The following is a 113,374-nucleotide window of genomic DNA, read 5'->3' as shown; positions in this document are numbered from 1 at the left end:
CTGCCGAACGCTACACGATAGAGACCGGCGATCACACGCTGGAGGTCGGCGCGGTGTCGATGGGCAATCCGCACGTGGTGGTGACCGTGCCCGACCTGGACGCGCCCGAGCTGTTGCAACTTGGCCCGCTGCTGTCCGGCCATAGCCGCTTCGGGCAGGGTGCCAACGCCGGTTTCGTGCAGCGCGTCGATCGCGGCCGCCTGCGCCTGCGCGTGCACGAGCGCGGCGCCGGCTGGACGCTGGCCTGCGGCACCGGCGCCTGTGCGGCGATGGCGGTGCTGCATCAACGCGGCGAAGTCGATGACCGGGTCCGGGTGGAACTGCCCGGCGGCACCTTGCGGATCGACTGGACCGGCCCTGGCCACACCCTGTGGATGACCGGCCCGGCCGCCTTCGCCTTCGAGGGCGAATGGACGGTTGCCGCCCTCAGGGCCTGACGCACCGGTTGAAGCGCGCCCGCGTCCATCGCACACTCCAGCCGGACGGCACGCCTTTCCAGCATGCTCCGCACCGGTTCGAGGACATTCGCGCATGACCGCAACCCTGCTCGATGACGCCACCCAGGCTCGCGTGGTCGCCGCCTACCTGAAGCGTCACCCTGAATTCCTCAGCGAGTACCCCGACCTGGCGGCCAAGCTGACGATGCCGCGCGAACAGGGCGCGGTGTCCTCGCTGGCGGTGTACCAGCTGCAAAGCCTGCGCGACAAGAACGCCGAACTGGAACGCCGCCTGGCCGAGCTGATCGAGATCGCCGCCGAAAACGAGAAACTGATGGAACGCGTGCACGCGCTGACCGTGGCCCTGATGCGCGCCAACACGCTGGAGGTGACTGCACGCACGGTGATGGCCAAGCTCAGCGCGGATTTTCACACCGAACAGGTAAGCCTGTTGCTGTTCGGCGACGAGCCGCAACTGCCGCGGGCCGACTGGCTGCAACAGGTGGCCGGCGGCGCCAGCGCGCTGCCGGAGTTCGCCGACTTCCTGCAGCACAACGAACCCGTCTCCGGGCGCCTGTCCAACGAAAAGCTCGGCCGGCTGTTCGGTGCCGATGCCGGGCAGATCCGCTCGGTCGCGATGATGCGGCTGGGCGACGCCGGCATCCTGGCGATCGGCAGCCACAGCCCGGACCGCTTCCAGCCCGGCATGGGCACGCTGTTCCTCAAGATGATCGCCGCCACCATCACCGCCGCCCTGGCGCGCGCGCGGGACGTCTCCTGAGCCGCGATGACGCCTGAGCAACAGGTCGAGCACTGGCTCGCCCGTCTCGCCGGCGAGCGACAGGCTTCGCCACACACCGTCGACGGTTACCGCCGCGACCTGGCCAAGCTGCTGCGTTTCATGCAGGCGCAACAGCTGGCTTCGTTCGATGCGCTCGACCCGAACCGGATGCGCAGCTTCGTGGCCAGCGAACATCGCGGCAAACCCGGCAAGGATGATGGCCTGGCGCCGAAGAGCCTGCAGCGCCTGCTCTCGTCCTGCCGCAGCCTGTTCCGCCAGCTCAGCCGCGAAGGCCTGCTCGCCAGCGATCCGCTGCTCGGCGTGCGTGGCCCGAAGGTGCGCCGCAAGCTGCCGCAGGTACTCGACGTGGACGAAGCCGGTGCGCTGGTGGAGACCGACAGTGGCGGCAAACTGGCGGTGCGCGACCGCGCGATGCTGGAGTTGTTCTACTCCAGCGGCCTGCGCCTGTCCGAACTGGTCGGCCTGCGCTGGGCGGACCTCAGGCTGGACGATGGCGAAGTGCGCGTGCTCGGCAAGGGCAGCAAGACCCGCATCGTGCCGGTCGGCCGCCACGCCGTCGCCGCCCTGCGCGCACTCGGTGCGGAGCAGGGCAGCATGCCGGCGGACGATGCGGTCTTCCGCGGCCGCCGCGGCGCGCCGATCAACCCGCGCACGGTGCAGCTGCGCATGAACAAGCTGGCGCTGCAGCAGGGCATCCCGAAACACATCCATCCGCATCTGCTGCGACATACCTTCGCCAGCCACATGCTGGAATCCTCCGGCGACCTGCGCGCGGTGCAGGAACTGCTCGGTCATGCCGACATCGCCACCACGCAGATCTACACCCACCTGGATTTCCAGCATCTGGCCAAGGTCTACGACGCCGCGCATCCGCGCGCGCGGCGCAAGTGAGCGCCAACGGACCGGATCGCGCATGAGCCTGCTCATCAAATCGCTGATTGGCGCGCTGATGGTGTTGCTGATCGGCCTGCTGGCACGCACCCGCAACTACTACATCGCCGGCCTGTTGCCGCTGTTTCCCACCTTCGCGCTGATGGCGCACTACATCGTGGGCAGCGAACGCGGCCACGCCGAGCTGAAGGCCACCATCGTGTTCGGTCTGTGGGCCGTGGTGCCGTATGTGGCTTATCTGCTGGCGCTGTACTGGCTGGTCGATCGCATGCGCCTGTTGCCGGCACTCGCCTGCGCGCTACTGGTGTGGTGCACCTTTGCCGCGGCCGCCGTGCTGCTGTGGAACCGTCGCTGAGCCGCCGTCGCGCCCGCCGCTTGGATTCACACCGGCACGGCCCCACCTCAGCGGAATCCACTGTCTGCGGAGTTCTTATGGAATCCTTCCACGCCACCACCATCGTCTGCGTGCGCCGCGAAGGTCGCGTCGTGATCGGCAGCGACGGCCAGGTCACGCTCGGCAATACGGTGATGAAGGGCAACGCGCGCAAGGTACGCCGCCTCGGCAAGAGCGGCGACGTGGTGGCCGGTTTTGCCGGCGCCACCGCCGATGCGTTCACCCTGTTCGAGCTGTTCGAGCAGAAGCTCGAAAAGCACAACAACAACCTCACCCGCGCGGCGGTGGAAATGGCCAAGGAATGGCGCACCGATCGCCGTTTCGGCCGGCTCGAGGCGATGCTGGCGGTAGCCGACAAGGAAACCTCGCTGCTGATCTCCGGCAATGGCGACGTGGTGGAACCCGAGCACGGCCTGATCGCGATCGGTTCCGGCGGCCCGTTCGCGCAGTCGGCCGCGCTGGCCCTGCTGGAAAATACCGAACTGGATGCGCGCACCATTGTCGAAAAGGCGTTGAAGATCGCCGGCGACATCTGCATCTACACCAATCACAACGTGTCGATCGAAGAGCTGTAGACGCATCACACGACGGACCTCCTCAGCGTCATCCCGGCGAAAGCCGGGATCCAGCGTCGTTGCCGTTACAGGCACTGGGTCCCGGCTTTCGCCGGGATGACGAAGAAAACCTACCTTTCCGGTGTATCCATGAGCGAACTCACTCCCCGCGAAATCGTCAACGAACTCGACCGCTACATCATCGGCCAGCACGACGCCAAGCGTGCCGTGGCGGTGGCGCTGCGCAGCCGCTGGCGGCGCATGCAGCTGCCGCCGGAAATGCGCAACGAGATCACGCCGAAGAACATCCTGATGATCGGCCCGACCGGCGTCGGCAAGACCGAAATCGCACGCCGCCTCGCCACGCTGGCAAACGCGCCGTTCGTGAAAGTCGAGGCGACCAAGTTCACCGAGGTCGGTTACGTCGGCAAGGACGTGGAATCGATCATCCGCGACCTCGCCGATGTGGCCTACAAGTTGACCCGCGAACACGCGATCAAGCGCGTGCGCACCCAGGCCGAGGATCGCGCCGAGGACCGCATCCTCGACGCCCTGCTGCCGCGCCGGCAGACGGCGACCGACTGGAGCCACGATGCCGCCACCCCGGCGATCGACAGCGATACCCGCCAGAAGCTGCGCAAGCAGCTGTGCGAAGGCGCGCTGGACGAACGCGAGATCGAGCTGGATTTCGCCATGAACGTGGGCGTGGAGATCATGTCGCCGCCCGGCATGGAGGAGATGGGCGCGCAGTTGCGCCAGATGTTCCAGAACATCGGCGGCGCCAAGACCCAGCAGCGCAAACTGGCGATCAAGCTGGCGCGCCCGCTGCTGATCGATGAGGAAGCGGGCAAGCTGCTCAACGACGAGGAAATCCGTGCGCAGGCGATGGAGGCGGCCGAGCAGAACGGTATCGTGTTCATCGACGAGATCGACAAGGTCGCCCAGCGCGGCGACCACGGCCACGCCGGCGTCAGCCGCGAAGGCGTGCAGCGCGACTTGCTGCCGCTGGTGGAAGGCTCCACCGTGTCGACCAAGTACGGCCCGATCAAGACCGACCACATGCTGTTCATCGCCTCCGGCGCGTTCTCGCTGGCCAAGCCGTCGGACCTGATTCCGGAGTTGCAGGGCCGGCTTCCGATCCGCGTCGAGTTGTCCGCACTGTCGGTCGACGACTTCAAGCGGATCCTGCGCGAGCCGCACAACGCGCTGACCAAGCAGTACGTGGCCTTGCTCGGCACCGAAGGCGTGACGATCGAGTTCACCGATTCGGGCATCGACCGGCTGGCCGAGGTGGCGTTCCAGGTGAACGAGCGCACCGAGAACATCGGCGCACGCCGGCTGCATACCGTGATGGAGCGCCTGCTCGAGAAAATCTCCTACGAAGCAGCTGACAAATACGGCGAAAATTACTTGATCGACGCCGAACATGTAGACAAAAGTCTTGGCAGCCTGGTTCAGAACGAAGACCTCAGCCGCTACATCCTGTAACGCTACATCCTGTAAACAAGCCCGTCGGACCGATCTGTTAAAATGGCGCCGTGACCAACATCATCGAATTGAAAAACACCGGCCAGCGCGCCCAGCTGCGCGAAGCGCAGCAGAAGCAGACGCTGGTGCGGTTGTGGCGCGAGGACCTCGAGCACGGCAGTTTCTGCGGCTACGTGGGCGGTGTCGGGCGCGAGTTCTTCCTGCTGTGGGTGGTCGGCGACGGCATCACCTACGACGGCATGTACGTGATGCGCCATCGCGACATTTCCGAGCTGGAGTCGCCGGACAAGCACCACGTGTTCTTCGAGAAGGCGCTGGCGCTGAAGCACATCCTGCCGCGCCCGCCACGCGGATTCCCGCTGGACAACATCCGCGAGGTGATCCAGGCCGCCGGTGCGCAGGCACCGGTGATCGGCGTGCACGTGGACAGCGAGGACGAAGCCGAGGTCTGCTACATCGGCCGGCTGGTCAGTGTCGACGACGATGGTTTCTACATGCAGGAACTCAGCCCCGACGCGGAGTGGATGCGTGAGGCTTCGTTCTTCAGCTGGGACGAGGTCTCCACCGTCAGCATCGAGGACAGCTACGCGCAGTCGCTGCTGGCAGTGGCAGGACCGGCACCGGCCCTGCTCGAACAGGGCGATGACTCCGGGATCGGCCGCGCGCACTGAGCGCGGCGCAGCGCCGGCGTAGAGCCGGCGCTATCTTTGCCCGAACAGGACCTTGCGCGCCTCTTCATCCGTGCGCAGGTCGGTCTGCTCCTTGATCGTTTCACCGAGCGCATACGCGCGTTCCGTCGCGGCTCGTGCGCGGACCAATTCGAACCACCGCATAAGGTGCGGAAATTCTTCCAGCGTCATGCCCTGCGCCTGATGCGGCACGATCCACGGGTAGGCCGCCATGTCGGCAATCGTGTACTCCGTCCCGGCAATATACGTTTGGCCATCCAGACGTCTGTCCAGTACGCCATACAGGCGGTGGGTTTCGTTGACATAGCGATCGATCGCGTATGGAATCTTCTCCGGTGCGTAGCGGTTGAAGTGATGGTTCTGTCCCAGCATCGGACCCAGCCCGCCCACCTGCCAGAACAGCCACTCCATCACGGCAGTGCGGCCGCGCGGATCGGTTGGCAGAAAGCGGCCACTCTTCTCCGCCAGATACTGCAGGATCGCGCCTGACTCGAACACACTGATGGGCGCGCCGCCATCGGCCGGTGCATGGTCGACGATCGCCGGCATCCGGTTGTTCGGCGAGATCCGCAGGAACTCCGGCCTGAACTGCTCGCCCTTGCCGATGTTCACCGGCCTGATCTCATACGGCAGGCCGGCTTCCTCGAGGAACATCGTGATCTTGTGGCCGTTCGGTGTTGGCCAGTAATGCAGTTCGATCATTGCTGTCTCCTCGCCATCGGTGGCAATGCACAAGGGATCGGGGCGACCCTTCATGTTTCAAGCGCTGATTGGCTCTTCAGCTCGATATGGGCCGCCCATCGCAAGGCCAGGCAATGAAATCGAGAGACCTCGGTCAACGCTTGTGACGTGTCTCGCGTTCCGTGCCCTGTTGCCCATCCATTCTGGAGATCTCGCGATGAAACCTGTTCTTCGCCTTGTCCTGCTCGGCTTCGTCCTGGGCATCGCCGGCACCGGCGCCGTCATGGCACGGCCATTCCAAGACACCTCCGCCGATTCAGCGGCAAGCAAGCCCACACACCAGGCACCCGATCCGCAGCGCCAGATCGCACGCCTCAGCCGCAAGCTTCAACTCACCCCCGATCAAGCCGCCAGGATCGAGCCGATCCTGCAGAACCGGCAGCAGCAGATGCAGCAGTTGCGCGCGGACAACACGCTGGCGCCACGCGATCGTCGCGCCAAGATGCGTTCGATCATGCAGGACAGCAACACCCAGCTGCAGGCCGTACTCACCGACAGCCAGAAGCAGCAATACCAGCAGATGCAGCAGCAGGCCATGCAGCGCCGTCAGGACAAGAAGAATTCGAGCGACGACGACTCCGACAAACAGTAAAGCGACCTTGCACTCAGCCCATCGAAGGACCGGCTCGTTGCCGGTCCTTCGTCTTTACTGTGCGACGCAATCGCTTATGCTCAATCCTTTCTCGATTGATCGACCAGGGATGTCATGACCCGTATCGTTGTCGTCGGCAGCATCAACATGGACCTGGTGACCCAGGCGGCGCGCTTTGTCGGCCCCGGCGAAACCATCCTCGGCGAACGCTTCCTCACCGTGCCCGGCGGCAAAGGCGCGAACCAGGCGGTGGCGGCGGCGCGGCTGGGCGCCACGGTGGCACTCGTCGGCGCGACTGGCGACGACGCCTTCGGCAGGCAACTGCGCCAGGGCCTGGCCGCCGAGAACATCGACCTCTCCCACACCATCGAACTCGGCGATTGCGCCAGCGGCACCGCCTCGATCACTGTCGCCGAGGGCGAAAACCAGATCATCGTGGTGCCCGCCGCGAACGCGCGCGTCACGCCGACGCAAGTCGAACGCGCGCAGGACCTGATCGCCCGTGCCGATGCCGTGCTGGTGCAGATGGAGATTCCGCTGGAAACCGTGGAAGCCACCTTGCGCCTCGGCCATCGACTTGAGGTACCGGTGATCCTGAACCCGGCCCCCGCGCAGAAGCTGCCCACCAACTGGCTCAAACTCGCCCGCTACGTCACGCCGAACCAGCACGAGCTCGCCATCCTGCTTGGCGCCGATTCCACCGAAGACTTCCGTGCGCTGATGCGACAAGCGCCATGCCCCGTCGTGCTCACCCGCGGCGCCGAAGGTGCGTGGTATCGCGAACAGGGGGAACCAAGCCATCAATCCGGTTTCCAGGTCGACGTCGTCGACAGCACCGGCGCCGGCGATACGTTCAACGCCGCGCTGGCGGTGTTCCTGCGCGAAGGCTTGGCTGCAGCCGTGCGCAAGGCCTGCGCCGCCGCCGCACTGTCGGTCGGCAAGCTCGGCGCACAGGGCGGCATGCCGCAGCTGCACGAAGTGGAAGACCTGCTCGCCCGTAGCAACTAGTCACTTGCCGATGCAGAACGAACCGAAGATCGCCCCGAGCAGGTCATCGCTGCTGTAGCTGCCGGTGATTTCGCCGAGTGCATGCTGCGCGTGACGCAATTCCTCGGCAGCGAGTTCGCCGGCTCGGGTGTGCGCCAGCACGCCGGCGGCGTGCTCGAGATGCGCTTGTACCTGTTCGAGCGCCTGCACGTGGCGGCGGCGTGCGCTGAACGCGCCCTCGCCGCTGCCGGCGCCGGCCAGTCGCTTGAGGTGTTCGCGCAGTGCATCAAGGCCTGCGCCGGTTTTCGCCGAAGCCCACAGCCATAGCGTGCCATCACGCAATTCGTCATGTGGACTCGCATGATCCCGATCGATCTTGTTGATCAGTACCAACCGCTCGACACCGACTGACACGTCCGCCAGCAATGCCAGATCAGCCATGGCGTGTTCGGCGTCGGTGACCAGCACGGCCACATCGGCGCGCTGCAGTTCGCCATGCGCGCGGCGCACGCCTTCGCGTTCGACCTCGTCGTCGGTCTCACGCAGGCCGGCGGTGTCGGCCAGTTCCAGCGCGATGCCGTCGAGGCTGAGGCTTTCGCGCAGCACGTCGCGGGTGGTACCGGCGATCGGCGTGACGATCGCGCGATCGTTGCCGGCCAGCGCGTTGAGCAGACTGGATTTGCCAGCGTTGGGACGGCCGATGATCGCCACGCGCAAGCCGTCGTTGAGGCGCAGGCCGCGTTGCGCTTCGCGCAGCAGCCCGGCCAGTTCGGCGCGCAGCGCTTCGAGCTGGCGGGTGATCGCCGGGTCGGCGAGGAAGTCGATTTCCTCTTCGGGAAAATCGATCGCCGCCTCGATATGCACGCGCAACGCGATCAGCGCCTGCAGCAGTACCTCGACCTTGCGCGAGAACACGCCTTCCATCGACTGCAATGCAGCGCGCGCACCAGCCTGCGAGCGAGCGGCAATCAGGTCGGCAACGGCTTCGGCCTGAGCCAGGTCGAGCTTGCCATTGAGGAACGCGCGTTCGGTGAATTCGCCCGGCCGCGCCAATCGCGCACCGAGCTCGCACACGCGACGCAGCAGCAGGTCGAGCAGCACGGCGCTGCCGTGGCCTTGCAGTTCCAGCACGTGTTCGCCGGTGTACGAGGCGGGGGCAGGGAAGTGCAGCAGCAGGCCACGATCGATCAGCGCACCGCCGGCTTCACGAATCGCAGCGAAGTGTGCGTGGCGTGGCTGCGGCGCGCGACCAAGCAGGGTCTGCGCGATCGCCGGCACCAGCGGGCCGGACACACGCACCACGCCGACACCAGCCGCGCCGGGCGCACTGGCAATCGCGGCTATCGTCTCGGCGGTGTGGTCGGACATGATGGGGATGACTCTAAACGAAGTCAGCCGCGCCGGTGACCCGTGCGCGGCTGATGAGGTGTTGCCAGGACACGCGAAAGCTTCAGGACGCCTTGGCGGCTTCCTCGCGATCGACGTGATGGGTGACCCACCACTGCTGGCCGAGGCCGACGATGCCGTTGACCGCGTAGTACAGGCACAGGCCGGCGGGGAAGAACGCGAACATCACGGTGAACAGCAACGGCATGACCTTCATCATCTTGGCCTGGGCCGGGTCCATGCCCGCCGCGGCCGGGTTCAGCCATTGCGTGCCCAGCATCACCAGCGCGTAGATCACGGGCAGGATGTAGTACGGATCAGGCGCACTCAAGTCGGCCAGCCACAGGAACGGCGCGTGGCGCAATTCGAGGCTGTACTCGAGTACGTAGAACAGGCCGTAGAACACCGGCATGGTGATCAGCACCGGCAGGCAGCCGCCCATCGGGTTGACCTTCTCCTTCTTGTACAGCTCCATCATCGCCTGCTGCATCTTCTGCTTGTCGTCGCCGTAGCGCTCCTTGAGCGCCTGCACGCGCGGCTGCAGCTTGCGCATGCGGGCGGCGGAGCGGTACTGCATCGCCGTCAGCTTCCAGGTGACGCCCTTGATCAGCAGCACCAGCAGGATGATCGCCACGCCCCAGTTCTTGGCCAGGCCGTGCAAGAACGACAGCACGCCGTGCATCGGCACCGCGATCAGCTTGAACATGCCATAGTCGATGGTCAGGTCCAGCCCCGGCGCGATCGCATCGAGCGTGCCCTGCAGGTTGGGACCGAGGTACAGGCGCGCGTCGCTGCTGGCGCTCTGTCCCGGCGCCACGCTGAAGGATGGGCCGACCGCACGGATCAGGTAGCGCGGCTGCGCGCTGTCCGGGTTGATCGTCTCGGTGACGTAATGATCGGTCTGGTCGGCAGACGGGATCCACGCGGCGAAGAAGTACAGTCGCAGCATCGCCGCCCAGCCGCCCTTGATCTGGCTGTCGAGCCGGTCTTTCGGCTCATGGAAGTCCTTGAACGGCAGCTTCTCGAACTTCTCGCCGGTGTACCAGGCGGCGCCCTGGAAGCTGCGGATTTCCGGGTTGGAAACATTCGTCAGCCAGTTGCCCGTCTTCGGCGGCTCGACCCGCAGCAGCTGCTGGTAGGCATTGCCCTGCCACGGCTTGTCGGTGCCGTTGTCGATGCGTTGGCTCAGGCCGATCACATAGCTGCCGCGCTTGAAGCTGTAGGTCTTGGTGACCTTGAGGCCGGCGGCATCCTGCCAGGTCAGATCGACCTTCAGCTCGTCCTGGCCATCCGCCAGGGTGTACGAGGTCTTTGCGCTCTGGAAGACGGCCTGGTGGCTGGGCTGATCCTGCGGCGCGGTATCGCTGCTGCTGACCAGACCGTTCTGCGCCACGAAGTAATGTGCCGGCTCGTTGTCCAGCAGCACGGTCGGCGCCGGATTCGGCTCCTTGTGCGTGCGCGGCGCATTCGGATAAGCCAGCAGATCCGCATGCACCACGCTGCCGCCGCGGGTGTCCACGGTCAGTCGCAGCACATCGGTGCTGACGGTGATCAGTTGCGACGCGGCTTCGCTGGTGTCGGTGCCGGCGTTGCCGATCGCGGCGGTGCTGCCGGATGCCGTCGTGACCGACGGGATGGCGCCCGGCACACTGCCATCGGCAACCGCGTTGGAGGATGCGCTGGCGATCGTGGCGGCCGGTGGTGGCGGTGCGTAGTCCTTCTCCCAGGCCATGACCAGGAAATAGGCCACGGCCATGAGGGCGAACAAGAGGAAGGTGCGCGTTTGATTCATCGCGTAGCAGATCCGGGTAACGCCACGACTGTCGAACGCCGCGGAGGGCAAAAGGAGAAGGTCAACGCACGATTGTGGCGGCGGTGTCCGCCCGCTTCAATGGTTGGGTGACTCGGGCCGGTTCGCCAGCAGCTTTTTCCACAGCCCGTCGAGTTCGCTCAGCAGCTGCGGACCCGGTACGCCGGCCGCCTGCTCACGCGCCATCAGCATCATGTCGATCGCCGGCAACTGGTGACGGATGCGCCGGAACGATTCGCGCAGCAACCGCTTGATGCGGTTGCGTTCCACCGCACGCTTGGAAACGCGCTTGGAAATCGCCAGACCGAGCCGGGCATGGCCCAGTTCGTTGTCGCGATAACGCAAATGAAAACAGCGGCCGCCTGCGCGTCCGCTGCTTGTCCGCAAGGCGGCAAAGTCACCGGGCCGACGTAACCGCGCCTCGCGCGGCAACCCGGCGGTAACCATGGCCGGTGCTCCGCTTACGGGATCAGGCGCTTGCGACCCTTGGCACGACGTGCGTTCAGGATCTTGCGACCATCGGCCGTGGCCATACGGGCACGGAAACCGTGGGTGCGGGCACGCTTGAGCTTGCTGGGCTGGTAGGTCCGCTTCATGGCTTACTCCGAAGGGAATATGGATAAAAAGGTTGGAAAGTATGTCGGGTATCCGACACCTCTGTCAAATGCTGCTTGACATCGGCCTGTGGATACTCATGTGGATATCTCGCGCTGACCATGGGGATGCTGCTGCTAGACTAGCCCATTCCCCGCGCGCAAGCGCCAAGCTAAGTGGTTGATTTTATCCATGAGTGATCTGTGGCGGCGCTGCCTTGAGCGTCTCGAAGGCGATTTGAGCGCCGAAGACCTGCATACCTGGCTGATGCCCTTGCAGGCGCGTGACGAGGCCGACGGTCTGCAGCTGTTTGCGCCGAATTCCTACACCCTGGATACCGTACGCGAGCGCTACCTGGCGCAGATCGAGACCGTGCTGCTGCATCTGACCGGGCAGTCCTGGCCGGTGCGGCTTGAGGTGGGCTCCAGCTCGGCCCGCCCCGGGTCGGCGGCCAAGCCGGTCGCGCCGCCGCGGGCCAAGCCGGACCAGCCGGCAGCCCCCGCTTTCACCCACAATCTGGATCCGCACTACACCTTCGAAACCTTCGTCGAGGGCAAGTCGAACCAGCTGGGCAAGGCCGCCGCGATCCAGGTGGCGACGAATCCAGGCCGCGCCTACAACCCGCTGTTGCTCTACGGCGGCACCGGCCTGGGCAAGACCCATCTGATGCACGCCGCCGGCAACCTGATGCGTGAGCACAACCCGCACTGCAAGGTGTTGTACCTGCGCTCGGAGCAATTCGTCGGCTCGATGATCGAGGCGCTGCGCACGAAAAGCATGGACGAGTTCAAACGGCGCTTCCGTTCGGTCGACGCGCTGCTGATCGACGACATCCAGTTCTTCGCCGGCAAGGACACCACGCAGGAGGAGTTCTTCCATACCTTCAACGCGCTGTTCGAGTCCAAGCAGCAGATCATCCTTACCTGCGACCGCTATCCGAAGGAAGTGGACAAGCTGGAGCCGCGGCTGAAGTCGCGGCTGGGCTGGGGCCTGTCGGTGGCGATCGAGCCGCCGGACTTCGAGACGCGCGCGGCGATCCTGCTGGCCAAGGCACACGAAAAAGGCGTCGCGGTGGACGAGAGCGTGGCGATGCTGCTGGCCAAGCGTATCCGCTCCAACGTACGCGACCTCGAGGGTGCGTTGAACACGCTGGCGGCGCGGGCGAACTTCTACGGCAAACCGATCACCACCGATTTCGCCGAGGAAACCCTGCGCGACCTGCTCGCCACGCATGCCCAGGCGATCACTATCCCGAACATCCAGAAGATCACCGCCGAGTATTTCAACGTGCGCCTGCAGGATCTGCTGTCCAAGCGGCGCGTGCGTTCGCTGGCGCGGCCGCGCCAGATTGCGATGACACTGTCGAAGGAACTCACCGAGCACAGCCTGCCGGAGATCGGCGAGGCGTTCGGCGGCCGTGACCACACCACCGTGATGCACGCGTGCAAGACGATCCGCAAGTTTGTCGAGACCGATCCCCGCATGCGCCAGGACTGGGAGCAGCTGATTCGCACCTTGACCGGCTGATGAAACCCGGTTTCCGGGTGTCCACGCAAAATTTATGGATAACCGGGAGCCGAAGCTGTGGATAATGGGTGGATGGATTCATGTCTGAAGTTATCCACATATAGCCCACCGTGAAACCGCCGCTTCGGGCACAGCCATATTTTTATTCAAGCCGCTGATTTTTAAAGAAATAGTGAAGAAAAAAAGTTACCCACAGCGCCTACAACAACCACTAAACTTCTTTTAAAAGACAGAACAGCAGAGAAGGGGAAGCCAAGCCATGCAATTCAGCATCCAACGAGAAGCGCTGCTCAAGCCACTGCAACAGGTGGTGGGCGTCGTCGAACGCCGCCAGACGCTGCCCGTGCTTGCCAATCTGTTGGTCAAGGTCGCCAATAACCGGCTCTCGATGACCGGCACCGATCTCGAAGTCGAAATGGTCGCCACGGCGGATGCCGAGAAACTGGCCGACGGCGAAATCACCATCCCGGCGCGCAAGCTGTTCGACATCGTGCGCGCACTTCCCGATGGCGCACGCATCGAGTTGAAGCTCAACGGCGATCGGGTCGCGCTGAGTGCCGGCCGCAGCCGCTTCACGCTGACCACGCTCCCTGCCAGCGAATTTCCCACCATCGATGAAATCGAACTGGTGGAAAAGGTCAGCCTGCCCGAGGAAGCCCTGCGCGATCTGATGGAACGCACTGCCTTCGCGATGGCAAATCAGGACGTGCGCTATTACCTCAACGGCATGTTGCTGGATCTGCAGGAACACACCTTGCGTTGCGTGGCGACCGATGGCCACCGTCTGGCGATGAAGCAGACCGAACTGCAGAGTTCGGTGACGACGCGCCGGCAAATCATCATTCCGCGCAAGGGTGTCAATGAGCTGATCGGCCTGCTGGAAACCGGCGACGGTCAGGTCGAACTGGAATTCGGTCGCAACCACCTGCGCGTCCGCCGCGGCGACGTGGTTTTTACCTCCAAACTGATCGATGGTCGTTTCCCGGACTACGAAGCAGTGATTCCCCTGGGCGCGGACAAGAATGCCACGCTGGACCGCGAGGTATTGCGCGGTGCCTTGCAGCGTGCGGCGATTCTCTCCAACGAGAAATACCGCGGCGTGCGGTTGGAACTGTCTCCGGGCAAGCTGCGCATCGTGGCGCACAACCCGGAGCAGGAAGAAGCCGTCGAAGAAGTCGAAGCCGAGACCCATGTCTCGGATCTGGCGGTTGGCTTCAACGTCGGCTACCTGCTCGACGCCCTGGCTGCGCTGCGTGGCGACAAGGCCAGGCTCAGCCTGCGCGATGCGCAGTCCAGCTGCCTGGTACAGGAACACGACAACGAGCAGGCCCGCCACGTCATCATGCCGCTGCGGCTCTGACACCCAACGGCATGGTTGCCACCGGCTGCGGTTACATCAGGCGACGCCGGGGATGCCGAGAGGCTCCCCGGCGTCCTTGCTTGAGGGTGCTCCGCAATGCGGTTTGAACAGCTGCGTATCCGCGGCTTGCGTTGCTTGTCGGATGTCAGCGTCGCTTTGGATCCAACCATCAATGTGTTCATGGGTGCAAACGGCGCCGGCAAGACCAGCGTACTGGAAGCAGTTTTTTTGCTGTCGCATGCCCGCTCGTTCCGCAGCGGGGCGCGCGAAGCCTTGCTGCAGCGTGGGACACCACAATTGTCGGTGTTCGCCGAACTTCGCCATGCCGACGAACGCAGCTGCCGGTTGGGGTTAGGCCGCGACGGAGTCCGTTGGGAGGCCAAGGTGGACGGCGAGGGGGTGACGATCGGGCAACTGGTGCACGAATGCGCCGTGGTTTGTTTCGAACCGGGATCGCATGCGCTGATCGCTGGCGCGGCCGAGGAGCGCCGCCGCTATCTCGACTGGGGCGTGTTCCACGTGGAACAGGATTTTCTGTCCAGTTGGCGCCGTTACCAGCGCGCGCTGAAACAGCGCAATAGCCTGCTGCGCTCGACAGCGGCACTTGCGGATGGGCTGTTCGCGCCTTGGGAAGCCGAATTGGCGCAATGCGCGCATCATATCGATCGGCAGCGTCGCACCTACCTGGATATGTTGCGCCCGAAGCTGATCGCCAGCATTGCCGGATTGCTGCCCGAGCTCGGCCAGCTGGACTTGCGTTATCGCCGTGGCTGGTCGGAGGATCTCGATCTGGCCCAGCAGCTGCGTGAGCAGCGGGGCAGGGATCTGGCGCGGGGGCATACCACGCTCGGCGCTCATCGGGCCGATTGGTCGATCGGGTTTGAACAAGCCCCGCTGCGTGAGCACCTCTCGCGCGGCCAAGAAAAACTCACCGCGCTGGCTTGCATGCTGGCTCAGGCCGAGTTGTATGCGCAGCGCCGTGGCGAATGGCCGGTCGTATGTCTGGACGATCTGGCTTCCGAACTCGATCAGTCCCATCAGGCCGCCGTGGTGGCCCAATTGAGCGCGGCGAACACGCAGGTACTGCTGACCGGCACCGAGATCCCCCAGGCTCTGCAGGCGTTGCCTTCGCGCGTGTTCCACGTGGAACAGGGTGAGCTGACGCGCCTGCTATAATCGGAAGGTTGCATCACTCAAAGATTGCATAACCCTTTGCCCGGCCTTTCACGGCGCCGCGTCGGGCGGGTCGCTGGCGCCAGGAAAAGGTCAACGCATGAACGACTCCCTCGACGAATCCCACTACGACTCAAGCAACATCAAGGTACTGAAGGGTCTGGAGGCGGTCCGCAAGCGCCCAGGCATGTACATCGGCGATACCGATGACGGTACGGGCCTGCACCACATGGTGTTCGAGGTCGTCGACAATGCGATCGACGAGGCGCTCGCTGGCTATTGCGACACGGTGATCGTCACCATCCTCGAGGATGGCTCGGTCAGTGTCAGCGACAACGGTCGCGGCATCCCGGTCGATACACACCCGGAAGAAGGACGTTCCACCGCCGAAGTGGTTATGACGGTGCTGCATGCCGGCGGCAAGTTCGACGCGAACTCCTACAAGGTATCCGGTGGCTTGCACGGCGTGGGCGTATCGGTGGTGAATGCGCTGAGCGACCATCTGTGGCTCACGATTTATCGCGACGGTTTCGAGCATCTGCAGGAATACGTGCTGGGCGAACCGCTCTATCCGCTCAAGGTGGTCGGCCCGTCGAGCAAACGCGGCACCCTGGTGCGCTTCCTGCCCAGCCCGGCCACGTTCACCAACAATATCGAGTTCCACTACGACATCCTGGCCAAGCGCCTGCGCGAGCTGGCCTTCCTGAACTCCGGCGTCACCATCGAGCTGAAGGACGAGCGCGGCGAAGGGCGCCAGGACACCTTTGCCTACGAGGGCGGCATCCGCTCGTTCGTGCAACATCTGGCGCAGCTGAAGACCGCGCTGCACCCGAACGTGATCAGCCTGACGGCCGAACAGGACGGCATCACCGTCGAGCTGGCGATGCAATGGACCGACTCCTACCAGGAGACGATGTTCTGTTTCACCAACAACATCCCGCAGCGGGATGGCGGCACCCATCTCACCGGCTTCCGCACCGCGCTGACCCGCTCGCTGCAGAACTACATCGAGAAATCCGGACTGGCCAAAAACGCCAAGGTCACCCTGTCCGGCGACGACATGCGCGAAGGCATGATCGCGGTGCTGTCGGTCAAGGTGCCTGACCCGAAATTCTCCTCGCAGACCAAGGACAAGCTGGTCTCGTCCGAGGTGAAGACGGTGGTGGAGCAGGTCGTCAACGAGAAGCTCGGCGAGTTCCTGCTGGAGCATCCGAACGAGGCCAAGGCGATCGCCTCCAAGGTGGTCGATGCCGCGCGCGCCCGCGAGGCCGCGCGCAAGGCGCGCGAGATGACCCGGCGCAAGGGCGCACTGGACATCGCCGGCCTGCCGGGCAAGCTCGCCGACTGCCAGGAAAAGGATCCGGCACTGTGCGAACTGTTCCTGGTCGAGGGTGACTCCGCTGGCGGCTCCGCGAAGCAGGGCCGCAACCGCAAGACCCAGGCCGTGCTGCCGCTTAAGGGCAAGATCCTCAACGTCGAGAAGGCGCGGTTCGACCGCATGCTGGCCTCGGCCGAGGTCGGCACCCTGATCACCGCACTCGGCACCGGCATCGGCAAGGACGAGTACAACCCCGACAAGCTGCGTTATCACCGCATCATCCTGATGACCGATGCGGACGTCGACGGCTCGCACATCCGTACCTTGCTTTTGACCTTCTTCTACCGCCAGATGCCCGAGCTGATCGAACGCGGCCACATCTACATCGGCCTGCCGCCGCTGTACAAGCTCAAGCAGGGCAAGCAGGAGCTGTACCTGAAGGACGACGCGGCGCTCAACGCCTACCTGATCTCCAATGCGGTCGACAACACGGAACTGGTCGCCGATCCGAATGCTCCGGCGATCACCGGCGAGGCGCTCGAAAAACTGCTGCGCGATTACCAGAGCGCGCTGGACCAGATCGAGCGGCTCGGCCATCGTTTCGACACCAGTGTGCTCACTGCCCTGATCGAACACATATCGATCAGCCCGGCGTTGTGGGCCGATCCCGTCGCGATGCAGGGTTGGCTGGATGGGGCTGCGCAGCGGCTGGCCGCCAGCGGGCTGGGCAAGCCACGCTACAAGCTTTCGCTGCGCCCGGCACACGACGAACAGCCAGCGGCGATCGAGGTGGTGCGTGACCAACATGGCCTCACCCACACGCTGCTGTTGCCGCAGCCGTTCTTCGCTGGCGCCGAGTACCGCCCGATCCTCAACGCCAGCCAGCAACTGGCCGGGTTGATCCGCCCCGAGGCGGTAGTGCGCCGGGGCAACGCCTCGCGCGGCGTCACCAGTTTTGCCGAGGTGCGCAGCTGGCTGCTCGACGAGGCGAAGAAGGGCCGCACCATCCAGCGCTTCAAGGGCCTGGGCGAAATGAATCCGGAGCAGCTGTGGGAAACCACGGTCAACCCGGAAACCCGGCGCATGCTGCAGGTCGGCATCGAGGATGCTTTTGCGGCCGACCAGATGTTCTCCATGCTGATGGGCGAGGCGGTCGAACCGCGTCGCGACTTCATCGAGGCGAACGCGCTGAAGGTGGCGAATCTGGATATCTGATATGCCCGCCCAGCGTCGACAGCTGCATGCCTGCGCTGCAGGCGTGTTGCTGGCCACCACGCATCAGTCGGCTGAGGAATCGACACTGTATGACGGAGAAAGGCGTGCCGGATGCGAGAATTTGTCGCCAAGTAATTGATTTTTAACAATCTTTGATGCGGCGGTGCGACTTGTTATCGCTTGCCTGCTCGGGTTACGCTCCGCAATCCCCCGCGTCGAGCCGACGCGCACAACGATGATGAGGATCACCATGAAGCATGTCCGTGGGTTGACGATGCTGGCGAGTGCAGCCTTGCTGCTGGGCTTGGCAAGCAGTCCGGCACTGGCGAAAGACGCGGCCAAGTCCAAGCAGGAAGTGCTGTATCCCAACGCGACCCGTGTTGCGCCAAAACTCGACATGACCAGCGCGAAAGAGCAGAAAGCGCTCAATGAGGGCCTGGATGCGGTTGCCGCCGGTGACAAGGCCAAGGCCGAGCAGGTTCTGCAACCGCTGGTTGACGGCAGCAAGAGCAAGTATGTCCAGGCACTTGCCCTGCAAGGCCTGGCCACGATCAAGTACAACGATGGTGACACCAAGGGCGCGATCACACTGCTCAAGAGTTCGCTGGACAATGGGGTGATGCCGAACGAGACCTATTTCCAGCTCGAGTATGAACTCGCGCAGTTCTATCTCGCCGATGAGCAGTACCAGCTGGTGCTCGACACCGTCGAGAACTGGCGAGCCCAGGGCAAGCGTGAATGGGCGAATTCGTATGCGCTGGAAGCCAATGCCGATTACCGTTTGCAGAAGTACCCGGAGGCGATCGCTGCGGTCAAGAAAGCCGAGTCGCTGACGGACAAGCCGGATCCGCAGTGGAACCAGATTCTCATGGCCAGCTACACCGAGTCGGGGCAGACCGATGAGCTTGTGAAAATGGCCCAGCAGGAGCTGGCTGCACATCCGGATGATCCCGCCACGCTGACAACCGCCATCCAGGCGCTGCAGCAGGCGCAGAAATATCCCGAAGCGATACAGCTGATGGAGGCTGCGCGCGCGAAGGGGGCGCTCACGGGTGAGGCGAACTACGTGCTGTTGGCGTCGCTGTATTTCAATCAGGCACTGACCAGCGACGATCCCAAGCCGGATGCTACCAAGGCCGCCGCCGTGGTCACAGAAGGCCTAAGCAAGGGAATCGTGCAGCCGACAGCGGACACCTATCTGCTGCTTGGCAAAGCCGAGTATGAGGCTGGAGATACCAACCAGGCCATGCAGGCGTACAACAAAGCGCTCCCGCTGGCCAAGGATGGGGAGATCGCCCTGCAGATCGCCAATATGCAGTTGACCGACAGCAAGTACGCTGAAGCCAAAAGCATGATCCAGCAGGCCATCAGCAAGGGTGTGAAACACCAGGGCATCGCCTATCTGGTGCTCGCCGAAAGCGAGCGCGGCCTGAACCACAAGTCTGCCCAGATCGCCGCCTTGAATCAGGCGGCCAAGGATCCGGAGACTGCGGAGCGTGCAAAGGCATCCCTCAAGAAACTTGGGGCCACCAAATAAGCAGCCCGAATACGCCACCCCGTTCCGCGGGGCAGATGGACGTCCATTCATCTGTCCCGCTGGTGCTATACAAAAGTCATGTGCTGTTGTACCGTTGAAAACCTTTCCCTGCGTCTCCCCAGCGGCGAGTTCCGTCCAGGCAACACAGACGGGTTCGAGTTACGCCCTGCGGCTACGTTCTCTTCCGATTGATCAGCTCCAGACAGTGACAGATGGCCTCAAGTAACGAAGAAATCGGGCGCGAGCCGTTTAGTTGGAAGCGCACCTGGGCATTGGCAGTGGCCATCGGGCTGCATGCGTTTGCGTTTCTGTTGCTGGTGGCGCCGATGGCGCCGCCGCACCAGAATCACAAAGAGAAGGAACATGTCGTCCAGGTGACCTTCCAGGAGCCGCCGCCGCCGCCACCACCGCCGCCGCCGCCGCCGCCGGAGCCGCCGAAGCAGCCGCCGCCGAAAATCGTGCAGATGGTCAAGCCGCCGCCGATGCCACCACCGCCGGCCCCGCCGCCGGCTGTGGAAGAGCGATCGGCCATGGCCACCCAGGCGGCCCCACCGACCCCGCCGGCCCCAGCTCCTGTTGCAGCGGACATCGCCGCTGGTTCGGATCTCAGCTACGGTAGTCGCCCTGATCCGCATTACCCGCCGCAAGCCGTGCGCCAGCATCATGAGGGCACGGTGGTTCTGATGATCCTGGTCGGCATCGATGGAACGCCAAAGGACATCAAGGTGGATAAATCGAGTGGTTTCCGCGAGCTGGACCGTGCGGCCATGGATGCAGCGAGAAACTGGCGTTTCAATCCAGAGGTCAAAGGCGGAAAGAAGGTTGAGGGTTACGCCCGTATTCCCATCAACTTCAATCTCGGCGGTTAATGTAATTCACGCATCAATTCAATCAGCTGTAATCCAGTTCCAGTCGATTACAGTTACAGTTCACGCTTGACTTCCCTAGGGTAGCGTTATGTTCCTACAGACTCCTGCAACAACCGATGCCGCACAGGCTATGGGTGGCAATACCAACGCCGAAGCCATGAAGCAGATGGGCTTCGCCAACCTGATGCAGAACTTCGACTGGCTCGGCTGGGTCGTGTTCGTCACGCTGGTGGTGATGTCGTTCCTGTCGTGGTACTTCATCATCGCCAACGGCATTCGCAATGCCACGGTGAAGGCACGCGCCGACAAGGTCATCGACGGCTTCTGGGGCAATGGCTCCACCCAGGACGCGATCCGCGAACTGGAATCGCAGCCCAAGAGCGAGCCGTTCTCCAAGATCGCGCTGGACGCTGCTTCGGCGGTTGCCCATCACCAGCAGAGCACGGCAGGCACCACCGGTCGTCTGGCTGAATCGCTGAGCCGCTCGGAGTTCATCGACCGCGCCCTGCGTCAGGCCGTCGCTCGCGAGAGCCTGCGTCTGGAAGGCGGCATGACCCTGCTCGCCACGGTCGGTTCGGCCGCACCGTTCGTCGGCCTGCTCGGTACCGTGTGGGGCATCTACCACGCGCTGATCGGCATTGCCGCTACCGGCAACGCGTCGATGAACGCGGTGGCTGGCCCGGTGGGTGAGGCGCTGATCATGACCGCGTTCGGTCTGTTCGCCGCGATCCCGGCCCTGTTCGCCTACAACTTCTTCAGCCGTTCGAATCGTCTGACCTACGCCCGGTTCGACGAATTCGCGCATGACCTGCACGACTTCTTCGCCACCGGCTCGCGCGTCGAAAGCCAGAAGTGAGGGATTGACCCATGGCGATGAGTACCGGGGGCAATTCCGGCGGTCCGATGTCGGAAATCAACGTCACGCCGCTGGTCGACGTGATGTTGGTACTGCTGATCATCTTCATGATCACCGCACCGCTGATGTCGCACTCCATCACGATTGATTTGCCCACCGCCAATCCGAAGACCAAGGACGAGGAAATGCCGGTACCGCCGCTTGATCTCGCGATCAAGTCGGATGGCAGCCTGTACTTCAACGATCACAAGGTCGAAGAGGCTGAATTGAAGGCACAGCTCGCGGTGAACGCGCAGAAGTCACCGCAGCCGGAACTGCAGATCCGCGCCGACAAGACGACCGAGTTCAAGATCGTCAAGAAGGTGATCAGCGACGCGAAGGATTCGGGCATGGTGCATGTCGGCTTCATGACCACTGACGCGCCGAAGGGGTGACGAGAGATGGCCTTCACTACCAAAACCAGTGGACCGATGTCGGATATCAACGTCACGCCGTTGGTCGACGTGATGTTGGTGCTGCTGATCATTTTCATGATCACGGCACCGGTGCTGGCGCACAAGATCAAGGTCGATCTGCCGCAGCCGAATCCGAATGTCATCAATCCGCCCAATCCGCTGGATCCGATTCACCTGAAGATTGACCAGGGTGGCGCGTTCTACTGGAACGATACGCCGGTCGACGAACTGGGCTTGAAAGCACAGCTCGCCGTGATCGCCCAGCAGAGCAATCAGCCGGAAATCCAGATTGCCGCTGACGATGGTGTCGCCTATCAGTACGTGGCGCGTGTGCTGGCCGACGCGAAAAGCTACAACTTGACCAAGATCGGCTTCACCGAAGTCCAGTGACGGGTTGATCCGCTGCCTGCGAGGGCACGGATACGTATGTGAGACAGAGACCCCCGCCATGTGCGGGGGTTTCTGTTTATGCGCCACATGAGGTGATGCGCCCGGCGGCCAGCCTCAGCGCAGGATCTGCAAATAGTTGCGCACGGTGCTGGCCAAACCCTGGTACAGCGCCTCGCCGATCAGCGCATGGCCGATCGAGACTTCCGCCAGCCCGGGAATCGCCGCCTTGAACGTGCCCAGGTTCGCCTGGCTGAGATCGTGTCCGGCATTCACCGCCAGTCCGGCCTGTTGCGCGCGGCGGGCGGTATCGGCGCACGCAGCCAGCGCGGCTTCGGGTTGCCCTTCGGCAAAGGCCTGCGCATACGGGCCGGTGTAGATCTCGATGCGCTGCACGCCCATCGCCTTCGCCATGGCGAAGTCCTGGACCGCGGCATCGACGAACAGGCTGACCCGGCAACCGAACTCGTTCAACTCGGCCACCAGCGGACGCAGCCGATCGCTGTCGCGGACCAGGTCGAAGCCGTGATCGGAGGTGATCTGGCCATCGCCGTCGGGCACCAGGGTCACCTGGGTGGGCCGAACTTCGCGCGCCAGCGCAATCAGCCCGGGATAGCCACCGCGTGCCGGGGCAAATGGATTGCCCTCGATGTTGTATTCCACCCGCCCGCCCAGCATGGCGGCCAGTGCGCGCACGTCATCCGGTCGTACATGGCGCTGATCCGGTCGCGGATGCACGGTGATGCCGCCGCAGCCGCTTTCGATGCAGGTCTGCGCGGCGTGGCAGATGTCCGGTTCGTGGCCGCCGCGCGAATTGCGCAATACGGCGATCTTGTTGAGGTTGACGCTGAGCAGGGTCATGGCGGGTGCACGATCTGTGGCGGGGAGGTCGCTGCGGCACGCGGGCTTCGGTGCAGGGTCGCGTGCGCATCAATCCGACAGTGTACCGATCAACCGTCGCCGGCAAGTGTGTAGGACCGGACCCGCCGCGTATCCCCGCGCCAGGCCAGGGCCGCCAGCAGGGCCGAACCGACAGCAAGCGGATGCAGTTGCCAGCAACGTGCATCGTCGCCTTCAAGCCGCAACAGGCGCAGTTGTGCATCCACGCGGGCAATGCTGAGCCGGTGCAGCCCGAAACCGATGCCGCGGCCGAGTGCCTTGAGCACGGCTTCCTTCGCCGTCCACAGTTCGAGGAAAGCCGCACTGCGATCCGCGGCAGGCAGGGCAGCCAGCAAGGCGGCCTCGTCGGCGCTGAAATACCGTTGGGCGATGTCCAGCGCACGTGGTCGCGGTCGAAGGCGTTCCAGGTCGATACCGGGCGTCACATGCCGACCCACGGCGATAACGGCGTGTTCGCCGCTGTGCGACCAGTTGAAACCGATCCCGCGATCGTGGCCGGCGGCCAACGCCGGCCGGCCATGTTCACCGTCCACCAGCACAACTTCGGTGGCATCCCTATGCAGATAGGCTGCAAGCACGCGGCGCAATGGCGCTCGCCCTTGCGCGTGCCGGTAGGCCATGCGCCAGACGTGAATCTCGTCATCGCGCAGATGCTCTGCTACGTTGGCAAGCGGCTGTCGGTCTGATGCAGTCATCCGCCCATGTTGCCGCCGGCATGGCCCATGCACAAGCACGCGGCTTGGTGTCGGCGCCGTCAGTTCTTCGATGGAGAAAGCTTGCTTGATCCAGGCCTGGTTACTGTTGCTGGTGGCGCTGCTGTACGTGGGGCTGCTTTTCGTCGTGGCCTATGCCGGCGATCGTCGGCCGGTCTATCCGCGCCAGCCGCGCCTGCGTCCGATCATCTACAGCCTGGCACTCGCGGTGTATTGCTCGTCGTGGACGTTCTACGGCGCGGTCGGCACGGCGGCGCGCGACGGCCTGGCGTATCTGCCGATCTATCTGGGCCCGATCCTGCTGTTCGTGTTCGGCTTTGGTCTGGTGCGCCGGCTGGTGCAGGTGGCCGGACAGCGCAACATCACATCGATTGCCGATTTCATCGGGGCACGATTCGGCAAGTCGCACGGCCTGGCGGCGCTGGTGGCGATCATCGCGGTGGTCGCGGTGGTGCCGTACATCGCGCTGCAGTTCAAGGCGGTGGCGATGTCGTTCGACGTGCTTGGCGGAGTCGCACCGGGGGCGATCCCCGGAGCCGGCGTCGACACCGCCTTGTGGTGCGCCTTGCTGCTGGCCCTGTTCGCGATCCTGTTCGGCACGCGCAGCATCGATGCGACCGAGCATCACCACGGCATGATGCTGGCGATCGCGCTGGAGTCGCTGATCAAGCTGTTCGCGTTCGTGGCACTGGCCGGGTATGCGTGGTGGCACGGCCCGGGCCTGGCCACGACCGTACGTATTCCGATCGAACAGATGGACAAGGGTCTGTCGCCGGGATTCCTGGCGCAGACCATGCTGGCGTTCGTGGCGCTGTTCTGCCTGCCGCGGCAGTTCCAGATCGGCGTGGTCGAATGCGAGGACATCGACGATCTGCGGCGTGCACGCTGGATGCTGCCGCTGTATCTCATCATCATCAGTCTGGCGGTGTTGCCGATCGTGGCAGCGGGCATGCACCTGCCGGCGGTGCGCGACGGCGTCGCCGATATCTGGGTGCTGACGCTGCCGATGGCGCACGGCGATCGCGCGGTGGCACTGCTGGCCTTCATCGGCGGCTTTTCGGCGGCGACGGGCATGGTGATCGTGGCGTCGATCGCGCTGTCGACCATGATCAGCAACGACCTGGTGATGCCGGCCTTGCTGCGCATCCGGCGCTTGCGGCTGGAGCAGCGCAGCGACCTGCCGCAACTGGTGCTGCGGGTGCGCCGGGTGGCGATCGTGGCGCTGGCCCTGATGGCTTATGCGTATTACCGGGTGGCCGCCGATGCGCAGAATCTGGCCGCGACCGGCTTGCTCGCCTTTGCCGCGGTGGCGCAATTCGCACCGGCGCTGTTCGCGGCAATGTACTGGCGCGGCGCCAATCGCCGCGGTGTCGCGATCGGCCTGATCGGCGGTTTTGCCGTGTGGGTGTATACGCTGTTGCTGCCGGCGGTCAGCCGTTCGTCGACGTGGTTGCAGGCAGGCCCGTTCGGCTGGAGCTGGTTGCGTCCGCAGGCGCTGTTCCATATCGATGGCTGGGATCCGGTCATGCATGGGGCGTTCTGGTCGCTGCTGGTCAATATGGGCTGTCTGGTTTTCATCTCGCTGCGTTTCCGCCCGCGCCTGGAAGAGCGCCTGCATGCGGCGATGTTTGTCGATGGCAACCGGGCTACGCGCAGCGGTGTGGGCGACTGGCGTGGCCGGGTGGCGGTGGCCGATCTGCGCACGATCGCCGAACGCATCGTCGGCGAGCGCAGCAGCACCCGGGCGTTCGCCGAGTATGGCGAGCGCCACGGCCTGGCGATGCAGGCCGGCGCCGTGGCCGATCGCGCCCTGATCCAGTACACCGAACGCCTGCTGGCCTCGGCGGTCGGCACGGCCAATGCGCGGCGCATCCTGATCGGTGCACTGTCCGGCAGCGGGCTGGACCTTGCCGAGGCGATGGCGCTGATGGACGAAGCCTCGCAGGAACTGCGCTTCAATCGCGAGCTGCTTTCCACCACGCTGGAGAACGTCTCGCAGGGGATCAGCGTGGTCGACGCGCAGATGCGGCTGGTCGCGTGGAACCGGCGCTACCTGGAGCTGTTCGACTATCCCGACGGCATGGTGCACGTCGGCGTGCCGGTGGCCGAGCTGATCCGCCGCAACGCCGAGATGGGCGAGTGCGGTCCGGGCGAGGTGGACGGCCATGTGGCACGGCGCATCGATCACATGCGCGCCGGCTCGTCGCATCTGTTCCAGCGACTGCGACCGGATGGCACGGTCATCGAGATGCGCGGCCGCGCACTGCCGGGCGGCGGCTATGTCACCACGTATACCGATGTCACCGCCTACAAGCATGCCGAGCAGGCGCTGCTCGAAGTGAACGAGACGCTGGAACAGCGGGTGGAGCAGCGCACCGCCGAGCTGTCCGAGGCGCTGGCGGCGACCGCGCAGGCGCGGCGCGCGGCGGAGACCGCCAATATTTCCAAGACGCGCTTCCTCGCCGCCGCCAGCCACGACCTGCTGCAACCGTTGAATGCGGCGCGCCTGTTCACCTCCGCGCTGCGTCAGCATCCGGGGCTGGACGCGGAAGCCAGCCAGTTGGCCGAGCGCATCGATGCCTCGTTCCGCGCCGCCGAGGATTTGCTCGATGCCTTGCTCGACACCTCGCGACTGGATGCCGGCAGCTACCGGCCCGACGTGGGCGGTTTCGCGCTGAGCGAACTGTTCGATTCACTGAAGGCGCAGTTTGCGGTGGTCGCCGAACAGCGCGGGCTGTGCCTGCGGGTGGTGCCGACGCGGCTGGCCGTGCGCAGCGATCCGCAGCTGCTGCGCCGGATCCTGCAGAATTTCCTGTCCAATGCGCTGCGCTATACGCGCGCCGGTGGCGTCTTGCTCGGTGCGCGCCGGGAAGGCGACAGCGTACGCATCGAGGTGTGGGATAGCGGTCCCGGCATCGCGGCGGAACAGCGTGCGCGGATCTTCGACGAATTCCAGCGGCTGGAGCAGCCTTCGCCGTGGGGCGAGAAGGGGCTCGGCCTGGGCCTGTCGATCTGCGATCGCCTTGCCGGCATCCTCGGCCACCGGCTCAATCTGCACTCGCAGTTGCATCGCGGCAGCTGCTTCTCGGTCACTGTGCCACGAAGCGCCGCCGTGCCGGCGCGTCATCAGCAGGTGCCGCGAGGCGGCAGCGACGAACAGCTGCCGCTGGCGGTGCTGTGCCTGGACAACGATGCCGCCATCCTGGATGGCATGCGTGCGCTGCTGCAGCGCTGGGGCGTGGAGTGTCGCACCGCGCTGAATGTGGAGCAGGCCCGGCACGAACTGGCGCGTGGCCCGGTCGACCTGATCCTCGCCGACTACCATCTCGCCGATGACGTCGATGGCCTGCAGGCACTGCAACTGCTGCGTGTCGACTATCCCGAGCTGCCGCCGGCAGCGATGATCACCGCCGACGGCAGCAGCGAGTTGAAGCAGCGCGCGCGTGCGCTGGGTTATCCGGTACTGCACAAGCCGGTGCGTCCGGCGGCGTTGCGTGCCTTGCTGACGGCGCTGCTGCGGCGCTAGCGCAGGGGATTCAATTCCCGTTGTCGGAAAAGCTCGGCATGGCTTCCTGGTCAACCGCCAGCTGGCTGGCGATCAGCGCGACCTGGGTGCGGTTGTTGACGCCGAGCTTGCGCATGATCGCGGTCATGTGTGCCTTGACCGTGGCCTCGGAGACGCCGAGGTCGTAGGCGATCTGCTTGTTGAGCAGGCCTTCGGCGATCATCGTCATCACGCGGAACTGCTGTGGCGTGAGCGAGGCAATCTGCGCGGCGGCAGCGGCTTCGTCGGGCTTGAGTTCGCTGGCGCCACCGAACTGCGGATGCGGCAGCCAGACATCGCCATCGAGCACCGCGCGGATCGCCGCGACGATGCCCTCGCCCGGCGTGGATTTCGGGATGTACGCCGAGGCACCGTGCGCCAGCGCGCGGCGCGCCACCTGCGCCTCTTCATGACCGGACACCACGATGGTCGGCAGTCCCGGGTACTGCCCGCGGATATGCGCCAGCGCGGAATAGCCGCGCGCACCGGGCATGTGCAGGTCGAGCAGCAGCAGCTCGGCATCGGGAAACTGCTCGATCAGGCCCAGCAGGCCATGCACGCTGTCGGCGCTGTGCACCCGTGCCTGCGGCAACGCATGCAGTACCGCGCGCTGCAGGGCATCGCGGAACAGCGGGTGGTCATCGGCGATCAGGATGTCGGGCATAAGGCGAGTAGTGAGCGGGGAGGAGTGAGAAACGAGAGAGGGCATCGAGCAAGCTTTCCGCATTTACTCACGTCTCACTCCTCCCCACTCACTCCTGCTTACTTATTTGATCAGCCGCTCGTCCACCAGGCTCTTCACCACGCCGGGATCGGCGAGCGTGCTGATGTCGCCGAGCTGGTCGGGCAGGTTCTCGCCGATCTTGCGCAGGATGCGGCGCATGATCTTTCCGGAACGGGTCTTCGGCAGGCCGGGCGCCCACTGCAGGTAATCCGGCGTGGCGATCGGACCGATTTCCTTGCGCACCCAGGCGACCAGTTCCTTGCGCAGTTCGTCGCTGCCCTGTTCGCCGGCGATCAGGGTGACGAAGGCGTAGATGCCCTGGCCCTTGATCTCGTGCGGGGCACCGACCACCGCCGCCTCGGCCACCTTGGGATGCGCGACCAGAGCGCTCTCCACCTCGGCGGTGCCGATGCGATGGCCGCTGACGTTGATCACGTCATCGACGCGGCCGGTGATCCAGTAATAGCCGTCCTCGTCGCGACGCACGCCATCGCCGGTGAAGTAGTTGCCCGGATACGCGCTGAAGTAGGTCTCGATGAAGCGCTGGTGGTCGCCATAGACGGTGCGCATCTGGCCAGGCCAGGAATCGGTGATGATCAGGTTGCCCTCGGCGGCGCCTTCCTGCAGCTCGCCATTGGCATCGACGATGGCCGGCTTCACGCCGAAGAACGGCAGCGTGGCCGAACCGGGCTTGGCATCGATCGCGCCGGCCAGCGGGGTGATCAGGATGCCGCCGGTCTCGGTCTGCCACCAGGTATCGACGATCGGGCAGCGCTCGTCGCCGACCACGCGGTGATACCACTCCCATGCTTCCGGATTGATCGGCTCACCGACCGAGCCGAGCAGGCGCAGCGAAGCGCGGGAGGTCTTCTTGACCGGTGCCTCGCCTTCGCGCATCAGTGCACGGATCGCGGTGGGCGCGGTATAGAACAGGCTCACCCGATGCTTGTCGATCACCTGCCAGAAGCGGCTGAAATCCGGATAGTTCGGCACGCCGTCGAACATCACGGTGGTGGCGCCGTTCGCCAGCGGACCGTACACCACGTAGCTGTGGCCGGTGACCCAACCCACATCGGCGGTGCACCAGTAGACGTCGTCCTCGCGCAGGTCGAACACCAGCTCGTGCGTGTAGCTGGTGTAGACCAGGTAACCGGCGGACGTGTGCAGCACGCCCTTCGGCTTGCCGGTGGAGCCGGAGGTGTACAGGATGAACAACGGGTGTTCCGCTTCCATCGGTTCGGCCGGGCAATCGGCCGATTGGCCGTCCATCAGGTTGTGCCAGTAGCGGTCGCGTGGCGACTGCATCGGCACCGCGGCGCCGGTGCGGCGTACCACCACCACCGTTTCCACGCTGTTGGTGCCGGGACGTTCCAGCGCGGCGTCCACGTTGGCCTTCAGCGCGATCCGCTTGCCGCCGCGCACGCCTTCGTCGGCGGTGATCACCAGCTTGCAGGTGGAATCGGCGATGCGCCCGGCCAGCGAGTCGGGCGAGAAGCCGCCGAACACCACCGAATGTACCGCGCCGATGCGCGCACAGGCCAGCATCGCCACCGCGGCCTCGGGAATCATCGGCAGGTAGATCGCCACGCGGTCGCCCTTGCCCACGCCGAGGTTCTTCAGCGTGTTGGCGAACTTGCACACTTCCGCATGCAGTTCGCGATAGCTGATCCGGCGCGAGTCGTTCGGGTCGTCGCCCTCGAAGATGATCGCGGTCTTGTCGCCACGCTCGGCGAGGTGGCGGTCGAGGCAGTTCGCGGACACGTTGAGCTCGCCGTCCTCGTACCAGCGGATGTGCAGGTCTTTCGGATCGAACGAGACGTTCTTGATCTTGGCCGGTGGCTTGATCCAGTCCAGCCGGCCAGCGACGCGACCCCAGAAACCCACCGGATCGTCCACCGACTCGGCATACAGGCGCGTGTAGTCGTCATGGCGAACGCGTGCCGCGGCGGCAAACGCGGGGGTGACCGGGTAGATCCTGGACATGACTGGCCTCCTGCTGGCTGGTATCGAGGGTGCGACGGGGGAGCCGCGGCAGGCATCGACGCCCGGCGGGCTTGAGGCTTCGAGTTTAGCCGTATCGCCGCGGCGCATGCGTCGGCACATGGTGTCGACTTTGGTCGAATCTCGACCAATGGCGAATAGTCGCGCGCGCTGCAGCATGGCCATGCTCGATCCGACCTTGACCGCGGGGAGACGCACGCATGATCACGCGATATTCAAATCGTTACACCGCGCTCGCCCTGAGCATGGCTTGCGCGCTGGCCATGCCGCTGGCCGCGCATGCGCAGAGCAACGATACGCGCGAACAACAGCTCGAACAGCGCGTGGCGCAGCTGGAGCAGCAGTTGAATGAACTCAAGGCAATGATCCAGGCACAGAAGGCGGCGCCAGCGCCTGCCATGCCTGCGCAGAATGTGGCGGCGGCGCCCGCGACCCAAGCGGCGACGCCGACCTTCACCAGTGCTCCGGGCGTATCGGTGGCCCTGCACGGATTCATCAGTGCGACCGCGTTCGACCAGAGCAAGAGCTTCACCTACGGCAACGGCCAGAATGCCGAATACCCGGTACCCGGTTCCAACGGCTCGCTCAGTGGTGTCGATGTGCGCAACACGCGTTTCTGGCTCGATTTCAGCGGTGCCAAATTCGCCGGTGACTGGATCGGCGGCGGTCGCATCGAGATGGACTTCTTCGGTGGCTACAACGGCACCGGTGCCTACAGCCAGCAGCAGCCGATACCGCGCCTGCGTCAGGCCTATATGGACCTGAGCAATCCCGATACCGGCAGCACCGTCAGGATCGGCCAGCAATGGGAGTTCATGTTCCCGCTGGACAATGTGTCGACCTCGCTTTCGCATATCGCGTTTCCGCTGGGTTTTGGCACCGGCATGATCGGCTGGCGCTTCCCCGGCCTGGTGTGGATGCAGGATCTCAACCATGGCTCGGCGGGCGTCAGGTGGCGGTTGGATCTTGGCGTGTTCGAAGGCTCCTGGAACGGTCCGGATGGCGCCGTGAACAACACCAACTACCTGACAGCCGGCAACGTCGGCTTCCGCCCACAGGTCGAGGCGCGCCTGCATGTGCAGGACAAGGACTGGCTGGCCTATGCCGTGGCGCACTACAGCGAGGTCGATCTGCGCGGGGTGAGCGGGACGACCCCGACCCCGCTCCAGTCCACGGTGAAGAGCGTGGGCTACGAGGTCGGCGGCAGCTGGAAGCCGGGCCCATGGATGTTCAAGGGCCTGGTCTACACCGGCAAGGGGCTGGGCGAGATCTTCGGCGACTTGTCCCAGTTCGGCGACATCGAGGACACCGGCGGCTATCTGCAAGCCGGCTACAACTTCACGCCGAACTGGAGTGCCAACGCGTTCTACGGCATGAGCAAGCCCAATACCGCCGACGTGATCCGCTGGATGGGGAACGGTGCGACCGGTCTGCTCAGGAACCGGCAGTCGGCGCTGAATGTGCAATACAGCGCGGGCGCCTACGATCTCGGTCTCGAGTGGATGCACGACGTGCTCGACTCGACCAGCAACGGCGTGGATCGCAAGACCACCAGCGGCAATCAGTTGAGCGTCAGCGCGCTGTATCACTTCTGAATCCAAAGAAGGATGACTGACCGGATCTAGCCCCTGTTCGGGGTTCGCTGGGATGACAAGTTGTTCGGATTATCCCGAAGTCTGGCAAACGCACGCCGCCGCAAGCACATTCCGATTCATTCGATGGGGAGATTGGCAGATGAGCAGCACGCAGACACCACGGCAGTTCTCCAATCCGGCGCCTCTGGGCCTGGCCGGCTTCGCACTCACCACCTGGCTGCTCAGCATGATCAATGCCGGCTGGTTCAGCAGCGATGCGATGAATCTGGTGCTGGCCTGCGCGCTGGCCTACGGCGGCACCGCGCAGGCGATCGCCGGCGTGATGGAACTGCCGCGCGGCAACACTTTCGGCGCCACCGCCTTCCTGAGCTACGGCGCGTTCTGGTGGTCGTTCGCGCTGTTCGTGCTGTTCCTGCATGACAAGGTGCCGCCGGCGTTCGTCGGCTGGTACCTGTGCCTGTGGGGCGTGTTCACCTTCTACATGTGGCTGGCCACGCTCCGCGCGCCGCGCGCGCTGCAGCTGATCTTCCTGGTGCTGTGGATCACTTTCTTCCTGCTCGCGGCCGGCGAATGGACCGGCATGGCTGCGCTGCACATGGCTGGCGGTTATGCCGGACTGCTCACGGCGGTACTCGCCTTCTACTTGTCCGCAGCCGAGGTGATCAATGAGTCGCAGCAACGCACGGTGCTGCCGATTGGAGCGCCGCGCGCCTCTTGAGAAAAGCAGGCGTTGATGAATGCGTGCCGGCGGCTGCGCCGGCGCGCATTCATCGCTTGTCGTGCCGCGCCACGCGGAACTGCTGCACGCGGCGGTCGTCGGCCTCGGTGACGTGGAACAGGAAGCCGCCGATCGCCACTTCCTCGCCGACCTCGGGAAGGTGGCCGAATTCGGAGGTGACCATGCCGCCGACGGTGTCGTATTCCTCGTCGGAGAACGCGGTGCCGGCCTGTTCGTTGAAGTCCTCGATCGGGGTCAGTGCGCTGACCAGCCAGTCGCCGCCGGGCTGTTCGTGCATCAGCTCGGGTTCGTCGTCGTCGTGCTCGTCGTCGATCTCGCCGACGATCTGCTCGAGCACGTCCTCGATGGTGATCAGGCCGGCGACGCCGCCGTATTCGTTGACCACCAGCGCCATGTGGTTGCGCGAGCGGCGGAACTCGTCCAGCAGCACGTTCAGGCGCATCGATTCGGGAATCAGCACGGCCGGGCGCAGGATCGCGTGGATGTCGAAGTGCCCGGCGGAGCCGAAGTACTTCAGCAGGTCCTTGGCCAGCAGGATGCCGAGGATCTCGTCCTTGTCCTCGCCGTGCACCGGGAAGCGCGAATGGCCGGATTCGACCACGGTGGCGAGGATCTCGGTCAATGGCGATTCGGCCGCGAGCATCACGATCTGCGCGCGCGGCACCATCACGTCGTCCACGCTCAGCTCGTTGACCTTGAGCGCACCCTCGACCATGGTGAGGGTATCGACGGACAGCAGTCCGTTGGTCTGGGCGGCGCGCAACTCCTCAAGCAGTTCGCTGCGGTTGCGTGGCTCGCCGGAAAACATGTGGCCCAGCCGGTCCCACCAGGTACGGTGTGCCGGGCCGCTGGTACTGCCAGGGTCGTCGTTCATTCACGGTTGGAGTGCTGCCCGCGAGCGGGCGGTATCGGCGAGTCTAGCGGAAAATCCGTGACAATTCAGAGCACAAGCCTGTTCCAGGTGGCTCGTGAGAACGATCAGGCGTACGGATCGGCGATGCCGAGGCCGGCCAGGATGCGGGTTTCCAGGGCCTCCATCGCCTCGGCTTCGCTGTCCTCGATATGGTCGTAACCAAGCAGGTGCAGCACGCCATGAACAGTCAGGTGGGCCCAGTGATCGCGCGCCAGCTTGCCCTGCTCGGTGGCCTCGCGCAGCACCACCGGGGCGCAGATCGCCAGGTCGCCAATCAGCGGCAGCGCCACCCCTGGCGGCAGTTCGGCGGGAAACGACAGCACGTTGGTGGCATAGTCCTTGCCGCGGTAGTCGCGGTTGAGTGCGCGGCCTTCGTCGGCATCGACGAGGCGGATCGCCAGTTCGGCCGGCTTGCGTCGCTTCGCACCACGCAGCGCCGCCTCGACCCAGCGGCGGAAGCTGACCGGCGCGGGCAGCCCGGTCCGCGGCACCGCATAGCCGAGGTGCACCGTGGCATTTCCCTGAGGGAGCGGCGATCGCTCTGGCTGGACCCGCGAAGAAGCTTTCGCGGCAGAAGCCGCTGCTCCGGAAGCGCGCGATGGCAGGCTCATTTGCCGTCTTCCTCCTTCTGCTCGAACGCCTCGTAGGCGCGCACGATCTTCGCCACCAGCGGGTGGCGCACCACGTCGCGCGAAGTGAAGAAGGTGAAGCTGATGCCGTTGACCCCGCGCAACACCTCGATCGCCTGGCGCAGGCCCGAGCGGGTGCTGCGCGGCAGGTCGACCTGGGTGACGTCGCCGGTGATCACCGCCACCGTGCCGAAACCGATGCGGGTGAGGAACATCTTCATCTGCTCGACCGTGGTGTTCTGCGCCTCGTCGAGGATCACGTAGGAATCGTTCAACGTGCGGCCGCGCATATAGGCGAGCGGCGCGATCTCGATCACGTTGCGCTCGATCAGCTTGGCCACCTTCTCGAAGCCGAGCATTTCGTACAGCGCGTCATACAACGGGCGCAGGTACGGATCGACCTTCTGCGACAGGTCGCCGGGCAGGAAGCCGAGCTTCTCGCCCGCCTCCACCGCCGGGCGCACCAGCAGCAGGCGCTGCACGCGGTTCGCCTCCAGCGCCTCGACCGCGCTGGCCACCGCCAGGTAGGTCTTGCCGGTGCCGGCCGGGCCCACGCCGAAATTGATGTCGTGGCTGGCGATCGCGTGCAGGTAGCGCGCCTGGTTCGGGCCGCGGCCCTTGATCACGCCGCGCTTGACCTTGATCGTCACGTCCTGCGCGCCTTCGGCCGCCTCCGCGGTGATCGCGTCGATGCCGGATTCGGCCAGGTGCAGGTTGATCTTCGCCCCGGTCAGCGCCTCGTCTTCGGTGACGGCATACAGCGCGCGCAGCACTTTCTCGGCCGCCCGGATCGGGGCGTCTTCGCCAATCACCTGGAAGATGCTGCCGCGGTGGTTGATCTCCACGCCGAGGCGCAGCTCGATCTGGCGCAGATGCTCGTCGAACGGCCCGCACAGGTTGGCCAGCCGGCCGTTGTCTTCGGGGTCGAGGGTGAAATCACGCTGGTTGAGTTCGCTCATAGGCGTGCGAGAGTAGCGCGCCGCCTGGGCGAGGGCCACCGCGGCATGGTCGGCGGCGGCCCGGTTCGGACGGGAACTCAGGCGCGCCTGATCAAGCCGATCAGTACCAGCAGCACGATGGCACCAATCATCGCGTAGACGATGCTGGTGACGATCGGGCTGCCGAGGCTGAAGCCGACGCCGAGCATTGGCAGCAGCCAGCCGGCGAGAAACGCGCCGATGATGCCGACCACGATATTGCCGAGCAGGCCGAAGCCGAAGCCGCGCACGATCAGGCCGGCAAGCCAGCCGGCAATTGCGCCGATGAGCAGAAAGACGATCAGGCCGGATGCAGTCATCATGAACTCCCAGGTTTGAACAAGCAGTGCCGGTCGGCACGCCAACGGTACAAGCGTCCGTGTTTCGATGTGCAGTGATCGTGAGCGAAGGGTGATCGGCAAGCTCACCGCGATGCATGGCTACCGCGATCCGGACACCAGCGCAGGCGTTATGCTGGCCAGTGAATTCCGCGCGATGATCTCGGGAGAGCACCAATGAGTGCCGCACCAAGCTATGTCCACGGTGGGAGTTCCCAGCCGTTGCTGGGCGACACGCTGGGCACACTGATCGATCGCATCGCCGCCGCCCATCCCGAACGTCCGGCGCTGGTGGTGCGCGCGCAGCACGTGCGGATGAGCTATCGGCAATTCCATGCCGAGGTGGAACGCGTCGCCGCCGGCCTGCTGGCGCTGGGGTTGCAGCGTGGCGATCGCGTCGGCATCTGGTCGCCGAACCGTGCCGAGTGGGTGGTGCTGCAGTTTGCCACGCCGAAGGCAGGGCTGATCCTGGTCAACATCAATCCGGCCTACCGCGCGCACGAGCTGGAATACGCGCTCAACACCGTGGCATGCCGTGCGCTGGTGTTGCCGCGCCGCTTCAAGACCTCACGCTACCTGGACATGCTGGGCGAGTTGGCGCCGGAGCTGGCCGCCAGTACCCACGGCCAGTTGAATGTGGCACGACTGCCGGCGTTGCGCGAGGTGATCCTGCTCGATGAAGAAGCGGCAGCGGGCACGCGCAGCTGGCAGCAACTGGCGGCGCTCGGCGATGCGGCCGCGTTGGCCCGCATGCATGAGGCGGAGAACAAGCTTGGCTTCGACGATCCGGTGAACATCCAGTTCACCTCCGGCACCACCGGTGCGCCGAAGGGCGCCACGCTGACCCACCACAACATCATCAACAACGGCTGGTTCATCGGCGAGGCGATGCGCCTCACCGAGCAGGACCGGCTGTGCATACCGGTGCCGTTCTACCACTGCTTCGGCATGGTGCTGGGCAACTTGGCCTGCGTCACCCACGGCGCCTGCATGGTGATTCCTGGCGAGGGTTTCGACGCGCTGGCCACGCTGGAAACGGTGGCGGCGGAACGCTGCACCGGCCTGCACGGCGTGCCGACGATGTTCATCGCCGAACTCGAACACCCGCGCTTCGCCGAGTTCGACCTGAGCAGCCTGCGCACCGGCATCATGGCCGGCTCGCCGTGTCCGATCGAGGTGATGCGCCGCGTGGTCGGCGAGATGCACATGGCCGAGGTCACCATCGCCTACGGCATGACCGAGACCAGCCCGGTCAGCTTCCAGACCGTGCCAGACGATCCGCTGGAACGCCGCGTCGACAGCGTCGGGCGGATCCATCCGCACCTCGAGGTAAAGCTGGTCGACGCATACGGCCGGGTGGTGCCGCGCGGCGAGACGGGCGAGCTGTGCACGCGCGGCTATTCGGTGATGCTCGGCTACTGGGACGATCCGGTGCGAACGCATGAAGCGATCGACCAGGCCGGCTGGATGCACACCGGCGATCTGGCGGTGATCGACGCGGACGGCTATTGCCGCATCGTCGGCCGGCTCAAGGACATGATCATCCGTGGCGGCGAGAACGTGTATCCGCGCGAGATCGAGGAATTCCTCTATACCCATCCGAAGGTGCAGGACGTGCAGGTGTTCGGCGTGCCCGATGCGAAGTTCGGCGAGCAGGTCTGCGCATGGATCCGCCTGCGCGAAGGCTGCGCGGCCAGCGAGGCGGAGATCCAGGATTACTGCCGTCACCACCTGGCCTATTACAAGGTGCCGCACTACGTGCGCTTCGTCGATGCCTTCCCGATGACGGTGACCGGCAAGGTGCAGAAATTCCTGATGCGCGAGGCGATGACGGCGGAGCTCGGCCCGCAGCGAGCCGCGTCGTAGGAGCACACCCTAGGCGCGATGCTTTTCACTCCGACCAACACCAGAGCATACGCGCGCAGGGCACGCTCCTAGGGTGGATTTGATCTGCGCTACCGCTCGGGGCGATCGTGATTGAGCGGATCCTTGCCCTCGCGCAGCCGCATCAGGTCGTATTCGGACAGACTGTCGACACGTGAGCTGCCGGCGAGGCGGGCCTGCGCGAACGCCAGCGTGGTGGCGATGATGCCGACGAAGCCCATCAGCAGCCAGAAGCCCCACGCACCGGCGCTGTGACGGGTAAAGCACAACACGAAGGCAAACAGGGTGAGGACGAACAACAGCCAGCGCATGATGGGCCCCTGACATGTGGAACACGCCGCCTGCCGCGGCCTGACCGGCGCATCATAACGCCGCCGAAGTGCGCCCGGCGGGCGCCGCATCACGCACGCGAAAGATGTCGCGGCGGCTGAGACATCATCGCGGCAAACTGCGCCGATGGATGATCCGTTGCCACCGCAAACCCCGCACGACCAGGCTCAAACGAGCCGGATGATCAAGGGCCGTGGAGCTGCCTCCAATCCCGAGGGCCGCTTCGAGAATATCCGCCACCAAGCCGAGGATGACGGCTGGCAAAGCGCGTTGCTGGACGAAGACGCGCCGCGCCCGCGCACCGAGGTCACCGAGGAACGCGCGCGTAGCGTGATCAGCCGCAACGACTCGCCGGACATCGCTTTCAGCCAGGCGATCAACCCGTACCGAGGGTGCGAACATGGCTGCATATACTGCTTTGCACGGCCATCGCACAGCTACCTCAACCTGTCGCCCGGTCTCGACTTCGAAACCAAGCTGCGTGCGAAAGGCAATATCGCCGAAGTGCTGCGCGCGGAACTGGCCAAGCCCGGTTACGTGATCAGCCCGATCAACATCGGCAGCAACACCGATCCGTACCAGCCGATCGAGAAACGCTGGCGGCTGACCCGTGCCGCGCTGGAACTGCTCGCCGAATGCCATCACCCGTGCACCATCGTCACCAAGAACGCGCTGGTCGAACGCGACCTCGACATCCTGGTGCCGATGGCGCGCGAGCGGCTGGTGCAGGTGTTCGTCTCGGTCAACTCGCTGGACAACCATCTGGCCGCGAAACTCGAACCGCGGGCCAGTGCACCGCTTCGGCGGATCAAGGCAATCCGCACTCTGGCCGACGCCGGGGTACCGGTCGGCGTGCTGGTGGCGCCGATCATTCCGGCACTCAACGACAAGGACATGGAAGCGGTGATGGCGCAGGCCGCCGATGCGGGCGCGCGCTGCGCAGGCTACACCACGCTGCGCCTGCCGTACGAGTTAAAGCTGCTGTTCCGCGAATGGCTCAGCCTGCACGCACCACAACGCGCCGAGCACGTGATGAGCCTGGTGCAGCAGATGAACGGCGGCCGTGACTACGACAGCAACTTCGCCACCCGCATGCGCGGGCAGGGCGTGTTCGCCGACTTGCTGCGCCGCCGCTTCGAAGTGGCTTGCCGCAGGCACGGCTTCGGTCGCGCCCGCGAACTCCTGCTCGATACTTCGCGTTTCGTGCCGCCACGCAAATCGTCGCCGCAGGGCGAGCTGTTCTGACGGCAAGGCGCCGATCCGATGCGTCGGGTCAGCGCATCATTTCTCCGAACGCACGCGCAGCGCGCCAAACAGGGTACCCAGCGCGACGCCAAGACCCACGCCGAGAGCTAGGTTGTGCAGCGCGACGCCGAGGGCGCTGCCGATGGCCACGCCGATGGCGATGCTGGAACCCATCGCCTGACTCCGCTGGCGCTTGGGCTCATTGGGTTGTTCGTCCATGGGTGATGCCTCGTTTGGATGGCTACGAAGAGAAGTGTTTGCTGGCCGCCGGGCAAGACTCGCCGCAAGCCACCCCACGCGCTTTTGCCACGCCCAGTATCGCGCCCCCGGCCAGCAGGCGTGGAAGTACCAGGTGCGCGAAAGCGAGTACTGCAAGGCCCGGCAATTCAAGCAATGCAAGTCGTCCTCCATGCGCCGACGGGAAAGCCGATTTGGCGCCGACGAATACCCAGAGCAAGCCGGTCAATCGCAGGGTGCCGATCAATAGCGCGCACCAGTCCCAGCGGCGATCAGACATGCGCACCTGTTCGCGAATGATCTGTTCGGCCTCGGCCCACGAAAGTCCGAATTCGCTCTGCAGCCTTTTCGATGTGATCCATTTCATGCGTCGGCCTTTTCCTTGGTTTCAGCGCCCAATCGTCGTGCCCTGGCCATGGCGGCGGCAAGCATGGCCGCTCCGGCCAGCCAGCGCGCGATGCATACCCGGCCCATCATGGCAGTAACCACGAGCGCTGCAAACATCCCGCCGTGAATCAGCTGACGATACGACGGCAGCCAGTCGACCCAGCCGGCAAGCACCGGCAGCAACAGCCAGCACAGCAGCCATGCCCGTGGCTGCCAGCGGTGCAGCAGCGCACGTGGTGTCTGTTCTGCAGCGATCTCCTGCGCCAGCACGGGCGGCGGCTTGAATTCGTCCTGCAGTCGTCGGGCGCAGATGTGATCCATCGGCAATCCCTCAGTTCAAAAGGAACGGATGCGGACGCAGCATCAGCCCCCGCCAGCCACGTCGGCCGAGCCAGATCATGGCGCCACCCAGCAACAGCCAGCCCAGTCCCAGTGGAGGCAACATCGCGCCGGCCCAGCCGACCGGATGATGACCCCAGGCCATGGCCGGCAGCATCGCGCTCAGCACGGTGAGCAGGAAGGTGGCAGCCAGTGTCAGCCCCATCGCCCATAGCGGCAGCGCAAGACCGCCGAACAGATTGAGCAACGCGGAGACGGTGACGGTGGCGGTGACCAGTTGCGCAAGCAACAGGAACGAAAGCGGTTGCGCATACTGGTGCCAGTGCAGCATCGCCGCGACCACAAGCACTGCGAGGAGGCCATGCAGGCACAGCGGCAGGCCGAGCCCCGCGCGCAGCAGTTCCCGCTTGGCGCACGCGGGATCGCCAAAAGCCGGCAGCAACGCAAGCAAGGGAAGTTCGCCATTCACGCGTTGCCAGCGTTTGCCCAGCCAAGCCAGGCTGAAGGCGCCGACCATCGGCCCGGCTATGACGGTAAGTGCGCCCAAGCTGCCGACCAGGCCCGCGGTCAGCGTGGTGGACACGTCACTGCCGCTTCGCCCGAACCTGGCAATCGCCACAAAGCCGAGCATCGGCAGTGCGAAGAGGCTGAGCAGCAGGCCCAGTTGCCTGGCATAGCTGCGCAGGGTCTGCGGCATGTACCAGCCACCGAGGGCTATCCGCAATGCCTTGCGCGGCATGGCCGGCCCGACACCGGTAAGACTGGCATCGGGCTGCAGCCAGACCGGCCGCAAGCGGATCTGCCGGTTCTCGCCGATGCCGCTCCAATGGCCCCAGCTGCCATTGCGCAACTGCAGCACCATTGGCGAGGACCAGCCCTGCGGCTGGTTGGCGCCGGCCCGCACCAGCTGGCGCCAGCGCCAGATGATGGGCAGCAGCAACGCAACGACGGAGACCGCACCTGCGGCGGTGAAATGCGGATCATCGGGACCGGGCAGGTGGCAGCGGTACCACAGCGCGTTGAGCAGCGAAGGCGTCATCCCGAGCAGCGCGGCCAGGTAGCGAGGCATCAGTGCGAAGGTCACGCCCAGGACGCTGGCCAGCGCCAGCAGGATCACGACGGGCGCTACGGGTTCGCCCAGCATGCCCAGCAGCACGGCCGGCAGGCTTATGGTCAGCACGCCGCACAACAGCAGGCTGCGGATGATCTGCCGCTGGATGCCGGGCACGCGCAACTGGCGCGCATCGATCGCCAGCAACAAGGTGGTCGAGAGAAAGAAGGCCCACAGGAAGAACAGGCCGAGGCCGAGCAGTCCCGCGACGCCTTTCCATTGCCCGGGCCCGGGGGCGAATACGCCGATCGCGACGGCGCCGGCGCTGCAGCACGCAAGCACGAACACCATCATCCAGCGCATCGAGCGATGCGCGGAGAACCAGGGGACCCGGAGCAGCGGCAACGGGTTCATTCCGCGATCTCCACGAACAGGTCCTCCAGCCCCAGCGCGTCGACGCGCGCACCGGGCAGGTTCGCCGCTTCCGGCCACTGGCCGTGCGCATCGCGTTCCACCACCAGGCTGAGGCTGCCATCGTCGTGGCGGCGCCGGCTCAGGGAGTTCACCGGTGCGGCGGCGCTCATCTTGCCCGGCAGCCACAGTCGCGCATAGCGCTCCTTGGTCTCGTCGACACTGCAGCGCATCAGCAGCTTGCCCTGATGCAGGAACGCGATCTCCGAGGCGACCCGCTCCAGGTCCGACACGATGTGGGTGGAGAACAGCACGGTGGTGCCGGACTCGCCGGCGCGCAGCGCCACCTCGCGCAACAGCTCGCGACGGGCGACCGGATCGAGCGCGGCGGCCGGTTCGTCCAGCACCAGCAGCTGCGGCTGCGAGGCGAGCGCGCGGATCAGGTCGACGCGCTGGCGTTCGCCGGGCGACAGCTTGGCCAGCAGCTTGTTGGGCGGAATCTGCCAGCGTTCCAGCATCCGCTTGGCGAAGGCCGCATCCCAGCGCGGATAGAAGCGGCCGATGAAATCGAACATCTGCTGCGCCGTAAGCCACGCCAGCGCTTCGGGCTGTTGCGGTACATAGGCGATGCGCGCCTTGGTGGCATCGTCGAGCTGTAGTGCCGGCTCGCCGAAGACGAAGGTTTCGCCGGCCAGTGGCTGCAGCAGGCCGAGCATGAGGCGGATCAGGGTGGACTTGCCGGCGCCGTTGCGGCCGATCAGCCCGAGCACGCTGCCCGGTTCCAGCGTCAGGTCGACGCCGGTGAGCACGTTGTGGCCCTCGTAGCAGTGGACGAGGCCGCTCACCATCAACGGCGCGACAGTGGATTCCATTTCACGAAGTACGGCGTTCATCTCTCTTCCCCCAGCAGTTTGGTCAGCCGCCGCAGTACCGGCTCGGCGGGCAATTCAAGTTCGTTCGCATGGCGCGCCAGCGCCTGCAGTTGCGGTTCGAGCAGGGCGAGCCGGTGACTTGCGGTCTGGGTGGCCTTGCGCGTGGCGGCCACCACCATGCCCTTGCCGCGCTGGCGCTCCAGCAGGCCCTCGCCTTCGGCGATGCCGTAGGCGCGCGACACGGTCATCGGATTGATCGCATGGAAGCCGGCGACGTCGCGTACCGACGGCAAGGGCTCGCCGGCAACGAGTTGGCCGCCGGCAATCAGGCGGCGCAACTGCTCGACGATCTGCCGGTAGATCGGCTCCGGTGCGGTAGGTTGAACGGTGAGCAGAGAAGCATCCATGTGTATCAGTACAGCAATACACTTGATGCGTGTCAAGCATGACTTTTGGCTGCCGGAACGAACTACCGTGGCTTTTGCCGCCACCGCACAAAATGCCGCCAGTGCCGAGCACTGGCGGCCTTGGATCAAGCTCTCAAGAAATCTTTGCAGCGCGAACTAGTTCGTCGCCGGCAAGTACTTCTCGAACCAGCCCAGCGCCCGCTGCAGCACGTCGCGTTGGTGCACCGGGTCGACGAAGTGGTGCCCCTCGTTCGGATACACCACCAGCGAGGTCGGCACGCCCTGCGCACGCAGCGCATGCCACATCTCGAACGATTGCGGCGCCGGGCATTCGGCGTCGCGGTCGCCGACCACGATCAGCATCGGCGTCTTCACCTGCTTGATGAAGTTGATCGCCGAGCTCTTGGCGTACACCGCCGGGTCGTCGTAGACACTGGCGCCGAAGAACGGCGGCATCCACTGGTCGATCAGGTTCTCGCCGTAATAGCTCTGCCAGTTGGCGATGCCGGCACCCGCGACCACGGCGCGGAAGCGCTGGGTCTGGGTCGGCGCGAACATGCTCATGAAACCGCCGTAGCTCCAGCCGGTCAGGCCAAGGCGCCGGTCGTCGACCGGCAGCTTCTTTTCCACCGCATCGATGCCGGCGAGGGTGTCGCGCAAGTCGCCATAGCCGAAGTCCCGGCGGTTGGCCTGCACGAACTTCTCGCCCTGGCCGTAGCTGCCGCGTGGGTTCGTCATCAGCACGAAATAGCCCAGTGCCGACAGCGGCGCGCCGCCGTAGCCCACGCCCGGCCAACTCGGGATCACCGCACTGGATGGGCCGCCGTGTACCACCACGATCATCGGATAGGTCTTCTTCGGGTCGTAATCGGCCGGATACAGCAGCCAGCCCTGTACGTGGAGGCCCTCGTTGTTCCATTCCACCGATTCGGCGTTGCCCCAGCTCGGTTTCAGTGCGGCATTGATGGCGGTGACCGCGGGTGGTGGCGTGCTGCCGAGCGCACCGGCATGCACTTCGGGCGCGGCGGCATAAGAACTCTGGATAAACGCGATCTGCCGCTGGTCGTGCGAAAGCGATACCGCCAGGGCGGCCGTGCCATCGCCGACACTCGCGGGCAGGGTGAACCAGACTTTCTGCTGGATCGCGCGGTCGCCGCGCACGGCATAGTCGGCGAGCTGCACCTGGCCATTGCTGATCTGGTTCACCAGCAGCGATTGCGGTCCGCTCCAGCTGAGCCACGACGGCGTGACGTGGATGCCAGGCGTGAGATTGCCGAGCCTGCCGCCCGCACTCGGCACCGCGTAGATGTCGCCGCCGGTGGCGCCCTGGTCGCTCATCAGGCCGCCGATGAAGGCGATCCGCGAACCATCCGGCGACCAGCGCGGCAGCGCGATCTGCAGGCCGCGCAGCGATCCGCTGCCGGCATTCGCCGGGTCGACCAGAACGGTCGCGGCTGCATCCGGTTTCGCTGGCTGCACATAGAGCTTGGCGATCCACCAATTGTTGTCACCCGGTGGCAGTGCGGCGGTGTAAGCGATATGTGTGCCGTCGGGCGACCAGTTGAATTCGTAGGCGTACATGCCGGCCGGAGTGAGTTCGCGCAGCGTGCCGCTGGCAATATCGAGGCTGGCCACGTGCTGCACTTCCACGCCGGTTACACCAACTTCACCGGCCGCAGGCTTGGCAGCCGCCAGCGCACTGGCGTGGCGGGTTGCGCCAGGCACATACAGGAAGCCGAGCGACTTGCCGTCGGCGCTCCATTGCAGCGCCCGCGCGTAGCCTTTCAATTGGGCCAGTCGTGTGGGTGCGTCGTTGCCGGCGGTGTCGGCCAGATAGATGTCGTTCTGCATCGCCCTGGTGCTGGTCATGTCGATGCTGCAGTTGGACACGAAGGCCAGGTGACGCGAATCCGGTGCCCACGCGATACCGGTTTCGGCGCAACTGCCGGGCCTGGTCGCGGCGCTCACCGGGTGTGCGTGGCTGCCATCGGCGGCGGCCACGGTGATCGCCGACTTGCCCTGCTGCTCGATCACCCAGGCCAGTTGCCTGCCGTCGGGCGAGACCGCCACGGCCTCGATCGGCTGCGTCCTGCTCAGCTGGGCCAGCAAAGGTTCGATGCGTGGGTCGGTGCTGGCCGGTTCGGCGAATGCGACAGGCGTCAGCACCACGGCCAGCAACAGGACGGACAGGTGTGGACGTTTCAGCATGGCAGGCTCCGGCGCAGACAAATCGCCACGCTACAACCCGACTTCATTTGCGCCAAGTGCAGGACGGCATGGCCGTCGATGCGGGTCAGTGTGCGGGTGTCGAGGCAGAGGCCTGGCGAGCGGCGGTCATCGCCGCGAGCTTGGCGCGGATGTCGGGGATCGCCGCCAGCGCCGCCCGCTCGCCTTCGAGGATCGCCTGGTTCTTCAGCTCGAAGTCGGTCGAACCGATACCGCTGATGTTGGGTCGGATCACCACGTCGGCGCGTGCCATTTCCTGGGCGCCCAGTTGCTGGCCCATGATCGCGATGGTCTGGCCGACGATGTTCACCATGCCTTGCGGGTTGCTGCCATTGGGCTTGGTCGAGATGTCCACCGCGATCACGAAGTCGGCACCGAGCTGGCGCGCCGCGTCCACCGGTACCGGGCTGACCACGCCGCCGTCGACGTAATGCCTGCCGCGGATGTCGACCGGTTCGAACACCCCGGGAATGCTTGAGGACGCGCGGACTGCCTGACCGGTATTGCCGCGCACGAACACGGTGCGCTGGCCGGTTTCCAGTTCGGTGGCGACCGCCGCGAACGGGATCTTCAACTGCTCGATCGATTGCTTGTGCACCAGCTGGTTGACGTAATCCTGCAGCGCCTGACCCTGCACCAGGCCGCCGGAGAACAGCCGCACATCGCGGATCTTGGTTTCATCCAGGCCGAACGCGGTCTGCTGCAGCTGGAACGCATCCATGCCGCTGGCGTACAAGACGCCGACCACGCTGCCGGCGCTGGTGCCGGCGACCACGTCCGGATGGATGCCGCTGGCTTGCAGCATCTTGATCACGCCGATATGCGCAAACCCTTTCGCGGCACCGCCGCCGAGCGCCAGGCCGATCTTCAGCTTCACCGGTGCCGGTGGGGGCAGGATGACAGGTGGCGCCGGCGTGGGCTTGCTGCCACCGAAGCAGGCGCTCAGGGCGAGCGCGGCGAGCAGCGGCAACAGCAGGCGGCGGAAAGGCATCGGTGTCGTCGCGTTCGATAAGGATGGATGGGTTTGAATCTATGACCTGATCATGGCGCGAGCGTGGCGCAGGACAGGCAACGCTCTTGCGCGGACTGGCTTCTTCCCCTGCGCTGGGGACAGGGGGCAGCGCTGTTTCAGCCCTGCGCGCCGTCGGCTTCCAGGTGGTAATGCGTGGCCACCTCGACCTCCTTCTTCGAACCGAGGAACACCGGCACGCGCTGGTGCAGTCCGGCCGGCTGCAGTTCCATGATGCGCTCGCGTCCGGTGGTCGCCGCACCGCCGGCCTGCTCGATGATGAAGGCCATCGGGTTCGCCTCGTACATCAGGCGCAGCTTGCCGCCCTGCTTGAGGATCTTCGCGTCGAGCGGGTAATAGAACACGCCGCCGCGGGTCACGATGCGGTGCACGTCGGCCACCATCGAGGCGACCCAGCGCATGTTGAAGTCCTTGCCGCGCGGACCTTCCCGGCCGGCCAGCAACTCGCCGATATAACGCTGCATCGGCGCTTGCCAGTGGCGCTGGTTCGACATGTTGATGGCGAACTCGGCGGTCTCTTCGGGGATCTTCACGTCGCGGCGGCTCAGGATGAAGCTGCCGACTTCGCGGTCCAGCGTGAACTCATGCGTGCCGTGGCCGAAGGTCAGCACCAGCACGGTGGCCGGGCCGTACACCACGTAGCCGGCGGCGAGCTGGGTGGTGCCCGGCTGCAGGAAGTGCTCGGCCTTCGGCTCGGTCACGTCGTCCGGGCAGCGCAGCACCGAGAAGATGGTACCGACCGAGATGTTCACGTCGATGTTCGAGCTGCCGTCCAGCGGATCGAACAGCAGCAGGTGGTTGCCCTTCGGATAGCCGTCCGGGATCTGCTGCGGGTCTTCCATCTCCTCGGAGGCGCAGGCGGCGAGGTGACCGCCCCACGCGTTCGCTTCCAGCAGGATCTCGTTGGAGATCACGTCCAGTTTCTTCTGCGCCTCGCCCTGGATGTTCATGCTCAGCGCATCGTCGCTGCCGGCCATGCCGAGCACGCCGCCGAGCGCTCCCTTGTTGGTGGCGACCGCGATGCGCTTGCAGGCGCGCGCGACCACTTCGATCAACAGCGAAAGCTCGGCATTGATGTGACCGGCGCGGCGTTCCTCGATCAGGAACTGGATCAGCGAGATGGGCTTCATGTCGGGTCCGTGGCAGAAAGAGCGCCTATTGTCCCGGCTGCGGCTGAACGGCGCCAGCGATGGCGGGAGCCGCCACCAGCAGGGGACGTCATTCCGGCGAAGGCCGGAAGGGCTCTTCAACAGCGAAGCCGGGCATCGCTTCCCGACGGCAAAGCTGGCCATCCGGTTGCCGCATTTCATAAGGGAGGGGTTTTGGATGGGCTGCCGCATGGCAAGTGCGGTTCCGGCCGGGGCCGGAACGACGAGCAAGAAAGACCCATTGCTGACACTACGTTGGCAGCAGGGGCTGGGCATGCTGATCCTCCACAGCGGAGGGATGCGACATGCGCGATACGGTTTATTTCCTGGTGTTCGATGGCTTTGCCGACTGGCAGGCCGCGCTGGCCCTGTGCGAGATCCGCCGCCCCGGCGACTGGCGGGTGCAGGCGGTGGGTTTCACGCCGGCAGCGGTGACGTCGATGGGTGGCCTCACCGTGCAGCCAGAGCTGGCGCTGGCGCAGCTGGACTGCCAGCGTGCGGCACTGCTGATCGTGCCCGGTGGCCATCTGTGGCTGCGTGGCGAAGGCGAGCCGGCGGTGACCGCCATCCGCGACGTACATGCGGCCGGTGCGCCGGTGGCCGCCATCGACAGCGGCGTGCTGGCGCTGGCCCGCGCCGGCCTGCTCGACGATTGCCGGCACACCGGCAACTGGTCCGGCCAGATTGCCAGCCAGGTACCTGGCTATGCCGGCGCCCGGCAGTACGACAGCGAGGTGCTGGCGGTCAGCGACGGCGGCACGATCACCGCCAGCCACCTCGGCAGCGTGGAGTTTGCCCGCGAGGTGATCCACACGCTGGATCTTTACAGCCCCAGCGACCGCGAGCATTGGTACCGGCTGTTCAAGCATGCCCAGCTGCCGCCGTGGTGCGTGGGTGAAACCCTGGTTGCGGCATGAGGACAGCTGCATGAATCCGATTCTGCAACGGACCATGATTGCCTACCGGCCGCTTCGTCTGCGCGGTCTGCTGATGGATGGACAGTACCGGTGGCCGGCCGAAAGGGTTCCTGACGATCGACCGGAATCGGCGCCTGCCGGCCCACCCCGCCGGCGCCTGCTGCTGGCTGCATTGGCGGGTCTGTATCACGGCAACTTCTTCAAGCAGGGCAAGTCATGAACAAGACCTATCGCGGCAGCTGTCATTGCGGTGCGGTGCGTGTCGAAGCGACGATCGATCTCGCCGCCGGCACCGGCCGTTGCAATTGCTCGATCTGCACCAAGACGCGTTCGTGGGGCGTGATCGTGAAACCGGATGCGTTCCGTCTGCTGTCGGGAGAGGATGCGCTGTCCGACTACCAGTTCGGCTCGAACAGCATGCATCACCTGTTCTGCCGTCACTGCGGCGTGCGTCCGTTCGGCCGCGGCCATCTGGATGTGCTCGGCGGCGACTTCTACAGCGTGAATCTGGCCTGCCTCGATGATGTCGAGCCACAGGAGCTGATCGATGCGCCACTGCACTACGCTGACGGCCGCGCCAACAACTGGCAGTCACCGCCAGCGGAGACACGGCATCTTTGATCGCCACACCACTGGATCACCGTCACGAGGAATCGCCATGGGCCCGAAAGTCACGTTCTTCCACGCCCCGAACAGCCGCTCCGGCGGTACCCGCGCGCTGCTGGAGGAACTCGGCGTGCCATTCGACCTGCACGTGCTGAACTTCAAGCACGGCCAGCAGCGCCAGCCTGAATACCTCGCGATCAATCCGATGGGCAAGGTGCCGGCGATCCGCCACGGCGACGCCTTGATCACCGAACAGCCGGCGGTGTTCATGTACCTCGCCGACCTCTACCCCGAGGCGAGGCTGGCGCCGCCGATCGGCGATCCCTTGCGTGGCCCGTACCTGCGCTGGCTGGTGTTCTACGGCTCGTGCTTCGAGCCGGCGCTGGTCGACAGGTCGATGAAGCGCGAGCCGGCGGCACCTTCGACCTGCCCGTACGGCGATTTCGACACGATGCTGAAGACACTCACCGACCAACTGGAGCAGGGGCCGTACCTGCTCGGCGACACCTTCAGCGCGGCTGACGTGCTGTGGGGCACCGCGCTGAACTGGACCACGATGTTCAAGCTGGTGCCGGAACTGCCGGTGATCCGCGCCTATATCGATCGCATACTCGCGCGACCGGCGATGCAGCGCGCCGCGGCCGCGGATGCCGAACTGGCGGCTGCGCAGGCGGCCTGAACTGGATGGATTTGATGTCATGGGTCGCGACAGGCGTGACGTTCGGCGCTGTTCGCCATCAGCCGGCTCGGCGATGATGTGCGGATGCGTCGCGCCGATCGCCTGTTCCTCATCATCAACGCCCTGCGCGGACGGCGCACGGCGTTGCAGGCGCGCCAGCTGGCCGAGACGCTGGGTGTTTCCCTGCGCACGATCTATCGCGACGTGGCCGACCTGCAGCTTTCCGGCGTGCCGATCGAGGGCGAAGCCGGCGTCGGCTATGTGCTGCGCAAGGGCTCGGACATCCCGCCGCTGATGTTCACCGCCGACGAACTCGAATCGCTGGTGGTCGGCACGCGCTTCGTGCGCGCGTTCGCCGGCGCCAAGCTGGCCGAAGGCGCGCAGACCGCGTTGATGAAGATCGAGGCGGTGTTGCCGCCGGAACTGCGCGAGCGTTCGGCGCGCACGCGCATCTACGCACCGATCTGGCGCGACGAGTACAAGCTGGCATTCGCGGCGCGGATCGACCGGCTGCATGCGGCGATCGAGGCGCGCCAGGTCTTGCGGCTGGCCTATCGCGACGAGGCGGGCAACATCAGCGCGCGCGAGGTCGAGCCGCTGTGCCTGGCGTTCTGGGGCGGCAAGTGGACGCTCGGCACATGGTGTCGGCTGCGTGAGGATTTCCGCAATTTCCGTCCCGACCGCATCGACGGGCTCGACGAAACCGGCGAGGTATTCGACGAACTGGACGGCCGCAACCTGGACGCCTACCTGCTGGCGATGCGCGGCTACTACGCCGGCATGGAATAGTCCGGCGTCGCAGAAAATTGCGTGTGACAAAGGGCCCCATCCCCGAGCCGGCTCGGGTACGCTCGGCAGCACTGCGTCTGTCCGAAGGAGTCGCGCCATGTCGTCAGTTGTCCACCACCCGCTGCTGTCGATCGCCCCGGGCAAGTTGCGACCGACCCAGTTGACGGTCGGCAAGACCGAAGTCGCGGAGAAGCGCGCGGAGTGGAAAAAGCTCGGCAAGAAGAAGCGTCGCGAACTGCTCGAATCGCACTGGTTCCCCGGCGTGCTGGGGCCGAAGCAGCAGGTCTACATCGTCGACCACCATCACCTCGGCCTGGCCTTGCTGGAAGAGGGCGTGAAGAGCGTGCCGGTGATGATCCAGCGCGACTTTTCCTGGCTGTCGCAGGACATGTTCTGGCGCACGATGGAGTTCAACCGCTGGGCGCATCCGTACGACCAGCACGGCACCCGCACTGACTACACGGCCATCCCGACCCGTCTTGCCGACATGGCCGACGATCCCTACCGCACGCTTGCCGCGCGGGTGCGCATGGCCGGCGGCTGCGCCAAGGACGCCATTCCGTACGCGGAATTCCTGTGGGCGCAATACTATCGCGTCCATCTCAAGCTGCCGGGCGGCAAGGTCACGCCGAAGGTGCTGCAACAGGCGCTGCTGCTGGCGCATAGCCATGACACGGCGTATCTGCCGGGCTGGAGCGGAACGATCGAATGAACGCGCGCACGGTCGCGGCCACGTCGTCGGACTCCACGCCCGGGGTGGATGTGCTGGCCGGGTTGTCGATCGCCGGCCTGCTGCTGCCCGAGGCGGTGGCGTACTCGGGCATTGCCGGCCTGCCGCCGCAGGCCGGTGTGATCGCCCTGCTGGTCGGTCTGTTCTGCTACGGGCTGCTCGGGCGCAGCCGCTACGCGATCGTTTCGGCCACCTCATCCTCGGCGGCCGTGCTGGCGGCCGGAAGCCTCGCCCTGGCAGGTCCCGCGGGAGCTGCACGTGCGGTGGTGGCCGCAACCCTGGTGCTGCTGACCGGTGGCTGTTTCCTGATCGCCGGGGTGGCGCGTCTCGGCGGCCTGTCCCATCTCATCGCGCGACCGGTGCTGCGCGGTTTCACTTTCGGCCTGGCCTGCGTGATCGCGCTGAAGCAGCTGCCGAACCTGTGCGGTCTGCCGGCCCTGCATGGCGATTTCGTGCCGCTGTTGCTCACGACGCTGCTCGAATCGTTCGGCCGGATCCAGCCGGCCACGATGGGCGCCGGTGTAGTCGCCTTGCTGCTGCTGTTCCTGTCCGAGCGGGTGCGCCGCTTGCCCGGCAGCCTGCTGGCGATCGTGCTGGGCGTGGCCGCCTCCGGCTGGTTGGCGCAGCACGGCGTGACGCTGACCGGCGCGATCAAGCTGATGCCGGATTGGTCGTTGCCGACGTGGCCGACCAGCAGCCAGTGGCTGCCCAGCATCGAGCTGGCCGCCGCGCTGCTGCTGGTGCTGTACGCCGAGTCGTACGGTTCGATCCGCGCGTTCGCGCTGAAGCACGGCGATCCGGTCGAAGCCAATCGCGACCTGCTGGTGATCGGCGTGGCGAACGTACTGTCGGGGCTGTTGCACGGCATGCCGCTCGGTGCGGGCTATTCCGGCACCTCGGCGAACGAAGCGGCCGGTGCGCGTTCGCGACTGGCGGGCCTGGTCGCCGCGGCCAGCGTGCTGCTGCTGGTGTTGCTGCTGCTGCGCTGGATCGAACGCATCCCCGAGCCGGTGCTGGCGGCGATCGTGATCCATGCGGTGAGCAAGTCGTGGCGGTTGTCGGTGTTCCGGCCCTACCTGCAATGGAAGCGCGACCGCCTGGTGGCGCTCGCCGCGGTGCTTGCGGTACTCGCGCTCGGCATCCTCAACGGCCTGCTGGTGGCGATCGCGTTCAGCCTGGTGATGCTGCTGCGCCAGCTCGCCACGCCGCGCCTAAGCGTGCTCGGCCAGCTGCCCGGCAGCCATGATTTCGTCGACATCGCGGAGCATCCGACCGCGCAGCCGCCGCCAGGCCAGCTGATCCTGCGACCGGAGGAGCCGCTGTTCTTCGCCAATGCGGAATCGGTGCTGGCGCTGGCGCGACAGCAGGTGGAAAGCCATCCCGGCAGCCATGTCGTGGTGCTCAGCCTGGAGGAATCGCCCGATCTGGACAGCACCGCGCTGGAGGCGCTGGCGGATTTCGCGACCTGGCTGAGCGCGCGTGACATCCCGTTGCGCGTGGCAAGATTGAAAGACAACGTGCGCGAGTTGCTGCTGCGGGCCGCCTTGCCCCAGCTTATGCCACAGGCGCTCGACTTCTGGAGCGTGGAAGATGCCGCCAAGGCGGTCGCTCCCGCACCGCCAACGACGGGGATATCTCAGCAGTGAAGATCATGATGGGCATGCAATGGCTGGCACTGGGCACACTGGTCCTGGCTGCTCCGGCATGGGCCGCGCAGGATGCCGACGCGCATTTCAAGCAGGTCTACAGCGCCGAATGGGCCTGGCGCACCGGCCAGGCCGGGGTCAGCGCATCCGGCGAGTCGCAGCCGAACAACGGCCGGCTCGACGATGTCGACGCGGCCAGCCAGCAGCAGCGGCTGGATTACTGGCAGCACGTGCTCAAGCAGCTCGACGGCATCGACGTGGCGCAGCTGTCGCCGGCCAACCAGGTCAATTACGCGGTCTATCGCGAGCAGATCGGCAACTTCGTGGCCGACCAGAAGTTCATGAACTGGCAAATGCCGTTCAACAGCGACTCGGCGTTCTGGTCCGACATCGACTACGACCTTGGCGGCGACCACCTGCGCACTGTCGACGACTATCGCAAGTACCTCGATCGCCTCAACCAGATTCCCGCGTATTTCGACCAGCAGATCGCCAATATGCGCGCGGGGCTGCAGCGCGGCTTCAGCGTGCCGCGTGAAGTGCTCACGGGTCGTGATGTGTCGATCGCGGCGGTGGCCGAACTGAAGGACCCGACCCAGAGCAGCTTCTACGCGCCGTTCAAGCAGTTGCCGTCGTCGATCCCGGCCGATCAGGCGCAGGCGCTGCAGGGCCAGGCGCTGCAGCGCATCCGCGACAACGTGATCCCCGCCTACGAGAAGCTGCTGACCTTCTTCCGCAACGACTACGTGCCGCATGCGCGCACCACGCTGGCGGCCGAGGCGTTGCCGGACGGCAAGGCGTTCTATCGCCAGCAGATCCACGAGTACACCACGCTTGACCTGAGCCCCGATGCGATCCACCAGATCGGCCTGGATCAAGTGGCGAAGATCCACGCGCAGATGCTTGAGGTGATGCAGGACTCCGGCTTCAAGGGCAGTTTCGCCGAATTCCTGCAGTTCCTGCGCAGCGACCCGCAGTTCTACGCGAAGACGCCGGACGAACTGTTGATGCGTAGCGCCTGGGTGGCCAAGCAAGTGGACGGCCAGATGTCGAAGTTCTTCGGCCATCTGCCGCGCGAGCGCTTCACCATCGAACCGGTGCCGGCCGGCATCGCGCCGTACTACACCTCCGGTCGCGGCGGTCCTGACGTCTATCTGGTCAACACCTACGACTTGCCGTCGCGCGCCCTGTACAACATGCCCGCGCTGACCTTGCACGAGTCCTATCCCGGACACTCGCTGCAACTGGAGCTGGCGGACGAGAGCCACGACCAGCCCGCGTTCCGCCGCAACGGCTACATCTCCGCCTACGGCGAGGGCTGGGGCCTGTACTCGGAATACCTCGGCAACGAGATGGGCATCTACCAGACGCCGTACCAGCACTTCGGCTTCCTCACCTACCAGATGTGGCGCGCCTGCCGGCTGGTGGTCGACACCGGCATCCACCACCTGGGCTGGACACGCCAGCAGTCGATCGACTACCTCACCGTCAATACCGCGTTGTCCGCACGCGAGATCGCCAACGAAGTTGACCGCTACATCAGCTGGCCCGGCCAGGCGCTGTCGTACGAACTGGGCTACCTGAAGATCCTCGACCTGCGCGCCAAGGCGGAAAAGGCACTGGGTGCGAAGTTCGACCTGCGCCACTTCCACGACACCGTGCTGTCCACGGGTTCGGTGCCGCTGCCGGTGCTGGAGCAGCGCATCGACCGCTTCATCGCCGAGGGTGGTCCGGAGCCCGACTACGGCTGCGACTGTGCGAAGGACGGCAAGGCGCCGTAAGCTTCCGCCATCGGTTCTACAGAGGGAGACGAACGTGTGAGAGATGCGTCAGGCGCGTTGGTGCATGACCCGCAGAGCGAGATCCGTTATCCCGTGGTCTACAAGATGACGACAGGGTCGCAAATTGCGTCCTGGATACTCGGGTTGTTCTTTGGCACCTGCGGGGTCGGGCTGCTGATGTTCCTGCTGCAAGGAAGCTTTGATCCCATTGGCTACGCTTTTCTCGGCGGCATAGCGCTATGCCTTCTGGCCGTCTCGGTCTACTGCATTGCCTACGCCATGCAGGGAAGTTTGACGCTGGAAGCGCAGGCCATCGAAATACGCAAGGCGTTCATCACGCGACGGCTGCAACGATCGGAGATTCTCGGCCGCCGCATCACCCAGGGACGCAGTGCCAGCTACCCGGTGATTGTGCCGAGAACAGGCGCGTCCATCACGATCGAGCGCTCGACGTTCGGACTGGATGATCGCTTCAGCACCTGGTTCAACGCATTGCCCGATCTCGATGCGCAGGAACGTGCCGAAGCATTGGCCATGGTCGAGCGCGATGCCTCCCTCGGCAGCAGTGCGCAAGAGCGCCTGGCCACGCTGGAGAAAGCCAAGCAGGCGGTCAAAGTGCTCAACCTGCTCCCGATGGGTCTGCTGTTCTGGAGTTTTGTCTATCCCAGGCCTTATGCCGCCATCATTGCCTGTGCCGCCGTGCTGCCGTGGGTTGCGGTAGTGCTGACTTGGGCGAAACCGGGCTTGTTCCAGCTTGATGGCAAGAAAGGCGACGTGCGCCCGAATCTGGCCATGCTGCTGATCATGCCGCCGTTGGTGCTGGCCATGCGCGCCTTGCTTGACGTCACGCTGATCGACTTCAGACAGCTCTTCCTGTGGGGCTTCGTACTCGGCATGCCGCTGTGCGTGGCTGTTTTCGCCGCGCCGAAAGCGTCGTCGAAGGCAACGACCAAGCCCTGGGCATTACCCCTGCTCATGCTGCCTTTCATGATGGCTTACGGTTGTGGCTTGCTGGCACTGACCGATGCCATGTGGGATAGCGCCAAGCCCGAAGTATTCCGGACGGCTGTCACCGGCAAAGACATCAGTCACGGAAAAACCACGACTTACTATCTCCATCTCGCGCCATGGAGCAAGACCATCGACGAGGACCGCATCTCGGTGCCGCACGCCTATTACGAGGCCGTCGACAAGGCTGACGTTGTCTGCGTGCGCCTGCATCCAGGCAAGTTCGGGTTGCGCTGGATGCAGGTCGGTCCTTGCGGTTGATGCTTGTATGCATGCCGCATCGCCAGTCGACGCCACTTCGATCAATGCTGTCAGAGCTGGCCTGTTTCACCGCCGCATGTTTCAACACGGGTATCGCGAAAGCGAGATGCTCGACAGGCGCATGGCGATCTCTGCTATCGGCAGGGGTGCAGATCCCGGGAGTCGGCGCGGAAGGTGGCGAAAATTTGCGCAAGGCTCTACACATAAAGCATAATAATATCTAACTTCATATGGAGAGTTTCGTATGCCAGCCTTTCCGCTGCCCGAAACCACTCCCGCCGATGCGCTGGGCGGTCCCGCACTGCGCGCGTTCTTCGAGCTGGCTGAGTACTGGAAACTGCGCATAGCCGACCAGCGCAAACTGCTCGGCGATCCGCCAGAGTCCACCTTCTACAAGTGGAAGCGTCAGCGCGAGGCGGTGCTCGCTCGCGACACGATCGAGCGGATCAGTTATCTGCTCGGCATCTGGAAATCGTTGGAGATCCTGTTTCCCGATCCGGCGCAGGCCGATGCATGGCTGCACAAGCCGAATCTGGCGCCGCTGTTCGGCGGTCACTCCGCACTGGAACGCATGTTGTCGGGCAATGTCGCTGACCTTTACGTGGTGCGCCAGTATCTGGATGCGCAGCGCGGTTGAGCGGGCCTGAGCGGTTGGTCGCAGCCGGCGAGACGTGCGCCTGCAATGCTACTGGACGTGCGCTGCAGAAACGAGTTGCCTGCGATCATTTCGGCGCAGGCCGGAGGGGATCTTCAACAGCGAAGCTGGTCATGGCTTCAGGCAGTTGAACTGTCTGCTCTTCACAAGATTGATGAATTGATGACCTGCATTATCGTCGTGAAGCGGCCCTGGCCTGCGTCGGGGTATCGCCGCTGAAAATCTCGATGCTCTTGCCGCCACTTCGGACACGGGACTTTTGATGCAAGGATTCAGTTCACTGGAAATCCAATGCCGACTGCTTTGCCGCCAATCAAGCGCATCCGCTGGAGCAGCGCCTACCGTATCGTCCCCAGCCGCTTTCCGCCGGTGGGTGTGTTCGACCGCATTGTCGATCCAGCCGATCTCGATGCGGTGTTCGCGATCGAGGCGCTGACCAATCCGCGCCTGCGCGAGGAGGCTGGCGCGCTGAAGCTGGTGCCGAAGGAGCATCGCATCAGCGGGCCTGGTTCCACTCCGGTGATGGCGGCGTTCACCCATCTCAACCCCGGGGGAAGCCGTTTCTCGGACGGTACGTGGGGTGTGTTTTACGCTGCGCACAGCGTCGCCACTGCGGTGGAAGAAACCGTGTATCACCGCGAGCAGTTTCTTGCCGCCACCGCCGAGCCGGCCTGTGATATCGAGATGCGCTGCTACCGAACCAGCGTTGACAGCAAGCTGCACGACATCCGCGGCGGCTGGACCTCGGTGCATGATCCCCACAGCTATGCCGTCAGCGTGATGCTGGCAAACGAGCTGCGCGCCGCGGGTTCCAACGGCATCGTCTACGACAGCGCGCGTCATCGCGGCGGCGAATGCCTGGCCGCGTTTCAGCCGGACGTGGTAGCGCCATGCACGCAGGCGCAACACCTGATTTACCGCTGGGATGGCACATGCGTCACGCAGGTGCTGGAGGTGAACGAACTCAGGCGAGCGAAGCCGGATGGGACAAAGGCCGGCCTTGATGCCGCTGCCGATTGATGCCGGGAGCATGACCTGTGCGCATATCAGGGGCGACGGCTAAGCTTGGGCGAGATGCTCCGCAAAATGCCGCCCCAAAATATTGTCGAAGCCATCTTTCCATGGACAGTGGATGCCTTGATGAAACTCGTGAACCTGAAAGTATTGTCGTTGGCGTTCTTGGTCGGCATGGGATTCAACGGTGCAGCCAGAGCACAGGGGACGGCCTTGCTGGACGCCGACAGCCTCGATGAGGCTGCGGGCATGGTGTGTGAAAATTCCAGCATCCTCACGGCGGAAATGAAAGAATGCCAAGAGAGGCAGTCCAAGCAGGCTGACACTTTTCGCATGATGGACTATGTCTGGCATGGCGACAATTTCGATGTGCTCCAGGTGGCGCAGAAAATGATCGCCAGCGCAGATGCAGGTGCTCCACAGGCGCGAGCCATGCTAACCATGATGCAGACCGGGATCGCGGCTGCCGAGCTGTCTATCAGACTGAAACCGGAGATTTGCACGGCACTGGTCAATGAGATGATCTCCGGATCGCAAGACATCAAGACAACTACCCCAAGGGCCTATGCCTATCTTTTGGCCGTCTATTCGCGGAACGCCTATATGGGTGCAAGGAAGCAACGAAACGACGTCGAAGTGGGTTGCGTGAAGGGCTATTGGAACAAGGGCTATCGTAATTTCGACAAGGGGCTGGCGTTCTGCCGGTGCACTACGGAACTGATCTATTCCGCGCTGACGAAGCAGGAGCGGCAGGCAATGTTCGCGCATGCACGTGGCGAGCAAGGGGCGCAGGATACGGCATGGATGCAGAAGCTGAGCTCGAAAGCACAGCCATGCGTTGCTATCCTGCGTTCCGTGCCGGTCGCACCCGCCGCGCGCAAGCCAGGTTGAGTCCCGGGTCGGACTCGAACATATGCGTGATCGTTGCAGATGATTAGAGCTCAAGGTGAGTCGATGAAGACCATGCGCCATCTGCTCCTGCTCCTGCTCCTGTGGCCGCTGTTCGCGACCGCTCGCGGCAACGATCACGCGCAGTGGAATCCGGCCATCGCCGCCTTCGAGGCGGCCGACCGGGCACATGCACCGGCACCCGGCTCGATCCTGTTCATCGGCAGCTCGTCGATCGAGCACTGGAAATCGCTGGCCGCGGATTTTCCGGAATTGAGCGTCATCAACCGCGGCTTCGGCGGTTCGGTGATCAGCGACTCGACGTTCTTCGCCGATCGCATCGTGGCGCCATACCACGCCCGCGCCATCGTCATGTACGCCGGCGACAACGACTTGGAGGAAGGCCACAGCCCGGAACAGGTACGCGACGATTTCGCTGCTTTCGTGCGCAAGGTGCGTGCGATCGATCCCGCTGTGCCGATCGCCTTCATCGCGATCAAACCGAGCGTGGCGCGCGCTGTTCTGCTGCCCCAGATCCGTCTGGCGAATGCGCTGGTCCGCACGTATGCCGCGACCCAGAAGGGCGTGGCATATCTCGATGCCTTCACGCCGCTCCTTGGCAAGGACGGTCGGCCACAGCCCGAGCTGTTCGGCGAGGACGGCCTGCACATGAACCGCAAGGGCTATCTGTTGTGGATCAATGTCATCAAACCGTGGGTCGATGATGTTCCACGCTAGACAGTCCCCTGTCGCGCGCAGGCGCCGATCATGGATACCTCAATCGCGACTTCGACCGGACGTCGCGATGGTGATCGCGCCGGCTCGCTCGATATGGCGTCCGCTTCCCACGGGACTTCTGCATCGAGAGCGGGAAAAAGCTTCACTGCGTCATTGCAGCCACGCATCGACGGAAGCTTCCGATTTTCGCTGAATCGAAAGCCAGGCTTTTCTGGAAAGCCGTGAACGCCGAGGTTGAATTTGTTCCAGACGGTGCGGGGCGCATGAAGTACGTAGCGTTGCACCAAAAGGGCCAGGACCGCGAGGCGTTAAGAAGTAATCATTCGGTGCAAGCATGGGTACGCCGTTAAAGCCCGCGGTCGACGGCGGGCATCGCCAACAGCACGCATCCGCTCAGGCATCTGCCGGTTCGCGCGACAACTTAGCCAAATTCCGGCCCGCGCTTCCAAAGTTCGCTCCATGGCTTGCGTGTGGGGCCGCATACAAAGATATCGGGGTGATCCAGGCTTTCCTCATTGGCCACGCCCAGAGCGTTGGCCGTGTGGCCAGCAAGGCGGCACCCAGTGAACAGCTCATTGGCGCGCTCGGGCGAACTTCCCAGCACGATGAATGTGGCAGGAGGTGTCTGCGGATAGCCACGCAGCCATCCGGAATTGACGGCGCTGATGGGTGTGGGCAGATGATAGCGCTGGCCCAGCAGGGCAATGGCGCCGTACTCGCCGTAGTTGCCCACGACAATGCCCAGGTTGGCCTGCTGTTCGGCAGGCAAGGCATCACGAATAGCGGCGACTCGCGCGACGATTTCGTCCCAGCCGATTTCTTCGCGGAGGTCAACGTTGTTTCGGAGCGCAAAGTCCCGCAACGGACCGCTTGATGCGATGGGTACGATGCGCAGCGTCGCATAGATGCCGATGGCGAAGACACCCGCAAAGGCCAGTGTGGCAATCCCGACACGCCAACTGGGTCGCAGCGTGCGCAACCATCGCTCGCCCACCACGGACCCCATGGCCAGCAGCATGGGGTAAGCGCCGCCGGTGTAATAGAAACGCCCGTGGGCCAACAGGAACAGCAGCACGGGCACCACGTACATCCAGGCAAGCATGCGATAGCGGCGGTCGTTGAAGCAGGCGAACAAGCCAGCCAGCCAGACAGGCACGGCGAACAGGTTGGCATTAGCCAGGAACTGATCGCGCAGGAAGCCGTCCGCGCGCCCCTGATGCACGTCGCGCGCATGGATGCCTTGCAGGAAATGGTAGGACACGAAGTCGTGCCGGATGAGCCAGACGAGGTTGGGGGCAAACAGGAGTAGTGCGATGGCACCGCCGGCCCAGAACCAGCGACTCGCGACATGTCGCCGCGCGTCGGTGAGCAGCACTCCCACCAGCACTCCAGCCAGCTCGAACGCGATCGAATACTTGGTCTGCAGGCCAAGGCCGGCGAGTATGCCGATCGCCACCCACCAGCGTGGCTCATCGTCACGCACCAGGCGAATCACGCACCAGGCGATAAGCACCCACCACAACAGGTCGAATGAGGAATACTGGAATTCCGTCGCCCAGAACATCGGCAATGGCGACAGTGCTACCGCGAGGGCCGCAAAAGTCTGTGCCCGCCGTCCACCCCCCAGATCGCGAGCCATGAGGCCGCTGGCGAGAACCACCAGGACTTGCGCGAGCACCGAAAACAGCCGCAGGCCCACGAGTGACAGGCCAAACATCTTGAGGCCCAGGTACTCCAGTGCAGCGGTCAGGGGCGGGTAAGGCACGAAGCCCCAATCCAGATGTTGTGCATCGCTCAGGAATTGCCATTCGTCCCGGTGAAAGCCGTACCGTCCGTTGGTCAACATGTGGGCCACGCCGAACAGCACGGCAATCACGATCGCCGGCATGGCGCTCCCACGGTGGCCAGGCATGGCGCGTGGAACTGGAATACCGGTCACCGCCATGGATGCATCCTTGAAACAGGTCGACTGTTCGCCCGGTGCCGGTCCGGCTCCCCGGGCGGCGATTCTTGTACTTCCCTAAGATAGCCAATGTTCGCCATCGACGGCGGACTCCGCCGACATTCGCGACCGTCCGTTTTCGGGGAGGCATTACATGGCTCAGCTACTACTTGATCCCGCACTGCGCAGACTCAGCGTAATCCGGCATTCACTCCGTTGATGGCGCCCGGCATTGGCGTGGGCGTCGCATGGGCGATGACCACATGGACGACAGGGCGTTCGATAGATCGACAGACCGGGCACCTTCCAACGATCGAGTGACATCACAGGGGAGCGCTATGTGGGGGTATTACGTTATGTTGGCGTTGCGAAGCGGCGCGCGAAGCAAGGCTTTGACGGCGCTGGTGATCGTGCTGCTGGCTTTCGGGGTGTCGGCCTGCATGGTGTCCTATGCCGTATTCCGTGCGACCACGAGCGATCCACTCCCCGCCAGGTCTTCCCAGCTCTACGTGCCGCTGATCGACAATGTGGGTCCGTCCTACAACGATCAGGGCGAACCCATCGAGACGCTGAGCTACATCGATGCGATGGCGCTGTGGCGGGCACGCACGGCGAGCCGGCTGACGTTGCTCTATGCCGCAACATGGCAAGTGGAACCGGAGAATCCATTGATCCCCGCCATGTCGCTGGGTGGCGATGCGGTGACCGCCGACTTCTTCTCGATGTTCGATGTGCCCTTTCGCTTTGGCGGTGGTTGGACGGCGGATGACGATGCACGGCACGCCACCGTGGCGGTCATCAGTCGGCACTTGAACGAAACGCTGTTTGCCGGACGAAACAGTGTCGGGCAGGAGATCCGGCTGGATGGCCAACTCTTCCGGATCGGCGGCGTGCTGGAGGACTGGAACCCGCGACCCCGCTTTTTTGACGCCGGCAGTCATGGAACGGTCTATGCGTTCGACGACGCGGGGGATATCTACATCCCATTCACCCGCGCGACCGATATGAAGAAGGACAGCACATTCTCTTACTGCCCGACGGCGTCATCGCGACCGGATACATCCCACTGGGATGCCTACCTGCACAGTGAATGCGACCGGATCGATGCCTGGGTGGAGCTTGCGACGCCCGCCGCCGTGGATCGCTACCGCGAATACTTGCGCCACTATGCCGGGGAGCAGCAACGCCTCGGGCGCTTCTCGTGGGGGCCCAACGTACGCCTGCGCAATCTGACGGGCTGGATAGCGTACTTGCAGGTCACGCCCAGGGCATCCAGCTTGTCCATGCTGGTCTCTGCCAGTTTTCTGCTGATTGTCCTGCTCAACGTCGTCGGACTCATGCTGGCCCGATTCATGCGGCGAGCGCCGGAAATCGGCATACGCCGCGCCCTGGGTGCTTCGCGATCGGCGATCTACCGGCAGTTCCTGATCGAGGCGGCCACCATGGGTTTCATCGGCGGCTTGCTCGGCGTGGCGCTGACCCTGCTGGGCGTCTGGGGTGCCGGCGGACTTTTCGCGCCGAACATTGCGCGTCTCGTGCATGCCGATACCTCGCTGATGGCACTGACCGTGCTGCTCGCCATGGCTGCCACGGTGGTTTCCGCCCTGTACCCGACCTGGCGCGCATCGCAGACCCAGCCCGCCTGGCAAATCAAGATCACCGGTTGAGACTCTTCTCATGGCCCTCACCAGGACATTCATGCAGCTGCGCCCGATCGTTGGCGCACTGGGTCGACACAAGGTGGCCACCCTGCTCATCGTCCTGCAGGTGGCGCTGACGCTTGCCGTGGCATCCAATGCGCTGTTTATCGTGGCCACGCGCATCGTCCATCTGTCTCGCCCCACCGGAACGGACGAAGCCCACATCTTCGTTATCCGCAACGGGTGGAGGATGGGTCAGAATGCGGCCCAGATCGATGCGAATATTCGCACCGACCTGGATACCTTGCGTCATGTAGCGGGCGTGCGTGACGCGTTTTCCAGCCAGGGGTTTCCGCTGGCGGGATACAACGTCAATATCATCACAAGACTGAAGCTCGAACCGGATCAGAAGACACGTGCGCAATTGGCCACGTTCTATGCTTCCGACGAGCACGCGATCGATACGCTGGGCCTATCGCTGGTCGCGGGTCGCAATTTTCGCCCCGATGAAATCACCGCCATCGGCTCCAACGACAAGATGTCTCCTCCAGGCATCATCGTCACCCGCAGTCTTGCCGACAAGCTGTTTCCCGGGGGTTCGGCCCTGGGCAAGACGGTATACCTGCCGGATGGGCCTGCCGCCGTCATCGGCATCCTCGCCAGCCTGCAGGGGCCACTCAAAGAATCGAGATCCATAGATGGCTATACGATGCTGGTCCCGACGCATTATCTGGATCCAGCGGGTGTCGTGTATCTGGTGCGTACCGACTCCACCGCCATGAAACCGGTGATCGCTGCAACACTGAAGGCGCTGCAAGAACGTGGCGGCATACGCATCATCGATCCGAAAGAAGGCGTCGTTACCATGGCCCAGGAGCGTGAGCGCGCTTATGCAGCCGATCGTAGCGTGGCGTTGCTGATGAGCATCCTCAGCGGATTGCTGCTGCTGGCTACCGCAGGCGGAATCGTGGGCTTGAGCAGTTTCTGGGTCAGCCAGCGACGCAAGCAGATCGGCATCCGTCGTTCGCTCGGCGCGACGACAGGCGACATCCTTGGCTACTTCCACGCCGAGAATTTCCTGATCGTCAGCGGCGGCATCGTACTCGGCGCGTTGCTTGCGTTCTTTGCGAATCTCGGCCTGATGGATGTCTATGAATTGCCACGCATGCCGCTGTACGTGCCACTGTGGGGCGCGCTGCTGTTGTGGCTGCTCGGTCAACTGGCCGTATGGGGACCGGCACGATATGCCGCCAAGGTGCCGCCCGTGGTCGCGATTCGCACAGAGTGAGCGGCGATCGTGATTGTCCTGATCCGGACATGTCTGCTGTTGACTGCAATTTCATCCGGTCGCCTGGTGGCACGCATCTGAGATCGCCGACCGGTGGAGACCGCCGCCGAAGGCGGACACCGGATATGCGCAATCCGCCATCGACACGGACAATCACAGTTCGCGGATAAACACCGCCTTGCATGCAAAAGGGCCGGCGCGTGGCCGGCCTCCATGCTCCACGGTTTGAAATGGACGCTCAGGTATCCGCGTTGGTCGCCCAACCCTCGCGATTGCCACGCGTGAACACGCACTCGTCATCGAGCAGATCACCGGCGGCATGTGCAGGCAGCTCGCGCAGCTTGGCGTAGATCGGCGTGAAGTCCGGATGCGTCGCCTCGAACAACTGCTCGAAGCTGTCGATCACGAAGTAGGTCTGCTGGTAGGTGTCGATGCGGTAGCGCGTGCTCATCACGCGCTCGAGGCCGAAGCCGATGCGGTTCGGTGACGGCGAATCCAGCGAGTAGATCGACTCGCCCTTGGAGCTGACGATGCCGGCGCCATAGATGCGCATGCCTTCGTCGGTGTTGATCAGGCCGAATTCCACCGTGTACCAGTACAGCCGCGTGAGGTTCATCAGTGCCTCGGGGCCGATCGCGAAGGCCTTCATGCCGCCGCGGCCATAGGCCTGCATGTAGTCGGCGAACACCGGGTTCAGCAGCAGCGGCACGTGGCCGAACAGGTCGTGGAACAGGTCCGGCTCGCTGAGGTAGTCGAGCTGGTCGGGTTTGCGGATCCACCAGCTGACCGGGAAGCGGCGATTGGCCAGGTGGTCGAAGAACACCTCGTCCGGCAGCAGGCCTTCCACCGCAACCACTTCCCAGCCGGTGGCGGCGCCGAGCACCTTGTTGAGCTCGGCAAATTTCGGGATGCCGCCGTCGCCGAGGCCGAAGCGCTCGACACCGGCCATGAACTCCTTGCACGCGCGGCCGGGCAGCATTTCGCGCTGGCGCTTGAACAAGGTGTCCCACACTTCGTGATCGGTCTGGCTGTAGCTGTCCCATGGCTGCTCGACCACGCCGGTGGCGTACACCGGCACGTAACCGCGATCGGTCTGCTGGTGTTCGACCTTGCGCGGCGTGGTGTTTTCCATGGTGGGCTCCGGTGTGAAAGGCATGTTCCAGGCGACAGCATACGGGGGAACAGGCGAACGAAGCTTGTTTTATTGCCGTTCCCAGCGCAGGAATTGCATGGTAATTGCGCAATAACTTGCATAAATGTAAGTTTGTTGCATATGACTGCACTTGATCGCATCGACCTGCGCCTGCTCGCCGTGTTGCAGGGCGAGGGCCGCATCACCAACGCCGAACTGGCCGAGCGGGTCAGCCTGTCCGCATCGGCCTGCCTGCGCCGGCTGCAACGGCTGGAAGCGGATGGCATCATCACCGGCTATGCCGCGCAGGTCGATCCGCAGGCGGTCGGCCTGGGCCTGCAGGCTTTTGTGCGGGTACAGCTGACCAAGCACGAAGCCGAGGCGATCGAACATTTCGTCGAGCGCGTCAATGGCTGGGACGAGGTGGTGGCCTGCCATGCGCTGACCGGCGACATGGATTATCTGCTGCACGTGTACGTGGCCGACCTGCAGGATTTCTCGCGCTTCCTGCTCGATCATCTGCTAAACGCCGCCGGTGTGGCAGACGTCAATTCCAGCTTCGTGCTGCGCACGGTGAAGCGTTCGCCGTCGCTGCCGCTGGGCCAGTTGGAGCGCTGAACCCAGTCGGGCCGTCGACGGTCCGGCGCCGAATGCGCAAGGCCGTCGAGGTGCCCCGACGCGTATGCCGGCCAGCACGGGCGAGGGCAGCCGCAAGGTTTGAAACGTTCGCTGCGCACGCGCAATCCATCAATGCGCTGGCGTACTGCCGAACTGGAGCCCGACTAACGCTAAACTTACTGGACTGATGAGCACCGATACTGTTTCCGTCCCCGATCGAGACCTGTGGCGTCCGCTGCGTTATCTGTGGCGGGTGCCGCTGTTGCTGCTGCACATCGTGCTCGGCATCCTGCTGTGTTCGCTGATCCTCAGCTGGAACCAGCACGTCGTGATGAAGGACGGCAAGGAGCCATTCGCGCACCGGATGATTCGCTGGTGGTCGACCAAGCTGCTGCGCATCTTCGGCCTGCGCTCGGTACGGGTCGGCCAGCCATTGGCCGACCCGGTGCTGTTTGTGGCCAACCACACCTCGTGGATCGACATCGAGATGCTGCACAGCCAGCGCGCCGCCTGCTTCGTGGCCAAGGCCGAGATCGCCAGCTGGCCGCTGGTCGGCTGGCTGGCTGCCAACGGCGGCACCATCTTCCATCGTCGCGGCAGCAACCACTCGCTGTCCACGGTGATGCAGGTGATGGTCGAGCGGCTGCGCGACGGCCGATCGGTGGCGGTGTTCCCGGAAGGCGGCACCGGCTACAACGGCGTGCTCAAGGTGTTCCATGCGCGCATCTTCCAGGCCGCGCTGGATGCCGAGGTACCGGTGCAGCCGGTGGCGCTGCGTTTCGCGCGCGGTGGCCGGCGCATCATCGACGCCGGTTTCCGCGAAGACGAGAGCTTCATGGGCAACATCGTGCGCCTGCTCGGCGAGGCGCCGATGGATGCCGAAGTGCATTTCCTCACGCCGGTGCCGGCCAGCCCGGATGCGCGGCGTCGCATGGCCGAGCAGGCGCGCGAACGCATCGACGCCGCGCTGCAGGACGCCATGGCGAACAAGGACCACGCATGAGCCTGCCGCGCGGAAAGGACTTCCGGCCGCCCTGGCCGCTGCGCAGCGGTCACATCCAGACCATGCTGTCCTCCAGTGGCGTGCGTCGCATGCTGCTGCCGAGCGCGGCACAGGCCGTGCTGCAGGGTGCCGAGGCGGTGGTGGTCGACGGTGGCGGTGGCGTGCGCCTTACCGGCGCGCATACCGCACAGAAAATCCGGCCGCAGCCGCGCGGGCTCGCCGTGCTGTTCCACGGCTGGGAAGGCAGTGTCGACTCCACCTATGTGCTGCAGACCGGCAGCCGCCTGCTCGCCGACGGCTGGGACGTTTTCCGGCTGAACTTCCGCGATCACGGCGACAGCCACGGCCTCAACGAGGCGTTGTTCCATTCCTGCCGCATCGACGAGGTGGTGCATGCGCTGGGCGACATCGCACAGCGCTGGCCGGCGCGCCCGATGGCGCTGGCCGGGTTCTCGCTGGGCGGCAACTTCGCGCTGCGTGCCGCGCTGCAGACCTCGCGCGTCGGCATTCCGTTGAGCTACGTGCTGGCGGTGTGCCCGATCATCGATCCGGGCGAGGGCCTGTTCTCGCTGGAGGAATCCGCGCCGTGGTTCTACCAGGCCTACTTCATGCGCAAGTGGCGCCACTCGCTGCAGGCCAAGCAGAAGGCCTTTCCGCAGCACCAGTATTTCGAGATGGCCGAGCTGAAGCAGAACCTGCGTGGCCTGACCGAGGCGATGGTGCTGCGGCATACCGACTTCCCGTCGCTGCAACAGTATCTGGACGGCTATTCGGTGGCCGGCGATGCGCTGCTGGCGATGCAGATACCTGCGACCATCCTCACCGCACGCGACGATCCGGTGATCCCGGTCGACGCTTTCGAGAAACTCCAGCTGCCGCCGAACGTGGAGCTCGACATCGCCGACTTCGGCGGCCACTGCGGCTTCATCCGCGGATACGGCATGACCAGCTTCACCGACGACTACATCGCCGCACGCTTCAACGCGGTGACGGGCAGCTGAGCTGGCCGGTTGTGCCGGTCATCGCGGTACTTCGTCGCACATTCTTGCGTGGCCGGGTTCTGGTTTTCGGGTGACCTTTGCGTGCTAGCGTAGGCGTACAGGGGGCATCATCACGCAGGGGTTTGTGCATGTTGCCGAATCGGTTCGTTGGTCGTTGCCTGGCCCTGGCCGGGTTGTCTCTCACGTTTGCCTGCAGTGCATTTGCCGCATCGGCCAGCAGCGGTCCGACCGGCTCGAGCAACGTCACCGTGGCCGATCCCGGCGTGCCACGCCCGTCCGGCCCGCCCTGCGTGGTGCAGCTGTTCCAGGACGATACATTCACCGATTTCAACACGCGCCCCTACAGCTACACGCCACCTGCCGGATGCGGCCAGCATTGGTCCAAGGTGGTGCTGGAGGCGGATTTCTCGGTGACCGCCGGGCGCCAGTTCGATCGCACCGCCACGCTGTGGCTGGGCGGCGTGAATATCTATTTCGGCACCACCGAGGAGCCCTCCTCGAGCGTGGCGCCAAGCTGGCATGTGGAGCGCGATCTCACCGACTACAGCAGGTTGCTGTCGAGTGCCGGCAACGGTCAGGCCATCATCGGCAATGTCGTCAACAGCACCTATACCGGCGTGATCCACGGTAGCGCACGGCTGCTGTTCTACCCGGCCTCGATCCAGGCACCGGCGGCACAGGTGCCCGATGCGGTGTATCCGCTGGGCGGCGATCCGGTTGGAAATACCACCGAGCTCGACAGCTCCACCAGCCAGCTGGCGAAGACACTGAGCCTGCCACGCAATGTCGAGCGCGCCTATCTCGACGTGTTCGTGCAGAGCCAGAACGCCGACGAGTTCTGGTACACCTGCGTGCCGGATCAGTACGCCGCCGAAGTGCAGGAATGCGGCGGCGGCAACTTCCGCGAGGCCGAAGTCAGCATCGACGGCCAGCCGGCCGGCGTGGCGCCGGTCTACCCGTGGATCTACACCGGTGGCATCGATCCCTACCTGTGGCGGCCCACCACCGGCGTGCAGACCTTGAACTTCATGCCGTACCGGGTCGATCTCACGCCGTTCGCCGGCGTGCTCAGCAATGGCTCGCCGCACACGGTCGCGTTGTGTGTGGCAGGCGCCGACAACTACTTTTCGGCCACCGCCAGCCTGCTGGTGTATCTCGACCCGCATGCGCAGCAGGTCGGCGGCCAGCTCGTACGCAATACCCTGGCCGACCAGCCGCCCACGCCGACCATCGGCGACACGCTGCAGCAGGATGCTTCCGGAAATGTCACGGGCAACATCACCACCAACCTGAGCCGGCATTTCGTGATCGAGGGTTATGCCGACACCTCGCGCGGCCGCGTGCAGACCACGGTGGACCAGACCGTGGGCTTTGCCGATACCCAGGGCTTCACCATCAACGCCACCACCTACCGTCAGGTCACCGACCAGCTCACATCGGTGGATGGCGTCAGTCGCAGCCGAATCGGTCATACCGTCGTCGGCGAGTACCGTGAGAAGCTGAGCTACCCGCTGCACCTGGACATCAACGAGCAGATAGCTGCGGATGGCAGCTTTACCCTGGCCACCATCGCGCACCAGGACTACCGGCAGCACAGCGCACATCAGCTGTTCGGCATTTCCGTGTATTCGGCAAAAGTGGGCAACACGGTGGACAGCGCCGACACGCTCGACTTCGACGCCAGCGGCAACCTGACGGCGCACAATGGGCAGCACAGCACGCAGGCATTCGCGTTCCACGACTCGCTTGGTGGCTGCTACCGCGCTGACGTAGGTACGCTCAATGGCGTGGTTTCCAGCTACGACAGCGGCAACGGTTGCCCGGACCATCGCAACCACGTGTACTGGTTCAGCCATCCGGATGGCTCGCCCGACAACGGCGACATCGTCCCGGTCTGGTAAGCCATGGCGGTCGTCGCCCATGGGCGACGACCGCCGCATCCTTCGTTGCATCGGCAGCACGGTTTGACACGATCAATTTGGATCGTTTCAAATCACACGTCTTCCGCATCATGGCGGCAGGTGACCATGGCCATCTGCCGTCGAGGGTGCCGTGGTTGCGCGTGCATCGGCGAATCCAGTGAGGAACGGGGCATGAAGGCATCCGCGTCGCATCGCAAGGGTGGCTGCGCCTGGCTGGCTGCAGCCGCAAGTCTCGGCTGGATGCCCATGCCCACACACGCGCATGACGGCAATTTCCAGACCTCCTTCGAGGCAGGCCAGCCCGCGCCCAGGCCGGCTGCGGCGCAGGCAAGCTTCATGGCGCGGGTCGCAGGTGGTCCCGATCAGTCCAGTGCGCTCACGGCCAAGCCCGGAGTCGGTTTCAGCGGGCTGCACTCGCTGCATTACCGCGGTGACGCGGCCGGGCCGCAACAACAACGCCTGTTCGATCTCGACTTGCCGGTGCAGGCTGACACCCAGTTGTCGTACCTGATCTTTCCTCAGCGTGTCGAAGGCGATCTGCGTGACCCGGCCAACTACGTAGCAGTGGATCTGTTGTTCGACGACGGCAGTCGGTTGTCCAGCCGTGGCGCCGTCGACCAGCACCGCATCGGCGCCGCGGCACGTGCGCAAGGTGAAGGTCACGTGCTGTATCCGGACCAGTGGAATCTCGTGTCGATCGATGTCGGCGGGGTCGCCGCTGGTCGCACGATCAAGCGCATCGTGTTGTCGCACGACGGTCCGGCGGCCACTTTCGAGGGCTACCTGGACGATCTGCGGATCGGACCGGCTGTGGCGGACACGCGCCAACGCCCCAGCGACTTCGTCGAGACGCGCCGTGGCACCAACTCCAACGACCGCTTCTCGCGCGGCAACAACTTCCCCGCAACGGCGGTGCCGCATGGCTTCAACTTCTGGGCGCCGGTCACCGATGCCGGTTCCAACTGGATCTATCAGTACCAGCAGCGCAACGGCGCGGACAACCGGCCGCGGCTGGAGGCGTTCGCGCTGTCGCACGAGCCGAGCCCGTGGATGGGCGACCGCCAGACCTTCCAGCTGATGCCGGCCGCCATGGCGAACGGAGCACCGAGCGCCAACCGCACGGCGCGCGCCTTGAGCTTCAGCCATGCGAACGAGACCGCGCATGCGTACACCTATCGCGTCGCGTTCGACAATGGCATCGTCACCGAGCTGGCGCCGACCGACCACGCCGCGATGTTCCGCTTCACCTTCAAGGGCGATCGTTCGCAGCTGATCTTCGACAACCGCGACGACCACGGCGGCATCACGCTCGATCCCTCCGGCCGCAGCTTCAGCGGCTGGTCGGACGTGAAGAGCCGGCTTTCCACTGGCGCCACGCGGCTGTTCTTCTATGGCGTGGTCGATCAACCGGTCAGCGAAAGCGGCCGGCTCACCGGCGAAGGCCGCGACCATGTCGGCGCGTGGTTCGGCTTCGACACACGCACGCACAAGGTAGTGAACCTGCGCATCGCCACCTCGCTGATCGGCCTGGAGCAGGCGAAGCACAATCTCGCGCTGGAGATTGCACCGGGCGACAGCTTCGACGACGTGCGCGAACGCGCACAGCGGCAATGGGATGCCCAGCTCGGCATCGTCAGCGTCCAGGGCGCCAGCCGCGACGAGCTGACCACGCTGTATTCCAACCTGTATCGCCTGTTCCTGTATCCGAACGAGGCGTACGAGAACACCGGCACGGCGGCGCAACCGCACTACCGCTACGCCAGCCCGTTCTCCGCGCCAACCGGCGCCGACACGCCCACGCAGTCCGGTGCGCGCATCGTCGACGGCAAGGTGTTCGTCAACAATGGTTTCTGGGACACCTATCGCACCGCGTGGCCGGCCTATGTCCTGCTCACGCCGACGCAGGCGGGCGAGATGATCGACGGTTTCGTGCAGCAGTACCGCGACGGCGGCTGGATCGCGCGCTGGTCCTCGCCCGGCTACGCCGACCTGATGGTCGGCACCAGCGCCGACGTGGCGTTCAGCGACGCGTGGCTGAAGGGCGTGCGCAACTTCGACGTGCATTCGTTCTACCAGTCCGCGCTGAAGGACGCCACCGTGCTCAGCCCGCTCGCCGGCACCGGTCGCAAGGGCCTGCAGCGCTCGATCTTCAACGGCTACACCGACACCGCTGTGGACGAGGGGCTGTCCTGGTCGATGGACGGCTATATCAACGACTTCGCGATCGGCAACCTGGCCACCGCGCTGGCGCAGCAACCAGCAGTGGACGATCCGTACGCCGCGCATTACGCCGATGATGCGGCGTACTTCCACAACCGCGCACTCGGCTACGTCAACCTGTTCGATCCCGCGGTGGGCTTCTTCGTCGGCCGCGATGCCGCCGGCCACTGGCGCTACGACGCCAAGGATTTCGATCCGATCCGCTGGGGCGGCGACTACACCGAGACCGACGCGTGGAACATGGCCTTCCATGCGCCGCAGGACGGCACCGGCCTCGCCGCGTTGTACGGCGGACGCAAGGAACTGGCTGCCAAGCTTGATGCGTTCTTCGCCACCCCGGGCAACTTCCACGTTGGCAGCTACGGCGAGCCGATCCACGAGATGCTGGAGGCGCGCGCGGTACGCATGGGCCAATACGGCCACAGCAACCAGCCCTCGCACCACATCATCTACATGTACGACCTCGCCGGGCAGCCGTGGAAAGCGCAGGACAAGGTGCGCGACGTGCTGTCGCGCCTCTACGTCGGCAGCGAGATCGGCCAGGGCTATCTCGGCGACGAGGACAACGGCGAGATGTCAGGCTGGTATCTGTTCAGCGCCGCCGGCTTCTACCCGTTGCGCATGGGCACGCCCGAGTACGTGATCGGTGCGCCGCATTTCCCGCACATGGATATCCGACTGGAGAACGGCAAGCACATCGTGATCAATGCGCCCGCGGTCGACGACAGCAACCGATATGTCCAGAGCCTGCGCGTCAATGGTCAGCCATGGAGCCGGCTCACCTTGCCGCATGCGCTGCTGGCGCAGGGCGCCACGCTGGACTTCACGATGGGGCCGCAGCCCTCGGCCTGGGGAAGCGACGAGGCGGCCTTGCCGCCGTCGCTCACCACCCACGGCAAACCGCAGCCCCTGCGCGACCTCACCGATGACGGGCGGGCTGACGTCAGCAGCTCACCCGTCATCCCGCAGTTGGCGGCGCTGTCCGACAATGACAGCAGCACCGAAGCCACGCTGCCCGCGGTCGCGACCACGATCAGCTGGCACTTCGCACAACCATGCGAGGTCGCGATGCTCACGCTCACCTCTGGCGCCAGCGCTGCCGCACCCTCGGACTGGCAGCTGCAGGCATCCAGCGATGGCCGGCACTGGCATACGCTGGGTACGCGTCGGCACGAGCGGTTTGCATGGGCGCAGCAGACGCGCGCCTTTGCGGTACATGCGCCGGGCAACTATGCGTATTACCGGCTGCGTCTTGAACCATCGCCGGATGGCACGAAGCAAGCTCTCGCCGAAATCGAGCTGCTCGGAGCAACGCCGTAGGAGCGCATCCTGTGCGCGAATGCTCTGATGCTCGTCGGAACGAAAAGCGTCGCGCACAGGATGCGCTCCTACCCACGGTTCAGCCGATCACGCCAAAGGTCCGCTGCCGCATCCAGCAGGCGATGCTCATGCGGTCGTGCGTGGCCGGCAGCACTTCGTGCTCGAACTGTGCCGAAAGAAACAGCAGCAGGGTGCCCGCATGCGGATAGATGTCGCGATGCAAGCCACCGTCCAGATACAGCCGCAGCGCACCGCCATCGGCGTCCTGCCAGCCTTCGTTGAGGTAGAACACCGCCGACACCACCCGCGCATCGCTGTCGCGCAGGCGGTCGATATGCCGCGTGTAACCGGCGCCCGGCGGATACACCGCGTAGTGCGATTCGCATTCGACCAGGCCGAGCATCAGCTCGCGATTGAGCGCTAGGCGCAGCGCATCGAGGCGATCGGTAAACGCCTGCTGCGGCACGCTCGTCGCCCCGGCCTGGAACCAGTGCGTGCTGTCGCCGCGCAACGGTGTAGCGGTGCGCGTGGCGCCGACCCGCGCCGGCGTCAGCTGCCGCGCCTTGTGCATGGCGCGGCATTCGGCTGCCAATGCCTGCGTCTGCGCCGTCGACAGCAGGTCCGGCATCACGCACCAGCCATCGGTGGCCAGCGCGTTCGTGACGCTACTGAATTCATGTGGATAGGTATTCATTGCATGCAGTGTAACGAGCACGATGCAGTCAGGATCGCTCCGATCAGGTCAGTCAACAGCTCGTTGACCTGAGGGCGGTCATGCCAGCCATATCGCGTCGTCCAAGGATTGCCCGGTCAATAGGACTTCCCTGCTTGATGCGGCCATCCTGCGGATCGAGTATCCGGGGCATTCCGGATACGACTTGGCAGGAATGTCCATACTCATGAGAGAGCTGAATGGCCGATACAAGTGAGGGCGAAGGCATCAGCGCTGGTTACATCAAGTACGCCCTGTTGGCATGCATGCTCCTCTGGTCGAGTCATGGATTTCCCAGTGAAGTGCCGGAGCAATCCGAGTGCCGGCAGCTCAAGGCGTCGCAGGACAAGTTGAACGATATCTACAAGAAGATTCTCTCGAAGCACGCGTCGGATCAGCGCTTCATCAAGAAATTCAAGCTGTCCCAGCGTGCATGGGCAACGTACCGGGACGCCCAGGTCGAGCTTGTCTTTCCCCACGGCGACAGCGCCGAGTACGGGTCGATCTATGGGGAGTGCAGATGCCACACGCTGGATGACCTCACCCGGGAGCGCATCAAGCTACTCGACCAATGGCTCACCGGCATCGATATGGGCGATGTCTGCACCGGAAGTCGGCCCATCGAGGACTCTTGCTGCAGGATTCGGCACGGCCGCCGAGGTATGGCATGGTCAGCGCTTGCGCAGCGGATCGAGCAGCGACGACAGCCCGTTGTGATCCAGCTCCAGCATCAAGGCCAGCAGCTGCCCCAGCTCGCCGTTCGGAAAGCCCTTGCGCGCAAACCACGCGAGATACGCACCGGGCAGGTCGGCGATCAGCCGCCCCTGGTACTTGCCATACGGCATGCGCACGGTTACCAGCTTTGGCAGGTCTTCCGCTTCCATGGTTGTCGTTCCTGCCGCGTTACTTCGCGAACAACTGCGCGCGATCCGCGAACGCCTTGAACTCCAGCGCATTGCCGCAGGGGTCGAGTAAAAACATCGTGGCCTGCTCACCGGGCAGGCCCTTGAAGCGGATATGCGGCTCGACCACGAAACGCGTGCCGGCCGCCCGCAGCCGCTCGGCCAAGGCATGCCACGCGTCCATCGACAGCACCACGCCGAAGTGACGTACCGGCACGCTGTCGCCGTCTACATCGTGCGTCGCTACAGCGTGAGTCTGCACTGGCGCCAGATGCGCCACGATCTGGTGGCCATGAAAATCGAAGTCCACCCAGTTGTCGCTGGAGCGTCCTTCAGGGCAGCCGAGCAGATCGCCGTAGAACGCGCGGGCGTTGGCCAGGGATGTCACCGGGAAGGCGAGGTGGAAGGGCGGTAGTTCGGACATGATGGGATTCAGTGGCAGTCGGAAGACTTCGCGGCTATCAAGCATGAGCACCTATTCAGTGTAGTCGACCAGCCAGAGTGGCTGCCCGATCCAACACCGTGGAGAAATTCAAGGTCAAGCCCTGTTTCCGGACTCGTTCAGCCTGCGAGCATGTGGCGAATGGCGGCTTCCAACGGCAGCAGATGTTGCTGCACGATCGCTTGTACCGTTTCGGCGTCGATGTCGCCGGGACAGTTGTGTACAAGAATATTGCGGAAGCCGCTGATCCGTTGCCGGGGGATCGCTGGATAAGGCAGCTTCAGGTCATCGGGCAAGCGTTGCGTGGCCTCGGACAGAGTCTGCAGGTTGCGCAGGGTGGCGTCGTACAGCACTTCACCCGGGTCAGGTCGCCACGCTGCTGGATGCGCCGGATTTTCTCGATGAAGTCGAGGATATGCTGCGCGCACGCCTGCCATGCCTTGCTCACAGATCCACGGCCTCGCTCAGCACGGTATCGCGCAGGTGGCGATTGAGCTCATGTTCGGGATGAGATCAAGGCGTCGACCGGTGATTTCGGCCAGCCGTTCGGCAAGTGGCATGCGCTGGGCGAACAAGTCATAGCCGCGCGGAAAATCAACCAGGAAATCGATATCGCTGTCCGGACCTTCTTCGCCGCGCACCGCCGCGCCGAACACGCGGATACGGCATGCACCGTATTGCCGACATGCGGCGTGAATGGCCTATCTTTGTACATGCAACAGATCAAGCAGCATGATCATGGCCTCGCGGCGACGGTGCGCCCACATCCGATACGGTTTCTGTGCTCTAGTGCAGCCCGGCTTCGTGCGGCGGGCTGCGCGTGCTCAATCCGCCGCCACGCATCGCCCCTGCGCCCACGCCCGCAACGCGTCCACCTGTTCGCGCATCAGCACCGACAACGGCCGCGTCTGCTTCAGCGCATGGAGCAAGGTCGCCTGATCCGGCGGCATGCCGTTGCCGGCCGCGTCGTACAGCGCGCTGACGATGGTCTGTTCGATCTCGGCGCCGGAATAGCCGTCGCTGGCTTCGGCCAGCGCGGGCAGGTCGAAGCTGGCGATGTCGAGTTTGCGGCGGACGAGGTGCATCGCGAAGATCTCGCCGCGCACGGAGGCCTGCGGCAGGTCGACGAAGAAGATCTCGTCGAAGCGGCCCTTGCGCAGCAGTTCGGCGGGCAGCTCGTTGACCGCATTAGCGGTGGCGACCACGAAGACCTTCGCCTTGCGTTCGGCCATCCAGGTCAGCAGGTAGCCGAGCACGCGGCGCGATACGCCGCCGTCATCGCCGCCGCCGGCGAGGCCTTTCTCGATCTCGTCGATCCACAGCACGCACGGCGCCAGCAGTTCGGTGCTGGCGAGTGCCTCGCGCAGGTTCTTCTCGGTCTCGCCCTGGTATTTGTTGTACAGCGTGCCGAAGTCCAGCCGCACCAGCGGTACGCCGAAGCCGCCGGCGATCGCCTTCGCCGCCAGGCTCTTGCCGCAGCCCTGCACGCCGAGCAGCAGCACGCCCTTCGGCGGATCGAGCATCGGCGTGGCGGAGGGATCGAGGAATACCGTGCGGCGACGCTGTACCCATTCGCGTACGCGGCCGACGCCGGCGATGTCGGCGAAGCTGGCGGTAGCGTATTCGTAGTGCAGCAGGCCGGAGCGGTTGAGCAGGTCGAACTTCGCCTGCATCAGTTCGGGCAGGTCGGCGTGGCTGAGCGCGCCGTCGTTGTAGATCAGCTTGCGCACGATGCGCCGCGCATCCGGCGCGGACAGGCCGAGCAGGTTGCGCACGATGGTGCGTGCGGCATCGTTGTCCACTTCGACCTTGCGACCCTGTTCGCGCTGCCAGGCCACCGCTTCGCCGCGCAGGATGCCGGCCAGTTCCTTGATGTCGGGCAGCGACAGCGGCACGCGCAGGGCCAGCGCCTCCAGTTCCTCGGGCAGCTCGACCCTGGCGCCGACCAGCACGATGGTGTGCGCGGCGGAACGCTGCCGCTGCACGATCTCGCGCAGCCGGCGCAGGCTCATCGCATAGCGCAGCAGGGTGTGGAAATCGAACATCAGATAGATGCCGCGTTCGCCTTGCGTGCGGATCGCGTCCAGCGTGGCGGTGGCATCCGGCGCCACCTCGCCGTCGGTCTGGGCGAAGTCGAGCCGGCTGAGTCCATCGGTCAGCGTCCAGCGCCACAGCGGATGCAACGCCTGCGCGATGACGTGGCGGAAGCACTCGATCACCCGCTGCTCGTCCACCGTCTCGATCACCAGCAATGGCGTGGCGGCGCGTACCAGCGTGGTGAGATCGTCCAGCTCGCTCATTTGACCTCCGTGTGAAAGGCTCCACGTTAGCAGAGCAGTCTTGCTTCTGGCTTCACGCGCTCGGGTATACGCTGCATGTTCCCCGCCGAGGAGCGCCGTCATGCGTCTGCTGCAGTCGTTGTTGCTGACTCTATTGTCGCTGCCTGCCCTAGCTGCGCCGCCACTGGACAAGCTGACCTTGCCGAAGGGTTTCCACATCGCGGTGTATTCGGACCAGGTGCCGAATGCGCGCGAGATCGCGCTGGGCGCGAAAGGCACCGTGTTCGTGGGCTCCAACAGCGCCGGCAAGGTGTATGCGTTGACCGACACGAAAGGCGACGGGGTGGCCGACAAGGTGCGCGTGATCGCCAGCGGGCTGCAGCTGCCGGTCGGCGTGGCGTTCAAGAACGGTGACTTGTATGTCTCCGCGGTGAGCCGGATCTATGTGCTGCGCGATATCGAGAACCACCTGGACGATCCGCCGAAACCGGTCCTGGTCACCGACGAGTTTCCCACCGAGACGCATCACGGCTGGAAGTTCATCGCGTTCGGCCCGGACGGCAAGCTCTATGTGCCGATCGGCGCGCCGTGCAACATCTGCGACCCGGGCCCGGACCACGCCAAGCTGACCCGCATGAACGCGGACGGCTCCGGCATCGAGGACGTGGCGAGCGGCATCCGCAACACGGTCGGTTTCGACTGGCAGCCCGGCAGCGGGCATCTGTGGTTCACCGACAACGGCCGCGACCTGATGGGCGACGACATGCCCAGTGACGAATTGAACGAGATCACCCGCCCCGGCGAGCACTTCGGCTATCCGTATTGCCACCAGGGCGACACGCTCGATCCCGAATTCGGCAAGGGCAGGAGCTGCAAGGATTACGTGCCGCCGGTGTTGAAGCTCGGCGCCCATGTGGCCTCGCTCGGCATGCGCTTCTACGAGGGCCGGCAGTTCCCGGCCAGCTACAAGGGTGCGATCCTCGTCGCCGAACATGGTTCGTGGAACCGTACCAAGAAATCCGGCTATCGGGTGATGACGGTGCGGCTGAACGGCAGCAAGGTGCTGTCGTACGAGCCGCTGATTACGGGCTTCGAGCAGAACGAAGTCGCCTGGGGCCGCCCGGTCGACGTGCAGCCGTTGCCGGATGGCAGTGTGCTGGTCAGTGATGACCTGGCGGGGGCGGTATATCGGGTGACGTACATGCCCTGAGTCCACGACTCCATTCCGGCCTACGCAGGAATGACGAGATTTGAAACTAGATGGAGGCACACATGCAATTACGCAGCGACAATTTCAAGAACGGCGAGTCGATCCCGGCCGAATTCGCCTTCGGCAAACGTGCCGATCCGTTCGCGCTGTCGGATAACCTGAGCCCGCATCTGGCATGGCGGGATGCGCCGGCCGCCACGCGTTCGTTCGTGCTCACCTGCATCGACCGCGATGTGCCCAGTCGTGGCGACGATGTGAACAAGCCAGGCCGCACGGTGCCGGCCGACTTGCCGCGCGTGGAGTTCGTGCACTGGCTGATGGCGAACATCCCGGCCGAATGCGGCGAGCTGGCGGCCGCCGCGTGCAGCGACGAGATCACCCCGCGCGGCAAGCGCGAGCCGTTCGGGCCGCCCGGCAGCGTGCAGGGCGTGAATGACTACACCGGCTGGTTCGCCGGCGATGCCGACATGAGCGGCGAGTATCTCGGTTACGACGGTCCATGTCCGCCATGGAACGATGCGTTGCTGCATCACTACCACTTCAAGGTGTATGCACTCGATGTGGCTGCGCTGCCACTCATCCAGGGCTTTTCGCTGGCCGAGCTGCGGGCGGCGATGGCCGGGCACGTGCTGGCCGAGGAAGAGCTGGTCGGCACCTACAGCCTCAATCCGGCGGTCGCCGGCTGAGCCAAACGTCGGCGCCGCGTGCACGGCTGCGGCGGTTCCCTTCACACCCGCATGGCACGGGCTATGGGTGAATGACCGCATGCAGCAGCATTGGCTGCCGCAGGCTTTCATTCAAGAGGACACTGCCATGCTTCATTACGCCCTGGTTTTCCTGGTCGTCGCTATCATTGCCGCGGTACTCGGGTTCGGTGGCATCGCGGGTGCCGCGGCCGGCATAGCGAAGATCCTGTTCATCATTTTTCTGATTCTGGCAGTCATCGCATTCTTCCGGCGCGCCAAATGAATGGCCGTCCGTTGCAATATGTTTCGCCATACTGAGCTTCTCAGGAGCAAGTCATGAACAAGCAGGTACAGAACCCCGAACCGACCGGCAGCCGCATCGACGAGCGTGCCGAGCGGATCAAGCAGGCCACGACCAGCGCGGTGAGCAGCACCAAGGAAGCGGTGGAGCGCGCGGCCGATCACGTCGAGGAAGGCCTGCATCGCGCCACCGACAAGGCTGCCGAGGCCGCCCATCGCGCCAGCGACAAGGCGGCGCACGTCAGCGAGCGTGGCCGCGAGGTGTATGACGAGACGCTGGATCGCGCCGATGCGTGGCTGGAGCAGGCACGCGACTATGTGCGCGAGAAGCCGGTGCAGGCCGTCGCCATCGCCCTCGGCGCGGGTTGGCTGCTCGGTCGCATCCTGCGGCGTTGAGCCGCGCATCAGCGGGACAGGGAATGCACAACGAGGGTGAATCACCCCGCGAAGCGGCGGCGCCGGATCCGGCGCCGTCGTCGTCTGGGCTGTTGGCCGAGATCGGTCAGCTCGGTCGCGCGGTCAAGCGCCTGTTCGGCGCGCAGCTGCATCTGCTGGCGGCGGAACTGGGGCTGGCGCGCAGCGCGGTATCGTGGATGCTGCTGGCCGGGCTGGCTGCCACGGTGGCTGGCGTCGGCCTGGGCCTGACCGTGCTGGGCCTGCTCGGCGTCGTGCTGGCGACCTGGTTCGGTTCGTGGATCTGGGCCCTGCTGGTATTGGCGGTGCTGCAGGTCCTTTTCCTGTTGGGTTCGATCATGTTGTTCCGTCGCTGCATGCACTGGATGAGCCTGCCTGCCACCCGCCACGAATGGAGTGCGATGATGCGCGACACGGTGCAGAAGGCCGAGAGCGGGATCAGGACCGGGGCCACGCAGGGTGACGGGAGGGAGGATCAGCCATGAGCGTCTTCGATCAGGTGGCCAGGGTGCGCGAGGCACAGCTGCGCATGGGTGCGGCGCGGCAGGACTTGAGCACGCCCGCCGCGGCGTTGCTGATGCGGGGCCACCGGCACCCGTTGACGACGGTGGGCGTCGCGGCCGCTGCCGGCTTCGCGCTGGGCAGCCTCGACGTGCACCCGTTGCGTGTGCCGGGGCTGGGTTCCTTGCTCGGTGGCGGGCTGGCCGAAGCGGTGGCATACGGCACGCGTCTGATTGCCGAACTTGGCACCGCCGGATTCGAGGTGGCTGGCCCCCGTGCCGAGCAGAATGCTGATGGCGGCGAGTCTTCATGAGTGAGCCCGAACAGCTGCCTTCACCGCTGGATGAACCTGCAGGCGAGGATATTTCGCTGGCGGGCCTGGGTGATCCGATCGCGCCGGACTTCCCGGTGCGGCAGCTGGCCCGTGAACTGCAGGCGGCGCGCGGCGTCCGTCGCCATCTGCGGGCGATCCGCGGGCTGTTGGGCATGCTGCTGTTCCTGGCGTTGATGTACACCATCACGCTGACCAAGGCACTGCTGATTCCGCTGGTGCTGGCTGCCTTCCTCGGGCTGGCGCTGAATCCGCTGGTCGCCGCCGGCACACGCATCCACCTGCCGCGCTGGCTGACCGCCAGCGTGCTGATGGTCGGCCTGATCGTCGGCATCGGCAGCGGGGTCGGCCTGCTGGCGCAACCGGCGGTCGGCTGGTTCCATGGCGCGCCGCAGGCGATCAAGAGCTTCGTGCCGAAGCTTAAGCACCTCACCCAGCCGCTGGAGGCGGCGAACCGCGCCACCCAGACCCTGGTCAATGGCGCCACCAGCACCCTTCGCACGCCGGCCACGCCGGCTCCGCCGATGACGATCAGCGCCTGGGACGTGGTCTCCACCACGCCCAAGGTGTTGGCCGCGATACTCAGCGTGGTGCTGCTGGTGTTCTTCTTCCTGGTCTATGGCGACACCATGTTGCGCCGGCTGGTGGAGATCACCCCGGGCTTTGGCTACAAGCGGCATGCGGTAGTGATCGTGCGCGGCATCCAGACCGAGGTGTCGCGCTACCTGTTGACCGCGTTGCTGATCAATGTGGGCTTGGGCGCGGTCACCGCCGGCATGCTGTGGCTGTACAAGGTGCCCGATCCGCTGCTGTGGGGCGCGGTGGCGATGTTCGCCAACTTCATTCCCTACGTCGGTGCGATCGTCACCACCTCGGTGCTGGCGGTGGTGTGCATGCTCTATGCGAACGAAATGAGCCTGCATGTGTTCCTGCCGGTGCTGACCTTCGCCGGCATCACGGCGCTGGAAGGCAACCTGATCACGCCGATGATCCAGGGCCACAGCATGCGCCTGAGTCCGATCGCGATCCTGTTGTGGCTGCTGGTATGGGGCTGGCTGTGGGGTATCCCCGGCGCGCTGCTGGCGGTGCCGATGCTGACTTGCACCAAGCTGATCGCCGAACGCGTGCGCAGTTGGCACTGGTTCGCGGTCATGGTGCAGCGCTGATTCACGGCGGCCTATCCGTTACGGCTCGTTCACCAGGGAATGATTTCGCCATCGCGGAAGAAGCGCCCGGTCGGTGCCGGCACGGGCAGGCTGGCCGCCCACACGATACCGGCCGCGCCACGATCCACCGGGCGCCCACCGGGGCCGCCGAGTTCGGTCGCGACCCAGCCCGGACACACGGCGTTGACGGCGATGCCGCTGCCTTCAAGTTCCGACGCCAGCGTCCGCGTATACGCGTTGAGTGCGGCCTTGGAGGTTCGGTAGGCCACGCAGTTGCTGCCTCCCGATGCGGTGGCGCAACCACTGGAGATATTCACGATGCGACCGTAGCCGTGCTTGCGCATCAGCGGCAGCATCGCGCTGGACAAACGCCAGGCGCCGAACAGGTTGGTGTCCAGTGCATCGCGCACCGAGGCGAGGTCGGGCGTGCTCGCTTCGGCGTCATGGTCGTAGTGGCCACCGGCGTTGTTGACCAGTACGTCGAGCCGTCCGTAGGTGACCCCGATCCAGCGTGCGAGGGCATCGACCTCGTCCTGGCGGGTGACGTCGAGCTGCACCGCGATCACCTCGCCCGCCGCACCGGCCAGCTTGCGCGCCGCATGCAGCCCCTTGTCGAGGTCGCGTGCACCCAGCAGCACGGTCATGCCGCGTTCGCTGAGTTGGCGCGTCACCTCGAAACCGATGCCGCGATTGGCGCCGCTGACCAGCGCCACGCGATAGACCGGCGTCGCCATCGGCGCGCGTTTGGCCATCCGGCTGTTCATGGCGCGACGCTGGGATCAGCCTTGGCGACGGCGCTGCAATGCTCGTCGCCGCAAGCCTGCCAGCCGCCGCCGAGTGCCTTGTACAGCGCCACGGCGCGGGTGTTGATCGACGCCTCGGCCTGGGCCAGATCGTCCTCCGCCGACAGCTGGGTGCGTTCGGCATCGAGCAGTTCGAGGAAGCTGGTGGCGCCTTCCTGGTAACGCACCCTTGCAAGATCTGCGGCGCGCTTGCTCTGCGTGCTCTGTTCGATCAGGTGATCGACGCGCACGCGCTGCTGGTTGAAGCCGGTGACGGCGTTGTCGATATCCTCGATCGCCAGCAGCACGGTCTGCTGGTAATTCGCCTGTGCCGCATCGGCGCGTGCTTCACTGGCATGCAGGTTGGCGCGCACGCGCTGCACGTTCAGGCCGGGCCAGCTGATGCTCGGCGCCAGCGACCACGCGCGGGTCGACGGACTGCCGAAATCGTTGCTGCGCCCGGCCAGGAAGCCGAGGAAGCCGCCCAGCGTGATGTGCGGGAAGAAATCCGCCTTGGCCACGCCGATCCGCGCGGTGGCGGCGGCGTACTCGCGCTCGGCGACGTGCACATCGGGTCGGCGCGCCAGCACATCGCCGGCGTCGCCGATCGGCAGATTGATCGCGATCGGGGTGAAGCTCTTCGGCGAGACGTCGATGTCGAGTTCGCCCGGTCGTTCGCCCAGCAGCACGGCAACGCGGAATTCGCTGGCGCTGACTTGCGTCTGCAGTACCGGCAGTTGCGCCTGCACCGCGCTCAGCCGCGCCTTGGCGCTGGCGACATCCTGCTCTGAACCGGAGCCGAGTTGATTGCGCACTTCGGTGAGGTGCACGGTTTGCTGCTGGTTGTCGATGTCGCGCTGGGCGATGTCCAGCCGCAGCTGGCTGCCGCGCAATTCGAAATAGTTGCGCGCCACTTCGGCGAGCAGGCTGACCTGGGCATCGTGCAATGCGGCCTCGCTGGCGCCGAGATCGGCGCGCGAGGCTTCGACCGAGCGCCGCACGCCACCGAACAGGTCCAGTTCCCACGACGCGTCGAAACCGGCCTGATAGGTGGTGACGGTGCTGCGTTGACTGGTAAAGCCGGGCTGCTGCTCGCGACTGCGCGTGTAATTCAGATCGGTGTCCACGCTGGGCAACTGATCGGACTTGGCGCTGCTCAGCAGCGCACGCGATTCATGCAATCGCGCCACCGCCATGCGCAGGTCCAGGTTGTTCGCGGCTGCGCGCTGGATCAACGCATCCAGCGTGGGGTCGTCGAACTGCCTCCACCACGCGGCCTGGAACTGCGCATTGCTTTCCTGCGTGGCATCGAGTCCCTGCAGCTGCGGCGCGGCGGGTTTCACTTCGTGATAGTTCGGGCCGACGCTGGCGCAGCCGGCCAGCACCAGAGCGGCAAGCAACAACGTACCTCGCACTATCGCCGTCATCCCGGCGAAGGCCGGGATCCAGCGCCTTCGGCCCTCACCGATGACAGTCGCTGGATTCCTGCTTTCGCAGGAATGACGAGCAAAAGGCACCGGCATCGTGTTGTGCATGGGGGTTTTCATCAGTGGTTCTCCAGCGCCGGTAGGGCGTGCGCAGCAGCGCGTTGGCGTGCATGTGCCTCGCGACGCTCGACCAGGGCGCGAATGACGACATAGAACAGCGGCGTGTAGATCAAGCCGAAGATGGTCACGCCGAGCATGCCGGAGAACACCGCCACGCCCATCGCATGCCGCATCTCGGCGCCGGCACCGTGCGAGGTGACCAGCGGCACCACGCCCATGATGAAGGCGAACGAGGTCATCAGGATCGGGCGCAGGCGCAGCTTGGCCGCCTCCAGCACCGCTTCATGGCGGCTCAGGCCTTCGTGCTGGCGTTCGCGCGCAAACTCGACGATCAGGATCGCGTTCTTGCACGCCAGTCCGACCAGCACGATCAAGCCGATCTGGGTGAAGATGTTGTTGTCGCCACCGGAGAGCCACACGCCGGCGATCGCGGACAGCAGCACCATCGGCACGATCAGGATCACCGCCAGCGGCAGCGACCAGCTTTCGTACAGCGACGACAGCACCAGGAACACCAGCAGCACGCACAACGGGAACACCAGGATCGCGGTGTTGCCGGCGAGGATCTGCTGGTAGGTCAGCTCGGTCCATTCGAAGCTCATGCCATCCGGCAGGTTGTCCTTCGCCAGTTTTTCCATCGCCGCCTGCGCCTGGCCGGAACTGAAGCCGGGCGCGGGTCCGCCATTGATCTCGGCGGTGGGATAGCCGTTGTAATGCTGCACGCGATCCGGACCGGCGCCCTGCTGCACGGTGACGAACGAACCCAGCGGCACCATCTGGCCCTGCGCGTTGCGCGTCTTCAGCTGCAGGATGTCCTGCGCCGAATGGCGGAACGCCGGGTCGGCCGAGACATTGACCTGGTAGGTGCGGCCGAAGCGGTTGAAGTCGTTGACGTAGAGCGAGCCCATATAGGCCTGCATGGTCTGGTACACGTCGGCCAGGTTCACGCCCTCGGCCTTGGCCTTCTCGCGATCCACGTCGGCATCGACCTGCGGCACGCTGACCTGGAAGCTGGAGAACAGCCCGGCCAGTGCCGGCACTTTCTGGCTCGCCGCGATCAGGCCCTGGGTCTGCTTGTACAGCTCGTCGAAACCACGGTCGCTGCGGTCCTCGATCTGCAGGCGGAAGCCGCCGATCGTGCCCAGCCCCATCACCGGCGGCGGCGGGAACACCGCGATATACGCATCCTGGATCGCGGCGAATTTCTGGTTCAGCGCACCGGCAATCGCACCGGCCGACAGCTCCGCGCTGCGGCGTTCCTCGAACGGCTTCAGCGTGACGAACACGATGCCGGAGTTGGTCGAGTTGGTGAAACCATTGATCGACAAGCCGGGGAAGGACACGGCGTGCTCCACGCCCGGCTGCTTCAGGGCGATCTCGTCCATGCGCCGGATCACATCCTCGGAACGGTCGAGCGAAGCGGCGTCGGGCAGTTGCGCGAATGCCACCAGGTACTGCTTGTCCTGGCCCGGCACGAAGCCGGTCGGTACATGCGAGAAGCCGAACCAGGTCAGGCCGATCAGGCCGGCATACACCACCAGCGCCAGCTTGCCCTTGCCGACGATGCGCTTCACGCCACCGACGTAACGTTCCGAGCCGCGATGGAAGACACGGTTGAACGGGCGGAACAGCCAGCCGAACGCGCGATCGATCCCACGCGTCAGGCGATCTTTCGGCGCGTCGTGGCCTTTCAGCAGCACGGCGGCCAGCGCCGGGCTCAGGGTCAGCGAATTGAATGCCGAGATGATCGTCGAGATCGCGATGGTCAGCGCGAACTGGCGATAGAACTGGCCGGTGAGGCCGCTCACGAACGCGGTCGGGATGAACACGGCGCACAGCACCAGCGCCGTGGCCACGATCGGGCCGGTGACTTCGTGCATTGCCTTGCGCGTGGCCTCCTTCGGCGATTGCCCAAGCTCGATATGCCGCTCGACGTTCTCCACCACCACGATCGCGTCATCGACCACGATGCCGATCGCCAGCACCAGTCCGAACAGCGACAGCGCGTTGAGCGAGAAGCCGGCCAGGTACATCACCGCGAACGTGCCGATCAGCGACACCGGCACCGCCACCAGCGGAATGATCGAGGCGCGCCAGGTTTGCAGGAACAGGATCACCACCAGCACCACCAGCAGGATCGCTTCCAGCAGCGTATGCGCCACCGCCTCGATCGAGCCGCGCACGAACACCGTGGGGTCGTACACGATGCTGTAGTCGACCCCCTGCGGAAAATCCTTCTTCAGTTGCGCCATGGTGGCGCGTACTTCGTTGGAGATCTGGATCGCATTGGAGCCGGGCCGCGCGAAGATCGGCAGTGCCACCGCCGGCTTGTTGTCGAGCAGGCTGCGCAGCGCATAGTTGTTCGAGCCCAGGTCGACGCGGGCGACGTCGCCCAGATGGATGACGCCGCCACCGGCATCGGTACGCACGATGATGTTGCGGAAATCGTCCTCGCTGACCAGCCGGCCACGGGTGTTGATGTTGAGCTGGAACGCCGAATTGCTCGGCCCCGGCGGTGCATTCAAGGCACCGGCCGCGACCTGCACGTTCTGTTCCTGGATCGCGTTGATCACGTCGCCGGTGGTGAGCGAGCGCTGGGCCAGCTTCTGCGGATCCAGCCACACGCGCATCGAGTATTCGCCGGCGCCGAAGATCTGCACGTCGCCGACACCGCCGAGCCGGCCGAGCACATCCTTCACGTGCAGCCGCGCGTAGTTCGACAGGTACAGCATGTCGTAGCGCTGATCCGGCGAGGTGAGATGCACCACCATGGTCAGGTCGGGCGAACTCTTCTGGGTGGTCACGCCGAGCCGCTGCACTTCCTCCGGCAGCTTGGGCAAGGCCTGCGCCACGCGGTTCTGCACGTCGACCTGGGCGGTCTGCAGATCGGTGCCGAGCGCGAAGGTCACAGTCAGCGTGAGCGCGCCGTCGCTGGTCGCCTGCGAGGAGGTGTACAGCATGCCTTCCGCGCCGTTGATCTGTTCTTCCAGCGGCGTCGCCACGGTCTCGGCGATCACCTTGGGATTGGCGCCGGGATAGCTGGCATGCACCACCACGGTGGGCGGCACGACTTCGGGGTATTCGCTGATCGGCAACTGGAACACCGCGATGCTGCCGGTGATCACGAACAGCAGCGACAGCACGGCGGCCATGATCGGCCGGTCGACGAAAAACTGGGCAATGTTTTTCATGGTGTGGGCATCAGTCCTGCGCGCGCTTGCCGGTGGCCGTGGTGGCCAGCGCGGTCTGCGCGTCATGGTTCAAAGTGGGCGTGGCCGGGTTGGCATCGACGAAGGCCTTGTCGCTGGCGTCGAGGCGGTACTGCATCGCCACCTTCTGCGGGTTGACCTCGGCGCCGGGGCGCACGTGCTGCAGGCCGTTGACGATCACCACGTCGCTGGCGTCGAGACCGCTGTCGACGATCCGCAGGCCGTGGAACAGCGCGCCGGTGCTGACCTTCCGGTATTCCACCTTGCGCTCCTTGTCGACCACGTAGACGAACTGGTTGCCCAGGTCGGTGCCGATCGCGCGGTCGTCAACCAGCAGGCGCGGGCGCGCCTGGCCGCTCTGCAGTTGCACGCGGGCATACAGGCCGGGCGTGTACAGGCCGTCGCGGTTGTCGAACACCGCGCGCAGTCGCATCGTGCCCGACTCGGTGTGCAGCTGGTTGTCGACGAAGTCGAGGCGACCCTCATGCGGATAGCCGGGTTCGTCGGCCAGACCCATCGTCGCCTCGATCCGCGCTTCGTGGCCGGCTTGGCTGGCGCGTGCGCGCAGATGGTCGAGCTTGAGCCAGGTCTGTTCGTCCACGTCGAAGTAGACGTAGACCGGATTCACCGTGACCACGCTGGTCAACACGTCGCTGCTGGTGACCAGGTTGCCGGGGGTGATGCGGATATTGCTGACGCGGCCGTCGATCGGCGAACGCACCTGGGTGAAATCCAGGTTCAGGCGCGCTGCGGCCAGTGCGGCCGTACTGGCTTCCAGTTGCGCACGCGCGCTCTGTTCGGCGGTGTCCTGGCTGTCGGCTTCCTGTTGTGCCACGGCGTGCTGGGCCAGCAGCATCGCGGCGCGCCGCTGATTGGTTTCGGCCAGGCTCAGGGCGGCCTTGGCCTGCGCCTGGTTCGCGCTGAGCCGGTCGACCTCGGCCTGGTACGGGCGCGGATCGAGCTGGAACAGCACGTCGCCCTTGTGCACCAGGGCGCCTTCCTGGAAATGCACCGAGTCCACGAAGCCGCCGACGCGTGGCTGTACCTGCACGGTGTTGACTGCCTGCAGGCGGCCGGTGAATTCGGCGCTGTCGCTGACCTCGCGGGTCAAGGCCTGCGCCACGGTCACTTCGGGGGGCGGGCCGCCGGGCGCGCTCTGGGCCTGGCTGCTATTGCCATGCAGGAGAATCCAGCTGCCCAGTACACCGGCGGCAACCAGGGGTGCCAGCATCCATTGTTTTTTCATCTTGCGCTCCCAGAACCTTGTAGGCCGGGGGCATATCCCGGCGAGGGCCGAGAGAATAGGTGTACTTTCCAGTATAGAAAACCCGTTCCTTGCGCATTACACTCGTGACTCGCAATCACGAATTGGTCAGGAATCCAGGCTATGGAAGACTTTTCCGCAATCTCGACCTTCGTCCGGGTAGTCGAGGCCAAGAGCTTCGCCGCCGCCGCGACGCAGTTGGGCATGACGCCGTCGGGGGTCAGCCGCGCAGTGGCTCGGTTGGAAACCCAGCTCGGTGCACGGCTGCTGTTCCGTTCGACACGATCGCTGCGGTTGACCGACGATGGCGCTGCGTTCCATGCACGTTGCAAGGAGATTCTCGCAGATCTGGCCGAGGCGACCGAGGCGCTCAACTATTCGAACCGCAAACCCACCGGCAAGCTGCGCGTGGGTATTTCGCTGTCGGTCGGCCGGTCCGCCGTGATTCCCCGCCTGGCCGAATTCGAGCAGCGTTACCCGGACATCCGTCTGGAGCTGTCGATGAGCGACTTGCCGATGGATCTGAACGGCGAAGGGCTCGATTGCGCGATCCGTGTCGGCCAGCTGGAAGATTCGAGCCTGATCGCGCGCAAGATCGGCTACCTGCGCAACGTGGTGTGCGCCTCGCCCGACTACCTCAGCAGGCACGGTGCGCCACGCAGCATCGATGACCTGAAGGACCACCGCTGCATCAATTACGTCTACCCGAACGGTCGTCCGCGGCAATGGCAGTTCGATACGCCGAGCGGCCCGCTCGCCGTGGACATCGACGCGCACATGCTGATCAATGACGGTGAGTCGGTGATCCAGGCGGTGGTGGCCGGCCTGGGCATCACCCAGATACCGCGCATGCTGGCGGCCTGCATGATTGAAAAGGGCATGCTCGAACTGGTGATGACCGATACCGCCTCGACCGGCAAGCCGGTGTGGATCGTCTATCCGCAGAAGAAGCACCTGTCGGCCCGCGTGCAGGCCTTCATCGAATGGGTGCGCGAGCTGTTCGACCGCACCAACGAGCCGGCCTATCCCAGGCATCCGGCAGCGATCGAGGCGCCGGTGACGGCAATGGCCACGGCCGAGAGCGTGGCCGCCTGAAAGACCGGCCCTGGTCGAGTGGGTCTCAGCCGCCCGCCGGCACCAGCGCGAGCAGCGCCACGCCGAGCACGATGCGGTAGATCGCGAACCAGGTGAAGCGGTGCGTGCGGATGTAGCCGAGCAGCCACTTCACTGCGATGAAGCCGACGATCAGCGAGACCACGAAGCCGACGACCAGCGCCGTCCAGTCTTCGTGCGCGGCGCCGCCTTCCTTCAACACCTTCATCAGCTCGTAACCGGTTGCCGCATACATGGTCGGGATGCCGACCAGGAAGGCGAACTCGGTCGCTGCGGCACGGTTGCTGGTACCTGCCAGCATTGCGGTGAAGATCGTCGCACCCGAGCGCGAGGTGCCGGGAAACACGCCCGCCACCATCTGCGCGATGCCGACCAGGATCGCCACCCGCCAGGTCACCTGGGTACGATCCACCTGCTTCGCGGCCAGCGCTTCCGCGCCGAGCATCCAGAAGCCGCCGATCACCAGCGCCCACGCGATCGGAGTTACCGTCTCCGGCAGCTTGAAGCCGTAGTGGGTCACCACCAGGCCGATGACCGCGGTGATCATGAAGGCGACGAACAGCTTGAGCAGGTAATCGCGGTTGGCCGGATCGCGCCATTGCGTGAACAGCTGCCAGATGCGCCCCCAGTAAATCATCGTGATCGCGAGGATCGCGCCGGCCTGGATGCCGACGTTGAACAGATCCGAACGTTCACCCAGTCCGAACTTCTCGGCGATCAGCAGATGGCCGGTGCTGGAGATCGGCAGGAATTCGGTGATGCCTTCGATGATGCCGAGCAGGATGACGTGGATCAGATCGGTCACGGGACAGGTCCAGATGGAAGTGTGGAAGCGTGCCGACAAGCTCTGGCATGCCGGCAGGAAGCGGCATAGCTTACGGGTTTTGCCGGCGCGAAAGATGACCGGATGCCGGTCGCGGGCCACGGATTCGATCGACAGCCGGTTGGCCGGTCCAGGCGAAGTTCCGCAGTGGCATGCCGGCCGAGCCCGCTGTGCCGTGCCACGCACGGGGACCGCTGATCCGGCATGAATGAGCGGCGTTCCAGGATGGAATGCGGGCATGCGTCGCAGGCATCGCCCACGGATTTTGCGGGCGCCTACTATCTGCCCGTCGAATTCAGTTGTAGATTGCCCAATGACCTGTAAGGAGCTGCTGCCGTCCATGCAACGCGCCATGCCTCTGCAGCACCGCCCTCGATTCGACCTCCAAGGTCAGGCCGCATCGTCACGGGGAAGCGAGCCATGACCGAGGTGTCTGCCACCGGTACGGTGGAACAGGCACTCGCTCACGCCGCGCGCCTGCTGGACAGCGATCCGGCAGCGGCCGTCGAGCAACTCTCCGAGATACTGAAGGTGGCCGACGGTCACCCGGCTGCGCTGCGGCTGCTGGCGAAGGCGCGGTCGCTGCAGGGCGACATGCAAGGCGCGCTCGAGATCCTGATGCCCCTGGCATGGACCCAGCCGACCTGGGCGATGGTCCATCTCGACCTGGGCCTGGCCCTGGGTCGCGCCGGGCGCGGGCAGGAAGCGACCGAGGCACTGCGCCGGGCGGTGGCGCTGAAGCCCGACCTGCCGCAAGCCTGGCGCCTGCTGGGCGACCACCTCATGGCCGCCGGCGAACAGGAGGCGGCCGACGCGGCGTACGCCAGTCACGTGCGTCATTCCACACGCGACCCACGCCTGCTCGATGCCGCCATCGCGCTGGCCGAGAACCGCATCCCCGCGGCCGAGGGCTTGCTGCGCGAGCACTTGAAGCAGGCGCCGACCGACGTGGCCGCGATCCGCATGTTCGCCGAGGTCGCGGCTCGGCTGGGCCGCAACGAGGACGCCCTGAACCTGCTCGCGCGCTGCCTGGAGCTGGCACCCAGCTTCGATGCCGCACGCCAGAACTACGCCCTGGTCTTGCATCGCAGCAACCAGCCGGAACAGGCGCTGGTCGAGATCGAACGTCTGCTGGCGGCGGAACCCGGTCACCTCGGCTGCCGCAATCTCAAGGCTGCGGTGCTGTGCCGGATCGGCGAGTACGAACCGGCCATCCGTATCTATGCCGACTTGCTGGAACACTACCCGCGCCATGCAAAGGTGTGGGTGAGCTATGGCCATGCGCTGAAGACCGCCGGGCACAGCGATCGCGCCATCGACGCCTATCGCCACAGCCTGCAGCTGGAGCCGTCCTTCGGCGAAGTCTGGTGGAGCCTGGCGAATCTGAAGACCTACCGCTTCGGCACCGATGACCTGGCCGCGATGCGCCGGCAGCTGGCGCGGGCGGATCTTGCCGAAGACGACCGCCTGCATCTGGAGTTTGCCATCGGCAAGGCGCTGGAGGACGCCGGCGAGTATGAACCATCCTTCCGGCACTACGCGCAGGGCAATGCGATCCGCCGCGCGCAACTGCATTACAGCGCCGACGATACGCATGCACGGGTGCAGCACATCCGCAAGCACTACACGCGCGATTTCTTTGCCGCGCGAGCCGGCGCCGGCAGCCCGGCTCACGATCCGATCTTCATCGTCGGCCTGCCGCGTGCCGGTTCCACCCTGATCGAGCAGATCCTGTCCAGTCACAGCCAGGTCGAGGGCACGATGGAGCTGCCCGAGGTCACCTCGATCACGCGCACGCTGCGTACACAGGGCGATGCCGAAAGTGCGATGCCGTACCACGACGCACTGGCGGCACTCGATGCCGATGCCCTGCGCTCGCTTGGTGAGCGTTACCTCGCGCATACCCGGATCCAGCGCAAGACAGCGGCGCCGCTGTTCATCGACAAGATGCCGAACAACTTCATGCACATCGGCCTGATCCAGCTGATGCTGCCGAACGCGAAGATCATCGATGCGCGCCGGCATCCGCTGGGCTGCTGCTTCTCGGTCTTCAAGCAGCACTTCGCGCGCGGGCAGAACTTCAGTTACGGCCTTGAGGATCTTGGGCGCTACTACCGCGACTACGTCGCGCTGATGGCGCATTTCGATGGCGTGTTGCCCGGACGCATCCACCGGGTGGTGTATGAGCGCATGGTCGAGGATACCGAAGGCGAGGTGCGCCGCCTGCTTGAGTACTGCGGCCTGCCGTTCGAAGCGTCGTGCCTGCGATTCTTCGAGAATGCGCGGCCGGTACGCACCGCCAGTTCGGAACAGGTACGTCAGCCGATCTACCGGGAGGGGGTGGATCACTGGCGGCATTACGCAGCATGGCTGCTGCCATTGGAGTCGGCATTGGGGCCGGTACTGGAGCGCTATCCCGACGTGCCGGAGTTGGGTGAGTAACAACAATTGAAAAGGCTGTGCTGCCTTTTCCGACGTAGCTGCATCCGCTGGATTGTCGTGGACTAGAGAGGGGGAGCTTATGCACGCGAACAGATCCGAACACATCACGAGAACACAACGAGTGCGGCTGGTCCGCTTGCCGCTGGCCACGGCGATCTGCCTGGCTATGGCCGCGCCTGCCCTCGCGCAGGACGCCACGCCACCCGCGCCATCGACCACGGCAGCTGCCGCAAAGCAGAAACCCACCACATTGAGCGTGGTCACGGTGACCGCCCAGAAGCGCACCGAGAATCTGCAGAAGGTGCCGATCAGCATCAACGTGCTGGCGGCGGATCAGCTCGAGGCACTGCAGGTGCAGAACTTCAACGATTACGTGAAGTACCTGCCCAGCGTCACGTTCCAGCAGGGCGGCGGCGGCATCGCCACCGGGCCCGGCTTCGCCACCATCTACATGCGCGGCGTGGCCAGCGGCGGCAACACCAACCATTCCGGTTCGCAGCCGAGTGTGGGCGTGTATCTGGACGACCAGCCGGTCACCACGATCCAGGGGCCGCTCGACATCCACATGTACGACATCGCCCGCATCGAGGTCCTGGCCGGGCCGCAGGGCACGCTGTATGGCGCGAGCGCCGAGGCCGGCGCCTTGCGCATCATCACCAACAAGCCTGATCCAAGTGGTTTTGCGGCGAATTACACCGTGGGCACCGACCAGGTCGACCACGGTGGCATCGGCGACACCTTCGAGGGAATGCTCAATCTGCCGATCAGCAGCAACGCGGCGGTTCGCCTGGTCGGCTGGCACGAGCATGATGCCGGCTACATCGACAACGTGGCCGGCACGCGCACGTTCCCGGTGTCCGGCATCACCATCAGCAACGAACCTGGCTGCGTACCAAGCGACAACAATTCGCCGAGCTCGAGCCTCCAGTGCGTCGGGCACGCCAGGAACGACTACAACGACGTCAATACCAACGGTGCGCGAGCGGCGCTGAAAGTCGACCTCAACGACGACTGGTCGATCAGCCCGACCTTGATGGGCCAGCAGACGATCTCGCACGGCACCTTTGCCAGCGATCCCTCCGTGGGCTCGCTGGCGGTGACCCACTTCTATCCCGAGCGCGTCGACGACCGCTGGTGGCAGGGCGCGCTGACCGTGCAGGGCAAGATCGGCAACTGGGATCTGACCTACGCCTATGCCCATCTCAAGCGCAACCAGGAGGAGCAGACCGACTACAACGACTACTCGTTCTGGTACGACACCCTGCTTCAGTACGGCGCCTACATCCACGACAACAGCGGTAACCTGATCAATCCGTCCGAATACATCACCGACCGCGACCACTACACCAACAGCAGCCACGAGCTGCGCATTGCCTCGCCCAGCGACGATCGCCTGCGCCTGGTCGCCGGCGCGTTCTGGCAGAAACAGAAGCACGACATCATGCAGGACTACCAGATCAACGGCCTGGGGTCCGATCTGTCCGTGCCGGGCTGGCCGAACACCATCTGGCTGACCAAGCAGATGCGCTACGACCATGACGAATCCGTGTTCGGCGAACTGTCATACGACTTCATCCCTGACGTGCTCACCGGCACGGTGGGCGAGCGCTATTTCCGCACCCGCAACAACCTGTACGGGTTCTACGGCTTCAGCAGCGGTTTCTCGCCGAACTCGAGTTATGGCCAGGCCGGCTGCATTTCGCCGGATCCGTTCGAGGGCGCGCCGTGCCTGGACTTCAACAAGCAGGTGAAGGAAAGCGGCTCGCTCAGCAAGTACAACCTGACCTGGAACATCACGCCCACCAAGATGCTCTATCTCACCCGTTCCGAAGGCTTCCGTCCGGGCGGCGTCAACCGCGCGGGCGATCTGCCGCCCTATCAGGCGGATTTCCTGACCAACCTCGAGCTCGGCTGGAAAACTTCCTGGCTCGACAACCGGCTGTCGTTCAACGGCGCGGTGTTCCGCGAGACCTGGAACCATTTCCAGTTCAACATCCTGGGTCCGAATGGCCTGACCATCATCGAGAACGCCAATTCGGCCCGCATCGACGGTTTCGAGTCGCAGCTGAACTGGCAGGCGACCTACAACCTGAACCTCAGTGCCGGCGTCGCGTTGTACGACGCCAAGCTGACCGCGAACTACTGCGGGTTTACCGATGCCGCCGGTACCCCGGTCACCTATTGCCCGGCCGGCACGATCAACCCGCAGACGGGCGAGGCGGTGAGCGGGCCGCAGGCGCCCACGGGCACCCAGTTGCCGATCACGCCGCGGTTCAAGGGCAACCTCATTGCGCGCTACAGCTTCAATCTGGGCGGTTACGACGCATTCGTGCAGGGCGCGTTCGTGCACGTGGGTGAACGCACGACCGACCTGCGGCTGGTCGAACGCAACCTGCTGGGCGATCTCCCTGCCTACAACTCCGTCGATCTTTCCGCCGGTATCCAGAAGAACAGCTGGTCGGTAAACGTGTACCTCGACAACGCCTTCGACAAACGCGCGGCGCAGTACAAGTTCACCGAGTGCGGCGTGACGATCTGCGGCGCCCACGATGTGGTGCCGCAATATCCCGATGGGCAGGTCTACACCGGCTTCAGCCAGCCACGCACGATCGGTATCCGCTTCAAGCAGGACTTCTAGGCGATCGGTGGTCTGTCACGCGGCGTGAGAGTCCCGGCGTGAGCCGGGGCCCTCATGGGGCGACAAAGCCCTGACCGAGGCAGGCGTTTGGTTGCCCGACGCCTGGAATCGGACGCTGAAGCTTGTCGGGAAGGGCGCGACAGCCCGCTCGACAACCTGTCAGTGACCTGCCGCAAGGGCCTTCACATCGCTCGTGCTCAGCGGGTTGCCGGCAATGCCCCAATCGCCGCTCTTCACCTCTTCGATCACCACCCATGTCACCGGGCGCATATTCTCGCCTTCGATCGTGACCATCGTTTCGGTGAGCTTGCGAATCATGTCCTGTTTTTGCGTCGGCGTGAAAACGCCCTCGATCAGTTTCACGTTCAGGAATGGCATGATCGTTCTCCCGTTTCGGTAGTTGGACTTGAGTGATGCTGCGAATGCGGGCAGCGCAGTCGTGAGTCCCCGCGAACTTAGCTTGAGGCTGCAGCCGACTCGCTGTCCTGCCCCTGCGTCGCCGTGACTTGGCCGATCGTCCGGAGCAAGGGCAGCACCCGCGCGAACCTCTTGGCGGTGCCTTGCAAGGCGCCCACAATCAAGCAGCATGAGGTAGCCGTGGAGGTCGCCATGACCATGCAAGACATCGCAAGCGCCTTGCAGCGCGCCAAAGCCGTTTTCCATCGCCGCCCCGAGGCCGGCCTTCACGATGACGCGCCTGCTACGGCGTGTTGGCAAGGGGGCACGCGCATCGTGTCGAGTCATGCCAACGGCATCCGCATGGTGACGGACATGCCGGGCGAGCTGGGCGGCAGCGGCGATCAGGTGACACCGGGTTGGTTGTTTCGCGCCGGACTCGCATCGTGTCTCACGACCTGCATTGCGATGGCCGCCGCCGAGGAAGCTATCGAACTGACCATGCTTGAGGTGATCGCGACCAGTCGCTCGGATGCACGCGGTCTCCTGGGCATGGCGGACGCAGACGGCGAACCCGTATTCGCCGGGCCGTGCGACGTGCAATTGCACGTACGCATCGGCGCGCATGGTGTTGCACCGGAGCGGCTGCGAATGCTGGTGAAAAACAGCCAGTCCTGTTCACCGGTTCCCAGTGCGGTGCGCAGCGCAACGCCGGTGGCATTGCACATCGATATCGATGCCGTCTGATGGACGCGCTATCGGAAATTCTCCGTGTGGTGCGTCTTGTCGGCGCCATCTTCATCCAGGCCAGGTTCACGGCACCCTGGAGCTACCAATCGCCATGCGCGGATTCCTTGGCGCCGTTGCTCGAACCCGGCGCCGAGCGGGTAGTGATCTTTCACCTGATCACCGAGGGCGAATGTTTCGTCGAGTTGGCCGACCAGCCGCCGACGCGCCTGATCGCTGGTGATGTCGTGCTCTTTCCTCGCGGTAATGAGCATCGGATGAACTCGCAGCCCGGGCTTGCGCCGGCGGCCAGTGGGCGGCTGGATGCGGTGTTGTCGCGTCGACCGCGGCAACTGGCTTACGGTGGTGGCGGCCCGACCACGCGCATCGTTTGTGGTTACCTCGCATGCGATGCGCGCCTCGCGCGCATGTTGCTGGCGGGCATGCCTTCATTGGTGAAGGTCAATGTGCGTGGATCGAATGCAGGTACGTGGCTGGAAGCTTCCGTGCGCTACGCGCTGGCTGAGGCGCGTTCGCCCCGTCCCGGCGGCGCCGGTGTATTGGCCAAACTGGCGGAAGTCTTGGTCATCGAGGTGTTGCGCTTGTACGTGAACGAGCAGCGCGACGGTCGCGCCGGCTGGCTTGCCGGGCTGGGTGATCCGATTGTCGGGCCCGCGTTGAACGCCATGCACGCGGGCCCCGCGCAAGCATGGACGCTCGAAACGTTGGCGAATGCGATCGGCACGTCGAGGTCGGTACTCGCCGAACGCTTCCATCGCCTGGTGGGCAGTTCACCCATGCAGTACCTCACGCAATGGCGGATGATGCTCGCGGCCAATCTCTTGTGTCGAAGCAACGCACCGCTGGCGCGCATTGCCGAAGACGTGGGCTATCAGACTGACACCGCATTCAGTCGCGCCTTTCGTCGCGAGTTCGGCGCGCCGCCCGCCGCGTGGCGGCGCCATCAATGGACCCACACTCACGTCCAACACTCGAATAGCGTGAGTTAGACGCTCCGCTTGAAATCCGGGAAGTTGCTGCGGGCGAGGCGTGTGCTGGCGGATGAGCCGCTGGATGATCGGAGCGTTGATTTTGTCGCCGGCGTCAGGCGTGCCAGTCGGCGCGACGATGCACTTGAGGCTGACACCCTGCGCACACCAAATGTTTGCAGATACCCCCAGCAGCAAAGGATGTGCAACAGGTACAAACTATCTATGCTGCGGTGTCTACCGGTGCCGCGGAACGGGAGCACGATCAGCCTGACGAAATGCGCCATAATGGTGCAAAATCTATCATCACTCCGTATCGTGATGGTGCTACCACAAGCGTTCGCCGTACCCGTTTTCTGCGCCAGTGCCTGTGCCACAACGATTTCACGTCATGGCACGCGGCTTGCTCTAAAGCGATATCCCATTCCCTCCGAGGCTCCGCCATGTCTGCTCAAAAAGTGCTCGATCTGATCGTGGAACACGAGGTCGAATTCGTCGACTTCCGCTTCGCCGACATGCTCGGTGTGCATCACCACGTTTCCTTCCCGGCCCATGCGATCGACGAGTCGACGTTCGAGGACGGCAAGATGTTCGACGGTTCGTCGATCACCGGCTGGAAGGGCATCAACGAGTCGGACATGATCCTGCTGCCGGATCCGGACACCGCTCATCTCGATCCGTTCAGCTCGCACGTACAGCTGATCCTGCATTGCGACGTGCTGGAGCCGAGCACCATGCAGGCCTATGGCCGTGACCCGCGCTCGATCGCCAAGCGCGGCGAGGCGTACCTGAAGGCCACCGGCATCGCCGACACCGCGTTCTTTGGTCCGGAGCCCGAGTTCTTCATCTTCGACTCGGTGCGCTGGCAGAACGACCCGGGCCGCGTGTTCTACGAGATCGGTTCCGAGGAAGCGGCGTGGTCGTCGCGCTACAAGTACGAAGGCAACAACTCCGGCCACCGCCCGGGTGTGAAGGGCGGCTACTTCCCGGTCAGCCCGGTCGACTCGCTGGGCGACCTGCGTGCCGACATGTGCAAGGTGCTGGAGTCGCTCGGCCAGAAGGTCGAAGTGCATCACCACGAAGTGGCGAACGCGGGCCAGTGCGAGATCGGCGTGAAGTTCAACACGCTGGTGAAGAAGGCCGATGAACTGCTGACGATGAAGTACGTCATCAAGAACGTCGCGCACCAGAACGGCAAGACCGTCACCTTCATGCCCAAGCCGCTGGTCGGCGACAACGGCAGCGGCATGCACGTGCACCAGTCGCTGGCCAAGAACGGCGAGAACCTGTTCGCCGGCGATCTGTACGGCGGCCTGAGCCAGACCGCGCTGTGGTACATCGGCGGCATCTTCAAGCACGCCCGCGCGATCAACGCGTTCGCCAACTCCACCACCAACAGCTACAAGCGCCTGGTGCCGGGTTTCGAGGCGCCGGTGATGCTGGCCTATTCCGCGCGCAACCGCTCGGCGAGCTGCCGCATCCCGTACGTGGCCAGCCCGAAGGGCCGCCGCATCGAGGTGCGCTTCCCCGACCCGATGAACTCCGGCTACCTGGTGTTCACCGCGCTGATGATGGCCGGCCTCGACGGCATCATCAACAAGATCGACCCGGGCGCACCGGCCGACAAGGACTTGTACGACCTGCCGCCGGAAGAAGAGAAGAACATCCCGCAGGTCTGCTCCAGCCTCGACGCCGCGCTGGAAGCGCTGGACAAGGACCGCGACTTCCTCAAGGCCGGCGGCGTGTTCACCGACGACTTCATCGATGCCTATATCGAAGTGAAGATGAAGGAAGTCACCAAGTACCGCGCCAGCACGCATCCGCTGGAATTCCAGATGTACTACTCGCTCTGAGTCTCCAGGCTTACCGCCTTTCCAGGTAAGCCACAACCCGCTGCAAGCCTTCGACTTCAAGGCCTGCAGCGGGTTTTTTGTGTTTGAGGGTTGTCAGCGCGGGAGCGCGGTGCCGACTCTCATGTGGGTGTGGAAGACAGGCAAGCCACCCGTTGCGGCGGCGATGTGCGCGATGCGGGTTCCGGCATCGGCCTCTGGATTATGGTGTGCGCTGGACGCGCCTGTGCGGTTGCCGCTTTGAAGCGCCCGGCCAGGGTTTCCCCGGTTATGTTCGTGCTCCATGCAAATCGATACGAGCAGGGCGAGGGTCAACGCCGTGAATCCGGCCTCCAAGGCACGGGCCAGCCAGCGCCAGTGATTTCCAGGGGCGAGCAGCCAGCGTTCCAGTGCATCCAGCCAGAGGCTGATGATGCGCCCGCGGGGACGGGGACTTCGGACCGTCCGCCTGGGTGGTGGCGTGACCATCGCTTGTGAGGAAAACGCGATCCCCATCACCGGCAGCAACTGCCGCACCCGCCTCACGATCCGACGCATTCACAACCCCCTGGCATGTAAAAACGGTGCAAGCTGGATAGACGAAAGGGCGCGAACTCCCGGAATAGCCATCGCTGATTTGCCCCCCGGCAAACCAACGATCTCTTGAAACTCAACCCGTTCGTGGTTCCGAATAAGGCGGATCAGACACGCCAGCGCTTGAGTTCGACGCGTGAACATCGCAGACAATTGCGGCGGTCGGGCTCGGGCCTGATCCAGCGATGCCCGACAACGCGGCAGACCAGCCGCATCAGCCTGTAAAGGTGACTCATGAGTTTTCCCCTGTTTACGGGCAAGCGGCGCGACGAGTGCATCCGATCTGGATCAGCGCAATCCGTGGCCACTGCGTCACGCAAGTTATTGCGTTTCGTGAAATGTACCGCACTTTCTTGCACGATGGCGAGCCATTCACCGACTAGACGCAACGCGAAATTCTGTGGTTGGCCACCGACAGAAGTTGTCTGCAAACTTTGTTGTCCTGTCCGATTGCACCATTTCGAGTCATTGCCCATTATGGTGCAATGAACGAGGCGGGCTGGCGGGTGTGGGCGGAGCAGATGGCGACCGGGCTGGCCTGGGTCGATGCCGGGTTGCGTCTGCTGTGGATCAATCCGGCGCTGGCCGAGTGGCTGGAGCTGGGGCCGCGCAGTGCGGTCGGGCAGCCGCTGGGCCTGTGGCTGGATGAAGAGGCCTTGGCACAAGCCTCGCGTGTGCTGGCCGAGCAGCGGCCGCTGCAATGCCGTGGCATGTCGCTGGTGGCGGCCAGTGGCCGCGAGACCCTCGCGGACATCGCGCTGCAGCCGTTCGATGATGGCCTGTTGCTGGAGGTGCATGCGCTGGTCGCGCCGCCGTCGAACGGTTCGCCGCTGTCGGCGACCTTGCGCGGCTTTGCGCACGAGGTGAAGAACCCGCTGGCCGGCCTGCGCGGCGCGGCGCAGCTGCTGCAGCGGCGGGTCGGCAGCGAGGATCTGCAGGCGCTGGCCGGGTTGATCATCGATGAGGCGGACCGTCTCGGCACGCTGGCCAACCGCCTGCTGCATCACGACGGCGCGGCGCAGCTTGGTCCGGTGAACATCCATCAGTTGCTGGAACGGCTTGCCGATCTGTTGCAGGCCGAGCCGGTGCCGCCGCAACTGCGCCACGACTACGATCCCAGTGTGCCGGACCTGCACGGCGATGCGGGCCGGTTGCAGCAGGTGCTGCTCAACCTCGCACGCAACGCCCTCGAGGCGGGCGCACACACGCTCACCCTGCGCACGCGCGTCGAGCATGGCTTGCGCGTGGGCGAGCGGATGCTGCGCATGGCCTTGCGCGTGGATGTGATCGACGACGGCCCCGGCGTGCCCATCCAGCTGCGCGACACGCTGTTCCAGCCGCTGGTATCCGGCCGCGCGGATGGCACCGGCCTGGGGCTGGCGTTGTCGCGCGAGATCGCGCACGAGCATGGCGGCGAGCTGCGTTGCACGAGCCGGCCGGGTGAGACGGTGTTCTCGCTGTATCTGCCGTTGGAGAGAGTGCATGACTGATCGAGCCAAATCGCCCGCGGCAAGAGCGCACCCAGGACGCGAACAGATGCGCGGGGAACCCGGTCGCGCACAGGATGCGCTATTGCAGGAAATCTGGATCGTCGACGACGATCGCGGCGTCCGCTTCGTGTTGGCCGAGGCATTGCGCGATGCCGACCTGGCGGTGCGCGAGTTCGGCGAGGTGGCCAGCGTGCGTGCGGCCTTGCGGGAAGCGCGACCGGCCCTGCTGCTGACCGATGTGCGCATGCCGGGCGAGGACGGCCTGAGCCTGCTGACCGATTTGCAGGCGCAGGGCATTGGACCGGTGATCGTGATGAGCGCGTACACCGACGTCGCCACCACCGCCGCGGCGTATCGTGCCGGCGCCGTCGATTACCTGGCCAAGCCGTTCGATCTCGACCAGGCGGTCGCGGTGGTGCAGCGCGCACTGGCGAGCGTGGCGGCACCCGCGATGGCCGTCGGCGAGGTCATCGCGCCCAACCATGCGCTGCTGGGCGAGAGTGCGCCGATGCGCGAGGTATTCCGCCTGATCGGCCGCGTGGCGGCGAGTGATCTGAACGTGCTGATCACCGGCGAAACCGGCACCGGCAAGGAACTGGTGGCGCGTGCGTTGCACGAGGAAAGCGCGCGGCGCGGCAAGCCGTTCGTCGCGTTGAACACCGCGGCGATTCCGTCCGAATTGCTGGAGAGCGAACTGTTCGGCCACGAGGCCGGTGCATTCACCGGCGCCACGCGCCGCCACGCCGGCCGTTTCGAGCAGGCCGAAGGCGGCACGTTGTTCCTCGACGAGATCGGCGACATGCCGCTGGCGCTGCAGACCCGACTGCTGCGCGTGCTCGCCGGCGGCGAGTTCTATCGGGTCGGCGGTCGCGAACTGATCCGCGGCAACGTGCGCATCGTCGCCGCCACCCACCAGGATCTGGCTACGCGGGTTAGCGCCGGCCAGTTCCGCGCCGACCTGATGCACCGGCTCGACGTGGTGCGCATCGAGCTGCCGCCGCTGCGCACGCGGCGCAGCGACATTCCGCTGCTGGCGCAGCACTTCCTAGCCGCCTCGGCGCAGGAACTGAAGCTGCCGCCGAAACGCTTCTCGCGCGCGGCACTGAAGCAGATCGCGCAGCGCGACTACCCCGGCAACGTGCGCGAGCTGGAAAACCTGTGCCGGCGCCTGGCGGTGATCGCGCCGGGCGCGGAGATTCTTCCTGCCGATCTCGGCGGCGCCATCGCTGGCGCTGGGGGTAGCGGTGAGTGGACGGATGCGTTGCGCGAGTGGGCTGTCGATGCCTTGGCCAGGGGCGATGCGGATATCCATGCCCGCGCCCGCGAAGCACTCGACCAGACCTTGCTGCAGGCGGCGTTGCTGGCCAATGAAGGGCATCGCCAGAACGCCGCGCACGCGCTTGGCGTGGGGCGCAACACGCTTACCCGCAAACTGGGTGCGTCGCGCACGCGGCGCCGCTAGCTTCGCCCGCTCTCCCGGCCGGAGAGGGGTTGGGGTGAGGGATGGGTGCTCGCGGCGATCCAACATGTGCCGTCATTCCGGCGAAGGCCACAATCCAACGCCTGACAAAGGGACTGCATGACCGGCTTCGCTGTTGTGAAGCACCCTCCGGCTTTCGCCGGAATGACGAAGATCGAAATAGCCGCCAACCACCGAACCACCCTGTAGCCGATAATCGCTAACCAAGCACGACGCGTAGCTGGTGCGTCTGCCCATCATCAGCCAGCGTCACCGCATCACCGGCAACCAGCGTTTGACCGTCCAGTTCAACGTTCGCCACACCGCGACAAACCTGGCCCGGATTCTCCACGCTGATCTCGTAGCGGCTCACGTGCCGCTTGCCGCGATGTTGATAGCTGAGCCGGAAACCCGGCCATTCTCGTGGAATGCACGGGTCGACGCGAAGCTTGTCGCCCTGCAGATGGAAGCCAAGCACCGCCTCCAGGCCGCCGCGATACAGCCACGCGGCGGAGCCGGTGTACCAGGTCCAGCCGCCGCGGCCGGTCAGCGCGCCCACCGAATAGACATCGGCGCAGGCGACATAGGGTTCCACCTTGTAGCGCGCCACCGCTTCGGCGCTGTCGCTGTGCCGGATCGGATTGAGCAGGTCGAACAGGCCGCCGGCGCGATCGCCGTCACCGAGCTTCGCCCATGCGAAGATCGACCAGGTCGCGCCGTGCGTGTACTGACCACCGTTCTCGCGCACGCCGGGCGGATAGCCCTTGATGTAACCGGGGTTCTCCTGGCTGCGGTCGAACGGCGGGGTGAACAGGCGCGCGATCCGGTGCTCGCGATCGACCAGCAGCTGGTCGACCGAGGCCATCGCCTGCGCCGCATGGGCATGATCGCTCGCGCCGGCCATCACGCTCCACGACTGCGCGATGGTGTCGATCCGGCATTCGTCGCTGCCGTGCGAGCCGAGCGGTGCGCCGTCGTCGTAATAGCCACGCCTGTACCACTGGCCATCCCAGGCATGTTCCAGCGCCGGGCGCAGATCGTCGGCGTAATCCAGCCAGCGCGCGGCGCGTTCGTTCTCGCCGCGTTGCGTGGCGCAGGGCGCGAACGCCGCGATCGTGCTCAACAGAAACCAGCCGAGCCAGCTGCTTTCGCCGCGGCCCTTTTCGCCGACCGCGTTCATGCCGTCGTTCCAGTCACCGGTGCCGATCAACGGCAGGCCATGCGCGCCGCGGGTGAGGCTGGAGTCGATCGCACGCGCACAGTGTTCGTAGATCGAGACTTGCTGATCCGATGCCGCGGGCTGGAAGAATGCGTCGGTCGCGCCTGCAGGAATCGCCTGGCCGGTGAGGAACGGCAGCACCTCGTCCAGTACGGCGCTGTCGCCGCTCGTGCTGACGTAATGCATGGCGACATAGGGCAGCCAGATGCGGTCGTCGCTGATTTTCGTGCGGATGCCCTGGCCGCCCGGCGGCAGCCACCAGTGCTGCACGTCGCCCTCGGCAAACTGGCGGCCGGCGGCGCGCAGCAGATGTTCGCGCGCCAGGTCGGGGCGACCGACGCACAACGCCATCACGTCCTGCAGCTGATCGCGGAAACCGTACGCCCCGCTGGCCTGGTAGTACGCCGTGCGCGCCCACAATCGACAACCGAGCACCTGGTACAGCAGCCAGTCGTTGAGCAGGATATCCAGCGCCCGATCCGGCGTGCGCACCTGCACCGTGTCGAGCAGGCCGTTCCATTGCGTGGCGACATCGGCGAGCACGCCGTCGATATCGGCCGCGCGGTATTTCGCGATCAGGGCCTGCGCATCGGCTTCGCAAGCCGCATCGCCGAGCATGAAGACAAGCTCGATTTCTGTGTCCGGCGGCAGCTCGATCCGCGTCTGCAGCGCGCCGCACGGATCCAGCCCGGCGCCGAGCCGGCCGGACAGCGGCCGGTCGTCGCGCAGCACGGCGGGCCGCGCGATCGTGCCGAGCGGATCGAGGAATTCGCGGCGATCGCCGCTCATCGAATGCTGCTGACCGGCCATGTCGATGAACGCCACGCGGTCACCGAAGTCGGGCCGCCATGGATTGCGCGCAAACAGCGCGCCGGTGGGCTCGTCGCGCGAGGTGATCACGTAGGGTGCCGGCGTGGTGCCATTCGCGCCCAGTGCCCACTCGACATAGCCGGTGACCGACAGTCGGCGCGCCCGTCCCGAGCGATTGCACAGGCGCAGTCGCGACAGCTTCAGCGAATCGTTCACCGGCACGCACTGGGTCAGCTCCAGCTCGATGCCGTGCGCGTCGTGGTTGAAGCGGCTCCAGCCCTTGCCATGGGTGCTCGTGTACTTCGCCCCGTCCACGCGGATCGGCAGCGCAGTGGCGCTCCACAGCACGCCGGTGTCCTCGTCGCGCAGGTACAGCACCTCGTGCGGACTGTCGCTGACCGGATCGTTCGGCCACGGCGTCAGCGGATTCTGCTGGCTGTTCAGTGACCACGCATAACCGCCGCCTTCGGCCGAGACCAGGAAGCCGAACGCGGGGTTGGCGATCACATTCACCCACGGCGCCGGTGTGGGCTGCACGTCGCCGAGATCGATGCGGTAGCTGCGTCCGTTGTCGCAGAAGCCGCCATGGCCGTTCGCGAATTCCGATGTGTCGGCAACCGTTGTCATCGCTGCCGCCGGGGTGCTCGCGCGGATGACCGCCCGCACGGTGGTCGCCGGGGTGGCTGCGACGGCGGCGGGCGTGGGCGGCGCGTCGTCGAGCACCACGCGCGCCACGGTCAGCAGGCCGTTGCGCAGGTCGTCGCCGATCGCGTTGTCGCGCAACGCAAACAATTCGGCCTTGGGCAGTTGATCGCCGGCTTTCAACAATGCCTGCTGCGTGCTCGCCAGCGACGCGATCACGCTGTGCAGGGCATCGCCATCGGCATCGGCGGCGGTGTTCAGCAGCACCACGTCGACCGCCAGTCGCTGGCTGCGCCAATAGTTCTGCGCCAGCAACAGCTCCTGCACGTGTGGCAACGCGTCCGAGTGACCCAGCCGCAGCAGCACGATCGGGCGATCGCCGGAAATGCCGGCGGCCCACAGCGTGGGCGGGCCACCGCGCCCGCGCATCAGGTCGTCCGGTGTCGCACGCTGGCTCGGGTCGCTGCTCAATACGGCGTTCATCCACGGCGCAAAGCGTGCCGTCCGGGCGGCATCGATGCCGAGTCGCTGTTGTTCGGCTTCGGCGTGGTTTGCCGCATCGGCGAACAACAGCTCGGCGGCATTCGCGTTGCCCATTAGCGCGACGAGTGCCAAAGCACCCTCGCGCGAGTCGGCCAGCTGCGTCCACAGCAGCAGGCTCACACTGGCATGGGGAGCGAGGGTGACGCGTCGACGCAGGCTGAAGACCGGATCGAGCACGCAGCCCGTGCTGTTGGACAGCACGGCGCCAGGCTGCATCGCCTGCGCCTGGCGCAACGTGCGGCCGCGACCGAGAAAACGCGCACGGTCGGTTTCGTATTCGGGCGTTGCACCGGCCGCTTGTCCGGCCACCTGCAGTGCATGTGCCGCCCACACTTCAGCCTCGCTGCTGGCACGCCGGCGCCGGGTGGCCAGCAAGACGCCATGCGCAGCATCCCATTCGGTCTGCACGAACATCTTGGAGAACGCCGGGTGCGCATTGTCGGCGCCGACCGGGCCCAGCACCAGCTCGGCATACGAGGTGATCGATAACGTGCGCGTACGGTCGCCGTGATTGCTCAAGGTGAGGCGCCGCAGCTCGATGTCGGCATCACACGCTACCGCCACGTCCAGCGTGCTGTGCAGGCTGTGGTGGCGCCGACTGAAGGTGGCGCGACCGGCGCCGAACACCACCGCGTCATCCGGCATGCGCAGGCCCAGCGGCTGCTGGCTGGCCGACCACGCCGCGCCGCTGACCTCGTCGCGCAACAGCAGGTAGCTGCCCCAGGGGTCGCGGGTGGGATCCTCGCGCCAGCGCGTCACCGCCAGATCATGCCACTGGCTGTAGCCGGAGCCGCTGCTGCTCAGCATCACGCTGTAGCGGCCGTTTGACAAAAGGCCATGCTGGCGTGGATTGATGGTGCGCGAAGAGGGGGATGGCATGGATCGTCCTGAGCGGTATGCGGCGGAAGCGCAGCTTGCGCCAGCGTCGGCATCCGTGGCGTCAAGACGGCGGCGTCGACCTTTGCTTCACCTTGCCGCGGGGTAGGATGGCGCAATGAATGACCGAAGCGAGCGGTGCGCCGCCAGCGCACCCGGGTTGATGCACAAGGCGCAACACCCGCTCGACCCGACGAGGGGTCCCCGATGAGCCCGCTCTCCGCTGTCACGGACGATGCCCTGCTCGACCGGCTGCAGTGCGCCGCCTTCGGTTACTTCGTGCAGAACATGAATCCGCGCAACGGCCTGGTCGCCGATACCTCGCACGACAATTCGCCGGTGAGCATCGCGGTGGTCGGCTTTGCGCTGTCGTCCTGGCCGGTGGCGGTGGAGCGCGGCTGGCTGGAACGTGCCGAGGCCGTCCGGCGCAGTCTTGCGGCGCTGCGCTTCTTCCGCGACAGCGACCAGAGCGGCAGCCCCACGGCGACCGGCTTCAAGGGCTTCTACTACCACTTCCTCGACATCCACACCGGTGTGCGCGTGTGGCAGTCGGAGTTGTCGATGATCGACACCGCGCTGCTGATCGCCGGCGTGCTCACGGCCAGCCTGTATTTCACCGCCGACACGCCCGATGAAGCCGAGCTGCGCGAGCTGGCCGACTTCCTCTATCGGCGCATCGACTGGCGGTGGGCGCAGGGCGACGGCGGCACCATCAAGCAAGGCTGGAAACCCGAAAGCGGCTTCCTGCATTACGGCTGGGAAGGCTACAGCGAGGCGATCGTGCTCTACGTGCTGGCCTTGGGCTCGCCGACCCACCCGATCACGGGCGATTGCTATACCGCGTGGACGGCCACCTACCAGTGGGAAAACCTGTACGACCACGATTACCTCTACGCCGGTCCGCTGTTCGTCCATCAGTTCTCGCATGCATGGATCGACCTGCGCGGCATCCGCGACAGCTTCATGCGCGAGAAGGGCTTCGATTATTTCGAGAACAGCCGCAGCGCCGTTGCCATCCAGCGCAGGTATACGCAGCTCAATCCGCATGAATTCGCGGGCTACGACGAAAACGGCTGGGGGCTTTCCGCCGGCGACGGTCCCAACGACGAGCAACCTGGCGTGTTCAACGAGGAACGGCGCCTGTTCGGCTACGCGGCACGCGGCGTGCCCTACGGCCCCGACGACGGCACGCTTTCGCCCCCGGCCGTGCTGGCCTCGCTGCCCTTCGCGCCGGAGTCGGTGCTTGAAGCGATGCGCAACCTGCTGATGCGCTATCCGCAGATCCTGACCGACGACCGGCTGTGCAGCGGCTTCAATCCCAGCGTGGGTGCCAGCGACGGACAGCCGTGGGTGTCGGCAGGCCATTACGGGCTTGACCAGGGCGTCGTGTTGATGATGATCGAGAACCACCGCAGCGGCTTCATCTGGCAACTGACGCGCGGTTGCCGCTACCTCAGCGACGGCCTGCAGCGCGCCGGATTCGAGGGTGGCTGGTTGCGCCAAGGCCATGCGGAAGGAACGCGCTGATGCCGCCGTTCGATGCCACCGTCACCACGCCGCAGGATGCCTGCGAAAACAAGCGGCTCGCCGACGTGCATCCGCAGGCGTGGGTCAATCCGGAGCCGGTGGATCGCTACGCGCTGATCATCGTCGGCGCCGGATCCGCCGGCATCGCCGCCGCGGAACTGGCCATCGCGATGGGCGTCAAGGTGGCGATGGTCGAGCGCCACCTGATCGGCGGCACCTGCCTCAACACCGGTTGCGTGCCTTCCAAGGCGCTGATCCGTACCGCGCGGCTGTATGCCGAGATGCGCGATGCGGCCCGCTATGGCGCGAAGGTTCCGGACAATATTGAAGTCGACTTCGCGGCGGTGATGGCGCGCGTGCGGCGCATCCGCAGCCACCTCAGCGGTCGTTCCTCGGTACGCCGGCTGGCGGCGCTCGGCGTCGACATGTTCTTCGGCAATGTGCGCTTTGCCGGGCCCGACACGCTGATGGTGAACGAGCAGAAGCTGCGCTTCGCCAAGGCGATGATCGCCACCGGCACGCGCCCGCACGTACCGAGCATCCCGGGGTTGCGCGAAGCCGGTTTCCTGACCAATGCCAACGTCTTCAACCTGACCGAACTGCCGCCGCGCCTGCTGGTGATCGGCGGCGGCCCGGTCGGCTGCGAGCTGGCCCAGGCGTTTCGGCATCTCGGTGCGAACGTCACCATCGTGCAGGACAAGCCGCTGTTCCTCGAGCGGGAGGAACGCGACGCCGCGCAGATTCTTTCCGATGCGTTCGCGCGCGACGGCCTCGAGGTGCGGCTGAATACGCAGGTCACTGGCGTGCGAATGGAGAACGGCCACAAGCTGGTCGATCTGATCAGCGCCGATTACCGCAGCACCATCGAGGTCGACGCGATCCTCACCGGGGTCGGCCGTGTGCCGAACGTGCAGGGGCTGGATCTGGAAACGGCGGGCGTCGACTACGATGCCGCCGCCGGCATAGCAATCGATGATTTCCTGTGCACCAGCAACTCGCGCATCTATGCCGCCGGCGATGTCTGCCTGCAAGAGCAGTACACCGACACCGCGGCCGCCTCGGCGCGCATCGTGGTGCACAACGCCTTGATGCGCGGTCGCAAGCGCCTCAGCAAGCTGGTCATCCCGTGGTGTACCTATACCGACCCGGAAATCTCGCATGTCGGCATGTACGTGCGCGAGGCCAACCGGCAAGGCATCCCGGTCAAGACCTTTACCGTGCCGATGCACCAGATCGACCGCGCGGTGACCGACAGCGAAGAGATCGGCTTCGTGAAAATCCATATCCGCGACGGCACCGACACCATCCTCGGCGCCACCATCGTGGCCCGCCATGCCGGCGAGATGATCAACGAGATCACCCTGGCCATGGTCGCCGGCATCGGCCTGCGCACGCTGGCGCAAGTCATCCACGCCTACCCAACCCAGGCCGAGGCGATCCGCGAGGCCGCCAAGGCCTATATGCGCACCCGCGTCACCCAGCGGCTGCGCGCAAGGTTGCAGCGCTGGCTGGCAGGCTGATCGTCAAGCACATGCAGGCTGTTGCGCTCACGCCGATTTATCGCGGCCTGCGTAAGATGGACAACTTGTCATCTCGTCACCCCCAACCTAAGGACACGTTATGGAACTTGGCATGATCGGTCTCGGCAAGATGGGCGCCAACATGGCGGAACGTCTGCTGCAAGGTGGCCACAAGGTCACCGGCTTCGACCCGAGCGCAGATGCGCGCAAGGCGCTGGAAGCACAGGGCGGAGCGTCGGCCGACTCGCTGCAGGCGCTGGTCAAGACGCTGCCCGCGCCGCGCGTGCTATGGCTGATGGTGCCGTCCGGCAAGATCACCGACGACACCGTCGACGCGCTGTTGTCCGCGCTCGCGCCGGGCGACACCGTGATCGACGGCGGCAACTCCAACTACAAGGACACGCTGCGTCGTGCCAAGACATATGCCGACAAGAAACTCAACTACGTCGATTGCGGCACCAGCGGCGGCGTGTGGGGCCTGAAGGAGGGTTACAGCATGATGATCGGCGGCGACGAGCAGGCCGTCGAGGCGCTGCGGCCGATCTTCGAAACGCTGGCGCCCGGCAAGGACCAGGGCTGGGGCCGCGTCGGTCCGGTCGGTTCCGGCCACTACACCAAGATGGTCCACAACGGCATCGAGTACGGCATGATGCAGGCCTACGCCGAGGGCTTCTCGATCCTCAAGCACAAGGAGGACTTCGGCCTCGACCTGCACCAGGTCGGCGAGATCTGGCGCTACGGCAGCGTGGTGCGCTCCTGGCTGCTCGACCTGACCACCGATGCGCTGGGCAAGAACCCGAACATGGACGGCATCGCGCCCTACGTGGTCGACTCCGGCGAAGGCCGCTGGACCGTCGACGCCGCGCTCGAACTCAACGTGTCCGCCCCGGTGATCACCTTGTCGCTGATGGAACGCTTCCGCTCGCGCGACAACGATTCGTTCGCCGACAAGCTGCTGGCCTCGATGCGCAACGAATTTGGCGGCCATGCGATCAAGAAAGAGTAGGGCAGCACGGTGTTCTGGCTTTGCAGAAGTGATTTCCGAAAGCCCCGAAAACACGCCGAACCGTCATTCCGGCGAAGGCCGGAGGAATCGCACGCGCCATGTGCGCCTTACGCTGGAATTGAGCGGTGGCGAAGCCGTGCGCCTTGAACGAGATGTTAGGCAAACTTTAGAAGCCAAGTTCATGCCCGGTCCATTTCTGTGTGACATCAGAAACTCCAGCGCCACGCCCTACCGCTGTAACTGTCACAGAAAAGCACGACGCGCTATCCGCGTCGGCCGGAATCAAGATCCCTATGACATTGTTCCATCGCCGCAAGTCAACTGCTGCAGCGCCCAGTCTTGGTGTTGCTTCGAAATCATTTAGGGTGGGCATTTCGTAACCCATACGGATGTTATATAGCTCCGGAATGTTCGCAAGCTGCGATATCCGACTGCACGCTACCGTTATGGTCAATTTATCGATCTGCCCTAGTCGCCCGACATCGCGGTTTGGAAACTTTATGAAGCGAACTTCCGCCTGTGCGGCAGATGCAGAGGTGGAAATGATAAAGGTCGCAAGCAACGCTACTTTTTGGAAGAGTGTTTTCATGATGCCTGACGCTGGAGTTAAGCGGCGGCGAAGCCGTCCGCCTTGAACGAATGGTTAGGTGCTAATCCGTGATCTTCGGAATCGAGCCTATCGGACCGTGGAAGAGGCGCTTCCATGGATAAGCGGAGCGATCGAGGATTGTCAGGACGCAGTTAGAGTCCTGCCCGTCCGGGAGCGTTAGAAAGATAAGTTCCTCATTGACTGAGCCAAAAGGTGACGTCCGAGGACTGAGCTGCGCCTTGAAAGGATGATCTCCAGAGCAATAGAGACCGACCACATAGTCGCCGACGAGCTGGTGGAAGCGAGCTGGAGACGATCTAGGAATGTGGATGATTTGATCTGAGCCAAGCACCTCTCGCTCCACTGCGACTGGCGAGCCTTCAACTATCTGCGGGGCGGGCGGTGGGATGAAGCGCTCGGCAGCTGAGGCTGTGCTGGCAACCAGCAAGAATGCGGTGAACATATATCGGATCAATGTGATCTCTCCATTAACGCCTAACGCTAGAGTTAAGCGGCGGCGTAGCCCCGTCCGCCTTGAACGAATAGTTAGACGCCACGACCATCGTGCCAACGCCGAGCGTCGATGAAGAATTGTTGTTTGGATGCCGTGTCTGGAAAAGCCCGAGAAGGAATGATGAGACCATTGCCATTAGTGCCAACAATGACAACAGCATCCTGCGCTTCTTGGACCGTTGCAACTTCAGCCCACGACCGGGCCCCTGATTTTTTACCGATGCGGGTAGACCAACCCGATGGGCCAACAGAGAGGACGCGCTCCTCATTTTTGAATAGGACTTGCGTGCGTAAAGCCAAACCAACGACGACTAGGGGCAGAACAACGGCGAAGGACGTTCCGAATTGACGAAAGCTGAAAGGCGCAGCAGAGATACTCAGGGCGATCATAGTTACGAAGGCAGCCATTAGGCATTGCTGCCACCAATACTTGGTTCTCCAAGAGCGCCAGTACCAGCGCCAAATCTCGGCGCGTGTGGATCGGTAGTGAAGCGTATATTCCATAGTGTCTAACGCTGGAGTTAAGCGGCACCGGAGGCGTCCGCCTTGAACGAATGGTTAGGGCTACGTAATGGCAATAACCACAAGTTGCCCTTTCTCGGCTGCGCGTCGATAGAACGTAACAAGAGGCTTGTAATAGTTGAGTAAGAACACAAGGGCTTCAGGACCCTCTCTGTTCCAAATGATAGTTGGATAGATCTCGGCCTTTGTCATCGCATCCGGGCTGTATCGGACGGAGAGGTTCTCAGGCGTAATCTTGGCGAGCGCTTCCGCGATTGCTTTTACCTGAGCTACTGACAACACACGAGCTGGCCCGTAACCCATGTCTTCACCAAATTCCCGACCGCCGAGAATGGCCTGCCCCGCTGGGCCCTTAACTTCCCAAGCCGTGCCAGTAAGTAAGAAATGGATGCCATGCCAAGCCTTGTCCAAGGAGATCGTTTGCTTAGCCATGCGCAGCTGGTGCGGCAAGAAGCCAAACGAGAGAACCCACCAAAAGCATTGGTGGCGCGAGTAATGCCCCGATTGCATAACCGCGAGCGATGCCTGTGACGGAGCTCCAGTTGCGATATTGGTCGATACGCAGCATGACATACGAACTCATGATGGGGATGAAGGTAGCGATACGCAGGTAGTTGGGTAAGTCGTTGAAACGTTGAAGCGACCAATAGGCAAGTGCACCACCCACGACAAAAAGCGCAACGCCGCTGCGGAAAACGATGTCTCTGGTTCGTTGGCTTATGGAGATCATTGATGGCTAACGCTGGAGTTAAGCGGCGGCGTAGCCGTCCGCCTTGAACGAGTAGTTAGACGATACTTTGCGCGGAGGCACGGCGCGCAGCTCTTGCAACAATTGAACAACAATCTTTGAAGCTTTGTCCGGG

The 113,374-nt window shown here is 64.7% G+C and carries 105 protein-coding genes (1 of these 105 cut by a window edge); 61 read left to right on the top strand and 44 right to left on the bottom strand.

All coding sequences use genetic code 11. The features are described from left to right. From dapF to B0E46_RS12675, 7 genes are all read left to right on the top strand, one after another. Positions 1–437, top strand: partial view of a diaminopimelate epimerase gene (dapF, locus tag B0E46_RS12705; RefSeq protein WP_077556159.1) — the 3' portion only. It extends 412 nt beyond the left edge of the window; 437 of the gene's 849 nt are visible here — the last part of the coding sequence; its start codon lies beyond the left edge, outside the window; the stop codon is at positions 435–437. Between the two features lie 94 nt (positions 438–531). After that, positions 532–1,218: a DUF484 family protein gene (locus tag B0E46_RS12700; protein WP_077556158.1), complete on the top strand. Its 687-nt coding sequence runs from the start codon at positions 532–534 to the stop codon at positions 1,216–1,218. A 6-nt stretch (positions 1,219–1,224) separates the two neighbouring features. Next, a complete protein-coding gene (gene xerC / locus B0E46_RS12695; RefSeq protein ID WP_077556157.1) occupies positions 1,225–2,130 on the top strand; it encodes a tyrosine recombinase XerC in 906 nt (301 codons plus the stop codon). Positions 2,131–2,152: 22 nt separating this feature from the next. Next, positions 2,153–2,485 (top strand): GlpM family protein, encoded by a 333-nt coding sequence (locus B0E46_RS12690; protein WP_077556156.1) that lies wholly within the window; start codon positions 2,153–2,155, stop codon positions 2,483–2,485. Between the two features lie 77 nt (positions 2,486–2,562). Then, positions 2,563–3,099 (top strand): ATP-dependent protease subunit HslV, encoded by a 537-nt coding sequence (hslV, locus tag B0E46_RS12685; RefSeq protein WP_077556155.1) that lies wholly within the window; start codon positions 2,563–2,565, stop codon positions 3,097–3,099. 129 nt (positions 3,100–3,228) lie between these two features. Next, a complete protein-coding gene (hslU, locus tag B0E46_RS12680; RefSeq protein WP_077556154.1) occupies positions 3,229–4,566 on the top strand; it encodes an ATP-dependent protease ATPase subunit HslU in 1,338 nt (445 codons plus the stop codon). 50 nt (positions 4,567–4,616) lie between these two features. Beyond that, a complete protein-coding gene (locus B0E46_RS12675) occupies positions 4,617–5,237 on the top strand; it encodes a hypothetical protein (RefSeq protein ID WP_077556153.1) in 621 nt (206 codons plus the stop codon). A 30-nt stretch (positions 5,238–5,267) separates the two neighbouring features. Here the strand turns inward: B0E46_RS12675 and B0E46_RS12670 are convergent, their stop codons facing one another. Then, positions 5,268–5,957 carry a glutathione binding-like protein gene (locus B0E46_RS12670; RefSeq protein ID WP_077556152.1) on the bottom strand — a complete coding sequence of 230 codons (690 nt, stop codon included), beginning with the start codon at positions 5,955–5,957 and terminating at the stop codon, positions 5,268–5,270. 196 nt (positions 5,958–6,153) lie between these two features. On the opposite strand from B0E46_RS12670, the gene B0E46_RS12665 reads away from it, so the two are divergent. Together B0E46_RS12665 and rbsK are read left to right on the top strand one after the other, a co-directional pair. Continuing rightward, positions 6,154–6,588 (top strand): hypothetical protein, encoded by a 435-nt coding sequence (locus B0E46_RS12665; RefSeq protein WP_077556151.1) that lies wholly within the window; start codon positions 6,154–6,156, stop codon positions 6,586–6,588. Positions 6,589–6,702: 114 nt separating this feature from the next. Next, positions 6,703–7,596 carry a ribokinase gene (rbsK, locus tag B0E46_RS12660; RefSeq protein ID WP_077556150.1) on the top strand — a complete coding sequence of 298 codons (894 nt, stop codon included), beginning with the start codon at positions 6,703–6,705 and terminating at the stop codon, positions 7,594–7,596. Here the strand turns inward: rbsK and mnmE are convergent, their stop codons facing one another. The 4 genes from mnmE to rpmH all read right to left on the bottom strand — a co-directional run bounded on the left by mnmE (position 7,597) and on the right by rpmH (position 11,367). After that, positions 7,597–8,943, bottom strand: a complete 1,347-nt coding sequence (gene mnmE, locus B0E46_RS12655) for a tRNA uridine-5-carboxymethylaminomethyl(34) synthesis GTPase MnmE (RefSeq protein ID WP_077556149.1) — start codon at positions 8,941–8,943, stop codon at positions 7,597–7,599. An 82-nt stretch (positions 8,944–9,025) separates the two neighbouring features. Continuing rightward, positions 9,026–10,753 (bottom strand): membrane protein insertase YidC, encoded by a 1,728-nt coding sequence (gene yidC / locus B0E46_RS12650; protein WP_077556148.1) that lies wholly within the window; start codon positions 10,751–10,753, stop codon positions 9,026–9,028. Positions 10,754–10,849: 96 nt separating this feature from the next. Beyond that, positions 10,850–11,218 carry a ribonuclease P protein component gene (gene rnpA, locus B0E46_RS12645; protein ID WP_139350533.1) on the bottom strand — a complete coding sequence of 123 codons (369 nt, stop codon included), beginning with the start codon at positions 11,216–11,218 and terminating at the stop codon, positions 10,850–10,852. Between the two features lie 14 nt (positions 11,219–11,232). After that, positions 11,233–11,367: a 50S ribosomal protein L34 gene (gene rpmH, locus B0E46_RS12640; protein ID WP_045828244.1), complete on the bottom strand. Its 135-nt coding sequence runs from the start codon at positions 11,365–11,367 to the stop codon at positions 11,233–11,235. A 190-nt stretch (positions 11,368–11,557) separates the two neighbouring features. Here rpmH and dnaA point away from each other — a divergent pair, with 190 nt between their 5' ends. The 4 genes from dnaA (at position 11,558) to gyrB (ending at position 17,958) form a co-directional block, all read left to right on the top strand. Further along, on the top strand, positions 11,558–12,892 hold the full coding sequence (gene dnaA, locus B0E46_RS12635) for a chromosomal replication initiator protein DnaA (protein ID WP_077556147.1): 1,335 nt from the start codon (positions 11,558–11,560) through the stop codon (positions 12,890–12,892). A gap of 259 nt (positions 12,893–13,151) precedes the next feature. Further along, positions 13,152–14,252: a DNA polymerase III subunit beta gene (gene dnaN / locus B0E46_RS12630; protein WP_077556146.1), complete on the top strand. Its 1,101-nt coding sequence runs from the start codon at positions 13,152–13,154 to the stop codon at positions 14,250–14,252. Between the two features lie 96 nt (positions 14,253–14,348). After that, positions 14,349–15,428, top strand: coding sequence for a DNA replication/repair protein RecF (recF, locus tag B0E46_RS12625; RefSeq protein ID WP_077556145.1), 1,080 nt, complete (start codon positions 14,349–14,351; stop codon positions 15,426–15,428). Between the two features lie 97 nt (positions 15,429–15,525). After that, a complete protein-coding gene (gyrB, locus tag B0E46_RS12620) occupies positions 15,526–17,958 on the top strand; it encodes a DNA topoisomerase (ATP-hydrolyzing) subunit B (RefSeq protein ID WP_077556144.1) in 2,433 nt (810 codons plus the stop codon). A gap of 63 nt (positions 17,959–18,021) precedes the next feature. Here the strand turns inward: gyrB and B0E46_RS17390 are convergent, their stop codons facing one another. Continuing rightward, complete coding sequence (locus B0E46_RS17390; RefSeq protein WP_139350532.1) at positions 18,022–18,210, bottom strand: hypothetical protein; 189 nt, start codon at positions 18,208–18,210, stop codon at positions 18,022–18,024. Between the two features lie 22 nt (positions 18,211–18,232). Between B0E46_RS17390 and B0E46_RS12615 the strand changes: the two genes are divergently transcribed. The 5 genes from B0E46_RS12615 to B0E46_RS12595 all read left to right on the top strand — a co-directional run bounded on the left by B0E46_RS12615 (position 18,233) and on the right by B0E46_RS12595 (position 22,065). Continuing rightward, positions 18,233–19,495, top strand: a complete 1,263-nt coding sequence (locus B0E46_RS12615) for a tetratricopeptide repeat protein (RefSeq protein WP_077556143.1) — start codon at positions 18,233–18,235, stop codon at positions 19,493–19,495. A 212-nt stretch (positions 19,496–19,707) separates the two neighbouring features. Beyond that, positions 19,708–20,364 (top strand): energy transducer TonB, encoded by a 657-nt coding sequence (locus B0E46_RS12610; protein WP_077556142.1) that lies wholly within the window; start codon positions 19,708–19,710, stop codon positions 20,362–20,364. A 130-nt stretch (positions 20,365–20,494) separates the two neighbouring features. Continuing rightward, a complete protein-coding gene (locus B0E46_RS12605; protein ID WP_077556141.1) occupies positions 20,495–21,220 on the top strand; it encodes a MotA/TolQ/ExbB proton channel family protein in 726 nt (241 codons plus the stop codon). 11 nt (positions 21,221–21,231) lie between these two features. After that, positions 21,232–21,654 carry a biopolymer transporter ExbD gene (locus tag B0E46_RS12600; RefSeq protein ID WP_077556140.1) on the top strand — a complete coding sequence of 141 codons (423 nt, stop codon included), beginning with the start codon at positions 21,232–21,234 and terminating at the stop codon, positions 21,652–21,654. A 6-nt stretch (positions 21,655–21,660) separates the two neighbouring features. Further along, positions 21,661–22,065, top strand: coding sequence for a biopolymer transporter ExbD (locus B0E46_RS12595; protein ID WP_077556139.1), 405 nt, complete (start codon positions 21,661–21,663; stop codon positions 22,063–22,065). 114 nt (positions 22,066–22,179) lie between these two features. Here the strand turns inward: B0E46_RS12595 and B0E46_RS12590 are convergent, their stop codons facing one another. Then, positions 22,180–22,923 carry a pyridoxine 5'-phosphate synthase gene (locus tag B0E46_RS12590; RefSeq protein ID WP_077556138.1) on the bottom strand — a complete coding sequence of 248 codons (744 nt, stop codon included), beginning with the start codon at positions 22,921–22,923 and terminating at the stop codon, positions 22,180–22,182. A gap of 89 nt (positions 22,924–23,012) precedes the next feature. After that, entirely contained in the window at positions 23,013–23,657 is a 645-nt protein-coding gene (locus B0E46_RS12585) for a 4'-phosphopantetheinyl transferase superfamily protein (RefSeq protein ID WP_077556137.1), read from the bottom strand. A gap of 85 nt (positions 23,658–23,742) precedes the next feature. On the opposite strand from B0E46_RS12585, the gene B0E46_RS12580 reads away from it, so the two are divergent. Then, positions 23,743–27,201, top strand: coding sequence for a PAS domain-containing hybrid sensor histidine kinase/response regulator (locus B0E46_RS12580; protein WP_174567081.1), 3,459 nt, complete (start codon positions 23,743–23,745; stop codon positions 27,199–27,201). A 10-nt stretch (positions 27,202–27,211) separates the two neighbouring features. Here the strand turns inward: B0E46_RS12580 and B0E46_RS12575 are convergent, their stop codons facing one another. Then, positions 27,212–27,883, bottom strand: coding sequence for a response regulator transcription factor (locus tag B0E46_RS12575; protein WP_077556135.1), 672 nt, complete (start codon positions 27,881–27,883; stop codon positions 27,212–27,214). 102 nt (positions 27,884–27,985) lie between these two features. Continuing rightward, the gene (gene acs / locus B0E46_RS12570) at positions 27,986–29,926 is read right to left on the bottom strand and encodes an acetate--CoA ligase (protein ID WP_077556134.1); all 1,941 of its coding nucleotides are present in this window, start codon (positions 29,924–29,926) and stop codon (positions 27,986–27,988) included. Between the two features lie 218 nt (positions 29,927–30,144). Between acs and B0E46_RS12565 the strand changes: the two genes are divergently transcribed. Both B0E46_RS12565 and B0E46_RS12560 read left to right on the top strand, forming a co-directional pair. Continuing rightward, on the top strand, positions 30,145–31,539 hold the full coding sequence (locus B0E46_RS12565; RefSeq protein ID WP_139350531.1) for a DUF3138 family protein: 1,395 nt from the start codon (positions 30,145–30,147) through the stop codon (positions 31,537–31,539). 139 nt (positions 31,540–31,678) lie between these two features. Beyond that, positions 31,679–32,257, top strand: coding sequence for an acetate uptake transporter family protein (locus B0E46_RS12560; RefSeq protein WP_077556133.1), 579 nt, complete (start codon positions 31,679–31,681; stop codon positions 32,255–32,257). A 49-nt stretch (positions 32,258–32,306) separates the two neighbouring features. On the opposite strand, the gene B0E46_RS12555 is transcribed toward B0E46_RS12560, so the two are convergent. The 4 genes from B0E46_RS12555 to B0E46_RS12540 all read right to left on the bottom strand — a co-directional run bounded on the left by B0E46_RS12555 (position 32,307) and on the right by B0E46_RS12540 (position 35,117). Continuing rightward, entirely contained in the window at positions 32,307–33,152 is an 846-nt protein-coding gene (locus B0E46_RS12555; RefSeq protein ID WP_077556132.1) for a transporter associated domain-containing protein, read from the bottom strand. Positions 33,153–33,256: 104 nt separating this feature from the next. Beyond that, complete coding sequence (gene ybeY, locus B0E46_RS12550; protein WP_254425156.1) at positions 33,257–33,700, bottom strand: rRNA maturation RNase YbeY; 444 nt, start codon at positions 33,698–33,700, stop codon at positions 33,257–33,259. Positions 33,701–33,798: 98 nt separating this feature from the next. Then, positions 33,799–34,779: a PhoH family protein gene (locus B0E46_RS12545; RefSeq protein ID WP_077556130.1), complete on the bottom strand. Its 981-nt coding sequence runs from the start codon at positions 34,777–34,779 to the stop codon at positions 33,799–33,801. Between the two features lie 77 nt (positions 34,780–34,856). After that, entirely contained in the window at positions 34,857–35,117 is a 261-nt protein-coding gene (locus B0E46_RS12540) for a GlsB/YeaQ/YmgE family stress response membrane protein (protein WP_077556196.1), read from the bottom strand. 195 nt (positions 35,118–35,312) lie between these two features. Between B0E46_RS12540 and B0E46_RS12535 the strand changes: the two genes are divergently transcribed. Continuing rightward, complete coding sequence (locus tag B0E46_RS12535; RefSeq protein ID WP_077556129.1) at positions 35,313–37,001, top strand: AMP-binding protein; 1,689 nt, start codon at positions 35,313–35,315, stop codon at positions 36,999–37,001. An 89-nt stretch (positions 37,002–37,090) separates the two neighbouring features. On the opposite strand, the gene B0E46_RS12530 is transcribed toward B0E46_RS12535, so the two are convergent. Next, complete coding sequence (locus tag B0E46_RS12530; RefSeq protein WP_077556128.1) at positions 37,091–37,330, bottom strand: hypothetical protein; 240 nt, start codon at positions 37,328–37,330, stop codon at positions 37,091–37,093. Positions 37,331–37,475: 145 nt separating this feature from the next. Between B0E46_RS12530 and B0E46_RS12525 the strand changes: the two genes are divergently transcribed. Next, on the top strand, positions 37,476–38,594 hold the full coding sequence (locus B0E46_RS12525; protein ID WP_077556127.1) for a PA0069 family radical SAM protein: 1,119 nt from the start codon (positions 37,476–37,478) through the stop codon (positions 38,592–38,594). 36 nt (positions 38,595–38,630) lie between these two features. Here B0E46_RS12525 and B0E46_RS12520 read toward each other — a convergent pair whose 3' ends face one another. The 9 genes from B0E46_RS12520 to B0E46_RS12480 form a co-directional block, all read right to left on the bottom strand. Next, positions 38,631–38,813, bottom strand: coding sequence for a hypothetical protein (locus tag B0E46_RS12520; RefSeq protein WP_077556126.1), 183 nt, complete (start codon positions 38,811–38,813; stop codon positions 38,631–38,633). Between the two features lie 22 nt (positions 38,814–38,835). After that, a complete protein-coding gene (locus tag B0E46_RS12515; RefSeq protein ID WP_077556125.1) occupies positions 38,836–39,198 on the bottom strand; it encodes a hypothetical protein in 363 nt (120 codons plus the stop codon). Next, a complete protein-coding gene (locus B0E46_RS12510) occupies positions 39,195–39,539 on the bottom strand; it encodes a hypothetical protein (protein ID WP_077556124.1) in 345 nt (114 codons plus the stop codon). Before B0E46_RS12510 ends, B0E46_RS12515 begins: the two co-directional genes overlap by 4 nt. A 10-nt stretch (positions 39,540–39,549) precedes the next feature. Continuing rightward, positions 39,550–41,022, bottom strand: a complete 1,473-nt coding sequence (locus tag B0E46_RS12505) for a hypothetical protein (RefSeq protein WP_077556123.1) — start codon at positions 41,020–41,022, stop codon at positions 39,550–39,552. Then, positions 41,019–41,912 (bottom strand): ABC transporter ATP-binding protein, encoded by an 894-nt coding sequence (locus B0E46_RS12500; protein ID WP_077556122.1) that lies wholly within the window; start codon positions 41,910–41,912, stop codon positions 41,019–41,021. Before B0E46_RS12500 ends, B0E46_RS12505 begins: the two co-directional genes overlap by 4 nt. Next, entirely contained in the window at positions 41,909–42,298 is a 390-nt protein-coding gene (locus B0E46_RS12495) for a GntR family transcriptional regulator (RefSeq protein ID WP_077556121.1), read from the bottom strand. Before B0E46_RS12495 ends, B0E46_RS12500 begins: the two co-directional genes overlap by 4 nt. 156 nt (positions 42,299–42,454) lie before the next feature. Beyond that, positions 42,455–44,506, bottom strand: coding sequence for a S9 family peptidase (locus B0E46_RS12490; protein WP_077556120.1), 2,052 nt, complete (start codon positions 44,504–44,506; stop codon positions 42,455–42,457). Positions 44,507–44,591: 85 nt separating this feature from the next. Then, positions 44,592–45,515, bottom strand: coding sequence for a patatin-like phospholipase family protein (locus B0E46_RS12485; protein WP_077556119.1), 924 nt, complete (start codon positions 45,513–45,515; stop codon positions 44,592–44,594). A gap of 137 nt (positions 45,516–45,652) precedes the next feature. Next, a complete protein-coding gene (locus tag B0E46_RS12480) occupies positions 45,653–46,684 on the bottom strand; it encodes a class 1 fructose-bisphosphatase (protein WP_077556118.1) in 1,032 nt (343 codons plus the stop codon). Positions 46,685–47,007: 323 nt separating this feature from the next. Here B0E46_RS12480 and B0E46_RS12475 point away from each other — a divergent pair, with 323 nt between their 5' ends. The 13 genes from B0E46_RS12475 to B0E46_RS12415 all read left to right on the top strand — a co-directional run bounded on the left by B0E46_RS12475 (position 47,008) and on the right by B0E46_RS12415 (position 58,414). Then, entirely contained in the window at positions 47,008–47,619 is a 612-nt protein-coding gene (locus B0E46_RS12475) for a DJ-1/PfpI family protein (protein WP_077556117.1), read from the top strand. A gap of 10 nt (positions 47,620–47,629) precedes the next feature. Next, a complete protein-coding gene (locus B0E46_RS12470; protein WP_077556195.1) occupies positions 47,630–47,839 on the top strand; it encodes a hypothetical protein in 210 nt (69 codons plus the stop codon). Continuing rightward, positions 47,836–48,240, top strand: coding sequence for a GFA family protein (locus B0E46_RS12465; RefSeq protein WP_077556116.1), 405 nt, complete (start codon positions 47,836–47,838; stop codon positions 48,238–48,240). The genes B0E46_RS12470 and B0E46_RS12465 overlap by 4 nt, the downstream gene beginning before the upstream one ends. 37 nt (positions 48,241–48,277) lie before the next feature. Further along, positions 48,278–48,904, top strand: coding sequence for a glutathione S-transferase family protein (locus tag B0E46_RS12460; protein WP_077556115.1), 627 nt, complete (start codon positions 48,278–48,280; stop codon positions 48,902–48,904). Positions 48,905–48,988: 84 nt separating this feature from the next. After that, entirely contained in the window at positions 48,989–49,693 is a 705-nt protein-coding gene (locus B0E46_RS12455) for a YafY family protein (protein ID WP_077556114.1), read from the top strand. A 97-nt stretch (positions 49,694–49,790) separates the two neighbouring features. Beyond that, positions 49,791–50,405, top strand: a complete 615-nt coding sequence (locus tag B0E46_RS12450) for a ParB-like protein (RefSeq protein WP_077556113.1) — start codon at positions 49,791–49,793, stop codon at positions 50,403–50,405. Beyond that, positions 50,402–52,069, top strand: a complete 1,668-nt coding sequence (locus B0E46_RS12445) for a SulP family inorganic anion transporter (RefSeq protein WP_077556112.1) — start codon at positions 50,402–50,404, stop codon at positions 52,067–52,069. The genes B0E46_RS12450 and B0E46_RS12445 overlap by 4 nt, the downstream gene beginning before the upstream one ends. A 14-nt stretch (positions 52,070–52,083) precedes the next feature. Further along, a complete protein-coding gene (locus tag B0E46_RS12440; protein WP_254425157.1) occupies positions 52,084–53,850 on the top strand; it encodes a DUF885 family protein in 1,767 nt (588 codons plus the stop codon). A 60-nt stretch (positions 53,851–53,910) separates the two neighbouring features. Then, a complete protein-coding gene (locus tag B0E46_RS12435; RefSeq protein WP_139350530.1) occupies positions 53,911–55,119 on the top strand; it encodes a hypothetical protein in 1,209 nt (402 codons plus the stop codon). A gap of 244 nt (positions 55,120–55,363) precedes the next feature. Continuing rightward, positions 55,364–55,756: an MbcA/ParS/Xre antitoxin family protein gene (locus tag B0E46_RS12430; protein ID WP_077556110.1), complete on the top strand. Its 393-nt coding sequence runs from the start codon at positions 55,364–55,366 to the stop codon at positions 55,754–55,756. Between the two features lie 309 nt (positions 55,757–56,065). Continuing rightward, the gene (locus tag B0E46_RS12425; RefSeq protein ID WP_077556109.1) at positions 56,066–56,794 is read left to right on the top strand and encodes an RES family NAD+ phosphorylase; all 729 of its coding nucleotides are present in this window, start codon (positions 56,066–56,068) and stop codon (positions 56,792–56,794) included. A gap of 120 nt (positions 56,795–56,914) precedes the next feature. Next, positions 56,915–57,679 (top strand): hypothetical protein, encoded by a 765-nt coding sequence (locus B0E46_RS12420; RefSeq protein ID WP_168171200.1) that lies wholly within the window; start codon positions 56,915–56,917, stop codon positions 57,677–57,679. 72 nt (positions 57,680–57,751) lie between these two features. Beyond that, positions 57,752–58,414 carry an SGNH/GDSL hydrolase family protein gene (locus B0E46_RS12415; protein ID WP_254425155.1) on the top strand — a complete coding sequence of 221 codons (663 nt, stop codon included), beginning with the start codon at positions 57,752–57,754 and terminating at the stop codon, positions 58,412–58,414. A 421-nt stretch (positions 58,415–58,835) separates the two neighbouring features. Here the strand turns inward: B0E46_RS12415 and B0E46_RS12410 are convergent, their stop codons facing one another. Then, positions 58,836–60,359 (bottom strand): glycosyltransferase family 39 protein, encoded by a 1,524-nt coding sequence (locus B0E46_RS12410; protein ID WP_077556106.1) that lies wholly within the window; start codon positions 60,357–60,359, stop codon positions 58,836–58,838. Positions 60,360–60,694: 335 nt separating this feature from the next. On the opposite strand from B0E46_RS12410, the gene B0E46_RS12405 reads away from it, so the two are divergent. Both B0E46_RS12405 and B0E46_RS12400 read left to right on the top strand, forming a co-directional pair. Further along, positions 60,695–62,023 (top strand): ABC transporter permease, encoded by a 1,329-nt coding sequence (locus tag B0E46_RS12405; protein ID WP_077556105.1) that lies wholly within the window; start codon positions 60,695–60,697, stop codon positions 62,021–62,023. A 31-nt stretch (positions 62,024–62,054) separates the two neighbouring features. After that, the gene (locus B0E46_RS12400) at positions 62,055–63,284 is read left to right on the top strand and encodes an FtsX-like permease family protein (protein WP_139350529.1); all 1,230 of its coding nucleotides are present in this window, start codon (positions 62,055–62,057) and stop codon (positions 63,282–63,284) included. Positions 63,285–63,522: 238 nt separating this feature from the next. Here B0E46_RS12400 and phhA read toward each other — a convergent pair whose 3' ends face one another. Beyond that, positions 63,523–64,416, bottom strand: coding sequence for a phenylalanine 4-monooxygenase (gene phhA / locus B0E46_RS12395; RefSeq protein ID WP_077556103.1), 894 nt, complete (start codon positions 64,414–64,416; stop codon positions 63,523–63,525). A gap of 141 nt (positions 64,417–64,557) precedes the next feature. On the opposite strand from phhA, the gene B0E46_RS12390 reads away from it, so the two are divergent. The 5 genes from B0E46_RS12390 (at position 64,558) to B0E46_RS12370 (ending at position 72,500) form a co-directional block, all read left to right on the top strand. Further along, positions 64,558–65,034 carry an Lrp/AsnC family transcriptional regulator gene (locus tag B0E46_RS12390; protein WP_077556102.1) on the top strand — a complete coding sequence of 159 codons (477 nt, stop codon included), beginning with the start codon at positions 64,558–64,560 and terminating at the stop codon, positions 65,032–65,034. A 187-nt stretch (positions 65,035–65,221) separates the two neighbouring features. Then, positions 65,222–66,037 (top strand): lysophospholipid acyltransferase family protein, encoded by an 816-nt coding sequence (locus tag B0E46_RS12385; protein WP_077556101.1) that lies wholly within the window; start codon positions 65,222–65,224, stop codon positions 66,035–66,037. After that, on the top strand, positions 66,034–67,038 hold the full coding sequence (locus B0E46_RS12380; RefSeq protein ID WP_077556100.1) for an alpha/beta fold hydrolase: 1,005 nt from the start codon (positions 66,034–66,036) through the stop codon (positions 67,036–67,038). Before B0E46_RS12385 ends, B0E46_RS12380 begins: the two co-directional genes overlap by 4 nt. 128 nt (positions 67,039–67,166) lie before the next feature. Further along, the gene (locus B0E46_RS12375; RefSeq protein ID WP_077556099.1) at positions 67,167–68,939 is read left to right on the top strand and encodes a peptide-N4-asparagine amidase; all 1,773 of its coding nucleotides are present in this window, start codon (positions 67,167–67,169) and stop codon (positions 68,937–68,939) included. Between the two features lie 192 nt (positions 68,940–69,131). After that, complete coding sequence (locus B0E46_RS12370) at positions 69,132–72,500, top strand: GH92 family glycosyl hydrolase (protein ID WP_077556098.1); 3,369 nt, start codon at positions 69,132–69,134, stop codon at positions 72,498–72,500. A gap of 79 nt (positions 72,501–72,579) precedes the next feature. Here the strand turns inward: B0E46_RS12370 and B0E46_RS12365 are convergent, their stop codons facing one another. From B0E46_RS12365 to B0E46_RS12335, 6 genes are all read right to left on the bottom strand, one after another. Continuing rightward, complete coding sequence (locus tag B0E46_RS12365) at positions 72,580–73,194, bottom strand: 2OG-Fe(II) oxygenase (RefSeq protein ID WP_077556097.1); 615 nt, start codon at positions 73,192–73,194, stop codon at positions 72,580–72,582. Positions 73,195–73,883: 689 nt separating this feature from the next. Continuing rightward, positions 73,884–74,096: a DUF3820 family protein gene (locus B0E46_RS12355; protein WP_077556096.1), complete on the bottom strand. Its 213-nt coding sequence runs from the start codon at positions 74,094–74,096 to the stop codon at positions 73,884–73,886. Positions 74,097–74,115: 19 nt separating this feature from the next. Then, entirely contained in the window at positions 74,116–74,538 is a 423-nt protein-coding gene (locus tag B0E46_RS12350) for a VOC family protein (protein ID WP_077556095.1), read from the bottom strand. A gap of 137 nt (positions 74,539–74,675) precedes the next feature. Continuing rightward, a complete protein-coding gene (locus B0E46_RS12345) occupies positions 74,676–74,993 on the bottom strand; it encodes a HepT-like ribonuclease domain-containing protein (RefSeq protein WP_217316345.1) in 318 nt (105 codons plus the stop codon). Positions 74,994–75,020: 27 nt separating this feature from the next. Then, the gene (locus B0E46_RS12340; RefSeq protein WP_305775361.1) at positions 75,021–75,254 is read right to left on the bottom strand and encodes a nucleotidyltransferase domain-containing protein; all 234 of its coding nucleotides are present in this window, start codon (positions 75,252–75,254) and stop codon (positions 75,021–75,023) included. 126 nt (positions 75,255–75,380) lie between these two features. Continuing rightward, positions 75,381–76,856, bottom strand: coding sequence for an AAA family ATPase (locus B0E46_RS12335; protein WP_077556094.1), 1,476 nt, complete (start codon positions 76,854–76,856; stop codon positions 75,381–75,383). A gap of 100 nt (positions 76,857–76,956) precedes the next feature. Between B0E46_RS12335 and B0E46_RS12330 the strand changes: the two genes are divergently transcribed. From B0E46_RS12330 to B0E46_RS12300, 7 genes are all read left to right on the top strand, one after another. Next, positions 76,957–78,045: a PQQ-dependent sugar dehydrogenase gene (locus tag B0E46_RS12330; protein ID WP_077556093.1), complete on the top strand. Its 1,089-nt coding sequence runs from the start codon at positions 76,957–76,959 to the stop codon at positions 78,043–78,045. Positions 78,046–78,107: 62 nt separating this feature from the next. Next, the gene (locus B0E46_RS12325; RefSeq protein WP_077556193.1) at positions 78,108–78,731 is read left to right on the top strand and encodes a YbhB/YbcL family Raf kinase inhibitor-like protein; all 624 of its coding nucleotides are present in this window, start codon (positions 78,108–78,110) and stop codon (positions 78,729–78,731) included. Positions 78,732–78,858: 127 nt separating this feature from the next. Continuing rightward, a complete protein-coding gene (locus B0E46_RS12320) occupies positions 78,859–79,014 on the top strand; it encodes a DUF1328 family protein (RefSeq protein WP_077556192.1) in 156 nt (51 codons plus the stop codon). Between the two features lie 53 nt (positions 79,015–79,067). After that, positions 79,068–79,427 carry a DUF883 family protein gene (locus B0E46_RS12315; RefSeq protein ID WP_077556092.1) on the top strand — a complete coding sequence of 120 codons (360 nt, stop codon included), beginning with the start codon at positions 79,068–79,070 and terminating at the stop codon, positions 79,425–79,427. Between the two features lie 23 nt (positions 79,428–79,450). After that, on the top strand, positions 79,451–79,930 hold the full coding sequence (locus tag B0E46_RS12310) for a hypothetical protein (protein ID WP_077556091.1): 480 nt from the start codon (positions 79,451–79,453) through the stop codon (positions 79,928–79,930). Beyond that, the gene (locus B0E46_RS12305) at positions 79,927–80,259 is read left to right on the top strand and encodes a hypothetical protein (protein ID WP_077556090.1); all 333 of its coding nucleotides are present in this window, start codon (positions 79,927–79,929) and stop codon (positions 80,257–80,259) included. The genes B0E46_RS12310 and B0E46_RS12305 overlap by 4 nt, the downstream gene beginning before the upstream one ends. Next, entirely contained in the window at positions 80,256–81,443 is a 1,188-nt protein-coding gene (locus B0E46_RS12300) for an AI-2E family transporter (RefSeq protein ID WP_077556089.1), read from the top strand. The genes B0E46_RS12305 and B0E46_RS12300 overlap by 4 nt, the downstream gene beginning before the upstream one ends. A 29-nt stretch (positions 81,444–81,472) precedes the next feature. On the opposite strand, the gene B0E46_RS12295 is transcribed toward B0E46_RS12300, so the two are convergent. The 4 genes from B0E46_RS12295 to B0E46_RS12280 all read right to left on the bottom strand — a co-directional run bounded on the left by B0E46_RS12295 (position 81,473) and on the right by B0E46_RS12280 (position 88,227). After that, positions 81,473–82,195: an SDR family NAD(P)-dependent oxidoreductase gene (locus tag B0E46_RS12295; RefSeq protein ID WP_254425154.1), complete on the bottom strand. Its 723-nt coding sequence runs from the start codon at positions 82,193–82,195 to the stop codon at positions 81,473–81,475. Between the two features lie 8 nt (positions 82,196–82,203). Further along, positions 82,204–83,652, bottom strand: coding sequence for an efflux transporter outer membrane subunit (locus B0E46_RS12290; protein ID WP_077556087.1), 1,449 nt, complete (start codon positions 83,650–83,652; stop codon positions 82,204–82,206). A gap of 119 nt (positions 83,653–83,771) precedes the next feature. Then, complete coding sequence (locus tag B0E46_RS12285; protein WP_077556086.1) at positions 83,772–86,963, bottom strand: efflux RND transporter permease subunit; 3,192 nt, start codon at positions 86,961–86,963, stop codon at positions 83,772–83,774. A 10-nt stretch (positions 86,964–86,973) separates the two neighbouring features. After that, positions 86,974–88,227: an efflux RND transporter periplasmic adaptor subunit gene (locus B0E46_RS12280; RefSeq protein WP_139350528.1), complete on the bottom strand. Its 1,254-nt coding sequence runs from the start codon at positions 88,225–88,227 to the stop codon at positions 86,974–86,976. Positions 88,228–88,368: 141 nt separating this feature from the next. Here B0E46_RS12280 and B0E46_RS12275 point away from each other — a divergent pair, with 141 nt between their 5' ends. Then, positions 88,369–89,340: a LysR family transcriptional regulator gene (locus B0E46_RS12275; protein WP_077556084.1), complete on the top strand. Its 972-nt coding sequence runs from the start codon at positions 88,369–88,371 to the stop codon at positions 89,338–89,340. 25 nt (positions 89,341–89,365) lie between these two features. Here B0E46_RS12275 and B0E46_RS12270 read toward each other — a convergent pair whose 3' ends face one another. Next, on the bottom strand, positions 89,366–90,163 hold the full coding sequence (locus tag B0E46_RS12270) for an undecaprenyl-diphosphate phosphatase (RefSeq protein ID WP_077556083.1): 798 nt from the start codon (positions 90,161–90,163) through the stop codon (positions 89,366–89,368). 438 nt (positions 90,164–90,601) lie between these two features. On the opposite strand from B0E46_RS12270, the gene B0E46_RS12265 reads away from it, so the two are divergent. Both B0E46_RS12265 and B0E46_RS12260 read left to right on the top strand, forming a co-directional pair. Further along, positions 90,602–92,623 (top strand): tetratricopeptide repeat-containing sulfotransferase family protein, encoded by a 2,022-nt coding sequence (locus B0E46_RS12265; RefSeq protein WP_077556082.1) that lies wholly within the window; start codon positions 90,602–90,604, stop codon positions 92,621–92,623. 166 nt (positions 92,624–92,789) lie between these two features. Next, positions 92,790–95,261 carry a TonB-dependent receptor gene (locus B0E46_RS12260; RefSeq protein WP_174567083.1) on the top strand — a complete coding sequence of 824 codons (2,472 nt, stop codon included), beginning with the start codon at positions 92,790–92,792 and terminating at the stop codon, positions 95,259–95,261. Between the two features lie 159 nt (positions 95,262–95,420). On the opposite strand, the gene B0E46_RS12255 is transcribed toward B0E46_RS12260, so the two are convergent. After that, a complete protein-coding gene (locus B0E46_RS12255; protein ID WP_077440814.1) occupies positions 95,421–95,639 on the bottom strand; it encodes a 4-oxalocrotonate tautomerase family protein in 219 nt (72 codons plus the stop codon). A 231-nt stretch (positions 95,640–95,870) separates the two neighbouring features. Between B0E46_RS12255 and B0E46_RS12250 the strand changes: the two genes are divergently transcribed. The 3 genes from B0E46_RS12250 to glnA all read left to right on the top strand — a co-directional run bounded on the left by B0E46_RS12250 (position 95,871) and on the right by glnA (position 99,225). Next, positions 95,871–96,404 (top strand): OsmC family protein, encoded by a 534-nt coding sequence (locus B0E46_RS12250; RefSeq protein ID WP_077556081.1) that lies wholly within the window; start codon positions 95,871–95,873, stop codon positions 96,402–96,404. Beyond that, complete coding sequence (locus B0E46_RS12245; RefSeq protein WP_077556080.1) at positions 96,404–97,393, top strand: AraC family transcriptional regulator; 990 nt, start codon at positions 96,404–96,406, stop codon at positions 97,391–97,393. The genes B0E46_RS12250 and B0E46_RS12245 overlap by 1 nt, the downstream gene beginning before the upstream one ends. Before the next feature lie 422 nt (positions 97,394–97,815). After that, a complete protein-coding gene (gene glnA, locus B0E46_RS12240; RefSeq protein ID WP_077556079.1) occupies positions 97,816–99,225 on the top strand; it encodes a type I glutamate--ammonia ligase in 1,410 nt (469 codons plus the stop codon). Between the two features lie 93 nt (positions 99,226–99,318). Here glnA and B0E46_RS12235 read toward each other — a convergent pair whose 3' ends face one another. Then, positions 99,319–99,759 (bottom strand): hypothetical protein, encoded by a 441-nt coding sequence (locus tag B0E46_RS12235; protein ID WP_077556078.1) that lies wholly within the window; start codon positions 99,757–99,759, stop codon positions 99,319–99,321. 521 nt (positions 99,760–100,280) lie between these two features. On the opposite strand from B0E46_RS12235, the gene B0E46_RS12230 reads away from it, so the two are divergent. Then, the gene (locus tag B0E46_RS12230; RefSeq protein ID WP_077556077.1) at positions 100,281–101,285 is read left to right on the top strand and encodes an ATP-binding protein; all 1,005 of its coding nucleotides are present in this window, start codon (positions 100,281–100,283) and stop codon (positions 101,283–101,285) included. A gap of 46 nt (positions 101,286–101,331) precedes the next feature. Further along, on the top strand, positions 101,332–102,747 hold the full coding sequence (gene ntrC / locus B0E46_RS12225; RefSeq protein WP_077556076.1) for a nitrogen regulation protein NR(I): 1,416 nt from the start codon (positions 101,332–101,334) through the stop codon (positions 102,745–102,747). Positions 102,748–102,964: 217 nt separating this feature from the next. On the opposite strand, the gene B0E46_RS12220 is transcribed toward ntrC, so the two are convergent. Further along, a complete protein-coding gene (locus tag B0E46_RS12220; RefSeq protein ID WP_077556075.1) occupies positions 102,965–106,837 on the bottom strand; it encodes a glycosyl transferase family 36 in 3,873 nt (1,290 codons plus the stop codon). A gap of 204 nt (positions 106,838–107,041) precedes the next feature. Between B0E46_RS12220 and B0E46_RS12215 the strand changes: the two genes are divergently transcribed. From B0E46_RS12215 to gnd, 3 genes are all read left to right on the top strand, one after another. Then, positions 107,042–108,361: a glucoamylase family protein gene (locus B0E46_RS12215; RefSeq protein WP_077556074.1), complete on the top strand. Its 1,320-nt coding sequence runs from the start codon at positions 107,042–107,044 to the stop codon at positions 108,359–108,361. Further along, positions 108,361–109,881, top strand: a complete 1,521-nt coding sequence (locus tag B0E46_RS12210) for a mercuric reductase (RefSeq protein WP_077556073.1) — start codon at positions 108,361–108,363, stop codon at positions 109,879–109,881. Before B0E46_RS12215 ends, B0E46_RS12210 begins: the two co-directional genes overlap by 1 nt. 100 nt (positions 109,882–109,981) lie before the next feature. After that, entirely contained in the window at positions 109,982–110,887 is a 906-nt protein-coding gene (gene gnd / locus B0E46_RS12205) for a phosphogluconate dehydrogenase (NAD(+)-dependent, decarboxylating) (RefSeq protein WP_077556072.1), read from the top strand. 166 nt (positions 110,888–111,053) lie between these two features. On the opposite strand, the gene B0E46_RS17385 is transcribed toward gnd, so the two are convergent. From B0E46_RS17385 to B0E46_RS17750, 4 genes are all read right to left on the bottom strand, one after another. Then, complete coding sequence (locus tag B0E46_RS17385) at positions 111,054–111,476, bottom strand: hypothetical protein (protein ID WP_139350527.1); 423 nt, start codon at positions 111,474–111,476, stop codon at positions 111,054–111,056. A gap of 546 nt (positions 111,477–112,022) precedes the next feature. Further along, entirely contained in the window at positions 112,023–112,397 is a 375-nt protein-coding gene (locus B0E46_RS17380; protein WP_139350526.1) for a hypothetical protein, read from the bottom strand. Between the two features lie 156 nt (positions 112,398–112,553). Continuing rightward, positions 112,554–112,943: a YfbM family protein gene (locus tag B0E46_RS12195; protein ID WP_168171199.1), complete on the bottom strand. Its 390-nt coding sequence runs from the start codon at positions 112,941–112,943 to the stop codon at positions 112,554–112,556. Then, complete coding sequence (locus B0E46_RS17750) at positions 112,936–113,241, bottom strand: hypothetical protein (RefSeq protein ID WP_168171198.1); 306 nt, start codon at positions 113,239–113,241, stop codon at positions 112,936–112,938. Before B0E46_RS17750 ends, B0E46_RS12195 begins: the two co-directional genes overlap by 8 nt. Positions 113,242–113,374 lie beyond the last annotated feature (133 nt).

The sequence above is a fragment of the Rhodanobacter sp. B04 genome, from assembly GCF_002001125.1.
Classification (GTDB): Bacteria; Pseudomonadota; Gammaproteobacteria; order Xanthomonadales; family Rhodanobacteraceae; genus Rhodanobacter.
Note: the sequence above shows the minus strand (reverse complement) of the source record. Positions and strands in the feature narration are given on the sequence as shown.

Excerpts from the sequence above, each read along its gene's own strand:
- B0E46_RS12700 (WP_077556158.1), top strand. The coding sequence starts at position 532 with ATGACCGCAACCCTGCTCGATGACGCCACCCAGGCTCGCGTGGTCGCC.
- xerC (WP_077556157.1), top strand. The coding sequence starts at position 1,225 with ATGACGCCTGAGCAACAGGTCGAGCACTGGCTCGCCCGTCTCGCCGGC.
- B0E46_RS12690 (WP_077556156.1), top strand. The coding sequence starts at position 2,153 with ATGAGCCTGCTCATCAAATCGCTGATTGGCGCGCTGATGGTGTTGCTG.
- hslV (WP_077556155.1), top strand. The coding sequence starts at position 2,563 with ATGGAATCCTTCCACGCCACCACCATCGTCTGCGTGCGCCGCGAAGGT.
- hslU (WP_077556154.1), top strand. The coding sequence starts at position 3,229 with ATGAGCGAACTCACTCCCCGCGAAATCGTCAACGAACTCGACCGCTAC.
- B0E46_RS12670 (WP_077556152.1), bottom strand. The coding sequence starts at position 5,957 with ATGATCGAACTGCATTACTGGCCAACACCGAACGGCCACAAGATCACG.
- B0E46_RS12665 (WP_077556151.1), top strand. The coding sequence starts at position 6,154 with ATGAAACCTGTTCTTCGCCTTGTCCTGCTCGGCTTCGTCCTGGGCATC.
- rbsK (WP_077556150.1), top strand. The coding sequence starts at position 6,703 with ATGACCCGTATCGTTGTCGTCGGCAGCATCAACATGGACCTGGTGACC.
- mnmE (WP_077556149.1), bottom strand. The coding sequence starts at position 8,943 with ATGTCCGACCACACCGCCGAGACGATAGCCGCGATTGCCAGTGCGCCC.
- yidC (WP_077556148.1), bottom strand. The coding sequence starts at position 10,753 with ATGAATCAAACGCGCACCTTCCTCTTGTTCGCCCTCATGGCCGTGGCC.
- rnpA (WP_139350533.1), bottom strand. The coding sequence starts at position 11,218 with ATGGTTACCGCCGGGTTGCCGCGCGAGGCGCGGTTACGTCGGCCCGGT.
- rpmH (WP_045828244.1), bottom strand. The coding sequence starts at position 11,367 with ATGAAGCGGACCTACCAGCCCAGCAAGCTCAAGCGTGCCCGCACCCAC.
- dnaA (WP_077556147.1), top strand. The coding sequence starts at position 11,558 with ATGAGTGATCTGTGGCGGCGCTGCCTTGAGCGTCTCGAAGGCGATTTG.
- dnaN (WP_077556146.1), top strand. The coding sequence starts at position 13,152 with ATGCAATTCAGCATCCAACGAGAAGCGCTGCTCAAGCCACTGCAACAG.
- recF (WP_077556145.1), top strand. The coding sequence starts at position 14,349 with ATGCGGTTTGAACAGCTGCGTATCCGCGGCTTGCGTTGCTTGTCGGAT.
- gyrB (WP_077556144.1), top strand. The coding sequence starts at position 15,526 with ATGAACGACTCCCTCGACGAATCCCACTACGACTCAAGCAACATCAAG.
- B0E46_RS17390 (WP_139350532.1), bottom strand. The coding sequence starts at position 18,210 with ATGGTGATCCTCATCATCGTTGTGCGCGTCGGCTCGACGCGGGGGATT.
- B0E46_RS12615 (WP_077556143.1), top strand. The coding sequence starts at position 18,233 with ATGCTGGCGAGTGCAGCCTTGCTGCTGGGCTTGGCAAGCAGTCCGGCA.
- B0E46_RS12610 (WP_077556142.1), top strand. The coding sequence starts at position 19,708 with ATGGCCTCAAGTAACGAAGAAATCGGGCGCGAGCCGTTTAGTTGGAAG.
- B0E46_RS12605 (WP_077556141.1), top strand. The coding sequence starts at position 20,495 with ATGGGTGGCAATACCAACGCCGAAGCCATGAAGCAGATGGGCTTCGCC.
- B0E46_RS12600 (WP_077556140.1), top strand. The coding sequence starts at position 21,232 with ATGGCGATGAGTACCGGGGGCAATTCCGGCGGTCCGATGTCGGAAATC.
- B0E46_RS12595 (WP_077556139.1), top strand. The coding sequence starts at position 21,661 with ATGGCCTTCACTACCAAAACCAGTGGACCGATGTCGGATATCAACGTC.
- B0E46_RS12590 (WP_077556138.1), bottom strand. The coding sequence starts at position 22,923 with ATGACCCTGCTCAGCGTCAACCTCAACAAGATCGCCGTATTGCGCAAT.
- B0E46_RS12585 (WP_077556137.1), bottom strand. The coding sequence starts at position 23,657 with ATGACTGCATCAGACCGACAGCCGCTTGCCAACGTAGCAGAGCATCTG.
- B0E46_RS12575 (WP_077556135.1), bottom strand. The coding sequence starts at position 27,883 with ATGCCCGACATCCTGATCGCCGATGACCACCCGCTGTTCCGCGATGCC.
- acs (WP_077556134.1), bottom strand. The coding sequence starts at position 29,926 with ATGTCCAGGATCTACCCGGTCACCCCCGCGTTTGCCGCCGCGGCACGC.
- B0E46_RS12565 (WP_139350531.1), top strand. The coding sequence starts at position 30,145 with ATGATCACGCGATATTCAAATCGTTACACCGCGCTCGCCCTGAGCATG.
- B0E46_RS12560 (WP_077556133.1), top strand. The coding sequence starts at position 31,679 with ATGAGCAGCACGCAGACACCACGGCAGTTCTCCAATCCGGCGCCTCTG.
- B0E46_RS12555 (WP_077556132.1), bottom strand. The coding sequence starts at position 33,152 with ATGAACGACGACCCTGGCAGTACCAGCGGCCCGGCACACCGTACCTGG.
- B0E46_RS12545 (WP_077556130.1), bottom strand. The coding sequence starts at position 34,779 with ATGAGCGAACTCAACCAGCGTGATTTCACCCTCGACCCCGAAGACAAC.
- B0E46_RS12540 (WP_077556196.1), bottom strand. The coding sequence starts at position 35,117 with ATGACTGCATCCGGCCTGATCGTCTTTCTGCTCATCGGCGCAATTGCC.
- B0E46_RS12535 (WP_077556129.1), top strand. The coding sequence starts at position 35,313 with ATGAGTGCCGCACCAAGCTATGTCCACGGTGGGAGTTCCCAGCCGTTG.
- B0E46_RS12530 (WP_077556128.1), bottom strand. The coding sequence starts at position 37,330 with ATGCGCTGGCTGTTGTTCGTCCTCACCCTGTTTGCCTTCGTGTTGTGC.
- B0E46_RS12525 (WP_077556127.1), top strand. The coding sequence starts at position 37,476 with ATGGATGATCCGTTGCCACCGCAAACCCCGCACGACCAGGCTCAAACG.
- B0E46_RS12520 (WP_077556126.1), bottom strand. The coding sequence starts at position 38,813 with ATGGACGAACAACCCAATGAGCCCAAGCGCCAGCGGAGTCAGGCGATG.
- B0E46_RS12515 (WP_077556125.1), bottom strand. The coding sequence starts at position 39,198 with ATGAAATGGATCACATCGAAAAGGCTGCAGAGCGAATTCGGACTTTCG.
- B0E46_RS12510 (WP_077556124.1), bottom strand. The coding sequence starts at position 39,539 with ATGGATCACATCTGCGCCCGACGACTGCAGGACGAATTCAAGCCGCCG.
- B0E46_RS12505 (WP_077556123.1), bottom strand. The coding sequence starts at position 41,022 with ATGAACCCGTTGCCGCTGCTCCGGGTCCCCTGGTTCTCCGCGCATCGC.
- B0E46_RS12500 (WP_077556122.1), bottom strand. The coding sequence starts at position 41,912 with ATGAACGCCGTACTTCGTGAAATGGAATCCACTGTCGCGCCGTTGATG.
- B0E46_RS12495 (WP_077556121.1), bottom strand. The coding sequence starts at position 42,298 with ATGGATGCTTCTCTGCTCACCGTTCAACCTACCGCACCGGAGCCGATC.
- B0E46_RS12490 (WP_077556120.1), bottom strand. The coding sequence starts at position 44,506 with ATGCTGAAACGTCCACACCTGTCCGTCCTGTTGCTGGCCGTGGTGCTG.
- B0E46_RS12485 (WP_077556119.1), bottom strand. The coding sequence starts at position 45,515 with ATGCCTTTCCGCCGCCTGCTGTTGCCGCTGCTCGCCGCGCTCGCCCTG.
- B0E46_RS12480 (WP_077556118.1), bottom strand. The coding sequence starts at position 46,684 with ATGAAGCCCATCTCGCTGATCCAGTTCCTGATCGAGGAACGCCGCGCC.
- B0E46_RS12475 (WP_077556117.1), top strand. The coding sequence starts at position 47,008 with ATGCGCGATACGGTTTATTTCCTGGTGTTCGATGGCTTTGCCGACTGG.
- B0E46_RS12470 (WP_077556195.1), top strand. The coding sequence starts at position 47,630 with ATGAATCCGATTCTGCAACGGACCATGATTGCCTACCGGCCGCTTCGT.
- B0E46_RS12465 (WP_077556116.1), top strand. The coding sequence starts at position 47,836 with ATGAACAAGACCTATCGCGGCAGCTGTCATTGCGGTGCGGTGCGTGTC.
- B0E46_RS12460 (WP_077556115.1), top strand. The coding sequence starts at position 48,278 with ATGGGCCCGAAAGTCACGTTCTTCCACGCCCCGAACAGCCGCTCCGGC.
- B0E46_RS12455 (WP_077556114.1), top strand. The coding sequence starts at position 48,989 with ATGCGTCGCGCCGATCGCCTGTTCCTCATCATCAACGCCCTGCGCGGA.
- B0E46_RS12450 (WP_077556113.1), top strand. The coding sequence starts at position 49,791 with ATGTCGTCAGTTGTCCACCACCCGCTGCTGTCGATCGCCCCGGGCAAG.
- B0E46_RS12445 (WP_077556112.1), top strand. The coding sequence starts at position 50,402 with ATGAACGCGCGCACGGTCGCGGCCACGTCGTCGGACTCCACGCCCGGG.
- B0E46_RS12440 (WP_254425157.1), top strand. The coding sequence starts at position 52,084 with ATGCAATGGCTGGCACTGGGCACACTGGTCCTGGCTGCTCCGGCATGG.
- B0E46_RS12430 (WP_077556110.1), top strand. The coding sequence starts at position 55,364 with ATGCCAGCCTTTCCGCTGCCCGAAACCACTCCCGCCGATGCGCTGGGC.
- B0E46_RS12425 (WP_077556109.1), top strand. The coding sequence starts at position 56,066 with ATGCCGACTGCTTTGCCGCCAATCAAGCGCATCCGCTGGAGCAGCGCC.
- B0E46_RS12420 (WP_168171200.1), top strand. The coding sequence starts at position 56,915 with ATGAAACTCGTGAACCTGAAAGTATTGTCGTTGGCGTTCTTGGTCGGC.
- B0E46_RS12415 (WP_254425155.1), top strand. The coding sequence starts at position 57,752 with ATGCGCCATCTGCTCCTGCTCCTGCTCCTGTGGCCGCTGTTCGCGACC.
- B0E46_RS12410 (WP_077556106.1), bottom strand. The coding sequence starts at position 60,359 with ATGGCGGTGACCGGTATTCCAGTTCCACGCGCCATGCCTGGCCACCGT.
- B0E46_RS12405 (WP_077556105.1), top strand. The coding sequence starts at position 60,695 with ATGTGGGGGTATTACGTTATGTTGGCGTTGCGAAGCGGCGCGCGAAGC.
- B0E46_RS12400 (WP_139350529.1), top strand. The coding sequence starts at position 62,055 with ATGCAGCTGCGCCCGATCGTTGGCGCACTGGGTCGACACAAGGTGGCC.
- phhA (WP_077556103.1), bottom strand. The coding sequence starts at position 64,416 with ATGGAAAACACCACGCCGCGCAAGGTCGAACACCAGCAGACCGATCGC.
- B0E46_RS12390 (WP_077556102.1), top strand. The coding sequence starts at position 64,558 with ATGACTGCACTTGATCGCATCGACCTGCGCCTGCTCGCCGTGTTGCAG.
- B0E46_RS12385 (WP_077556101.1), top strand. The coding sequence starts at position 65,222 with ATGAGCACCGATACTGTTTCCGTCCCCGATCGAGACCTGTGGCGTCCG.
- B0E46_RS12380 (WP_077556100.1), top strand. The coding sequence starts at position 66,034 with ATGAGCCTGCCGCGCGGAAAGGACTTCCGGCCGCCCTGGCCGCTGCGC.
- B0E46_RS12375 (WP_077556099.1), top strand. The coding sequence starts at position 67,167 with ATGTTGCCGAATCGGTTCGTTGGTCGTTGCCTGGCCCTGGCCGGGTTG.
- B0E46_RS12370 (WP_077556098.1), top strand. The coding sequence starts at position 69,132 with ATGAAGGCATCCGCGTCGCATCGCAAGGGTGGCTGCGCCTGGCTGGCT.
- B0E46_RS12365 (WP_077556097.1), bottom strand. The coding sequence starts at position 73,194 with ATGAATACCTATCCACATGAATTCAGTAGCGTCACGAACGCGCTGGCC.
- B0E46_RS12355 (WP_077556096.1), bottom strand. The coding sequence starts at position 74,096 with ATGGAAGCGGAAGACCTGCCAAAGCTGGTAACCGTGCGCATGCCGTAT.
- B0E46_RS12350 (WP_077556095.1), bottom strand. The coding sequence starts at position 74,538 with ATGTCCGAACTACCGCCCTTCCACCTCGCCTTCCCGGTGACATCCCTG.
- B0E46_RS12345 (WP_217316345.1), bottom strand. The coding sequence starts at position 74,993 with ATGGCAGGCGTGCGCGCAGCATATCCTCGACTTCATCGAGAAAATCCG.
- B0E46_RS12335 (WP_077556094.1), bottom strand. The coding sequence starts at position 76,856 with ATGAGCGAGCTGGACGATCTCACCACGCTGGTACGCGCCGCCACGCCA.
- B0E46_RS12330 (WP_077556093.1), top strand. The coding sequence starts at position 76,957 with ATGCGTCTGCTGCAGTCGTTGTTGCTGACTCTATTGTCGCTGCCTGCC.
- B0E46_RS12325 (WP_077556193.1), top strand. The coding sequence starts at position 78,108 with ATGCAATTACGCAGCGACAATTTCAAGAACGGCGAGTCGATCCCGGCC.
- B0E46_RS12320 (WP_077556192.1), top strand. The coding sequence starts at position 78,859 with ATGCTTCATTACGCCCTGGTTTTCCTGGTCGTCGCTATCATTGCCGCG.
- B0E46_RS12315 (WP_077556092.1), top strand. The coding sequence starts at position 79,068 with ATGAACAAGCAGGTACAGAACCCCGAACCGACCGGCAGCCGCATCGAC.
- B0E46_RS12310 (WP_077556091.1), top strand. The coding sequence starts at position 79,451 with ATGCACAACGAGGGTGAATCACCCCGCGAAGCGGCGGCGCCGGATCCG.
- B0E46_RS12305 (WP_077556090.1), top strand. The coding sequence starts at position 79,927 with ATGAGCGTCTTCGATCAGGTGGCCAGGGTGCGCGAGGCACAGCTGCGC.
- B0E46_RS12300 (WP_077556089.1), top strand. The coding sequence starts at position 80,256 with ATGAGTGAGCCCGAACAGCTGCCTTCACCGCTGGATGAACCTGCAGGC.
- B0E46_RS12295 (WP_254425154.1), bottom strand. The coding sequence starts at position 82,195 with ATGGCCAAACGCGCGCCGATGGCGACGCCGGTCTATCGCGTGGCGCTG.
- B0E46_RS12290 (WP_077556087.1), bottom strand. The coding sequence starts at position 83,652 with ATGACGGCGATAGTGCGAGGTACGTTGTTGCTTGCCGCTCTGGTGCTG.
- B0E46_RS12285 (WP_077556086.1), bottom strand. The coding sequence starts at position 86,963 with ATGAAAAACATTGCCCAGTTTTTCGTCGACCGGCCGATCATGGCCGCC.
- B0E46_RS12280 (WP_139350528.1), bottom strand. The coding sequence starts at position 88,227 with ATGAAAAAACAATGGATGCTGGCACCCCTGGTTGCCGCCGGTGTACTG.
- B0E46_RS12275 (WP_077556084.1), top strand. The coding sequence starts at position 88,369 with ATGGAAGACTTTTCCGCAATCTCGACCTTCGTCCGGGTAGTCGAGGCC.
- B0E46_RS12265 (WP_077556082.1), top strand. The coding sequence starts at position 90,602 with ATGACCGAGGTGTCTGCCACCGGTACGGTGGAACAGGCACTCGCTCAC.
- B0E46_RS12260 (WP_174567083.1), top strand. The coding sequence starts at position 92,790 with ATGGCCGCGCCTGCCCTCGCGCAGGACGCCACGCCACCCGCGCCATCG.
- B0E46_RS12255 (WP_077440814.1), bottom strand. The coding sequence starts at position 95,639 with ATGCCATTCCTGAACGTGAAACTGATCGAGGGCGTTTTCACGCCGACG.
- B0E46_RS12250 (WP_077556081.1), top strand. The coding sequence starts at position 95,871 with ATGACCATGCAAGACATCGCAAGCGCCTTGCAGCGCGCCAAAGCCGTT.
- B0E46_RS12245 (WP_077556080.1), top strand. The coding sequence starts at position 96,404 with ATGGACGCGCTATCGGAAATTCTCCGTGTGGTGCGTCTTGTCGGCGCC.
- glnA (WP_077556079.1), top strand. The coding sequence starts at position 97,816 with ATGTCTGCTCAAAAAGTGCTCGATCTGATCGTGGAACACGAGGTCGAA.
- B0E46_RS12235 (WP_077556078.1), bottom strand. The coding sequence starts at position 99,759 with ATGCGTCGGATCGTGAGGCGGGTGCGGCAGTTGCTGCCGGTGATGGGG.
- B0E46_RS12230 (WP_077556077.1), top strand. The coding sequence starts at position 100,281 with ATGAACGAGGCGGGCTGGCGGGTGTGGGCGGAGCAGATGGCGACCGGG.
- ntrC (WP_077556076.1), top strand. The coding sequence starts at position 101,332 with ATGCGCGGGGAACCCGGTCGCGCACAGGATGCGCTATTGCAGGAAATC.
- B0E46_RS12220 (WP_077556075.1), bottom strand. The coding sequence starts at position 106,837 with ATGCCATCCCCCTCTTCGCGCACCATCAATCCACGCCAGCATGGCCTT.
- B0E46_RS12215 (WP_077556074.1), top strand. The coding sequence starts at position 107,042 with ATGAGCCCGCTCTCCGCTGTCACGGACGATGCCCTGCTCGACCGGCTG.
- B0E46_RS12210 (WP_077556073.1), top strand. The coding sequence starts at position 108,361 with ATGCCGCCGTTCGATGCCACCGTCACCACGCCGCAGGATGCCTGCGAA.
- gnd (WP_077556072.1), top strand. The coding sequence starts at position 109,982 with ATGGAACTTGGCATGATCGGTCTCGGCAAGATGGGCGCCAACATGGCG.
- B0E46_RS17385 (WP_139350527.1), bottom strand. The coding sequence starts at position 111,476 with ATGAAAACACTCTTCCAAAAAGTAGCGTTGCTTGCGACCTTTATCATT.
- B0E46_RS17380 (WP_139350526.1), bottom strand. The coding sequence starts at position 112,397 with ATGGCTGCCTTCGTAACTATGATCGCCCTGAGTATCTCTGCTGCGCCT.
- B0E46_RS12195 (WP_168171199.1), bottom strand. The coding sequence starts at position 112,943 with ATGGCTAAGCAAACGATCTCCTTGGACAAGGCTTGGCATGGCATCCAT.
- B0E46_RS17750 (WP_168171198.1), bottom strand. The coding sequence starts at position 113,241 with ATGATCTCCATAAGCCAACGAACCAGAGACATCGTTTTCCGCAGCGGC.